Annotated in this window: 111 protein-coding genes and 1 other RNA gene (2 of these 112 cut by a window edge); 38 read left to right on the top strand and 74 right to left on the bottom strand. The window is 39.2% G+C overall.

What is annotated here, in order from left to right; genetic code table 11:
• The 6 genes from AACZ88_RS11425 to AACZ88_RS11400 all read right to left on the bottom strand — a co-directional run.
• On the bottom strand, positions 1–1,259 hold the 5' portion of the coding sequence (locus AACZ88_RS11425; RefSeq protein ID WP_339710158.1) for an NADP-dependent isocitrate dehydrogenase. 961 nt of this gene lie to the left of the window's left edge; only the first 1,259 of its 2,220 coding nucleotides appear in the window; the start codon lies at positions 1,257–1,259; its stop codon lies off the left edge, out of view.
• 753 nt (positions 1,260–2,012) lie between these two features.
• Positions 2,013–2,363, bottom strand: a complete 351-nt coding sequence (rplS, locus tag AACZ88_RS11420; protein ID WP_339710155.1) for a 50S ribosomal protein L19 — start codon at positions 2,361–2,363, stop codon at positions 2,013–2,015.
• 147 nt (positions 2,364–2,510) lie between these two features.
• Positions 2,511–3,185 carry a tRNA (guanosine(37)-N1)-methyltransferase TrmD gene (gene trmD / locus AACZ88_RS11415; protein WP_339710152.1) on the bottom strand — a complete coding sequence of 225 codons (675 nt, stop codon included), beginning with the start codon at positions 3,183–3,185 and terminating at the stop codon, positions 2,511–2,513.
• 496 nt (positions 3,186–3,681) lie between these two features.
• Positions 3,682–4,308 carry a tRNA (guanine-N1)-methyltransferase gene (locus AACZ88_RS11410; protein WP_339710149.1) on the bottom strand — a complete coding sequence of 209 codons (627 nt, stop codon included), beginning with the start codon at positions 4,306–4,308 and terminating at the stop codon, positions 3,682–3,684.
• 149 nt (positions 4,309–4,457) lie between these two features.
• Entirely contained in the window at positions 4,458–5,909 is a 1,452-nt protein-coding gene (locus AACZ88_RS11405; protein WP_339710146.1) for a glyceraldehyde-3-phosphate dehydrogenase, read from the bottom strand.
• Between the two features lie 115 nt (positions 5,910–6,024).
• A complete protein-coding gene (locus tag AACZ88_RS11400; protein ID WP_339710143.1) occupies positions 6,025–7,416 on the bottom strand; it encodes a trypsin-like peptidase domain-containing protein in 1,392 nt (463 codons plus the stop codon).
• A gap of 131 nt (positions 7,417–7,547) precedes the next feature.
• On the opposite strand from AACZ88_RS11400, the gene dapF reads away from it, so the two are divergent.
• The 4 genes from dapF to AACZ88_RS11380 all read left to right on the top strand — a co-directional run bounded on the left by dapF (position 7,548) and on the right by AACZ88_RS11380 (position 10,665).
• Complete coding sequence (gene dapF / locus AACZ88_RS11395; RefSeq protein WP_339710140.1) at positions 7,548–8,324, top strand: diaminopimelate epimerase; 777 nt, start codon at positions 7,548–7,550, stop codon at positions 8,322–8,324.
• Positions 8,318–8,845: a GNAT family protein gene (locus AACZ88_RS11390; RefSeq protein WP_339710137.1), complete on the top strand. Its 528-nt coding sequence runs from the start codon at positions 8,318–8,320 to the stop codon at positions 8,843–8,845. The genes dapF and AACZ88_RS11390 overlap by 7 nt, the downstream gene beginning before the upstream one ends.
• Positions 8,845–9,888, top strand: a complete 1,044-nt coding sequence (mltG, locus tag AACZ88_RS11385) for an endolytic transglycosylase MltG (protein ID WP_339710135.1) — start codon at positions 8,845–8,847, stop codon at positions 9,886–9,888. Before AACZ88_RS11390 ends, mltG begins: the two co-directional genes overlap by 1 nt.
• A gap of 147 nt (positions 9,889–10,035) precedes the next feature.
• The gene (locus tag AACZ88_RS11380; protein WP_339710132.1) at positions 10,036–10,665 is read left to right on the top strand and encodes a hypothetical protein; all 630 of its coding nucleotides are present in this window, start codon (positions 10,036–10,038) and stop codon (positions 10,663–10,665) included.
• A 52-nt stretch (positions 10,666–10,717) separates the two neighbouring features.
• On the opposite strand, the gene AACZ88_RS11375 is transcribed toward AACZ88_RS11380, so the two are convergent.
• From AACZ88_RS11375 to dnaA, 3 genes are read right to left on the bottom strand one after another with little or no spacing between them, the layout of a single operon-like run.
• Positions 10,718–11,422 (bottom strand): SAM-dependent methyltransferase, encoded by a 705-nt coding sequence (locus tag AACZ88_RS11375; protein ID WP_339710129.1) that lies wholly within the window; start codon positions 11,420–11,422, stop codon positions 10,718–10,720.
• 33 nt (positions 11,423–11,455) lie between these two features.
• Positions 11,456–11,905: a low molecular weight protein-tyrosine-phosphatase gene (locus tag AACZ88_RS11370; RefSeq protein ID WP_339710126.1), complete on the bottom strand. Its 450-nt coding sequence runs from the start codon at positions 11,903–11,905 to the stop codon at positions 11,456–11,458.
• Positions 11,906–11,915: 10 nt separating this feature from the next.
• A complete protein-coding gene (gene dnaA / locus AACZ88_RS11365) occupies positions 11,916–13,340 on the bottom strand; it encodes a chromosomal replication initiator protein DnaA (RefSeq protein ID WP_339710124.1) in 1,425 nt (474 codons plus the stop codon).
• Between the two features lie 207 nt (positions 13,341–13,547).
• Between dnaA and AACZ88_RS11360 the strand changes: the two genes are divergently transcribed.
• Positions 13,548–13,955 (top strand): thioesterase family protein, encoded by a 408-nt coding sequence (locus AACZ88_RS11360; RefSeq protein ID WP_339710121.1) that lies wholly within the window; start codon positions 13,548–13,550, stop codon positions 13,953–13,955.
• Between the two features lie 20 nt (positions 13,956–13,975).
• Here AACZ88_RS11360 and AACZ88_RS11355 read toward each other — a convergent pair whose 3' ends face one another.
• Genes AACZ88_RS11355 through ribD form a run of 4 tightly spaced genes read right to left on the bottom strand, consistent with a single transcriptional unit; the run spans position 13,976 to position 17,105 of the window.
• Positions 13,976–14,593, bottom strand: a complete 618-nt coding sequence (locus AACZ88_RS11355; RefSeq protein ID WP_339710119.1) for a YigZ family protein — start codon at positions 14,591–14,593, stop codon at positions 13,976–13,978.
• Positions 14,593–15,456 carry a DMT family transporter gene (locus tag AACZ88_RS11350; RefSeq protein ID WP_339710117.1) on the bottom strand — a complete coding sequence of 288 codons (864 nt, stop codon included), beginning with the start codon at positions 15,454–15,456 and terminating at the stop codon, positions 14,593–14,595. The genes AACZ88_RS11355 and AACZ88_RS11350 overlap by 1 nt, the downstream gene beginning before the upstream one ends.
• Before the next feature lies 1 nt (position 15,457).
• Positions 15,458–16,060 carry an HAD family phosphatase gene (locus AACZ88_RS11345; RefSeq protein ID WP_339710115.1) on the bottom strand — a complete coding sequence of 201 codons (603 nt, stop codon included), beginning with the start codon at positions 16,058–16,060 and terminating at the stop codon, positions 15,458–15,460.
• Entirely contained in the window at positions 16,053–17,105 is a 1,053-nt protein-coding gene (ribD, locus tag AACZ88_RS11340; RefSeq protein ID WP_339710113.1) for a bifunctional diaminohydroxyphosphoribosylaminopyrimidine deaminase/5-amino-6-(5-phosphoribosylamino)uracil reductase RibD, read from the bottom strand. The genes AACZ88_RS11345 and ribD overlap by 8 nt, the downstream gene beginning before the upstream one ends.
• Between ribD and AACZ88_RS11335 the strand changes: the two genes are divergently transcribed.
• From AACZ88_RS11335 to ligA, 3 genes are all read left to right on the top strand, one after another.
• Complete coding sequence (locus AACZ88_RS11335; protein ID WP_339710111.1) at positions 17,094–17,621, top strand: GNAT family N-acetyltransferase; 528 nt, start codon at positions 17,094–17,096, stop codon at positions 17,619–17,621. The genes ribD and AACZ88_RS11335 overlap by 12 nt on opposite strands.
• A gap of 68 nt (positions 17,622–17,689) precedes the next feature.
• Positions 17,690–18,574 carry a peptide chain release factor N(5)-glutamine methyltransferase gene (prmC, locus tag AACZ88_RS11330; RefSeq protein ID WP_339710109.1) on the top strand — a complete coding sequence of 295 codons (885 nt, stop codon included), beginning with the start codon at positions 17,690–17,692 and terminating at the stop codon, positions 18,572–18,574.
• Positions 18,575–18,697: 123 nt separating this feature from the next.
• Positions 18,698–20,692: an NAD-dependent DNA ligase LigA gene (gene ligA / locus AACZ88_RS11325; protein ID WP_339710106.1), complete on the top strand. Its 1,995-nt coding sequence runs from the start codon at positions 18,698–18,700 to the stop codon at positions 20,690–20,692.
• A gap of 115 nt (positions 20,693–20,807) precedes the next feature.
• Here ligA and AACZ88_RS11320 read toward each other — a convergent pair whose 3' ends face one another.
• The 3 genes from AACZ88_RS11320 to AACZ88_RS11310 all read right to left on the bottom strand — a co-directional run bounded on the left by AACZ88_RS11320 (position 20,808) and on the right by AACZ88_RS11310 (position 25,010).
• Positions 20,808–23,057, bottom strand: a complete 2,250-nt coding sequence (locus tag AACZ88_RS11320; RefSeq protein ID WP_339710104.1) for a S41 family peptidase — start codon at positions 23,055–23,057, stop codon at positions 20,808–20,810.
• Positions 23,058–23,267: 210 nt separating this feature from the next.
• A complete protein-coding gene (locus AACZ88_RS11315) occupies positions 23,268–23,621 on the bottom strand; it encodes a tRNA-binding protein (RefSeq protein ID WP_339710102.1) in 354 nt (117 codons plus the stop codon).
• A gap of 132 nt (positions 23,622–23,753) precedes the next feature.
• Entirely contained in the window at positions 23,754–25,010 is a 1,257-nt protein-coding gene (locus AACZ88_RS11310) for a hypothetical protein (protein WP_339710099.1), read from the bottom strand.
• 89 nt (positions 25,011–25,099) lie between these two features.
• Between AACZ88_RS11310 and AACZ88_RS11305 the strand changes: the two genes are divergently transcribed.
• Positions 25,100–25,405, top strand: a complete 306-nt coding sequence (locus AACZ88_RS11305; RefSeq protein WP_339710096.1) for a hypothetical protein — start codon at positions 25,100–25,102, stop codon at positions 25,403–25,405.
• A 49-nt stretch (positions 25,406–25,454) separates the two neighbouring features.
• Here the strand turns inward: AACZ88_RS11305 and AACZ88_RS11300 are convergent, their stop codons facing one another.
• Genes AACZ88_RS11300 through AACZ88_RS11285 form a run of 4 tightly spaced genes read right to left on the bottom strand, consistent with a single transcriptional unit; the run spans position 25,455 to position 28,111 of the window.
• Positions 25,455–25,919: a GNAT family N-acetyltransferase gene (locus AACZ88_RS11300; protein WP_339710093.1), complete on the bottom strand. Its 465-nt coding sequence runs from the start codon at positions 25,917–25,919 to the stop codon at positions 25,455–25,457.
• A gap of 23 nt (positions 25,920–25,942) precedes the next feature.
• Complete coding sequence (locus tag AACZ88_RS11295) at positions 25,943–26,431, bottom strand: anthrone oxygenase family protein (protein WP_339710090.1); 489 nt, start codon at positions 26,429–26,431, stop codon at positions 25,943–25,945.
• 4 nt (positions 26,432–26,435) lie between these two features.
• Positions 26,436–27,347 carry a metallophosphatase gene (locus tag AACZ88_RS11290; RefSeq protein WP_339710087.1) on the bottom strand — a complete coding sequence of 304 codons (912 nt, stop codon included), beginning with the start codon at positions 27,345–27,347 and terminating at the stop codon, positions 26,436–26,438.
• Positions 27,344–28,111, bottom strand: a complete 768-nt coding sequence (locus AACZ88_RS11285) for a 5'-nucleotidase (RefSeq protein WP_339710085.1) — start codon at positions 28,109–28,111, stop codon at positions 27,344–27,346. Before AACZ88_RS11285 ends, AACZ88_RS11290 begins: the two co-directional genes overlap by 4 nt.
• A gap of 69 nt (positions 28,112–28,180) precedes the next feature.
• Here AACZ88_RS11285 and AACZ88_RS11280 point away from each other — a divergent pair, with 69 nt between their 5' ends.
• From AACZ88_RS11280 to AACZ88_RS11210, 15 genes are all read left to right on the top strand, one after another.
• Positions 28,181–28,711, top strand: a complete 531-nt coding sequence (locus AACZ88_RS11280; protein ID WP_339710082.1) for a hypothetical protein — start codon at positions 28,181–28,183, stop codon at positions 28,709–28,711.
• A gap of 2 nt (positions 28,712–28,713) precedes the next feature.
• Entirely contained in the window at positions 28,714–29,604 is an 891-nt protein-coding gene (gene dapA / locus AACZ88_RS11275) for a 4-hydroxy-tetrahydrodipicolinate synthase (RefSeq protein ID WP_339710080.1), read from the top strand.
• Positions 29,605–29,734: 130 nt separating this feature from the next.
• Positions 29,735–30,571, top strand: a complete 837-nt coding sequence (bamD, locus tag AACZ88_RS11270) for an outer membrane protein assembly factor BamD (protein ID WP_339710078.1) — start codon at positions 29,735–29,737, stop codon at positions 30,569–30,571.
• Between the two features lie 12 nt (positions 30,572–30,583).
• Positions 30,584–30,916, top strand: coding sequence for a DNA-directed RNA polymerase subunit omega (locus AACZ88_RS11265; protein ID WP_339710076.1), 333 nt, complete (start codon positions 30,584–30,586; stop codon positions 30,914–30,916).
• Between the two features lie 4 nt (positions 30,917–30,920).
• Positions 30,921–32,126: a bifunctional phosphopantothenoylcysteine decarboxylase/phosphopantothenate--cysteine ligase CoaBC gene (gene coaBC, locus AACZ88_RS11260; RefSeq protein WP_339710074.1), complete on the top strand. Its 1,206-nt coding sequence runs from the start codon at positions 30,921–30,923 to the stop codon at positions 32,124–32,126.
• Complete coding sequence (locus tag AACZ88_RS11255) at positions 32,119–33,012, top strand: DUF4835 family protein (protein ID WP_339710071.1); 894 nt, start codon at positions 32,119–32,121, stop codon at positions 33,010–33,012. Before coaBC ends, AACZ88_RS11255 begins: the two co-directional genes overlap by 8 nt.
• Positions 33,013–33,067: 55 nt before the next feature.
• Positions 33,068–34,720, top strand: coding sequence for a DNA repair protein RecN (gene recN, locus AACZ88_RS11250; protein ID WP_339710068.1), 1,653 nt, complete (start codon positions 33,068–33,070; stop codon positions 34,718–34,720).
• Between the two features lie 815 nt (positions 34,721–35,535).
• Positions 35,536–38,703: a TonB-dependent receptor gene (locus AACZ88_RS11245; protein WP_339710066.1), complete on the top strand. Its 3,168-nt coding sequence runs from the start codon at positions 35,536–35,538 to the stop codon at positions 38,701–38,703.
• Positions 38,704–38,723: 20 nt separating this feature from the next.
• Complete coding sequence (locus AACZ88_RS11240) at positions 38,724–40,535, top strand: RagB/SusD family nutrient uptake outer membrane protein (RefSeq protein ID WP_339710064.1); 1,812 nt, start codon at positions 38,724–38,726, stop codon at positions 40,533–40,535.
• A 212-nt stretch (positions 40,536–40,747) separates the two neighbouring features.
• Positions 40,748–41,560: an SDR family oxidoreductase gene (locus AACZ88_RS11235; protein ID WP_339710062.1), complete on the top strand. Its 813-nt coding sequence runs from the start codon at positions 40,748–40,750 to the stop codon at positions 41,558–41,560.
• 63 nt (positions 41,561–41,623) lie between these two features.
• On the top strand, positions 41,624–42,640 hold the full coding sequence (locus AACZ88_RS11230) for a glycosyltransferase (RefSeq protein ID WP_339710060.1): 1,017 nt from the start codon (positions 41,624–41,626) through the stop codon (positions 42,638–42,640).
• A gap of 71 nt (positions 42,641–42,711) precedes the next feature.
• The gene (locus AACZ88_RS11225) at positions 42,712–43,596 is read left to right on the top strand and encodes a YbbR-like domain-containing protein (protein WP_339710058.1); all 885 of its coding nucleotides are present in this window, start codon (positions 42,712–42,714) and stop codon (positions 43,594–43,596) included.
• On the top strand, positions 43,593–44,183 hold the full coding sequence (coaE, locus tag AACZ88_RS11220) for a dephospho-CoA kinase (protein WP_339710056.1): 591 nt from the start codon (positions 43,593–43,595) through the stop codon (positions 44,181–44,183). Before AACZ88_RS11225 ends, coaE begins: the two co-directional genes overlap by 4 nt.
• Before the next feature lie 73 nt (positions 44,184–44,256).
• Positions 44,257–45,837, top strand: a complete 1,581-nt coding sequence (locus AACZ88_RS11215) for a HAMP domain-containing sensor histidine kinase (protein ID WP_339710054.1) — start codon at positions 44,257–44,259, stop codon at positions 45,835–45,837.
• 6 nt (positions 45,838–45,843) lie between these two features.
• On the top strand, positions 45,844–46,551 hold the full coding sequence (locus AACZ88_RS11210; protein WP_339710053.1) for a response regulator transcription factor: 708 nt from the start codon (positions 45,844–45,846) through the stop codon (positions 46,549–46,551).
• 65 nt (positions 46,552–46,616) lie between these two features.
• Here AACZ88_RS11210 and AACZ88_RS11205 read toward each other — a convergent pair whose 3' ends face one another.
• From AACZ88_RS11205 to AACZ88_RS11175, 7 genes are all read right to left on the bottom strand, one after another.
• Positions 46,617–47,117, bottom strand: coding sequence for a gluconokinase (locus AACZ88_RS11205; protein WP_339710051.1), 501 nt, complete (start codon positions 47,115–47,117; stop codon positions 46,617–46,619).
• Positions 47,110–48,033 (bottom strand): tRNA (adenosine(37)-N6)-dimethylallyltransferase MiaA, encoded by a 924-nt coding sequence (gene miaA, locus AACZ88_RS11200; protein WP_339710049.1) that lies wholly within the window; start codon positions 48,031–48,033, stop codon positions 47,110–47,112. Before miaA ends, AACZ88_RS11205 begins: the two co-directional genes overlap by 8 nt.
• Positions 48,033–48,869, bottom strand: coding sequence for an ion transporter (locus AACZ88_RS11195; protein WP_339710047.1), 837 nt, complete (start codon positions 48,867–48,869; stop codon positions 48,033–48,035). Before AACZ88_RS11195 ends, miaA begins: the two co-directional genes overlap by 1 nt.
• A gap of 3 nt (positions 48,870–48,872) precedes the next feature.
• Positions 48,873–50,216, bottom strand: a complete 1,344-nt coding sequence (locus AACZ88_RS11190) for an exonuclease domain-containing protein (RefSeq protein WP_339710045.1) — start codon at positions 50,214–50,216, stop codon at positions 48,873–48,875.
• A gap of 41 nt (positions 50,217–50,257) precedes the next feature.
• Positions 50,258–50,917, bottom strand: coding sequence for a YggS family pyridoxal phosphate-dependent enzyme (locus AACZ88_RS11185; RefSeq protein ID WP_339710042.1), 660 nt, complete (start codon positions 50,915–50,917; stop codon positions 50,258–50,260).
• A gap of 54 nt (positions 50,918–50,971) precedes the next feature.
• A complete protein-coding gene (locus AACZ88_RS11180; RefSeq protein WP_339710039.1) occupies positions 50,972–51,862 on the bottom strand; it encodes a 3-hydroxybutyryl-CoA dehydrogenase in 891 nt (296 codons plus the stop codon).
• 147 nt (positions 51,863–52,009) lie between these two features.
• Positions 52,010–52,969, bottom strand: coding sequence for a Gfo/Idh/MocA family oxidoreductase (locus AACZ88_RS11175; RefSeq protein WP_339709985.1), 960 nt, complete (start codon positions 52,967–52,969; stop codon positions 52,010–52,012).
• Between the two features lie 141 nt (positions 52,970–53,110).
• On the opposite strand from AACZ88_RS11175, the gene AACZ88_RS11170 reads away from it, so the two are divergent.
• Complete coding sequence (locus AACZ88_RS11170; RefSeq protein WP_339709983.1) at positions 53,111–53,752, top strand: protein-L-isoaspartate(D-aspartate) O-methyltransferase; 642 nt, start codon at positions 53,111–53,113, stop codon at positions 53,750–53,752.
• Positions 53,753–53,871: 119 nt separating this feature from the next.
• Here the strand turns inward: AACZ88_RS11170 and AACZ88_RS11165 are convergent, their stop codons facing one another.
• From AACZ88_RS11165 to smpB, 3 genes are all read right to left on the bottom strand, one after another.
• The gene (locus AACZ88_RS11165) at positions 53,872–54,336 is read right to left on the bottom strand and encodes an RES family NAD+ phosphorylase (protein ID WP_339709981.1); all 465 of its coding nucleotides are present in this window, start codon (positions 54,334–54,336) and stop codon (positions 53,872–53,874) included.
• Entirely contained in the window at positions 54,333–54,773 is a 441-nt protein-coding gene (locus tag AACZ88_RS11160; protein ID WP_339709978.1) for an antitoxin Xre-like helix-turn-helix domain-containing protein, read from the bottom strand. The genes AACZ88_RS11165 and AACZ88_RS11160 overlap by 4 nt, the downstream gene beginning before the upstream one ends.
• Before the next feature lie 263 nt (positions 54,774–55,036).
• Positions 55,037–55,501 (bottom strand): SsrA-binding protein SmpB, encoded by a 465-nt coding sequence (gene smpB / locus AACZ88_RS11155; protein WP_339709975.1) that lies wholly within the window; start codon positions 55,499–55,501, stop codon positions 55,037–55,039.
• Between the two features lie 103 nt (positions 55,502–55,604).
• Here smpB and AACZ88_RS11150 point away from each other — a divergent pair, with 103 nt between their 5' ends.
• On the top strand, positions 55,605–56,366 hold the full coding sequence (locus tag AACZ88_RS11150; protein ID WP_339709973.1) for a DUF6503 family protein: 762 nt from the start codon (positions 55,605–55,607) through the stop codon (positions 56,364–56,366).
• Here the strand turns inward: AACZ88_RS11150 and AACZ88_RS11145 are convergent.
• The gene (locus AACZ88_RS11145) at positions 56,344–56,889 is read right to left on the bottom strand and encodes a histidine phosphatase family protein (RefSeq protein ID WP_339709970.1); all 546 of its coding nucleotides are present in this window, start codon (positions 56,887–56,889) and stop codon (positions 56,344–56,346) included. The two genes, AACZ88_RS11150 and AACZ88_RS11145, sit on opposite strands and share 23 nt — an antisense overlap.
• A 246-nt stretch (positions 56,890–57,135) precedes the next feature.
• On the opposite strand from AACZ88_RS11145, the gene AACZ88_RS11140 reads away from it, so the two are divergent.
• Positions 57,136–58,929 carry a PorP/SprF family type IX secretion system membrane protein gene (locus AACZ88_RS11140; protein ID WP_339709967.1) on the top strand — a complete coding sequence of 598 codons (1,794 nt, stop codon included), beginning with the start codon at positions 57,136–57,138 and terminating at the stop codon, positions 58,927–58,929.
• A 74-nt stretch (positions 58,930–59,003) separates the two neighbouring features.
• Here the strand turns inward: AACZ88_RS11140 and AACZ88_RS11135 are convergent, their stop codons facing one another.
• Positions 59,004–59,600, bottom strand: a complete 597-nt coding sequence (locus AACZ88_RS11135) for a TetR/AcrR family transcriptional regulator (protein WP_339709964.1) — start codon at positions 59,598–59,600, stop codon at positions 59,004–59,006.
• 133 nt (positions 59,601–59,733) lie between these two features.
• Positions 59,734–62,334, bottom strand: coding sequence for an ATP-dependent chaperone ClpB (clpB, locus tag AACZ88_RS11130; protein WP_339709962.1), 2,601 nt, complete (start codon positions 62,332–62,334; stop codon positions 59,734–59,736).
• Between the two features lie 168 nt (positions 62,335–62,502).
• Between clpB and ytxJ the strand changes: the two genes are divergently transcribed.
• Entirely contained in the window at positions 62,503–62,898 is a 396-nt protein-coding gene (gene ytxJ, locus AACZ88_RS11125) for a bacillithiol system redox-active protein YtxJ (protein ID WP_339709960.1), read from the top strand.
• Between the two features lie 4 nt (positions 62,899–62,902).
• Here the strand turns inward: ytxJ and AACZ88_RS11120 are convergent, their stop codons facing one another.
• Together AACZ88_RS11120 and fahA are read right to left on the bottom strand one after the other, a co-directional pair.
• Entirely contained in the window at positions 62,903–64,090 is a 1,188-nt protein-coding gene (locus AACZ88_RS11120) for a hypothetical protein (RefSeq protein WP_339709958.1), read from the bottom strand.
• Positions 64,091–64,328: 238 nt separating this feature from the next.
• Complete coding sequence (gene fahA, locus AACZ88_RS11115; protein WP_339709956.1) at positions 64,329–65,624, bottom strand: fumarylacetoacetase; 1,296 nt, start codon at positions 65,622–65,624, stop codon at positions 64,329–64,331.
• A gap of 112 nt (positions 65,625–65,736) precedes the next feature.
• Between fahA and glyA the strand changes: the two genes are divergently transcribed.
• A complete protein-coding gene (gene glyA / locus AACZ88_RS11110; RefSeq protein ID WP_339709954.1) occupies positions 65,737–67,011 on the top strand; it encodes a serine hydroxymethyltransferase in 1,275 nt (424 codons plus the stop codon).
• Between the two features lie 55 nt (positions 67,012–67,066).
• Here glyA and AACZ88_RS11105 read toward each other — a convergent pair whose 3' ends face one another.
• From AACZ88_RS11105 to AACZ88_RS11070, 8 genes are all read right to left on the bottom strand, one after another.
• Positions 67,067–67,717 carry a hypothetical protein gene (locus tag AACZ88_RS11105; RefSeq protein ID WP_339709952.1) on the bottom strand — a complete coding sequence of 217 codons (651 nt, stop codon included), beginning with the start codon at positions 67,715–67,717 and terminating at the stop codon, positions 67,067–67,069.
• Between the two features lie 155 nt (positions 67,718–67,872).
• A complete protein-coding gene (locus AACZ88_RS11100) occupies positions 67,873–68,541 on the bottom strand; it encodes a histidine kinase (protein ID WP_339709951.1) in 669 nt (222 codons plus the stop codon).
• Between the two features lie 52 nt (positions 68,542–68,593).
• Positions 68,594–70,657: a tetratricopeptide repeat protein gene (locus AACZ88_RS11095; RefSeq protein ID WP_339709949.1), complete on the bottom strand. Its 2,064-nt coding sequence runs from the start codon at positions 70,655–70,657 to the stop codon at positions 68,594–68,596.
• A gap of 77 nt (positions 70,658–70,734) precedes the next feature.
• Complete coding sequence (locus AACZ88_RS11090) at positions 70,735–70,896, bottom strand: hypothetical protein (RefSeq protein WP_339709947.1); 162 nt, start codon at positions 70,894–70,896, stop codon at positions 70,735–70,737.
• Positions 70,897–71,041: 145 nt separating this feature from the next.
• The gene (locus AACZ88_RS11085; RefSeq protein WP_339709945.1) at positions 71,042–71,797 is read right to left on the bottom strand and encodes a LytTR family DNA-binding domain-containing protein; all 756 of its coding nucleotides are present in this window, start codon (positions 71,795–71,797) and stop codon (positions 71,042–71,044) included.
• A gap of 128 nt (positions 71,798–71,925) precedes the next feature.
• A complete protein-coding gene (locus tag AACZ88_RS11080; RefSeq protein WP_339709943.1) occupies positions 71,926–73,449 on the bottom strand; it encodes a hypothetical protein in 1,524 nt (507 codons plus the stop codon).
• 54 nt (positions 73,450–73,503) lie between these two features.
• Positions 73,504–73,917 (bottom strand): thioesterase family protein, encoded by a 414-nt coding sequence (locus tag AACZ88_RS11075; protein WP_339709940.1) that lies wholly within the window; start codon positions 73,915–73,917, stop codon positions 73,504–73,506.
• A 1-nt stretch (position 73,918) separates the two neighbouring features.
• A complete protein-coding gene (locus tag AACZ88_RS11070) occupies positions 73,919–74,959 on the bottom strand; it encodes a glutaminyl-peptide cyclotransferase (RefSeq protein WP_339709938.1) in 1,041 nt (346 codons plus the stop codon).
• 157 nt (positions 74,960–75,116) lie between these two features.
• Here AACZ88_RS11070 and ffs point away from each other — a divergent pair.
• From ffs to fsa, 3 genes are all read left to right on the top strand, one after another.
• Positions 75,117–75,215, top strand: an RNA gene (ffs, locus tag AACZ88_RS11065) — signal recognition particle sRNA small type.
• A 146-nt stretch (positions 75,216–75,361) separates the two neighbouring features.
• Complete coding sequence (locus AACZ88_RS11060) at positions 75,362–76,171, top strand: SDR family oxidoreductase (protein ID WP_339709935.1); 810 nt, start codon at positions 75,362–75,364, stop codon at positions 76,169–76,171.
• Positions 76,172–76,242: 71 nt separating this feature from the next.
• Entirely contained in the window at positions 76,243–76,896 is a 654-nt protein-coding gene (fsa, locus tag AACZ88_RS11055; RefSeq protein WP_339709933.1) for a fructose-6-phosphate aldolase, read from the top strand.
• A gap of 93 nt (positions 76,897–76,989) precedes the next feature.
• Here fsa and AACZ88_RS11050 read toward each other — a convergent pair whose 3' ends face one another.
• Positions 76,990–78,378, bottom strand: a complete 1,389-nt coding sequence (locus tag AACZ88_RS11050) for a transaldolase (protein ID WP_339709930.1) — start codon at positions 78,376–78,378, stop codon at positions 76,990–76,992.
• 178 nt (positions 78,379–78,556) lie between these two features.
• Here AACZ88_RS11050 and AACZ88_RS11045 point away from each other — a divergent pair, with 178 nt between their 5' ends.
• Together AACZ88_RS11045 and AACZ88_RS11040 are read left to right on the top strand one after the other, a co-directional pair.
• A complete protein-coding gene (locus AACZ88_RS11045) occupies positions 78,557–80,185 on the top strand; it encodes an ATP-binding cassette domain-containing protein (RefSeq protein WP_339709927.1) in 1,629 nt (542 codons plus the stop codon).
• A gap of 35 nt (positions 80,186–80,220) precedes the next feature.
• The gene (locus tag AACZ88_RS11040; protein WP_339709925.1) at positions 80,221–81,351 is read left to right on the top strand and encodes a hypothetical protein; all 1,131 of its coding nucleotides are present in this window, start codon (positions 80,221–80,223) and stop codon (positions 81,349–81,351) included.
• Between the two features lie 16 nt (positions 81,352–81,367).
• Here AACZ88_RS11040 and AACZ88_RS11035 read toward each other — a convergent pair whose 3' ends face one another.
• The gene (locus AACZ88_RS11035) at positions 81,368–82,087 is read right to left on the bottom strand and encodes a hypothetical protein (RefSeq protein WP_339709922.1); all 720 of its coding nucleotides are present in this window, start codon (positions 82,085–82,087) and stop codon (positions 81,368–81,370) included.
• Between the two features lie 216 nt (positions 82,088–82,303).
• Here AACZ88_RS11035 and AACZ88_RS11030 point away from each other — a divergent pair, with 216 nt between their 5' ends.
• On the top strand, positions 82,304–82,831 hold the full coding sequence (locus AACZ88_RS11030; protein ID WP_339709920.1) for a fasciclin domain-containing protein: 528 nt from the start codon (positions 82,304–82,306) through the stop codon (positions 82,829–82,831).
• A 2-nt stretch (positions 82,832–82,833) separates the two neighbouring features.
• Here AACZ88_RS11030 and pheT read toward each other — a convergent pair whose 3' ends face one another.
• The 3 genes from pheT to AACZ88_RS11015 all read right to left on the bottom strand — a co-directional run bounded on the left by pheT (position 82,834) and on the right by AACZ88_RS11015 (position 87,821).
• Positions 82,834–85,263, bottom strand: a complete 2,430-nt coding sequence (pheT, locus tag AACZ88_RS11025; RefSeq protein WP_339709918.1) for a phenylalanine--tRNA ligase subunit beta — start codon at positions 85,261–85,263, stop codon at positions 82,834–82,836.
• 266 nt (positions 85,264–85,529) lie between these two features.
• Positions 85,530–86,648: a 3-isopropylmalate dehydrogenase gene (leuB, locus tag AACZ88_RS11020; protein ID WP_339709916.1), complete on the bottom strand. Its 1,119-nt coding sequence runs from the start codon at positions 86,646–86,648 to the stop codon at positions 85,530–85,532.
• Positions 86,649–87,821, bottom strand: coding sequence for a 2-isopropylmalate synthase (locus AACZ88_RS11015; protein ID WP_339709914.1), 1,173 nt, complete (start codon positions 87,819–87,821; stop codon positions 86,649–86,651).
• A 147-nt stretch (positions 87,822–87,968) separates the two neighbouring features.
• On the opposite strand from AACZ88_RS11015, the gene AACZ88_RS11010 reads away from it, so the two are divergent.
• Positions 87,969–89,513, top strand: coding sequence for a hypothetical protein (locus AACZ88_RS11010; RefSeq protein WP_339709912.1), 1,545 nt, complete (start codon positions 87,969–87,971; stop codon positions 89,511–89,513).
• Between the two features lie 9 nt (positions 89,514–89,522).
• Positions 89,523–90,383 (top strand): DMT family transporter, encoded by an 861-nt coding sequence (locus AACZ88_RS11005; RefSeq protein ID WP_339709909.1) that lies wholly within the window; start codon positions 89,523–89,525, stop codon positions 90,381–90,383.
• 8 nt (positions 90,384–90,391) lie between these two features.
• Here the strand turns inward: AACZ88_RS11005 and AACZ88_RS11000 are convergent, their stop codons facing one another.
• The 11 genes from AACZ88_RS11000 to AACZ88_RS10950 all read right to left on the bottom strand — a co-directional run bounded on the left by AACZ88_RS11000 (position 90,392) and on the right by AACZ88_RS10950 (position 100,604).
• A complete protein-coding gene (locus AACZ88_RS11000) occupies positions 90,392–90,919 on the bottom strand; it encodes a DUF4252 domain-containing protein (RefSeq protein ID WP_339709907.1) in 528 nt (175 codons plus the stop codon).
• Positions 90,920–90,957: 38 nt separating this feature from the next.
• Positions 90,958–91,656, bottom strand: a complete 699-nt coding sequence (locus tag AACZ88_RS10995; protein WP_339709905.1) for an RNA pseudouridine synthase — start codon at positions 91,654–91,656, stop codon at positions 90,958–90,960.
• On the bottom strand, positions 91,656–92,114 hold the full coding sequence (lspA, locus tag AACZ88_RS10990) for a signal peptidase II (protein ID WP_339709903.1): 459 nt from the start codon (positions 92,112–92,114) through the stop codon (positions 91,656–91,658). The genes AACZ88_RS10995 and lspA overlap by 1 nt, the downstream gene beginning before the upstream one ends.
• A gap of 66 nt (positions 92,115–92,180) precedes the next feature.
• A complete protein-coding gene (gene panB / locus AACZ88_RS10985) occupies positions 92,181–92,999 on the bottom strand; it encodes a 3-methyl-2-oxobutanoate hydroxymethyltransferase (protein ID WP_339709900.1) in 819 nt (272 codons plus the stop codon).
• Between the two features lie 264 nt (positions 93,000–93,263).
• Entirely contained in the window at positions 93,264–94,607 is a 1,344-nt protein-coding gene (locus AACZ88_RS10980; RefSeq protein ID WP_339709898.1) for a Gfo/Idh/MocA family oxidoreductase, read from the bottom strand.
• A gap of 211 nt (positions 94,608–94,818) precedes the next feature.
• Positions 94,819–95,391 carry a DapH/DapD/GlmU-related protein gene (locus AACZ88_RS10975; protein WP_339709896.1) on the bottom strand — a complete coding sequence of 191 codons (573 nt, stop codon included), beginning with the start codon at positions 95,389–95,391 and terminating at the stop codon, positions 94,819–94,821.
• A 102-nt stretch (positions 95,392–95,493) separates the two neighbouring features.
• Positions 95,494–96,339 carry an alpha/beta hydrolase gene (locus AACZ88_RS10970; protein ID WP_339709893.1) on the bottom strand — a complete coding sequence of 282 codons (846 nt, stop codon included), beginning with the start codon at positions 96,337–96,339 and terminating at the stop codon, positions 95,494–95,496.
• 115 nt (positions 96,340–96,454) lie between these two features.
• Complete coding sequence (locus tag AACZ88_RS10965) at positions 96,455–97,087, bottom strand: DUF998 domain-containing protein (protein WP_339709891.1); 633 nt, start codon at positions 97,085–97,087, stop codon at positions 96,455–96,457.
• 53 nt (positions 97,088–97,140) lie between these two features.
• The gene (locus tag AACZ88_RS10960; RefSeq protein WP_339709888.1) at positions 97,141–98,184 is read right to left on the bottom strand and encodes an alpha/beta hydrolase; all 1,044 of its coding nucleotides are present in this window, start codon (positions 98,182–98,184) and stop codon (positions 97,141–97,143) included.
• A 177-nt stretch (positions 98,185–98,361) separates the two neighbouring features.
• Positions 98,362–99,531 (bottom strand): Gfo/Idh/MocA family oxidoreductase, encoded by a 1,170-nt coding sequence (locus tag AACZ88_RS10955; protein ID WP_339709885.1) that lies wholly within the window; start codon positions 99,529–99,531, stop codon positions 98,362–98,364.
• Positions 99,532–99,725: 194 nt separating this feature from the next.
• Positions 99,726–100,604 carry a bile acid:sodium symporter family protein gene (locus AACZ88_RS10950; RefSeq protein WP_339709882.1) on the bottom strand — a complete coding sequence of 293 codons (879 nt, stop codon included), beginning with the start codon at positions 100,602–100,604 and terminating at the stop codon, positions 99,726–99,728.
• A gap of 330 nt (positions 100,605–100,934) precedes the next feature.
• Between AACZ88_RS10950 and AACZ88_RS10945 the strand changes: the two genes are divergently transcribed.
• Entirely contained in the window at positions 100,935–101,540 is a 606-nt protein-coding gene (locus AACZ88_RS10945) for a DUF4337 family protein (RefSeq protein ID WP_339709879.1), read from the top strand.
• A 15-nt stretch (positions 101,541–101,555) separates the two neighbouring features.
• On the opposite strand, the gene AACZ88_RS10940 is transcribed toward AACZ88_RS10945, so the two are convergent.
• The 15 genes from AACZ88_RS10940 to AACZ88_RS10870 all read right to left on the bottom strand — a co-directional run.
• Positions 101,556–102,491 carry an SMP-30/gluconolactonase/LRE family protein gene (locus AACZ88_RS10940; RefSeq protein ID WP_339709876.1) on the bottom strand — a complete coding sequence of 312 codons (936 nt, stop codon included), beginning with the start codon at positions 102,489–102,491 and terminating at the stop codon, positions 101,556–101,558.
• A 97-nt stretch (positions 102,492–102,588) separates the two neighbouring features.
• Complete coding sequence (locus AACZ88_RS10935; RefSeq protein WP_339709874.1) at positions 102,589–104,076, bottom strand: aminotransferase class V-fold PLP-dependent enzyme; 1,488 nt, start codon at positions 104,074–104,076, stop codon at positions 102,589–102,591.
• A gap of 185 nt (positions 104,077–104,261) precedes the next feature.
• The gene (locus AACZ88_RS10930) at positions 104,262–104,948 is read right to left on the bottom strand and encodes a DNA alkylation repair protein (RefSeq protein WP_339709872.1); all 687 of its coding nucleotides are present in this window, start codon (positions 104,946–104,948) and stop codon (positions 104,262–104,264) included.
• 256 nt (positions 104,949–105,204) lie between these two features.
• Positions 105,205–105,960: an ester cyclase gene (locus AACZ88_RS10925; protein WP_339709869.1), complete on the bottom strand. Its 756-nt coding sequence runs from the start codon at positions 105,958–105,960 to the stop codon at positions 105,205–105,207.
• A 362-nt stretch (positions 105,961–106,322) separates the two neighbouring features.
• The gene (locus tag AACZ88_RS10920; RefSeq protein ID WP_339709866.1) at positions 106,323–107,615 is read right to left on the bottom strand and encodes a glycosyl hydrolase family 28 protein; all 1,293 of its coding nucleotides are present in this window, start codon (positions 107,613–107,615) and stop codon (positions 106,323–106,325) included.
• Between the two features lie 74 nt (positions 107,616–107,689).
• Positions 107,690–108,109, bottom strand: a complete 420-nt coding sequence (locus AACZ88_RS10915) for a PIN domain-containing protein (RefSeq protein WP_339709863.1) — start codon at positions 108,107–108,109, stop codon at positions 107,690–107,692.
• Positions 108,109–108,360 (bottom strand): DUF6364 family protein, encoded by a 252-nt coding sequence (locus tag AACZ88_RS10910; RefSeq protein ID WP_339709860.1) that lies wholly within the window; start codon positions 108,358–108,360, stop codon positions 108,109–108,111. Before AACZ88_RS10910 ends, AACZ88_RS10915 begins: the two co-directional genes overlap by 1 nt.
• Positions 108,361–108,993: 633 nt before the next feature.
• A complete protein-coding gene (locus tag AACZ88_RS10905) occupies positions 108,994–110,151 on the bottom strand; it encodes a DUF3800 domain-containing protein (protein WP_339709857.1) in 1,158 nt (385 codons plus the stop codon).
• A 342-nt stretch (positions 110,152–110,493) separates the two neighbouring features.
• The gene (locus AACZ88_RS10900; RefSeq protein WP_339709854.1) at positions 110,494–111,735 is read right to left on the bottom strand and encodes an alginate lyase family protein; all 1,242 of its coding nucleotides are present in this window, start codon (positions 111,733–111,735) and stop codon (positions 110,494–110,496) included.
• A gap of 132 nt (positions 111,736–111,867) precedes the next feature.
• A complete protein-coding gene (locus tag AACZ88_RS10895) occupies positions 111,868–112,302 on the bottom strand; it encodes a DUF1801 domain-containing protein (RefSeq protein ID WP_339709851.1) in 435 nt (144 codons plus the stop codon).
• Between the two features lie 155 nt (positions 112,303–112,457).
• Entirely contained in the window at positions 112,458–112,985 is a 528-nt protein-coding gene (locus AACZ88_RS10890; protein ID WP_339709848.1) for a GNAT family N-acetyltransferase, read from the bottom strand.
• A 364-nt stretch (positions 112,986–113,349) separates the two neighbouring features.
• Complete coding sequence (locus AACZ88_RS10885) at positions 113,350–113,775, bottom strand: nuclear transport factor 2 family protein (RefSeq protein ID WP_339709845.1); 426 nt, start codon at positions 113,773–113,775, stop codon at positions 113,350–113,352.
• A gap of 87 nt (positions 113,776–113,862) precedes the next feature.
• On the bottom strand, positions 113,863–114,363 hold the full coding sequence (locus tag AACZ88_RS10880) for a DOMON domain-containing protein (protein WP_339709842.1): 501 nt from the start codon (positions 114,361–114,363) through the stop codon (positions 113,863–113,865).
• Positions 114,364–114,417: 54 nt separating this feature from the next.
• Positions 114,418–114,840: a MarR family transcriptional regulator gene (locus AACZ88_RS10875; RefSeq protein WP_339709839.1), complete on the bottom strand. Its 423-nt coding sequence runs from the start codon at positions 114,838–114,840 to the stop codon at positions 114,418–114,420.
• Between the two features lie 289 nt (positions 114,841–115,129).
• A protein-coding gene (locus AACZ88_RS10870; protein ID WP_339709837.1) for an adenylosuccinate synthase crosses the window boundary here: on the bottom strand, positions 115,130–115,343 show its 3' portion. The gene runs 1,058 nt beyond the window's last position; the window shows 214 of its 1,272 coding nt (coding positions 1,059–1,272); its start codon lies beyond the right edge, outside the window; its stop codon occupies positions 115,130–115,132.

Genomic DNA, 115,343 nt, shown 5'->3' with positions numbered 1-115,343 from the left:
GATCCATATTCTTCAGCTTTTTGGGCCATAAGACCAACGTTAGGTACCGTACCCATTGTGGTGGGGTCGAAAGCTCCGTGCTTTTTACAAAAGTCGATGGTAGCACTATAAATACCGGCATAACTGCTATCAGGTATTACGGCTTTAGTATCTTGTAGCTCTCCTTTTGCATTCCACATTTTTCCTGAGTTACGAATCATTGCCGGCATTGAGGCATCAATGATAATGTCACTGGGAACATGTAGGTTGGTAATACCTTTGTCTGAATTGACCATGGCCAGCGCAGGGCCATTGGCAATTGCATTTTCTATATCGGCTTCAACTTCACTTCGTTTATCTTCAGGAAGCTCTTTCAGTTTGTTCAGCAAATTTTCCAATCCATCATTGGCATTTGCGCCTATAGAAGCTAGTAGTGCCTCGTGTTTTTCAAAAACATCGGCAAAAAATGTTTTAACCGCATGCCCAAAAATAATGGGGTCGGAAACTTTCATCATGGTCGCTTTCATGTGCAATGAGAAGAGAACCCCGTTCTCCTTGGCATCTTTCAACTGCTCTTTAAGAAAGCTTAACAGCGCTTTTCTGCTCATTACCGTAGCATCTACTATCTCACCCTCTAAAAGTGCCAATTTCTCTTTTAGAACAACGGATGTGCCATCAGTTTGCTGTAGCTCTATTTTTACGTTGGTAGCATGTGCTAAGGTTATCGATTTTTCATTGGCTTTAAAATCGCCATGCTCCATCGTAGCAACGTGGGTTTTTGAGTCGGGACTCCAAGCGCCCATGGTGTGGGGATTCTTTTTGGCGTAGTTCTTTACTGCCCTAGGTGCTCTTCTGTCAGAGTTTCCTTCCCTTAAAACCGGGTTTACCGCACTACCTTTTATTTTGTCGTATCTCGATTTAATCTCTTTTTCGACATCGCTTTTAGGTTCATCAGGGTAATTGGGCAAGGCATACCCTTTGCTTTGAAGTTCGGTAATCGCTTCGTTTAATTGAGGAATTGAAGCACTTATATTGGGTAGTTTTATGATATTGGCTTCAGGGTTCTTTGCAGTACTTCCCAATTCTTCTAAATCGTTCGAAACTTTTTGGTCTTCGGTTAAGAAATCAGGAAAAATAGCCAGAATTCGCGAGGCTAGGGAAATATCCTTAGTTTCAATCTGAATTCCTGTGGTTTTGGTGAAAGCTTTTACTATGGGAAGAAAAGACTGGGTGGCCAAAGCTGGGGCCTCATCGGTTTTGGTGTATAAAATTTTTGGCATTCTCTGTGTTTTGATTAAAGCGGAGCAAATATACAATTTTAAATAGGGTGGAAGTAGGGGAGGACAGGGATTTTCTTGTTAGATTTTCGGCAAGCTACGACCTTCGTCAAAAAATGGTGTATGTAGCCTATGGGGAATATTTGATTTACATGGAAAAACAAGGTTGTTTTCTTGATGTTTTTAAATAACAAAAGCCATATCATTGTACGAATACATGTGATATGGCTTTTTAGAAATAGCTTTACAAACTTTGTGTTCTGTATTTACAACAAAACCGCAACCATTGATTGCATCCGTTCCACTATTTCAACGTTTGAAACACCTTTCGTTCTTAATTATGAAACCAAGCAACTACTTCGTGTTTCTTTTTCATTGTTTTAATCAACTTATCTTAAATGTATAACCTAAGTTTTACACTTAACGTAAAGAAAATCCACATAATATAACCCAAAAGCGACAGCCTTTAGACCTCATGCTCGTCATCTCAACAAACCTCGGTTCGATAGAATCGCACCTACTATTCATTTGAATAGACTAAACAATAATACAAAGAACGCAAACTTCGTAGTGATTTACTTTTAGTGCCAATCCGGCATTTCTTTTAAATCACACCTAAAGATACTATTAATTATTTCAAAAGACAAAAAGTTTAACAAATTTAAAATCAACACTTTGTGAACCGAAGTTGTTAACAATTGTTCATAAGAAAGCCCACACATTGGCGGGCTTTCTTTAAATTGTATCGAAGGTCGTTTATGAACGGACTTCCTTGATTCTTGCTTTTTTACCGGTAAGGCCTCTAAAGTAGAAAATGCGGGATCTTCGCACTTTACCTTTTTTATTGACTTCTATCTTTTGCAATGCTGGCATGTTAACTGGGAAAATACGCTCAACACCAACTGTTCCTGACATTTTACGAATTGTAAAAGTTTCGGTAGCCCCAGAACCTCTTCTTTGAATAACCACACCTCTAAAAAACTGGGTACGTGTTTTTTCACCTTCCCGAATTTCATAATAGACCGTTATAGTATCGCCTGCAGAAAATTTTGGAAATTCTTTTTTGGTAACAAATTCGTTTTCAACAAACTTAAGTAATGATTCCATCGTTTTAATTTATATTATAATCGTACCAACATTCACGATTTTCGTCAGAGGTTGATTTAACAGGTTGCAAAAATAGTTTATATATTACAAACTGCAAGAATGTTTCGTAGAAATTTTTGCGATTGGCATGTCATTGGGCTTAAAGCACTATTCTAACAAATCTGGCCTAAGTTTTTCAGTTCGCTCTATTGCCTGATCTTCACGCCATTTTTCAATTTTCGGAAAATTTCCGCTTAAAAGAACTTCAGGTACTTTCATTCCCTTATATTCCGAAGGTCTAGTATAAACCGGTGGTGCCAAGAGGTTGTCTTGAAAAGTGTCGGTCAAGGCTGAAGTTTCGTTGTTAAGAACGCCGGGTATCAATCGTATTACAGCATCACACAAAATAGCGGCGCCAAGCTCTCCGCCTGAGAGCACATAATCACCAATCGATATTTCACGGGTAATGAATGTATCTCTAACCCGTTGGTCGACGCCTTTATAATGGCCGCATAGAATGATAATATTCTCTAGTAATGAAATGCCATTGGCGATCTTCTGATTCAGGGTTTCACCATCTGGAGTCATATAGATGATCTCATCGTATACCCGCGATGCTTTTAAGGCAGTTATGCACTTATCAATGGGCTCAATCATCAAAACCATGCCCGCACCGCCTCCGAATTGATAATCATCAACCTGATTGTAACTTTTGTCCGTATAATCTCGAAGATTGTGAAAATGAACCTCTACCAAGTCTTTTTCAATAGCTCTTTTTAGAATTGATGCCTCAAACGGACTTTTTAAAAGTTCGGGTAAGACCGTAATAATGTCAATACGCATATTGAAATAGGCTTTAGATGATTGTTTTGCGCTCCAAAAGTAATGAAAACAGTGTGAATCTTTTTTCTAACCCAACTTTTTGAATAATTTTTTGTGATTGATTGTCAACGGCAGTTTCTAAGAGAAGGCCTCTACACCCTTGTGAGGTACATAAAGCTTTTGCCCGGGCAATAGCGCTTCCTTTATTGCCTTGTTATGATGGTCTCGACTTACAAATAAATCATTACGAACACCATGGGGTAATATGGAAACGCACGAGAAGGGGGGATAGAACTGTGTACAGCCTACTTTTTCTATATTGCTAAAAGTCATTAGAATAGCAGACTCATTTTTGGAAATACGGGATTAAAAAAATTAGCGCTTTTTAAATCGGAAGATTGTCCGTAGAAAATTCGATATTGATTAAATCAAGGGGGTAATGGCACCAAATACTGGGTTGTCGCTCTTGCCGCTGTAATCATACAACCAAAATAAAAGCCCCGTTCCGGGGCTTTGTTTATTTTGATTTTTTGTATCTATTTATTTCGTCTTGAAGCTGCCTGCTTATTTTTTGCTCCCTTTCAAGTGCCCTTCGTCTATGATCTTCATATTCAGTTTCAAGTTCCGATAAATTCGATTTTGCCTCTTGGGTAAGCACATTGCTTCTTCTGAACTTATACATAAAAAATAGCATAAGCGCCAATAAACCTGCTATTATTGACCATAAAATGGTGTTGTATGTAACTTTTTCTACAAGAATTCCCAAAAATGACATGCTGTCTTTTTCTTCGGTAACCGAAGCAAGGTTGTTGGTGGTATCTTCCAATTTCTTGTTCAATGAGCCGATAGTTGTTTCATGTCCGGAAATAGTTCCGTTCAACTCATCAACCTTTTTGTTGAAGGTGCTTAGTGAATCCAGCACATTTTGACGTAATTTGTCAATGTAAATTCTCCTGATTACTTCATATCGCTTTCCCTCGGCACTCCAGTTGCCAGATTTTTTCAGTAAAAACTCAAATTGGCTATCTATAGGTCCTTTATCGAGTGATAGTTCTTGTTCATCCTCAGCTGCTGCTTCTTGGGCAAATTGTAGGTTAAATGCCAATAAGGAGATTACAATAAATAATATTTTTATAATCTTCATTTTAAAAGTAATTCTTAAAAATTAATAATGATTTAGAGTGCGGCTAAAGTAATTCAATATTATCAATTACGAAAAAAAAACGATAACATCGTATATTTAAGATTAAGAACGTGTTGTTATTTGCACCCATTTTCGTGATGTAAAATCTTCTAGTTATAGGTGAATCTTCTTACTTTGGCCATGTGCTTTGCCAATCGAATAACTTGATGCGAATACCCGTATTCGTTGTCATACCAAATATATAGCACCACGTTTTTTTCGTTAGGGGATATTATTGTTGCTTTGCTATCGTAAATTGCGGGGGCCGAGGTGCCGTTAATATCCGAGGAAACCATCTCTTTTTTGAGAGAATATTTTATTTGTTCTACCAAATCACCTTCGAGGGCGTATTTTTTTAAAATGGTATTAATGCCATCTAAAGAAGTTTTGTTACGTACTTCTAGGTTTAAAATGGCTAAAGATCCATTGGAAATCGGAACCCGAATGGCGTTTGATGTTAATTTACCTTTTAGTGAGGGTATTATTTTTGACACGGCATCGCCAGCATCGGTTGCCGAGATAGCCATGTTCAAGGTGGCGGTCCTTTCCCTTCGGTATTTTTCGTGTGCATTGTCTATTAGGTTTTGATCGTTAGTGTAGGCGTGTATGGTTTCTAGGTGCCCCTTGATTATCCCTAGGGAATCTTCTATGACCTTAAGAATTGGGGCGATGGCATTCGTCGTGCAAGACGCTGCCGCGAAAATTTTATTAGTTTCTGGGTCATGGTCTAAATGATTGACACCATGTACAATATTGGGTATCTCCTTTCCAGGTGCGGTAAGCATAACTTTTGAAACACCTTTCGATTTTAAATGCATTTCTAAATCGGCTTTATTGCGAAAGACACCTGAATTGTCAATAACAAGAGCGTCTGAAATACCATATTTGGTATAGTCAAGTGCAGCGGGGTTCTCTGCACTTAGAAAATAAACTGTCGTACCATTTATAATAAGTGAATTTCGATTTACATCGATATCAATGGTTCCCATGAGTTTACCATGAACCGAATCAGTTCGCAATAAACTCGCACTTTTTTCAAGAACGCCCTCGTCTACCATGTCATTGGTTACTATGGCTCGAAGGCGCAGTTGATTGCCTTTGCCGGTTTTGACCAATAGTTCTCGGGCCAAGACACGACCGATTCTACCAAACCCATAGAGAATAACATCTTTGGGGTGGACTACTTCCGTGTCATTTGCATTTTTAAGCTTGTCTATAACGAAGGTTTTGACATCGGCGAAGTTTTGGTCATTGTCGGAATGGTACTCATAAGTCAATTTTCCGATATCGAGTTTGGAGGGAGGCAAATCTAAATCATTTATTGCCCGAAGTATTTCTACCGAATCAAAAATGGAGATGGGTTTCTGTACAAATTCGCCGGCATATTCGTGTAATTGAATAATATCACTAACATTTCTATCGATAATCTGATTTTTGAACAATACAATTTCGATTGATTTGTCGTACCATAGGTCACTGGTTATTTTGATGAATTCGGTAGTGGCCTTTCTTCTATCGGCCTGAAAGGCCAATTCCCTTTCATAAGATATATTGTTGCCCATGGTCGTTAAATATTGATTCCCGTTTAGCAAAAATATATATTATAAATGGCTATTACCCAAATATTTAAAACAAAAACGCTCCACAAGGGAGCGTTTAACACATAAGTAAACCTTTTTATTGAAAGATAAGTCGTTCTTTTTCACCGTTTTCATTCATTAAAGTAATAACGGTTTTACCAAATCTAGAAATGTTCGCAAAAAGTGTGCGTGCTTCCTGAATATCGTTAATTTCTTCACCATCGACTGAAATTAAAATTTTTCCGTCAAGACCGTACCCGCGATACTTTTCGGGGACACCTATGATACGGACACCACTTTTTACCTTATATTTTTTCTTATCTTTTTCGGTAAGATTCTTTACTTCAAGTCCCATTTCGGGCAAATGCAAGGTTTGTCTTTCCTTTAAGATTACTGGTATTTCTAAAGTATCTCCATCACGGTCAATGGTTACCTGAACGGTATCGGCAGGGCGTTTGGTGGAGATGTAGCCGGTAAGATCTGCGAATTTATGCACGTTAATGTTGTCAACTTTTTTTATAACATCGCCGTGTTTAAGATCTGCATCCATAGCTCCTGAATCTTCGACTACGCTTTCAACAAACACTCCATCAATTTCATTGAGCCCGTTTTGAATGGCGTAAGGGGTGTTTCCGTTTATTGAATTAATTCCTAACATTCCCTTTTGAACATTGCCATACTCCAAAATATCATCAACTACTTTTTTGGCAATATTGCTGGGTACAGCAAAAGAATAACCTACATATGAACCGGTTTGTGATGTGATTGCCGTATTGATACCAACAAGGTCTCCATTCGTATTTACCAATGCACCACCACTATTTCCAGGGTTCACTGCAGCATCCGTTTGAATGAAAGACTGATTTTTTCCCAAATCTCTGGCTTTTGCACTGACGATTCCCGCTGTAACTGTAGAAGTAAGGTTGAAAGGGTTGCCCACGGCCAAAACCCATTCCCCGATCTTTGTGTTGTCAGAGTCGCCAAACGCTAAATAGGGGAGTTTGTCGGTAACATCAATCTTTAACAAAGCGATATCAGTATTTGGGTCGGTACCGATCAAATTTGCATCATACGTTTTGTTGTTGTTCAAGGTTACTTGTAGTTTACTTGCCTTTGCCACTACGTGGTTGTTGGTAACGATATACCCGTCTGCCGAAATAATAACTCCAGAACCCGTACCTACTTGAGGTACTTGGCTTCCTCCTTGACCATAAAAGAAATCCATAAAACTATTTCCCCCTCTGCTCATAGTAACATTTTTAACGTGAACTACGGCATTTACGGTGTTTTCGGCGGCTACCGTAAAGTCAATTTCATTTATGCCCGAACCCTTTGCTGAAGTAGGGGTATAACTGGTATTAAATACCGAGTTATTATCATTTTCCGTTACAACGGTATAGTTTGTATTTTCAAAAAACAGTTTGTACGCTCCTAAGGTTATGGCCCCTGCAAAAACGGATACCAATAACAGGCTTCCTAATTTTTTCATAAAAATTTATCTTTTTAACATTGTTAGAACAAAATTACTTAAATCGTAAATTGGTAATTACCGGTTTAACTACATTTTAACTGCTAAAATTACCTTAAATAAAGTCATATCTTTGTATCTTAATTTTTGACATGAACATTATATTTTATAAATATCAAGGTACTGGAAACGATTTTATAGTAATCGATAATCGCCAGTTATTATTTCCCAAAAATAATGCCAATCTCATTGAGGGTCTGTGCGATAGAAGATTTGGTATCGGGGCAGATGGGCTTATATTACTTGAAAATGACGAAATGTCAGGTTATCGTATGGTCTATTTTAACTCAGACGGAAAAGAAGGTAGCATGTGTGGAAATGGAGGGCGATGTTTTGTTGCTTTTGCCGATTTTTTGAAAATTATACAGGGGGAAATTTCTTTTGATGCGGCGGATGGATTACACGAAGCAACAATCAATAATGGTGTCGTTAGCTTAAAGATGCAGAATGTCAGCAAAATAAAATTAAAGCCGAACGCTATTTTTATGGATACGGGATCTCCGCACCATGTTCAAATGGTTGAAAATTTAGAAGCTTTGGATGTTTTTAAAGAAGGTGCGAAGCTAAGATATGGCGTTTATGGAGCCAAAGGAAGTAATATAAACTTTGTTTCGCCTAGGACTGACGGTTCTTTTGACGTGCGTACTTATGAGCGGGGAGTAGAAGATGAAACGTTATCGTGTGGTACTGGTGTTACTGCCGTAGCCTTGGCCATGCATTATTTGGGAAAGTCTAGTGAAAATAAAGTTCAGATACACACAAAAGGTGGGGATTTACAGGTTGAATTCGATGAAAAAGATGGAAACTATACCGATATCTTTCTGATCGGTTCTGCCAAACAGGTATTTAAAGGTGAAATCGAATGCTGAATTTAACCGGGAAAACAATTTATCTCAGGGCCCTTGAGCCTAATGACCTAGAGTTTCTGTATTTTTTGGAAAACACTACTGATTTATGGGAGATAAGCGGAACAACCACCCCTTATTCCAAATATATATTGGAGCAATATTTAGAAAATGCACACCGGGATATTTATGACGTAAAGCAACTGCGCTTATGTATTTGTGCCGTTGAAGATGATAAGCCCATCGGTTTCATTGACTTATTTGATTTTGACCCTAAGAATCATAGGGCAGGGGTAGGCTTGGTTATTTTGAAAAATGAAGAGCGAAATAAAGGTATAGGCACTGAGTCGGTTTCACTGGTGTGTGATTATGTGTTTAACGTATTAGGACTGCGACAGTTGTTCGCCAATGTGTTGGAAGATAATTTGGCAAGTGTGAGTCTGTTTGAAAAACTCGGCTTTGAAAAAGTAGGGCTTAAAAGGGACTGGGTTTTTTCCAAGGGATCCTATAAAAATGAAATTTTGTATCAAAAACTAAATCGCTAATGTATATAAGGAGAATTTTACTGATTATCGTTTTCATAGGGCTTATCGTAGGAGGTTTTTTTGCCTATAAAATTTATGCAGCCATTTTTTCCCCAAACACGGCCTTTAATAATGATGAAGCTTATGTGTATGTTGCGACCGATGCGACCTATGAAGATTTGAAGGCTACATTGGATCCTCTTTTAGACGATGTAGACTCCTTTAAACAAGTGGCTGAAAGAAAGGGTTATTTAGCGAATATAAAAGGCGGAAAGTATGCAATCAAAAAGGGGATGAACAATAACGAAATCATCAACTCATTGCGCAGTAACAACATACCCGTAAAAGTAGCCTTTAACAATCAGGAGACATTGGCTGATCTTGCTGGGAGAATTTCCGGGCAACTTGAGCCTGACAGCTTGAGCTTACTTACTTCCTTTAATGATTCCGACTTTTTGAAAACGAACGGATTTGATGAGCATACAAGGTTATCGATGTATATTCCCAATAGTTATGAGTTTTTCTGGAATACTTCCGCATTGGAGTTTAGGGAAAGGATGTTAACAGAGTACAAGCGGTTCTGGAATACCGATAGAATGGAAAAGGCGAAGGCATTAGGTTTAAAGCCCTCGGAAGTTATGAGTCTGGCTTCGATAGTGCACAAAGAAACGGCTAAAGTCGATGAACGCCCCCGTGTAGCCGGTGTTTATTTGAACCGCTTGCGCAAGAACATGCTGTTGCAGGCAGATCCAACGGTCATATATGCGTTAAAACTGCACACCAATGATTTCGATACAATTATAAAAAGGGTGTTGTACAAAGACTTGGAAATTGATTCGCCATATAACACCTACAAATATGCGGGAGTACCGCCTGGGCCGATTACAATGCCTGATATTTCTGCTATTGATGCTGTTTTGAATCCTGAAAAACACGACTACTACTACTTTGTTGCCAATGTCGAAAATTTCGGTTACCACAAGTTTGCTAAGAGCTTAGCGCAGCACAACCGAAATAAAGCGCAATATATCCGATGGATAAATGAGAAAAATATAAATAGATAGGGTGTTAATCGCAAATTCCATACTTCTTAACTAAAATTGGGTATTTTTAACAAAGCCTTTTATTAGTTACTTAAAATGCGGTTTATCTTTGTAGCTTGAAATTTAAGCAGATCGTTTTTTGATTGTAAGTCTTAAGAAAACAGAGATATGAGAAGATGTACTATCTTTTTTTGTTCTCTTATCATGCTTGTTGTCTTGATGAGTTTTAGTTTTAAGCCTTCATATGCGGAGGTTCCTGAGACACTCAAGGTAAATGGACCTACTGAAGTTTTGTTCCCCAAAAACAAAACTGAATTAAATGCTATTATGATTATGCCTCCCTTTTTGGGAAGCTCTTATGTTGGTTTTAAAGAGGCTTTGGCCTTTAAAGAGTCGCAAGGCAATTATTTTACGACCAACACATTGGGTTATTTAGGAAAATACCAATTTGGTATTGGTACTTTACAGTTAATAGGTGTTTATAATGCTGTAAGTTTTCTTAAAGACCCTGTATTGCAAGAACGGGCCTTTCATACCAATATTGCCCGAAATAAGTGGATTCTTAGAAGAGACATTAAACGATTTGAAGGTATGCAGATCGGTGGTGTCAAGGTTACTGAATCAGGTATGTTGGCCGCTGCACATTTAGCGGGTGCGGGTAATGTGAAAAATTATTTGCGTTCCCTTGGTCAGATCGATGTGTCCGATGAATACGGTACGAGCATTGCGAAGTACATAAAGAAGTTCTCGGGTTATGATGTGTCACATGTATCCCCGAAAAGGAATCCGAAAATTTAAGATTATTATTGTGTACATATGAAAATGGCCCCGACGGAAACGTTGGGGTTTTTTAACCTTGTACAATAAAAATACTTGGTCTTTTGTGGAGATTTAAGTTTGTTTTTTTCCACGCTGCTATAGTTTTTGTAGCAATATATTCGGTGGCGAGTGTAATGTCGCAAGCGATGCATAAGTGGGTTCGGTCGTTCAATGTTTTTAATAGTTCGGCCAAAAGTTTATCGTTTCGGTACGGGGTTTCAATGAACAACTGTGATTGATTTAATGTAGACGATATTTTTTCAAGATGCTTTATTGTCTTTTTTCTTTCGGAAGAGTCGATGGGTAAATATCCATTGAAAGCAAAATTTTGACCGTTCATTCCGCTGGCCATTAAAGCTAAAACTAGTGATGACGGTCCGACCAGAGGAACTACTTGTATATTCTTTTGGTGTGCTATCTTTACGACATCGGCACCCGGGTCTGCAATTCCGGGGCAACCTGCTTCCGAAATCACTCCAACATTATGTCCTTCCAAGCAGGGTTCCAAAAATGCTGGAATGGTTTCCATTTCAGTATATTTATTCAATACCTCGATATGTAGTGAAGGTTGGGGTTTTCTTGGACTTATCTTTTTTATGAATCTTCTTGCCGATTTTTCATTTTCTACAATGTAGTAATCAATGTCTTCAATTGCCCGTTTGATAGAAATAGGCAGCACTTCTAACGGGGCGCCGTCACCCAAAGTCGTTGGAATCAAAAAAACTTTTCCGTTCATAGTGTATCTTATGCTATTTTCTAGTGGTTCGTGCTAAAGTTTTTTAGCAATTTCAATGCATGCCATTTTAATCATGTTAAAGACATTTTCAAATCCGTCGGCTCCTCCGTAATAGGGGTCTGGAACCTGATTTTCTCTTCCATCTATTTCGGTCAACAATAGCCGTACCTTTTTAACATCGTTTGCATTTTCGGCCTTGGCGATGATATTGGCATAATTGCTTTTATCCATGGCATAAATGACATCAAATTCACGAAAATCAGCTACGTGGAATTTTCTACAACGCTGTTTTGAGATGTCGATTCCATGTTCTTTGGCTATGGCAATACTTCGGTAATCTGGTTTTTCACCAATATGGTAGCCTCCCGTTCCTGCAGAATCGACAATAATTTTTGTAGGATCTACCAAGCTTTGGAGAATACCTTCCGCCAAAGGAGAGCGGCAAATATTTCCGAGGCATACCATTAGAATTTTAGTAGCCATGATGTTGGGGTTAGGAGAGCTTCTTTGTGAGATCTTCTATATACTTTCGAAACTGTTTGTCGGTTTCGGCAAGATTGTCTACTGTTTTACAGGCATGGAGCACGGTGGCGTGATCTCTTTTCCCTATTTGGGAACCGATGCTTGCCAATGATGCTTTGGTGAACTTTTTGGCAAAGAACATGGCAAGTTGGCGTGCCTGTACGATATGTCTTTTTCTGGTCTTCGATTGTAAGGTGGCTACATCCATTTCGAAATAGTCGGAAACTACCTTTTGAATGTAGTCGATAGAAACTTCGCGTTTTGTGTTTTTTACGAACTTTTCAACAATCTGCTGCGCAAGGTCTAAGGTTACTTCCTTCTTGTTAAAAGAAGACTGGGCTATAAGTGATATGATAGCGCCTTCAAGTTCTCTGATATTGCTTTTTATATGTTTGGCAACATGCTCGATAATCTCATCGGGCATTTCGACGCCATCGCGATAAAGCTTATTCTTAAGTATTGAAATTCTTGTTTCGTAATCAGGGTTCTGGAGCTCGGCCGAAAGTCCCCATTTGAATCGAGACAATAAACGTTGCTCGATATCTTGCATGTCTACGGGAGCTTTGTCAGATGTTAGTATGACCTGTTTTCCGTTTTGATGCAAGTGATTGAAGATATGAAAGAAGACATCTTGTGTTCCCGATTTTCCTGATAGAAACTGTACGTCGTCAATAATAAGTACATCGATCAATTGGTAAAAATGGATAAAATCATTTCTAGTGTTCTTTTTTACCGATTCAATGTATTGTTGGGTGAATTTTTCCGCTGAAATATAAAGAACCGTACGTTCTGGGTACTTGTCTTTGATTTCGACACCTATGGCATGTGCCAAGTGTGTTTTTCCTAAACCTACACCTCCGAAAACCAATAGTGGATTGAATGAGGTTCCGCCTGGCTTGTTGGCTACGGCCATTCCGGCAGAACGGGCCAATCGATTCGAATCTCCTTCTAAAAAATTATCAAAATTGTAATTAGGGTTGAGTTGTGATTCGATCTTGATATTTCGAATGCCTGGAATCACAAACGGATTTCTTAATTGCGGGTTTTTTGACTTTACAGGAACATCCATTTCCTGGGGGCCCATATTGCCTCTGTTCGAACTCGGAATTTTTTCTGTAAATGGTTCTCTATTGCCGTAAGTATTTTCCATCCTGATGATGTAGACCAATTTTGCAGTTTCGCCCAGTTCTTTTGTGAGGGCAACTTTCAGTAATTTTACGTAATGTTCTTCAAGCCATTCGTAGAAAAACTTACTGGGTACTTGAATACTAAGGGCGTTGTCTGCTAATTTGACCGGTTTGATAGGCTCAAACCACGTCTTGAATGCCTGCGGTTGGATATTATCGTTGATAAAGGCCAAACAGTTGTTCCATACGGAATTAGCAGTAACATTCATTCTTAAAATTCTCTTATTTCGTTGGTTAATATTTTCGATAATCGGCAGAAAAGCGGCTCGAGAAAACCATACTTTCTTGGTGGGGCAAATATGTGAACAAAAAAGCTAAAAAAAAAACGAGAACCCATTGAATTTCCCCTTTTTTTTTTGCATGTTCATAAGCCGAAAACGAAACGACTTAAATATAAAGTTTTTACTTGAAATAAAATGGATTTTAACGAAATTTCTTTTAGAGTGCGATATGGTGAAACAGATCAAATGGGTGTGGTCTATCACGGAAACTACCCGCAATATTTGGAGTTAGGAAGAGTAGAGTGGTTACGGTCGCTAGGAATTTCTTACAAAGAAATGGAAAAAAGTGGAGTTATGTTGCCTGTAATTTCTTTATGCGTAAACTACAAAAAATCTGCACTTTACGACGACTTAATTACAGTAAAAACCCAACTAAAAAAGCCCCCTTTGGTGAAGATAGAATTCGACTATGAAATCAGTAATGAGACTGGTGAAATTTTGGCTACAGCGAATACTATTTTGGCCTTTATTGATATGAAGACGAACCGGCCTATAAAATGTCCGGAATATCTTTTGGAGAAAATCAAGACCATTTCGAAATGATGAATTTTGTATAAATATTTCTAAGGTGTGATTACTTTGGTCGTTACACCTTGAATTTTATCAAACATGTTTTTTATACGAATTGATTCCTTTTTCCGGACAGAAATGATTAAAGTGCAGTCCATTTCCATTTTCTGAAAGATTGTTTCCAATTGTTGTTGCTTAATAATGCGCATTACCTTATCCATTTCTTTATAGTCAAAAGAAAGTTCAAGCGTTTTTCGCAAGGTTTTAGAAATAATATTTGCTTCATCAAGGGCTAGCTGTGCGGCCGTACGATATGCGCCAATTAGCCCACCGACACCTAATTTGGTCCCTCCAAAGATTCGGGCAACGGCAACGAGTACATTAGTGACTCCGAAAGATTGAATTTGTCCGTAAATAGGCATTCCGGCAGAGTTGTTGGGTTCGCCATCATCGTTAGCACGGTATCTGATTTTCTCAACCCCTAATTGCCAGGCATAACAAACATGATTCGCCGTATAATGTTGCTTTTTTAATGTTTCGAGAATGGGCTTTACATCACCTTCATCTTTTATTGGGAAGACATATCCGTAAAATTTGCTCTTTTTCTCTTTGAAAATAATTTCCTTTGAAGGTTTGAGAATTGTTTTGTAAAGGTCAGTTTTTTGTTCCATTAGAATAGCGCTACAAGTGTGATACTGATGACAGCGAGAGCTATTCCGCCCCAATTCTTTGCAGTAAGGCGTTCTTTGAAAAGAACAATACCGAGCAAAGTGGAAAATAGTACGATTGCTACATTGTTTATGGTAAAGACCGAGGCGCTATTTAGACTTGGATGTTGTAGGGCTTTCAATATAAAATAAATCGAGAAATAATTGAGGATGCCCAAAACAATTCCTCCCAACACATTTTTAAAATTGGCTCGCATCGGTGTTCGCATCGATTTTATGCCGATAAATAGTGTGCCTGTGAGGGCCGCCGAGGCAAAAACGGTGGCCGAAAAAATTGGGAACTCACTTTCTTTGATATGTATCGCCTGTACATATTTAATACTGGCGTCGATAATACCAGAGCCCAAAAAAACCAAAATGGGCAATAGCAACGATGATTTCAATAGGGCTATTGAGGTTTCTTTTGCTGATGCAAAATAAACAGCGGCCAAAGCCAAAATAATGCCCAATATTTGAAGTGCACTTAATGTTTCGTTGTATAAAAGCACGCCGGCAAGAACTGGTATGACCAATGACATTTTAGTGGCGACCGATGCGGCCGAAACACCAATTTTCTGTGATGTTGCAGCCATTAAATTAAAAACGACAATAAATAAAATCCCAAGAACGATGGTACCCCAAAACCAGGGTTTATCGGGTATCGTTTCAATTTGAATTGTTCCTTTATAAAAAAAGAATCCGACAGAGCTTGCCACTACATAGTTGGTAATAATGGCATAAAGAGTTTCAATTTTAAAAACGGCGTATAACTTGAAAACCACAAAGATGGAGGTGGAAAAAAGAATGCTAAGTGCTAGGTCGAACATATTATAATTTCGACTTTAGATCAGTTACGTCTTCTTGACCGACAAGAAGGTTCCAGGTTTTAATGCCTAAGGCCTTTGCTGCGTCGGTATTTTCTTTTGAGTCGTCGATAAATAGAGTTTCCGTTGCGACCAGGCCATTTTGCTCTAGAACAAAATTGAATATCTCGGGGGTTGGCTTTCTGAGTCTGATTTCATGGGAAAGGTAGAATTGCTCAAAACAATTTTTAAATCTTTCGTATTTTTCTTGCCCCACTTTTTCTATAAAGTGAAGAATATGTAAATCATTTGTATTGCTAAGCAAAAAGAGTCGGTAATTCCCTTTACTGCTTAAGTTTTCAACAAAATTTAACCGATAATCGGGGAAATCAAGCAACATCGAATTCCAGATTGCGACAATTTCCTCTGGGGTTGCCTTGGGAAAATTGGTCTGTAGTCGTGAAATAAATTCTTTCGAGCTTATATCACCGACTTCGTAAAGGTCATTTGTTTCTTGTAATTCATGGGATACATTTGTACCTCCAAACTTTTCAATGCCTCGTAAGACAACGCCTTTGTCGAGGTTTATAAAGATATCTCCAAAATCGAAAATTAGGTTTTTAATCATTTATAAAGGTGTTTAAGGTATCTGTATAGCTGTATTCTTGTGTTACTAATTTACCAGATAGTTTGGGGGCTGTTATCCCTTTCTTGAAAACAGTATTACCGGTAAAGATGCGCGCTTCATCCCATAAGTTGGCTTCTACAAAAGTTTCTATGGTTCGTTTTCCGCCTTCAACGAGAATGCTAAGTACGTTTCGTTTGTGAAGCTGACTATTGATCTGCTGGGGTATGTTGGCAGAGAAATCGATGATACTATATTCGATTCCTTCTATATATTTTGAATCGTCGGTTTGAGTTGTAAATATAATTGTGGGAATGGTTCCATCGAGCACGTGGTAGTTTCCTTTAATCTTTAAATCTTTGTCAAGAACAACTCGTATCGGGTTTTTTCCAGACCAATGTCGTACATCCAACTTTGGGTTGTCTTCTAAAACGGTAGTCGTTCCCACAAGAATGGCTTGTTCTTCACTACGCCATTGATGCACTCGTTGTCGTGATGGTTGGGAAGTGATCCAAAAAGGTTCGGGTTCTTTATTCCGTTTTTCTTTGGCCGGGGCTATAAAACCGTCAAGGCTTTGGGCCCATTTTAAAAGAATATAGGGACGTTTTTTTTCATGAAACGTCAAAAAACGATTGTGATGTTCCCTACATTCCTTGGCCAAGACTCCTTCTATCACCTCACAACCTGCATCCCTTAATCTTTTTAAGCCCCGACCCGCTACTTTTTTATGCGGGTCCAGAATTCCAATAACCACGTTCGGAATGTTGTTTTTTACGATTAAATCGGCGCAAGGTGGTGTTTTTCCAAAATGGGAACAGGGTTCTAGGGTTGAATACAGCGTGGAATCTTTTAAGAGGGCCTTGTTTTTGACCGAAGCTATCGCATTAACTTCGGCATGTGCACCACCGTAGGCGCTGGTATAGCCTTCACCTATAATCATATCTCCATAAACCAGTACGCAGCCAACCGAAGGGTTCGGGTAGGCAGCAGGTTGCCCATTTTTGCCTAAAGAAATGCACCTCGAAATATATTTTTCATGTATATTCACCTCACAAAAATAGGATATTATTCGATGGAAACTAGTGGCGCAGTTATTCGAGAAATTCAACCCGAAGATAATACCGCAGTAGCAACTATTGTGCGGAAGGTTTTGGTTGATTTAGGTGCACCCAAGGTGGGCACGGCCTATGCTGATACCACTTTAGAGCATATGTACGAGAATTACGATGTGCCGCGTTCGGTCTATTTTGTGGTTGTGGAGGGAAACAATGTTATAGGGTGCGGCGGAATCGCACCCTTGGATAATCATGAGGGAAATGTTTGTGAACTACAAAAAATGTACTTTTTGGAAGAGGCTAGGGGAATAGGATTTGGGAAAGAAATGATAAAATTGTGTCTAAAAAATGCCAAGGAATTTGGTTTTGAGGGCTGCTACTTGGAAACCATGCCCTATATGAAAGCGGCCCAGGAACTCTATAAAAAAATGGGATTTCAATATATCGATGCCCCTATGGGTGATACCGGACATTATTCCTGTCCCGTTTGGATGCTTAAAAAGCTTTAATGGGCAATGGTGAAACAGTTTCTGGATCTTGCATATCTTGCTCCCCAAAATAAAAAACCCTGTATGTTGTGTTATTAAGGGAAATTAAAAATATCTTTCATAAAGAACTTGATGCCATTTATTCGAAGGAGGAAGTGGACAGTTTTTTCTATTTGTTGCTCGAGCACTATTTAGAACTGCAACGCTTTGTTTTGGCCGTTCAGCCTGATTTAGTCGTTTCAAAGGAGGAAGAGCAGCCGCTATTCGAAGCTTTAAGCCAATTGCGATTGGAACGCCCCATTCAATACATCATCGGAAAAACGCATTTTATGGAAATGGAGTTCACGGTCACTGAAAATGTGCTTATACCCCGACCGGAAACCGAGGAACTAGTGCAATGGGTTATTGATGAATATCATGTAACTGTAAATCAGGGTACTACTACGTTAAAGCAAGATAGGAATCTACGGATTTTGGATATCGGTACGGGAAGTGGGTGCATCGCCATTGCTTTGGCCAAAAATCTCCCAAATACAAAAGTAACGGCCCTGGATATTTCTTTGGAAGCTTTGGATATTGCCAAGCAAAATGCCGTTGACAACCATGTGACAGTTGAGTTTGTTCAGGCTGATATACTTCAGCCCAAAAGCCTGAAAGGGAAATTTGATAGCATTGTTTCCAATCCTCCTTATGTCAGAATGTTGGAGAAAAAAGAAATGCAACGAAATGTCACCGAATATGAACCTGATTTGGCGTTGTTTGTTTCCGATGATGACCCCTTAATATTTTATAGGGCGATATGCCGTTTTGCTGAGAAAAACCTAAAAAATTCAGGAAACCTATTTTTAGAAATAAACCAATATTTGGCAAAAGAAACCGAACAACTTCTCAAAGATCATAATTTTTCAGAAATTGAACTGCGAAAAGATATCTTTGGCAATGACCGTATGTTAAGGGGAAGATTGTCGTATTGAACATTACTGAAACAAGACGGTAACCTGTCTTTGAAAAGACAAAAAAAAACGGTCATAAGGGAATAAAGTAATGAATGACGTGGTATCTTAAAAAATTCAATTTGTAAAGAGAGTAGAAAGACTATGAATGCCGAACAACAAATAATAACGTTGCGAGACGAACTTCGCGAGCATAACTATAATTACTACGTACTTGATAATCCCTCGATTTCAGATTATGATTTTGATATGAAGTTAAAGGAGTTGCAGGCACTTGAGGCGCAACATCCAGAATTTCACGACACTTCTTCCCCGAGTTTACGGGTTGGTGGTATGGTCACCAAGAATTTCAATACCGTGGTACATGACTATCGCATGTATTCATTAGACAATTCATATTCTAAAGAAGATCTAGAAGATTGGGAAAAACGTATCCAACGAATTTTGGGCGATGTAGCAGTGGAGTTTACTTGTGAACTGAAATATGACGGCGCTTCCATTAGTCTTACCTATGAAAACGGTAGGTTGGTGCGGGGGGTTACCCGGGGAGATGGATTTCAAGGGGATGATGTCACCACAAATATAAAAACCATTCGGTCGGTGCCTTTGAAGTTAAAGGGAGACTATCCTCCAAAATTTGATATTCGCGGTGAGATTGTATTGCCTTTCGAAGGGTTCGCCAAAATGAATGCCGAACGTGTCGAAAATGGAGAAGAACCTTATATGAATCCTAGAAATACGGCTTCGGGTAGTTTAAAATTACAAGATAGTGCGGCAGTAGCACAACGTCCTTTGGATTGTTTGTTGTACGGTATCGTTGGTGAAAAGACAGGAATTGGTTCGCAATGGGAAATGCTTGATAAGGCCAGGGCCTGGGGGTTTAAGGTCCCGTCGGTTGCCAAATTGTGCAAGACGACCGATGATGTCTTACAATTTGTAGAATACTGGGATGTGCATCGGCATGAACTGCCCTACGAGACCGATGGGGTGGTCATCAAAGTTAATAATCTTCGCTATCAAGAAGAATTGGGGTATACGGCGAAGTCGCCGCGTTGGGCCATGGCCTATAAATTTAAAGCCGAACAAGTTGCTACGGTATTGAATGAGATTACCTATCAGGTGGGCCGAACGGGTGCAATTACCCCGGTGGCCAATCTGACCCCTGTTTTGCTGGCAGGAACGACGGTCAAAAGGGCTTCTTTGCATAACGCCGACCAAATCGAAAAGTTCGATATTCGAGAAGGGGATACCGTTTTTGTGGAAAAAGGAGGGGAGATAATCCCTAAGATCATGGGTGTCGATTTTACCAAACGTCCACATGACTCTGTACCTACAGTATACATCGACCACTGTCCCGAATGTCATACCAAATTGGAGCGTACCGAGGGTGATGCTAAACATTATTGTACGAATTACTACGGTTGTCCGCCACAGATTACAGGACGCATACAGCATTACATTTCTCGTAAAGCCATGGATATCGAGGGAATGGGCAGTGAAACCGTAGAACTATTATTTAAGGAAGGCTTGATAAAGAACTATGCAGATCTTTATACCTTGACGAAAGAACAGGTACTTCCATTGGAGCGCATGGCCGAAAAATCGGCCGATAATTTGATTCAGGGGGTTGCGGAATCTGTAAAAATACCTTTTGAGCGGGTGCTTTTTGCCCTGGGAATACGTTTTGTGGGGGAGACTGTCGCAAAGAAATTGGCGAAGGCTTATAAGAACATTGATGCTTTAATGGTCGCTACACTAGAAGAGTTGACAGCGGTTGATGAAATCGGGGATCGTATTGCCCAGAGTGTGGTCGAGTTTTTTCAAAACGAGAACAATCGGGAAAATGTTGAACGGCTAAAAAGCTACGGCATTCAGTTCAAACTCTCCGCGGACCAATTGGAAAACCAGACAGAAAAATTAAAAGGGCAAACCTTTGTTGTCTCTGGCGTATTTGAAAAAGTAAGTCGTAATGAACTTAAGAAGTTGATCGAAGACAATGGGGGCAAGGTAGGGTCGAGTATATCATCAAAAACCACCTATCTGATCGCCGGTGATAAAATGGGCCCTAGCAAACGAACCAAGGCGGAAACACTTGGAGTGCCGATTATTTCGGAGGATGATTTTTTGAAAATGGTTTAGGTGTACATTAAAATGTTTAAATCAAGGGTGTTTTTGGCGCCACTCTTCCTGACAAGTTGAAAATCTGAAATCAATTTTGGTCCAAAAAGACCGGTAGTGGTTTGGTTGCTGCTCTTTATTCGGTCAGTTCAATAGCTTTTTCCAAAAACTCGTCCTTTCCTGATTTTATCCCTTCGATTGTTTTTTTTACATAAATGTCTGGTAGAAAACCAATGCCGTGCAGTTGCGAACCATCATGTTTTTCTACTTTCATGCCTGTCCATCTTATACTAAAACCTTCGGATAATTGAAGTAGGTTTATATTACCGTTCGTGCCGGCCGTAGGTTGCCCTATAATTGTTCCCAGGTTGTAACCTCGAATATACCCCATATAGCTTTCGGCATAGCTCATTGCCGATCCCTTCGTAATGAATATGATTTGTTTGTCTCCCAAATAGGGCTTTTTACTCGGTAACATCCAATTTCCATTTTGATATGATATTTTTTCTCTATCGGGATAAATGCTTTGAGGGATTTTCATCCACGATGAGACGGTGTCATTTTCCTTAAGCAAATAAGAAATGAATCCATGATTTCCTTTTGGGTAAACTCTTAAATCGCAAATGATAGATTTAGCCTTTGTCAGCTCCGGAATTAGTTTTTCGATATCTTCCATTGCTATACTGTTTAGATTAAGATAGTAGACGCTATCATTTATTTTCTCATAGTCGGCCATTCTTGTCGGCGAACTGTAGGGGTAACTATTTCGTATCAATTTTATGTCTTGATCGTTTACTGTGATAGTTAATTCAGCGTCTTTTTCTCCTAGTAAACTGAGTTGTTCTGCCTTGTGGTTCAACCAACCTTTTGTGCCGGCAGAAATTCTTGAATTTATTTCCTCAAAATACGTAACTGCATTTATACCGTCGATACTGGTAACTATATCGCCGACCTTTAATGGTATCTTGCTGTCAAGAACGTTTGTGATCACAAGCTTGTCTTCGATCCATTCCCAAGTAATTGGCGGTGTAGACCAGTCGGAACTTTTATAATAGGAAACATTTATATGCCCATCCTTTAATGGGGCGGTGAATTTTTCCAAAGTAACTAAATGGTCTTTCGCAGTGGCATCCGAAAAACTACGAGATAAAGCTTTTTGAAGTTCTTGGGACCAATCAACATCAACGACATCAAAATAGGGGTAGAAGTGTTGAAAGACGTTATATGTGTTAATGATATTGCCTAATCTTATGGGCAAATCGATAGCCTTTTGTTCTACGGCTTGCAAACTATTTTTTAACTCTGAAAGACTATCTGAATCTGATTTCGGGTACGTGCCGTTCCCGTCGGAGTACAATACCAACGGAGCTTGAAAGAAAATTCCATTGGCCAACTCTTTTTCAATAAGCTCCCCGAATTGAGGTTGGTGAGAAAAAAGTTGTTGACCTTTTTCTTTTTCAATGACCCCTGAATATTCTAAAATGACCGATTGAATTCCATTGTGGGGATCTGTGGTTGTTAACGAGCAAGAATAGCCAACCCCTTCGAAATACCATTGATTTGGTTTAGGGTCTTTAAAAGATGTTTCCGTTTCAAAATCCTGATTAGAAAGCGGAACTTCAACCCAATTGCCGTTATTCTCATAAAATAGTTGGGGTAGATCATAGCGTACTGCACCTTTTCCACTAAGTGCGATGCCCAACTGAATTGATGTTGTAGCCGAATCAATGTCTGTAATAATTTCATACTGCTTCCATTGGTTCTGTGAAATAGATGCTCTTTTTAGTTCCGATGAACCATCTGAATTTTTTAATACAAATCTTAGATACCCTTTTTCTGTATGAACATCATCTTTTTTTGCCCATGCTACATACTTCATCTTTTTACCTATGTACTTAGTCGCGTCAAGACTCATGGTCAGCTTGCTGACAACGAAAGAATAATCTTTGTTAATGGTACCGTTGACCCTTGAACTCTGATATGGTGTCTCAAGTTGAGGGTCCATTCCTATAGCGACGCCACTATGCTGCCAAAATGTAGGTTTGAAACCTTCTAGATTTTTTGGGGTTATGGTTGTTAAATTATATTTGTCTGACTTGGTTGTCGAAAAGTTTATTGACGGAGCAATGGGCTTAAAAAGCGTGTTGAATGTATTTGTCAATTCCTTCTTTGATTCACATTTTTCGACTAGATTCGCTCCATAAATCGCAAAAGCAGTCCAATCGATTTCAGACACGCCGTCACTCGGATGAAAATATTTCACGTATCCGTATACACTAGCAAAAGCTTTTAAATTCTCGATTTTCTGTTGCCTATCGTAAGAGTTGTTTTTTTCGGAGCAGCTGATAAAAAGTAGGAGAAGAATATAACCAATCTTAAACCTCATAACATCTTATATTCAAATATAAATCGAATATAACTAAATATTTAGTTAAAACTATGTATTTAGTTTATAATAATCAGCGCTATCATAGTTGGTATATTAGCACTTCGGGATTTGTTTGAAACAATATTGATTAACAAGTCATTATATGAAAGATTCAAGAGAGTTCTTCACATGTATAATAAATCACTGGTATAAAAGACTATTTAACTCTTACCCAATTCGCATTCCGTTTTTAACCTTCCTTTCGGGCTGTATCAAAGTCACTTCTTTATTGTCACCCACACCGCCAAGTACCAAACATTCGCTCATGATCGTGGCGATTTGTTTGGGTGGAAAGTTTACTACGGCAACAACTTGACGACCTATGATTTCATGGGGCTGGTATAATTTTGTGATTTGTGCCGACGTTTTTCTCTGGCCATAATCACCAAAGTCGATAATCATTTTATAGGCAGGATTTCTTGCTTCTTCAAAGACCTCCGCAGAAATAATGGTGCCCACCCGCATTTCAACTTTCATAAAATCGTCCCATGCCAATGGGTTGCTTTCTTCTCTTCTATTCATGATGGTAAAAATAGTACTTCGGTCAAATTTATAGATTAACTTTTGAATTCGTTTTGGTCGGCCAAAATTTTTTGGAACACCGTTGGTAACGGTTCAAATCGAACGGAAACAAACTGAAAATCCTGGTCTGATCTATATATTTTTAAGGGGAGCAGCTTGCTTTTTTTGATACTGGAATAATAAAACATGGGTAGTGATAATGTATATTGAAAGAAAGAGGTATTCTGCAAAATAGGTATTCTCTCCAAGTCCTAAATTTTTATAGTATTGAAAGCAGAACCAATAATTTAGGATGTTTAGAACCAAAAAGGATAGGAGGTACTGCCATTTCCTTAGCATTTGAGAATATGCCTTAAAAGAAAATAATAGTTTGATTTTTTTGCCGAAAAGTTGTGATGCCATCGGCCAGAGAAAAAAGAGGGGTAATGCAAAAAGGCGTGACTCGCGCGCAAAGGAGCTCAAAAAGACAATGGGTGTGTTGATGAGGGCTGTCAATAAAAAGGCAAAAATAAATTGCTGTTGAAAGTTATTTGGGGTCCTCTGACTGAGAAATAGAAGCGAAAAGTATAGTGGTACCCCTAAACTTACAAAAAAGGAAACCAGTGATTCTATCGTATTTTTGGTATTCTCAAAGTTTTCCAAAAAACAGGAGTACCTACTTATCATTTCTGTTTTTGTTGCATCCACTAGTTGGTGTTTCCAAAGATAGATGGCTATAAAAATTCCGTAGAACACTACAGGAAGTGCTATCAAAACATATAACCGCAAGCGGTCTATTGTGAACCCTTTTTTGGAGTCTAAGGTTAACCCCGGTAAAAAAACGACCAATGCAGGAAGGAGAAGTACCGTTGTTTCCCTGGTAATCAGGGCCAAGGAGAAAAAAATGACGTAAAACAGCCATTTTTTTTGAACGAAAGCCATTAAACCTAATAGAATAAAACAATATTGTAAGGGTTCATCATAGCTGAACACTGGAGGAAAGAAGGCAAAGAGTATAGAGAAGGTCAAGAAATAGCAGACCACATTGAATAACCCCTGTTGTCTTTTATCCTTTAGGCGAATGGAAAGCAAGTAAATCAAGATTCCGCTCAAAAAAAGCAAAATGAAGTTGACCGGTACAAAGGCCACCCCTAATTTTAGACCAAAGGTTTCCGATGTGGTTTCGATAAGCCAGGTGGTAAAAGGTCTTCGGGCAAACGGTCCGAATTCTTTGTGGTATTTTATTTGGGAGGTAAGAAAGCCGTTTGAGATACGGTTGTTGTTCTCGTTGAGCATACTGTCCATTTTTTCGGACATATGCAGGCTAAAAATAAGCAGGGTGCATACCAAACTCAACCCATAGGGCAGGTATTTCGCATAACCATTTTCTGATAAAAATTTCTTATTCACCTAGCATAAATTGATTTTCATAATTACCGCACTAGTGAAATTAAGTATTTTTGCAATTGAAAATAAAAGCAAGCAAGAAAATCGTATAAATGGGCATTCCTGAAAATTATTTTGAATTTACCGAGACATTGACAGAAAGTACACCTCCAAAATCGTGGCCATTAGCTTTGATGGCCCTCTGGTACGATGCTCATGGCAATTGGGAAGCTTCCCATGATATTGCTCAAGATATGCATAATACATTGGGTAGTTGGATCCACGCCTACCTTCATCGAAAAGAGGGGGATAAGTTTAATGCCGGGTATTGGTATCGAAAAGCAAACCGACCCTTTTCCAACAAAAGTCTACCTGAAGAACTGCAAGAATTGGTCGAGTTTGTTTTAGAGGAACGCTAATTTGTACCTCCTTTTGACTGACGGAGGTTTTGATTTTGGTTCCCCTAGGCTAATTTCTTTGTTCAAAAACCTGCTTTTGAAAACAAACGCTGTTCTCCATTCGTTGATATTGTCCGTAATTCGGTATTACAGTGTATCCGGCTTTGGTATATAACGCAATGGCCTCAGGCTGTCTTTTTCCTGTTTCCAGAATACATTTTTTATAGTTTAGTTCGCCGGCCCACTGTTCTAAAGCGGTTAAAATTTGTGTCGCAAGCCCTTTACCCCGAGCTTCAGGCAGTACGAACATTCGTTTGATTTCCGCGGTATCGGAATCGTATGGTTTTATTGCCCCGCACCCTACGGCTAAGTTTTCCGAGTAAATAACAACCACTTCTTGAAGGTTTTCAATAGTGTTATATTGATTATAAAAAGCATGCTCATCACCATCGGTTATTCGCAAATAGGCATCGAGCAACACCACAAGTTTTTTAAAATCTTGATTTTTAGAATTTGTTCGTTCTATTGAAACCATGGTAAATAACGATTTTTAGATGGTCAGATGGATGGATATACACAGCAGATAACCAGTAAGACAAACGCCAATAAGGAAGAAATGGTTCTAATAGTATTAAAAAGGTTCCATTTTCTTTCAAAAATTCTTCTTTGGAAAATAATATCCTCCGAGGAGGCGGTATCTGCATCGAAGGCGTCCAACGATTCGTTTAGTGGGAGGTTAGCAAAGAAAGTCACGCCCACACTTCCTACCAAATATACAATTGTTGCGGCTAACAAACATAGAAATGTAAAGGAAGAAGTCGCGTCGCTATTGAGGTAGAGCGCCCAAGGGGTTAAGAAGGCCGCCCCTATGAATATAATCGAAAAAAAAGGATTCTGGATGGACTTGTTCATTGATTGAAACGTTTTAATAAAAAGTATGTCCCCTACATTGGCAAGTCCATTGTTGACCGAAAACGACCAGGCAAAAAATAAACCTGCCATAAGGCCTGTACTGATGGTTGCCAATGCCATAACAATATTGGTCATGATTTTATACTTTTATAGAAACGCCATGGCCCCCTATATGCTTATTACTATCTAGATAAAAATCGATTCTTCCTAAGTAAAGGCCGAAGCAGCCCACTTGGTTGACAATGATTTCTCTGCCTTTGCTGTTTTCAACCAGCGTGGGTTTGTCTAAGAAGGTATGGGTGTGACCGCCAATAATAAGATCGGTATATTGAGTCTTGGTCGCCATTACCAAATCATTCGGTCTTTCTTCCGAAGCGTAGTCATAGCCGATATGGGACAAACAGATTACCAGATGGCATTCTTCATCTTCCTTCAGTCGTCGTTCCGTGTCTTGTGCGATTTCATAAGGATCTAAATACTTGGTTTCTTTATAGAGGTTTTTCCCTACCAGCCCAGAAAGTTTGATGCCTATTCCATATACACCTATTTTAATTCCGTCGACTATAAATGTTTTATAGGGCTTGACATGGTCGTCCATGATTGTATTGCTAAAATCATAATTGGCCGATAAAAGCTCGAACTCGGCATGGGGCAGTTGTGCAAACAAACCTTCAATACCATTGTCAAAATCGTGATTTCCAATGGTGGCCGCGTCATATTTGAGCATGCTCATTAATTTGAATTCAATTTCCCCGCCATAAAAATTGAAGTAGGGGGTGCCCTGAAAAATGTCACCTGCATCGAACAACAACGTGTTTGGGTTTTCCTTTCGAATGCTTTCTATTAAAGTAGCACGGCGGGCCATACCTCCCAAGTTGGCATATTCAGAATGGTCTGCGGAAAAAGGGTCGATGTGACTGTGCATATCGTTGGTGTGCAAAATCGTGATTTTCTTTGCATATTCTGAAATGCAGGAACCCAGTGATACACCTCCTAGTCCAACAAATGCAGAACAGGCCGAGGTACGTGCTATAAATTTTCTTCGGTTCATGGGGCCAGTTTATAAAATCGTTTATCAACTTTGGCGGCAACGGTATCGACTTTTTTAAAATGGTCGATCATTGCGTTTCTGATTAGATAATCAATTCTGGTTACATTCAGGGCATCTTTAAAAAATACCATGCTGTCACCGCCAGCTGCAAGGTAGTCTGAGGTTGCTACAAAATAATTGCGATTTTCATCAAATGGTTTCCCTTGAATTTTGACTGAAGCCAGAGTGTTGTCGGTGTTCAAAACAATTTGGATGCCAGAGATAGGGTGCGCCATTCCACTGTCCAATAAATATGCGAGCATTTTTTTTATCGATTTTCCTGAAAGCTCGGCTACGACCATAGTATTTTCAAAAGGCATTACTTCAAAGGCTGTACGCGCGGAAACTTTTCCTTGTGAAATAATGGAACGGATGCCACCATGGTTAAAGAAAACAAAATCAAGATTGTTGTTGGTGCGCGATTTAAAAATGGGGGCGGCCGCTGAAAAAATGATATCCGCAAGCAAATTTCCGGCAGTTGTATTGTATATTCCGTCTACTTTTGTGATTTTTTTTGGGGCATAGGCCAATGTGCTATCCAAAATCTGATTGACCCGGTCACGAAAAGGTTTTATATAGGCATTGGTGCTATCGTTTTGAGGTATTGTGGTATCGATACGAATTTCTTTCCCTTCAATTTTTGAAACATTCAGAACTTGCTGTTTACAGGAAATAGCCAAACCAATTGTTATAAATACAACAAAATGTTTAATTTTTAAATCCATTATAGTTTTTATCTTCGTCAAAAGAAATATGAGCGGATATTCTTTACATTTGCTGAAATGTAAAAGTACATGTTTAAAGGAATACAAGACAAGTTTAAGCATAAATCGGCAGTTAAATTTCTTAAGGAAGAATTGAAAAAGCCTGCACCTGTTGTTGATAGGGAAAAGGGAATTACCTCAGTGGGTTGTATTGTTGATTTAGATGCTTTTGACAATGCTAATTTGTTCTATGAGTTTGTTGAAGAGTTTTCGATAAGACCCAATGCCGTTAAGATTATTGGTTATAAGGGGTACTACGATAAAAACTCACCTTACGCCACTCCGGTCTTCTCTGATAAAGATTTGGGTTGGAATGGAAAAATCGAGAACAGTTATGCACTCGAATTTTTGAGTAGGGAATATGATTTATTGATCAATTATTACAAAGAGGAAAATTTGCTGGTCCAGTTGATGAGTATCAAGACAAAGGCAAGAGTAAGGGTCGGCTTTAAGGAGGTAGATAAAAGTTATAACGATTTGATATTGGATACCCCTATAGAAAACTTCAATACATTTAAGTTGGAATTGAAGAAATATTTAAGGGTACTAAACGAAATTTGAAGATGGAACAGTTACGCGGAACGGGTGTTGCCTTGATTACACCATTTAAAGAAGACCTTTCGGTCGATGTCGATGCTTTGCGGCGTGTAACCGAGCATTGTATAGAGGGCGAGGTAGATTATTTGGTAATTTTAGGCACGACTGCCGAGTCTGTAACCTTGACGGCTGAAGAGAAATCGTTGGTTATCGATGTTATTCGGAAAACCAATGCGGGCCGATTGCCCCTAGTTTTGGGTGTTGGCGGCAACAATACTGCGGCAGTGGTCAATGAACTGCAGTCGCGTGATCTGAGTGCTTTTCAAGCGCTTTTATCGGTATCACCTTACTATAATAGACCGACCCAAGAAGGTATTTATCAGCATTTCAAGGCCATCGCTTTAGCATCTTCCAAACCCATTATACTCTATAATGTTCCAGGGAGAACAGGTAGTAATGTGTTGCCCGAAACAGTACTTCGCTTGGCGAAAGAATTCGACAATATTATAGCAGTGAAAGAGGCTTCGGGAAGTATGGCCCAAATAATGAAAATTATTAAGCACAAGCCGAATAATTTTATGGTGCTTTCAGGTGATGATCTAACAGCTCTACCAACGGTTCTTGCCGGTGGTTCTGGGGTGATTTCGGTTTTAGGGCAGGGACTTCCTTCTGAATTTTCAAAAATGATTCGATTAGGGTTGGAACGTCAGGTCGACGAGGCATACGAACTGCATTATAGACTTCAAGACGGTATGGAGCTTATTTTTGAAGAAGGAAACCCTGCGGGAATAAAGGCGATATTTGAGATATTAACACTTTCTACGGCAAGAGTGCGTTTACCACTGGTCGAGGCTACACCCGGTTTAAAACAGAGGATTACCGCCTTTGTAAAACCATTTTTGAAGGTTTATGCCTAATCAGAGATACCAAAAAGAAGGTCTTCAGCGTTAAATCTTCGCTAAAGGTGAGGGCTGGTATTGTATAGACACCTAATTTAGCGGTTTAAAAATGTTTTTTAAATCCGTTGATAATCCGTAATTTTGCAGAATGTTTTTTAAAATAAGACGCTTTATTCCTGTTGCTTTTGTGGCCATGGCCTTTTATAGCTGTAGTGAATATCAAAAAGTATTGAAAAATGAGGATGTAAAGGCCAAGTATGACATGGCCCAGAAATTCTATGAAGAACAAGATTTTAAACGTTCCAATCGCCTTTTTGAGCAGATTGCGCCAAAATATGTTGGGAAACCTCAGGGGGAACGCGTAATGTTCTTTTTGGCGGATTCTTATTTCCAAAGAAAGGACTATAACATGGCTGGTTATCAATTTGAGCGATTTATAAAATCATACCCGAAAAGTGAAAAGGCTGCCCAAGCCAGTTTTTTGGTGGCAAAAAGTTATTTCAAGTTATCGCCGACCTATTCTTTGGATCAAACAGATACCGATAAGGCTTTGACCAAACTTCAGAACTTTATTAATGCCTACCCTAATTCAGAATACTTCGCCGAAGCGAATATGATGGCCAAGGAACTAACTACTAAAAAAGAACGTAAGGCTTATGAAATTGCCAAACAATTCAATAAAATCGGGGAGTTTGACTATACGTTTTTGACTCCGGCCATAGCTGCTTTTGATAACTTTATTTCCGACAATCCAGGATCAATTTATCGTGAAGACGCTTTGTTTTATAAATTTGATTCGGCGACAAGATTGGCATTGAATAGTTTTGATGTTTTAAAGCCGGCACGGCTAAAAGAAGCTAAGGAGGCTTATGCGATGTTAAAAAAGCAATACCCGGAAACCGAATATGAGAAACAGGCCAAAGACCTGTTGGAAAAAATTGAGAAAGAACTTTTAAGATTCTCTCCAAATACAGAAGCAAAATAAATTAACGGTATCATGAATATGAATGATTTAAAGAATTCAAAGGCCCCTGCATCGACGGTTACTATTAACCGAAATGAATTCGACGAGCAGACTGATAACATTTACGAGGCTATTTCAATAGCTGCCAAAAGAGCGATTCAAATTAACTCTGAAATCAAAAAAGAACTTTTGGAGAAATTAGAAGAGTTTGCTACATACAGTGATAGTTTAGAGGAGGTTTTTGAGAACAAAGAACAAATCGAAGTTTCTAAATTCTACGAAAAGTTACCAAAGCCCCATGCATTGGCAGTTGAAGAGTGGCTACAAGATAAAATTTACTACAGGAACACAGAGAAAGACGCCTAGAGCTATGTTAGGCGGTAAAAATATCCTTTTAGGTATTACCGGGGGGATTGCTGCTTACAAAACAACTTTCCTTGTTCGTTTATTGATAAAAGCTGGCGCTAATGTCAAAGTGATTTTGACAGATAGTGCCGGCTCTTTTGTTTCACCCTTGACTTTGGCTACCTTGTCAAAGAATCCGGTTTTATCTTCTTTTGTCAAGGAAGAGAATGATAGTGTAGATTGGAATAATCATGTGCAACTAGGACTTTGGGCCGATTATATGCTGATAGCTCCGGCCACTGCCAATACGTTGTCAAAAATGGCAAACGGTGCTTGTGATAGTTTGTTGCTTGCCACCTATCTTTCTGCAAAATGTCCGGTTTTCTTTGCTCCTGCGATGGATTTGGATATGTATAGACATCCCTCAACCAAAACATCGCTTGAAAAATTACAATCTTTCGGTAATGTTATGATTCCGGTAACCTCCGGTGAATTGGCCAGTGGACTTTACGGAGCAGGAAGAATGGCCGAACCCGAAGATATTATAGAGTTTGTAAAGACATATCTGTTGGAAGGTCTTCCCTTAAGGCATAAAAATATTCTAATAACTGCAGGCCCTACCCACGAGCCGATCGACCCAGTGCGTTTTATCGGTAACCATGCTTCCGGTTTAATGGGTTTTGAATTGGCTAAAGCTGCCGCCAAGCTGGGCGGAAAGGTTATTTTGATTTCGGGGCCAACACATTTGTCGGTGGATGATAATGAGATACAGCTGGTGCGCGTAGTTACCGCTGACCAAATGTTCGATGCAGCCCTTGATCATTATAGCAATGTCGATGTTGCCATCTGTGCGGCTGCAGTGGCAGATTATAAGCCGAAGATTGTTGCAGACCAGAAAATAAAAAAGAACGCTCAAGACTTTACAATTGAATTGGTGAAGAATAGAGATATTTTAATGACTCTTGGTGAGCAAAAGAAAGACCAGTACCTCGTGGGGTTTGCTTTGGAAACGGAAAATGAGTTGAAGAATGCCCAAGCAAAACTCAGAAAAAAGCACCTCGATGCCATTGTCTTAAATTCTTTGAACGATGCCGGAGCAGGTTTCGGGCACCCCACTAATAAAATAACGTTCATAGATAAGAATTCGGCTATAAAAGCGTTTGAATTAAAAAGCAAGGCCGAAGTGGCTTTGGATATTTGGAACGAAATCATAGCTCGAACACATGCGTAATTTACTCTTATCCTTTTTATGCTCAACTGTTTTCCAGTTTGTTGGGGCACAGGAGTTCAACTGTAAAGTTACTGTAAATTCGGATCAAGTATCTCAGACTAATCAGCAGATATTCAAAACCTTAGAGCGATCTTTGAACGATTTTGTGAATAAAACAAAATGGACCAATAGGGTTTTTAAAGAGAATGAAAGGATCAACGCTCAGATGTTCGTTACAGTGACCAATTATGAGTCGAATCGGTTCGAGGCGAATATTCAGATACAATCTTCTAGACCTGTTTTTAACACTTCGTATGAAAGTCCGGTCTTTAACTTTAAGGATGACGCTTTTAATTTTGATTATATTGAATTTCAACCGCTAGTATTTAATCCAAATGTATTCGAATCGAATTTGGTCAGTGTATTTTCTTACTATGCCTATATTCTTTTGGGGCTCGATGCCGATACTTTTGCTTTGGAAGGGGGCACCGATTATTATAGAACGGCACAAAAAATTGTAACTCAAGCACAGGGCAATAGTGCTATAGGGTGGACGCATACGGCCGATAATGACCGTGGAAGGTTTGATCTGGTCGATAACCTGTTGTCTAATACTTACAGGGAATATCGTGTGGCCATGTATAATTACCATAGAAAAGGACTTGATATTTTAGGGGATAATAATAGCACGGGAAAGCAGGTGGTTGCTGGATCCATGAAGCTTTTTGAAACAATGATCAAGCGTAGGCCAAATGCCTTTTTGATACAGACTTTTTTTGACGCTAAATCTGAAGAAATTCAGAATATATTCTCTGATGGGCCTAAGGTCGATATTGTAAGTTTAAAAGAGACGCTCAATAGAATTGCACCTTTATATTCTAGTACTTGGAACGATATTAAGTTCTGATCTCCATTTTTTTACTGTATTATCGATTATCTTTACGGCATTATTTTTCAATCGAATGCTGACAAGACTTTCCATAAAAAATTACGCTTTAATCGACGATTTGAATGTTTCCTTTTCGCAAGGATTCACTTGTATTACGGGTGAAACAGGTGCAGGAAAATCAATTCTGTTGGGGGGGCTTTCCTTGGTTCTGGGAAAGCGGGCCGACTTATCTTCTTTACGGAATAAAGAACAAAAATGTGTCGTCGAGGCTGAATTTGCAGTTGACAAATATGATTTGAATCCATTTTTTGAAGAATATGATTTAGATTATGAGCAGAAGACTATAATTCGGCGTGAAATACGGCCCAATGGAAAATCTAGAGCTTTTATCAACGATACCCCCGTAACTTTAGATATTGTAACATTATTGGGAAACAGGTTGATCGACGTACATTCACAGCATCAGACGATGCAATTGACTGATAATGATTTTCAACTTAGGGTAATCGATGCCTTGGCGGGGAACGGTGGTGACCTCGTCGAATATTCTAAAGCGTTATCGGTGTATAAGCGAGTGTTAAATGAGTTGGACGAGCTGATCGAGTTTCAACAAAAGGCTACGAAAGAGCATGAGTACAATAGTTTTTTGTTGAAAGAGCTACAAGGTGCTTCTTTGAAAAAAGGGGTTCAGGAGGAACTCGAGGAGCAATACGAGCAGTTGAACAATGTTGAAATATTACTTGAATTGCTGTCTAAGGGAGATCAATTGCTGAATGACGAACAGGCCGGGGTATTACAGTTGATGTTACAATTGAAACAAGTTTCTTCGAAGCTAAGCGTTTTTGGAAACCAATTCTCTGAACTTAATGAGCGCATACAATCTGTTTTGATAGAGATGGATGATATTTCCGGGGAAGTGAATCGGCTGCAAGAAGGTGCTGAGGCCAATCCGCAATTGCTTGAAGAGATAAATACAAAACTTCAGCTGCTTTATGATCTTCAGAAGAAGCATAATGCGGCAGATGTTTCAGAGTTAATAGCCATAAGGGATAATCTGGCAGAGAAAGTTGCCCTTACTGAAAATATTGGGGCTTCCATTACGGAAAAGGAAAGGGAACTTGGGGTACTTCATGCTACATTACATGAAAAAGCACTTCATCTTACCAAACGGCGGAACAAAGTACTTTCAGGTCTCAAGAAGCAGCTGCAGGATAGTTTGGCACCGCTCGGCCTCCCCAATGCGACTTTTAAAATCGAGATAACGCCAGCTGCAGAATTTAAAGGAAATGGTAAGGATGATTTGATATTTTTGTTTTCTGCGAATAAGGGGAGTGATTATGGGGCCTTGAAGAAGGTCGCATCTGGAGGCGAACTTTCGCGAATCATGTTGACGATAAAGGCTATTTTAGCTAAATACGAAAATCTTCCAACGATTATGTTCGATGAAATTGATACCGGGGTATCTGGTGAGGTTTCGAATCGTATGGGAGATATTATGAAAGATATGGGTAGAAGAATGCAGGTGTTTTCCATTACCCATCTTCCACAAGTCGCTTCAAAGGGCGATCATCATTTCAAGGTCTACAAGCAAGAGGAAAATGGCGTCACCGGCACGAAAATGAAAAAGCTTGAAGGGGACGAAAGGGTGAAAGAATTAGCCGAAATGCTTGGGGGTAAAGATTTGTCGGATTCAGCGATGGCCCATGCCCGTCAGTTGTTGAGTTGATTTAAAGGGAACTGCCCTTGAAACAGTTTCGATATGGCCACTTGTGGCGCACAATACGTATAGCCTGACTACCTTCCCGGTCATTACCCAATATTCGTAATAAAAAATCATTGAATTTTTAGAGAACTTCTATTTCCAGTATTTGTCACATAGGAATTTAACTACAATTGTTGATTAATACCTCTATTTTATTGAAGGGGTGAACGCCTTGCTTTCTTATGTGTTACCTGCCTTTTGGAATATGATAACCAGTTTTTGTGCAAAAATTTGCTCAATTAATTTTAGTAATTACACATCAAAATCCAATATTATCTATATATTAGTCAAATTATTAATTAATATTGATAAAATATACAAATTTGTGCAAAGTTTGCAATTTTTGAACCAAGGATTTAAATCTTACAAAATTACAATATCAAATGGGAGAGCATGGTAGTGTGAATTTCATTGGTTAATGTCTCTATCCCCTATGTATTGGCGTAAAATCTTGATTTCTCTAAAGACTGGAAAAGTATCCCTCCCCCTCGTCACCAAATTCTAATCAGAAGAAAATTCAAGACAAAGATGAGTAATGAATTAATGGGTGGTTTAATAAAGAGCGCAATTAGATCCTAAAAAGAGCGGTCATTTAATCGCTTTCTACGCTTGGTGTAAAACTTCCGCTTCTTTCAATAATTGTAACCGATCGGCAATACGAACATGAAAATCATTCTTGAAAAAAAAGAGTACAACTCAGTAAACCCTTCAACAATAAATTCCAATGATCTAACAATAAATCAAACACTTTCTAACGCTAAATTTAAAAACCTTCAAGTATGAAATTTGAAAAATCAAACCAACAATGGTATCACCTGCAAAAATGCGTATTGGTGATTCTCTTTATGATGATAGCCGCCCTTGGGTATTCACAAAATAACATTACGATTTCAGGGGTAGTGAAAGATGATATGGGTCAACCCTTGCCCGGGGCAAATGTATTGGTCAAGGGAACCACCAATGGTACACAGACCGATTTCGACGGTAAGTTCCAAATAGAGTTGTCTAGCGGAAGCGAAGCACTAATAGTATCGTATGTGGGGTTTAAAACACAAGAGATTAATGTGCTAGGAAAATCGACTGTTCAGGTCAATATGGTCACTGACGCCGCTGCTTTGGAAGAAATCGTGGTGGTAGGCTATAGCAGCCAGAAAAAAACTACGGTTACAGGAGCCATAAGCACAATGAAAGGAGAGGATATCGCTGAAATCCCCGTAGCAAACGTAACGCAGTCCCTTGCCGGTAGGGTGTCGGGTGTGAGCATGCGCCCTAATGGAGGCGGACCTGGTGGAGATAATCCTGACATCCATATTCGTGGTATTGTAAGTACCGGTAACAACAGCCCATTAGTCGTTGTTGACGGAATACGAAGGGATAATATCAGTCAAATAGACCCTAATAGTATTGAAACCATAACCGTGCTGAAAGATGCGGCGGCCGTTGCACCTTTTGGTATTGGTGGTGCCAACGGGGTAATATTGATTACGACCAAAAAAGGAGCTACTGGAAAACCTGTGGTGAGCATAAGTTCTTCCTACGGCTTCCAGAGTCCGACCTATTTGCCTGAAATGCTGAATGCCCAAGATTATATGGCCCTACAGAATGAAGGCTATTTTAATTTGAACCCGAATGGTACCACTCCACCTAACGATCCAGGTTTGGTGGCCGATTACAATAATCTGCATATACAAGACCCTTACAGGTATCCAGATTCCAATTTTGTAGATGAATTTCAAAAAGATGCGCCCGTAAGTATCAATAATGTTCAGGTAAGTGGTGGCACCGATGTCGTGAAGTACCATGCAGGAGTTGGACACTACAGTCAAAAAGGAATATTTAAACCTATTGGTTACCAAAGGTATAACTATAGCCTCAGTCTAGATGTTCAGATGGCCCCGAAGACCAAAGTAGGCATGTCGTTATACGGGTCTATCGAAGATACCGATGGCATCGATGCCGACGAGAATCTGACCCACCTAATGCGGAGTTTTTATAAATTCATACCTACGCAAACCTTATTGTATCCTGAGGGGGACAAATGGGGGGAATCTTCTGGTGGAACTCCCATGGGGGTCCTGAATTCCAACGGTTATAGAAGAGATGAAGACAACACCTTGTTAAGTTCTGTCTATCTCGAACAGGAATTACCTATTGAAGGGTTAAGTGTTAAAGGGGTATTTAGCTATGATCCTTCTTCAAGTAATGATAAATTATGGCATGTTCCATTTATCTATCACAATATTGACTTGTCGCAAACCCCGTATACCTATACCGAGGCAATTTCACTACAAGAGGGTAGTGGGGCACCCTATACTTGGTTGCAGCTTGCGAACAACAGGTCTAAAAAGTTTACGTACCAGGGCTATATCAATTATGATAGAATATTCGGTGACCACAGTGTTACTGCCCTGTTCGTAGCCGAAGCAAGGGAAACCAAAAATGATTGGTTTAATACCCGAAGAAATAATTTTGCTATTGAAATCGATGAGATGAGTTTGGGTAGTTCAGATAAGTTAGATTATGACAATGCCGGGTCATCTAGTACGGCCAGTGAACTAGGGTATGTTTATCGCGTGGGGTATACTTATAAAAGCAAGTATATCTTAGAAGCTTCAGGTAGGTATGACGGTCATTATTCTTTTGCTCCGGGAAAACGATGGGGCTATTTTCCCGCATTTTCGGCAGCATGGCGAATTTCTGAGGAAAATTTCATGCAGGGCTCTGCCGTAAATAATTTAAAATTGAGAGGGTCTTGGGGAAGATCGGGAAACCTTCCTTATATCGACGGAAATTTGGCAGCTTTCCAATATTTGGCCGGATATGATCTTCGAGGTAATGCCTACGCCTATGGTAATGGTTCATTAGTTCAAGGCTCCCGTGTACAGAATGAAGCGAACCCCAATATCACTTGGGAAATATCTACGAAATTAGATGTTGGTTTTGATTTAAGCCTGTGGAATAGTCTGGTGAATATAGAGTTCGACTACTTTCATGAAGATAGAACCGGTATGTTGTTACAGCCTCAGGTGACGCTGCCCGTAGAATATGGGCTATCGCTTTCGCAGGAAAACAAGGGGATTATGGACAACAACGGATTTGAGTTCAGTATCGGTACTCAAAAGGAATGGGAAAATGGTCTAAGTTTGACGGCTTCGGCGAATATGAGTTATGCCGAGAACAATATGATCGAAGTGTTTCAATCGGATGCCGAACGCGATAATCCGAACAGAACAAAGGTGGGGCGCCCTTTTGGAACGCCTTATGGCTATAAATCTTTAGGGTTGTTTACAACTGCTGACGACACTAACGGAGATGGTATTATCAATGGTACTGATGGTTACAATGTGGAACAATTCGGAGATTTGCATCCTGGGGATGTGAAATATGCCGATTTGAGCGGACCAGACGGAGTTCCCGACGGAAAGATCGACTCGAACGACCAAACCGTTATCGGAAATCCGGTATACCCCTCGACGACCTATGGTTTGAATACGAACTTGGCATATAAAGGTTTTGACCTTTCATTATTCTTTCAAGGATCTGCTAATTCCGATATCAATATTCAGACGTTTTTGACCTCTCCATTTGCGAATAATGGTAGTAATACTTCCTATGAGTACTTTAATAATAGATGGACACCCGACAACCAGAATGCTAAATATCCTAGGGCCACTCCTTCCCCATATTCCAACAATACCCAAGGGTCTGATTTCTGGATGGTTGATACCGGATATTTACGATTAAAAACTGCTTCCCTTGCGTATGAGATTCCTCGAAGTGTAACGGAAAAGCTAAAATTGTCGTCGTTAAGGTTTCATCTGACCGGTCAGAACTTGCTTACCTTTAGTAAGCTTGATTTTATAGATCCTGAATTGGGGTACAACGATCGCGAAAATGCCTATCCGGTATCTAAGTCATTATCTTTTGGAATAGATGTTTCCTTTTAATCATTAAATTACAGAATGTCATGAAACAAGTACTATATAGAATTAAAACCATCGGCATATGTGCATTTATTGCATTAGGTGCCCTGTCATGTGATAGCGAGGAATTTCTTGAAAATGAGAACAAGTCGATACTCACCGATCAAACACAATGGTCTTCCGAAGCCAATGCAGATATCTTTATAAATGACGTGTATAGTGAAATTCCACGAATTTCAACGCTGGCAGAACAATTGGATTACTACACAGACGATTATAACATCAGTCACTATTATACCGCATCGAACTGGAGACAAGGAATTTGTCAGGCTCCGGGATCTAGTAATGCGAGTCCATGGGGCGGTACCTACGGGCCGACCAATGGCTATACTTGGGAGACCTTTTTCGTGAAGCTTCGAAAGTGTAACACGGGTATTCAGAAACTGGAAGAAAACAAAGAGAACTTTTCATCGGAATACTATAATAAACGAATTGATGAATTAAAGTTTTTAAGGGCATTCTTTTACAGCGAGTATTTTGTACACGTCGGTGGACTTCCAATACTTACGGTGCCTTTAGATAGAAATACCATGACGGAGGAAGAACTGCTTACCCCAAGGGCAACGTTTGAGGAAACCTTTAATTTTATTACAGGAGAACTGGAAAGTATTGTAAATAATGGTGCTTTAGACATCAAATATGAAAATGGAAATGGGGATGCCGGTCGTGCTACCTTGGGTGCTGCGCTGGTTTTGAAAGGATGGATTGAGCTTTTTGCTGCAAGTCCGCTGTTCAATAGCGGAACAACCTATCTCGCCGATCCAGATAACTTTGTCCATTTTGCTTCTCCAGATCCGGGCCGATGGGTAACGGCGGCAGCTACGAATAAAAGATTTATAGATGAATTTGGGGGCACCTATGCATTGTTCGATGACCTTCCGAATCTCTGGAGGGCTTCCAACGAATACAATTCCGAAATCATCTGGGACCGCCAAATCGTTGCCAATGTGGGTGGAATGGGCACGAATTACGAAAGGCGTGGAGGGCCTACCTATGTTTTGGGACAGTATATGACCTGGGGTAATTACAACCCTACACAAGAATTGGTCGACGCATTTGCCATGGCTAATGGTAAACCTATTGCGGATCCAACTTCCGGATACGATCCTCAAAACCCCTATGAAAATAGGGAGCAACGTTTTTATGATTTTATTGTTTATGACGGGGCACCTTATAAATTAGATTGGATGCCAGAGGAAGACGTAATCTACACTCGTATTGATGAGACCTACGCAAATCCTGATAAAACCAATCAAATTGACCTTGCAGGGTCGACCGATGTAGGCGATTCGGGCTATTATCAAAAGAAACGCTTAAATCCCGATGCCGCTCCCGGAAATGATGCGAGCGGACAAAACGATGTTTTTTATAGGTATGCCGAAGTTTTGTTGAACTATGCCGAAGCTCAAAATGAGGCCGCTGGTCCAGATCAATCCGTATATGATGCTATCAATAGTATTCGTAATCGTTCCGATTTACCGGATCTTGAAACTGGTTTGACAAAAGACCAAATGCGCGAGACAATTCATAATGAACGACGGGTAGAGCTTTGTTTTGAGAATAAGCGGTATTTAGATAATAAACGTTGGCAACAACAAGAAGAGACGATGGGGGTACCAAGACATAATATGGTGATCCGAAACTCGGTACCTTCCGATAATTCAGGGGTTTGGGTGTATAGTGTTGAAGAAGAAGTGAAGTATACGGCCAAGTTCGAGCCAAGACAATACATGAGTCCACTCCCACAGAACGCTATTGATCAAAACCCGAACGTAAAACAAAACCCTGGGTACTAATTGATAGGAAAGTTCGGTTCGTTAGAACCGTGGATGAATATCATGGTATGAATTAAGATTGTTGGGGGCGTTTTTAATGTCCCCAACTTCATTTAGGTGTTGTGCGGGCCAGAAAATAAATTAAAAATTGAACATTGTTTTTTAAATGATGGTTTTGCTTTCATTTTAATATCTTTGATCTTATTTAATTTGTAATAAAGAAACCAATTAACATGGCCTATAACTTACTGAAAGGAAAAAGAGGAATAATTTTTGGGGCACTAGATGCCAATTCCATTGCTTGGAAAACCGCGGAACGTATTCATGAAGAAGGGGGAACCTTTGTTTTGACGAATGCCCCTATTGCTATGCGTATGGGGCAGATAAAAGTTCTGGCAGAAAAGACAGGTTCCGAGATTGTTCCCGCCGATGCGACCAATGAGGAAGATTTGGCCAATTTGGTAGCAAAAAGTACTGAAATACTTGGAGGAAAGTTAGATTTTGTACTTCATTCTATCGGTATGTCTGTAAATGTTCGAAAAGGAAGGTCTTATATGGATGAAAATTATGACTTTACTGCCAAAGGTTGGGACGTTTCCGCCTTATCTTTTCACAAGGTGATGCAAAGCCTTTACAAGGCAGACGCCATGGCTCAATGGGGTAGCATAGTAGCATTGACCTATATCGCTGCGCAGCGCAGTTTTCCCGATTACAACGATATGGCCGATAACAAAGCATATTTAGAGTCCGTCGCCCGTAGTTTCGGGTACTTTTTCGGAAAAAACAAAATGGTTCGGGTAAATACTATTTCACAATCGCCAACCGCCACTACGGCTGGTCAAGGAATAAAAGGTTTCGATGGCTTTATCAACTATGCAGATAAAATGTCGCCCTTAGGCAATGCTACCGCCGATGATTGTGCCGATTATACCGTAACGTTATTTTCTGACCTTACGAAAAAAGTCACTATGCAAAATCTTTTTCATGATGGCGGTTTTTCAAATACAGGGGTTAGTCAAGAGGTTATTGATGAGTTCGCCAAGTAAAAAGATTTCGATTTGAATTATAAGCCATCCCCTTGGGGTGGCTTTTATATTGTATATTAAGCAATGGTGTTGTCGTTTTCTTTTATTATTCCCGTTTTCAATAGACCTGATGAAATCAATGAGCTATTGGAGAGCCTTTCAAAACAGAGCTATCAAAAGAACTTTGAAATTGTCATAGTAGAAGATGGCTCAACCCAAAGCTCTGAACCGGTCGTTGAAGCATATAGCGATAAGTTGACAATTTCATACTTTAAAAAGCCAAACTCGGGCCCTGGTGATTCAAGAAACTATGGTATGAGAAAGGCGAAGGGCAATTATTTCATTGTTTTAGACTCCGATTGTGTATTGCCACCACAATATCTAGTGGAAGCCGAAAAATCACTCCAGGAAAACTTTGTACATTGTTACGGTGGGCCCGATGCTGCCCATGATTCGTTCAGCACGGTACAAAAGGCTATAAATTATGCTATGACATCGCTCTTGACTACAGGAGGGATTAGAGGTAATAAAACAGCGGTTGGAAAATTTCAGCCCCGTAGCTTTAATATGGGGATTTCAAGAGAGGCGTTTGAAAACGTTGGGGGGTACGGAAATATTCATCCTGGTGAAGATCCCGATTTGACCTTTCGCATTTGGGAAAAAGGGTACGAGACGAAATTAATATCAAAAGCTTTTGTGTTTCATAAACGTAGAATCGATTGGAGGAAATTTTATATACAAGTGAACAAATTTGGTATGGTAAGGCCTATATTAAATAAATGGCATCCTGCTACGGCAAAAATAACATACTGGTTTCCTACGTTCTTCTGCTTAGGTTTTTTGGTCGCATCATTACTTTTTATAGTTGGGATATCATTGCCTCTTTGGTTGTATGCAGTTTATTTTGTTTCACTTTTTGTAGACTCCCTAATTAAGAACAAAAACGTTTCAGTAGCGTATCTATCGCTAATCGCTGCTATGATTCAATTTGTAGGTTATGGCTATGGTTTTTTAAAATCAACAGTTTACATTAATTTTACCGGCAAGAAACCACAAGAACTGTTTCCGAAGCTGTTCTTTGAGCAAAAAGCAACAACGTGATTAAGAAAATCAAAAGAATCCTGAAAAAAAGAAAGGTCAAGATTTTTCTTATTTTTCTGCTTTGCTCAAGCATGATATGGTTCATCAATAATCTTTCTGAGTCATACGTCAATTACGCCACCTTCGACCTTGAATATATTAACGCTCCAGATAGTCTACGCTTGGCAGATATCTCAAAAGAGAATGTCAATGTGAAACTAGAGGCGGTGGGCTTTCAATTTTTGGGATTCAATCTTAAGAATAAGACGGTTGTTATCGATTTATCGGATGTGGAGAACGAAGATTCAAAGTTTTTTATACCCCACGCCGTTTTTAGAAAGCAGATCGAGAGTCAGTTGCCCAGTTCGATGTCTTTGCTTGAAATGGATAAAGACACCTTGTCTTTTGATTTTTATCGCACGGAAAATAAAAAAGTGAAAGTCAAACCTCGGTTAAGAATAAATCTTGCCCAGAATTATTTATTGGATGGTGAGTTGTTGATAGAACCAGATTCTATAATCATAACAGGGCCGAAAGATGAAATAGATTCAATAACTGAGGTGCGTACTATTAAACAGAACCTTTCGGATCTGACAGCTGATTTTTCAAAAACCTTAGAGGTCTATAGATCTCCTGAACTGAAAAAGACGGTTTTTTCGACCAAGACGGTGCAGGTGTCTGGCGCGGTAGCTCGATTTTCAGAAAAAATATTGGAAGTGCCAATTAAAGTTGTCAATGAACCCAAAGGAATGAAAGTAAAGATATTCCCTGATAAAGTATCGGTTGTTTGTAAAGCTAAAATTGATGAATTAAAGCAATTGGAAAGTTCAGATTTCCAGGTAACCGCTGATTATGGGGCTGTTAATAAGAGTGATTTGAATATGCTTGACCTGATATTGGCTAAAAAGCCCAAAAGTATACACAGTGCCCGCCTGAATGAGAATAAGGTAGAATTTATATTGACGCAAAAACAATGATTGTAGCATTGACCGGTGGTATTGGAAGTGGTAAGACCACAATTGCCAAAATGTTTGCGAATTTGGGGGTTCCTGTCTATAATTCGGATCAATGGGCGAAAAAATTGATGGGCTCTTCTAAGAAGTTAAAGACGGCAATTACGCAGTTGTTGGGAGAAAATGCATATAGTAATAAAGAACTGAATAAGAAGTATATCTCCCAAGCGGTTTTTAACAACAAGATACTGTTGCAAAAATTGAATGAAATTGTACACCCGCCAGTTCGTGAACATTTTTCAACTTGGGCAAGTGGGCAAAACGCCTCTTATGTAATACAGGAAGCCGCGATTATTTTTGAAAATAACGGGTATGAATTCTACGATAAGATTATTTTGGTGACTGCACCGATTAAGCTTAGAATCGAACGGGTGGTTGCACGCGATGGGGCTTCGGAAGAGGAGGTTTTGGCACGAATGAATAATCAATGGTCAGATAAAAAAAAGATGGCCCTATCGGACTTTGTTATCGAAAATATCGACCTTACGACTACACAAATAGAGGTTGAAAACCTTCATAACGTGCTACTTAACCTATCGGCCCAATCCTAAATTTTAACATTTTTGTTAAGGTTTGGTTAAACGTACAAAATGCTAAATGTTAAATCTTTAATTTTACAATAAGATGAATAAGAGGTTGTTTGTGCTTTTGGTAATCTTGATGAGCCTCTCACTTATAGGAATCATCTTTGTTCAGGTTTTTTGGATCAAGCAATCTGTAGATGATAAGGAAGATCAATTTTCCAATACGGTAACCGAAGTTTTGAACGAGGTAACCGAAAAAATAACCAGTAGGGAAATAAAAGATTATTCCGAACGATATTTTGAACTTAAAGATAGTGTAGGTACCCCCAGCGACGCTCATCTTAAGAACTTTTCTTTTATTGAGAGGGATATGAATTCCAATGAAATCCGGCTATACGAGCACGGTATTTTAGAGGAAGATTATAATATAGCATCTACGTTCTTTGACAATGGTAGCGGCGACGATACCACAATAATTAAAAATTTCAAGAGCAAACGAACCACGACCATTTATAAAGAAGATTTTGGTTTAGATGGTAAGGGATACCGGTTAGATGCGGTTCAGAAACTTGAAAAAATAGGCGGATTGACCTCTGTCGAAAAGGCTGTTTTCGAAGATGTGTTCGGTGAGTATGCAAAAAAAGAACCGATTCACAGAAGGGTTTCCAAACAAGAAATAGAGTTGCAACTTGATAGGGAACTTAAAAACAGGTCGTTGGATATTGATTTCGAATATGGAGTCTATAGTAATGGTCTTCCGACCAGGGTGAAATCTAGAAAGTTCAAACTTGGGGAAAGCACCATTTACCGGGCACCAATGTTCAAAGATAGTGAAGGAAACTCCAACTTTTCGTTATTAATCTCATTTCCTAGGAAGAAAGGTTTTTTGATCAGTTCAATCTTGAACATGGCCATTTTATCATTAATGTTCACATTGATTATTGTTGTTGCCTATGCAGGGGCTATTCACCAACTCATCAAGCAAAAGCAGATTTCTGAGATAAAATCCGACTTTATAAATAATATGACGCATGAGTTTAAAACACCTATTGCAACGATTAATTTAGCTGTTGAAGCCATTAAAAACCCTAAAATTATAGGAGACCAAGAAAAAATTAGACGGTATCTACAGATGATTAGGGATGAAAACAAGAGAATGCATGCCCAAGTAGAAAATGTATTACGCATATCGAAATTGGAAAAAAATCAATTGGATATAAGTAAGGATAGGGTAGATGTTCACGACATAATTCAGGATGCCATAGCCCATGTCGAATTAATTGTCGGAGATAAAGGAGGGTATATAAAAACTCATTTTAACGCAGAAAGAACTGATGTGTTGGCCAATGAAATGCACTTTACCAACGTGGTGGTCAACGTCTTGGATAATGCCATAAAGTATTCGCCAGAGGCTCCTAAGATTGATGTGTATACCGAGATGGCAAAGAATTTTATAATAATTAAAATAGTAGACCAAGGAGCCGGAATGAGTAAGGCGGTTTTGAAAAAAGTATTTGAAAAGTTCTATCGCGAGCATACGGGGGACGTACACAATGTAAAAGGACATGGTTTAGGTCTGGCTTATGTAAAACAAATTATAGAAGATCACCAAGGAGAGGTGTATGCAGAAAGTGAAAGAGGTAAAGGAAGTACTTTCTATATAAAACTACCTTTAATTTAATAACATATGGAAACAATAAATAAGAAAATACTTTTAGTGGAAGATGATCCAAACTTTGGAATTGTCTTGAAAGATTATTTGTCAATGAACGATTTTGACGTCACCTTGGCAAAGAATGGGATGGAGGGATTCGAGAAATTCAAGAAAGACAATTATGATGTCTGTATATTGGATGTAATGATGCCTTATAAAGATGGTTTCACTCTAGCTAAAGAGATACGGGAGAAAAATGAGAACGTACCCATAGTCTTTCTTACCGCTAAAACGATGAAAGAAGATGTTCTAAAAGGATATAAAGCCGGGGCCGATGACTATTTGAACAAACCATTTGATTCAGAAGTTTTATTGGTAAAGCTTAGGGCAATTCTTCAGAGAAAAGCATCGAACACATTGGCAGATAGTAAAAAGTTCGAATTCAAGATTGGAAATTTCCACCTCAATTCAAAATTGAGATTTTTGAAGTATAAGGAGGAGGAGGCTATAAAGTTATCTCCCAAGGAAAATGAGTTGTTAAGGCTTTTGGCCCTTCATGAGAATGACCTTATGCCTAGGGAACTGGCCCTTACTAAAATTTGGAGGGACGATAATTACTTTACCTCTCGAAGTATGGATGTCTATATTGCCAAATTAAGAAAATACCTAAAGCGTGATGATGTTGTCGAAATATTGAACATCCACGGGGAAGGTTTTAGATTAGTGGTGAAAGAAGAATAGGCGCCAATCTAAAAAATATTTATAAAGGCATCCATATAAATGGATGCTTTTTTTTTTTGGCGTTTTTACGGCAGTTTTTTTAATTTTCGCAATATTTCCGCCAATATTTCCTCAGGCGTTTGGTCGATGGAAACCGAAAGGGCATCCTTTGGTATTTCTAAGGTTTCGAATTGTGATTTGAGCAGGTCAGGCGGCATGAAATGTCCTTTTCTTTTTTGCATTCTATCTAGAATTGTTTTAAAAGATCCTGATAAGAAAAGGAATACGGTTTTGTCTTCTACGCCTTTTTTTAAAATCTTACGGTATGATTGCTTGAGTGCCGAGCAAACGATTACCACTCCGTTTTTACTATTTTCTCGAGATAGGGAATTCAATCTGAGCAACCAACTTTTGCGGTCTTCGTCGTTTAAAGGATGGCCCGCCGCCATTTTTTTTACGTTTTCCTTTGGATGAAAATCGTCACCATCATAGAAGGGAATCGCCAGTTCTTTCGCCAGTGATTCGCCAATAGTAGTTTTTCCTGAACCGGAAACTCCCATAACATAATAAATCTTTGCTTTAGCCACGAGGTTGTTCTTTTAATTTGGTATTGATTGCCATAACTACTTTTTCAGTGGCGGTTTGGTTATCGAGCCGTAACATTTGATCATCTTTTCTGAACCAAGTGAGTTGTCTTTTGGCGAAACGTCTTGTATTTTTTTTGATTTCCGATATGGCAAAATCCAAATTCCATGTTTCATCGAAATAATTGAAGAGTTCCCTGTAACCTATCGTTTGTAAAGCGTTCTGGTTTCTGTGCGGGTACACTTCCCGGGCTTCCTGTAAAAGTCCTTGTTCCATCATAATATCGACCCTTTTTTCAATACGGTCATAAATCACTGCTCTGTCTGCGAAAAGCCCTAAAGTTATGCTTTTAAAAGGTCTGGGGGGCTTTTGTTGATTTAAAAAGGAAGAATAGGGTTTGCCAGAACCCAAACAGACCTCCAAAGCCCTTATGACACGATGCGGATTCTCTAAATCTACTCGCGAACTATAAGAGGGATCTAGGTCTATCAACATTTTTTGTAGTTTTTCAATGCCTTCGTTTTCCAGCTGTTTGATGAGCTTATGGCGCACATTCGAAGGAATAGAAGGGAATTTATCCAAACCCTTTGTAACGGCATCCACATAAAGTCCACTGCCGCCAACCATAATAACCACTTTCTGTTTTTCAAAAAGTTCTTTTAGCAACCCTATGGCATCTCGCTCAAAATCACCCACCGAATAGGTGTCGAAGATACTTTTATGCTGAATAAAATGATGCTTGGCAGCTTGTAATTCCTTTTCGGAGGGGACTGCCGTTCCAATACTAATTTCTTTATAAAATTGACGCGAATCGGCCGATATGATTTCAGTGCCATAAAAGTTGGCTAAATTAATAGCCATATTCGTTTTTCCTATCGCTGTAGGACCTACAATGCAAATCAAGAGCTTTTCGGCCATCAATCATCACTTAATTTATGCCCACATTTTCGACAATATTGCGCATCTGAGCGTATAATATCAGCACCACAGTCTGAACATGAAAGGCCTTCACCCTGCGTTTTGTCTTTATCAAGCTTGGAAGCGTATTCAGCTGAAACAATGCCTGTGGGCACAGCTATAACACCGTAACCGATTATCATAATCAGTGTTGCTATAAATTGACCCAAAGCGGTTTCGGGCGAAATGTCGCCATAACCGACAGTGGTGAGCGTAACAATGGTCCAGTATACGCTATGTGGAATACTGGCAAAACCATGTCCCGGTCCCTCGACCAAATACATTATGGTGCCGAGCAAAACAGAAATGATGAGGACGAAAAAAACGAAAACGAAAATTTTTGTTCGGCTGGCCTTTAATGACCTTACCAAATTATTCGATTCGCCGACAAACCGGACCAGTTTCAGAATTCTAAATACCCGCAGTAATCGAAGTGCCCGAAATGCCGTGATATATTGGGATCCAACTACGAAAAAAGACAGGTATTTAGGTATGGTAGATAGAAGGTCAATTAATCCGAAGAAACTAAAAATGTATTTTTTGGGCTTATTTATACAAATAATTCGGAGTATATATTCAATCGAAAAAAGGATAGTGACGATCCATTCGGTTACATTGAAAAAGGTATGATATTTTGCGTCAAGACGGGGTATGCTCTCGAGCATGACAATTACCACACTAAAAACAATGAGAACCAGTAAAACAACATCAAACAGTTTGCCTGCCGGTGTATGGGTACCGTATATGATTTCATGTAGGGTATTTCGCCACCCTTTATTTGGTTTATGCGTTTTCAAATTTTAGATATCTAGTTCCAATATTTTTAAAACCCTACGTTTTCTCAGATACGATTCGATGATGTGTTTGGCATTCGCACTGGGCGTCATTGGTGTAATAATTGATTCTAAGATATGAATATTATTGATTTGATGATTCAAGTTGTAATACCCCAATCCCTGAAAGACACCGTTTTTAATAAGAATAGCGCTGTATTCGCCTACTTCGCGACCTTTATCGACAATAACGATATTTTTTTTATTCAGGGCGTATTTGTCGAATACTTGTTTTACCCGCTCATTATATTTTGCTGCTGTTTCTTTGCTAGCACCTTTTGGGCAGTCAGTTTCAAGATCCAAAATTCCATTTAGTTTTGGACAAAGTTGAAATTCTTCGGTCACTTTTTTTATAAAATTATTTGCACTCTCTAAACCGTTAAAAGTGGTAATTCTATATTGAGATTTACAATTGGACCTTTCAATAGTCAACGCTTGATAGCCCGATTCGTTGACATTGAAATAAACGGCATGCGAGAATAGTTTTTGAGATCTTGGTCGTCCATATTTTGGTCTGTTTCGGGAAAGCTCCTCATTTTCCTTTAATAGGGCGACCAATTCACTGCCCGTTTTTTCAAAGGTAATCTTCTTGGTTTCTTTCTGAAGCTTTCTGGCTTTTTGACCGTTTTTGGTGAAATGTTGGTTTACCCGCTTTTTAATATCACTACTTTTTGCCAAGTAAATAATATCACCGTCTTTGTTGTGCACATAAAAAACGCCTGTTTCCGAGGGCATTTGTTGAACAATATCGAGCTGCCGAGGTGAGAGCTCACCATGTGCCTCTATGCGAACAATATCTTTGATGATGGCCTTGTCGGTATCTTTGGCAAGCAATAGTTTAAAGAGTTTTAAAGTGGCAAGGGCATCGCCATTGGCTCGGTGTCTGTCGGTAACCGGTATGCCCAGAGATCGAACCAGTTTGCCCAAACTATGGGACTCGGCTTCAGGAATTAATTTCTTGGAGAGATCGACCGTGCATAGTGTTTTACGCTCAAAATTGTACCCCAATCTGCGAAATTCGGTACGCAAAATACGATAGTCGAATTGGGCGTTATGAGCCACTAGTATGGCATCTTGTGTAACTTCAACGATACGTTTTGCTATTTCATGAAACTTGGGCGCCGTACGCAACATTTTATTGTTGATGCCGGTAAGGTTGACAACGAAGGGCTGTATTTCTTTTTCAGGATTCACCAGGCTTATAAATTTATCTATTACCTCGTGACCATCGAATTTATGGATTGCAATTTCGGTGATGCCTTCCTCATTATATTTGCCTCCGGTTGTTTCTATATCTAAGATTGCGTACATGCAGTTCTAAATTCAAATTTAACACATGTTCCCTATCAGGTTTAATGTGAGTTTCGTTCCCCAAAGATACTACTTCCGATGCGTACCATCGTGCTACCTTCTTCAATAGCTATTTGAAAGTCACCACTCATGCCCATAGATAATATAGATATGTCGGGCAGTGAGCTCTTCGTTTTTTCGAACAAGGCTTTTAGGGTTTTAAACTCTCGCCTTACTTGGTGTTTGTCATTTGTAAAAGTAGCCATACCCATCAGGCCCTTAATTTTAATGTTTTTTAATTCATGTAATTCTGGGTTTAGTAACAGGTCGTTTAACTCTTTTTCATCAAACCCGAATTTGGTGTCTTCCTCCGCTATGTGTATTTGTAATAGGCAAGCTATGGCGCGCTCATGTTTTTTTGCTTGTTTGTCAATTTCTTTTAGCAATCGAAAGCTGTCGACACCATGAATCAAAGAAACAAACTCGGCCATGTACTTCACCTTGTTTCGCTGAAGATGACCAATCATATGCCATTGTATGTCTTTGGGTAATTTTTCCCACTTGGCAACCATTTCTTGAACCTTGTTTTCCCCAAAAATCCGTTGGCCATTGTCATAGGCTTCTTGAATCATATCGTTGGGCTTTGTTTTGGAAACGGCAACTAGGGTCACACGTTCATCGAGATTCTTATTAATCTGAATTAGATTTGTTTTAATTGACATCTAGTATTTAATTTTCGATTTATTGTTTCCTCTGATCTTTTCTTTCAATAATTACTAAACTGCAAACTGATCGGCTATTTTTTCGGCTTTTTGGGAAAGGGAATAGTCATAAAACCCTTCTCCTGATTTTACACCCAATTTTCCAGCGGTGACCATGTTAATAAGAAGAGGGCAGGGGGCATATTTCGAATGTTTAAACCCTTCATACAAAACATTGAGTATTGATAGACATGTGTCAAGACCAATGAAATCGGCTAGTTGCAAAGGACCCATGGGGTGCGCCATACCTAGTTTCATCACCGTGTCGATTTCTGTTACCCCGGCCACACCGTGGTGCAAAGTTTCAATGGCCTCGTTGATCATCGGCATTAAAATACGGTTGGCAACGAAACCCGGATAGTCATTGACAACAGTAGGTGCTTTATCTAATTTTTTCGCAACCTTTATTATTTGATCAGTGGTCTCTTCCGAAGTGCTGTACCCACGAATAATTTCAACCAAGGGCATAATTGGTACCGGGTTCATGAAATGCATGCCAATAACCTTTTCGGGTCGCCGAGTCGATGAGGCGATTCGGGTAATGGAAATTGATGATGTATTGGTAGCCAAGATTGCTTCATCATCGCAATGCATATCAAGTTCCTTGAAAATTTTTAGCTTTAAATCAATGTTCTCCGTTGCCGCTTCGATTATAAGATTTGCATTCTTGATACCTTCTGCCAATTCGGTATAGGTAGAAATACCGTTTAAAGTGTTGGTCTTGTCGCTTTCGGAAATTTTTTCTTTGGCTACCATGCGATCAAGATTGTTGGAGATTGTCACAATCCCTCGGTCTATGGCTTCTTGTGAGATATCAACTAAATTAACGTTGTAGCCCTTTTGTGCGAAAACATGGGCTATTCCATTACCCATAGTACCGGCACCTATAACTGCTATTCTATTCATAATTTAGGGTTGTTTCAATTACCTTTTAGGATAGTATTTTTGTTTTCTGTCAAATCATTAGCCGTTTTAAACGGCTCCGAGAATTGGAAATTCGACCATTGACCATTGGTTTCTTCAAAAAATACTGCTATTTAGCAATCCGTCATTTTAAAAAGAGGCTATAATTTGTAATGCAACCTTTAGCGCCCTGGTACCTTGCTTTAGGGTAACAACAGGCTGGGTATTTTTTGTAATGGCCTCGGCAAAAGTTTCTAATTCATCCAATATGGCATTGTTGGTGGCAATACGGGGATTTTCGAAGTAGATCTGCTTCTTTACCCCTTCGGCATTCTGTAAAATCATATCGAAATCGCCGGCCTTTTCGGGTGCGTCTTTCATTTTTACCACTTCGACCTTTTTCTCTAGAAAATCTACTGAAATATAAGCGTCTTTCTGAAAGAAACGGGATTTGCGCATGTTCTTTAACGAAATTCTACTTGCCGTTAGATTGGCCACACACCCATTTTTAAATTCGATACGCGCATTGGCAATGTCAGGAGAGTTGCTGATGACCGAAACACCACTTGCCTTGATGTGCGCCACCTCTGAATCTACGACACTAAGAATGGCATCAATATCATGGATCATTAGATCGAGTACAACGGGCACATCGGTGCCACGGGGATTGAATTCTGCCAATCGGTGTGTCTCAATGAACATGGGGTTTTGAATATTGTTCTTGACGGCCGAAAAGGCAGGATTGAATCGTTCAACATGTCCTACTTGCCCTTTTATATTATACTTTTCTTCGAGAATCAACAATGCCTCGGCTTCTTCCAATGTATTTGTAATTGGCTTTTCGATGAAGATGTGTTTCCCTTTTTCAATGGATTTTTTAGCGCATTCGAAATGGGAAAGGGTAGGGGTTACAATATCGACGACATCTACGGCATCTATCAAACTATTGATATTTTCAAAATAGCGATAACCAAATTCCTGGGAAACTTTTTTGCCATTAATGGCATCGGGGTCATAAAAACCGATTAAATCATATTTTTTAGATTCGTTTAGTAACCTCAGATGGATTTTTCCTAAATGTCCCGCTCCGAGAACACCGACTTTGAGCATAATTTTGATTTTTATCAAAAATAAGGAGATTAAATCGGAATTTATCAATTGTTGTTCAGTTAATAGTTCTTACTATTTTTTGAAAATAGCATTGACCATTACTTCTTTACTTTTATACCTTTGTAGACTAAAACCAAACCATTGAAAGATACTTTAAAGCATCGGGGAATGCGCAATAAATTGGCAGATGTGCTTGTTAAAAAGGGTATTACCAATAAAAAAGTACTCGATGCCATTCGTAGCATACCTCGACATTTGTTTATCGATAGTAGTTTTGAGGGGCACGCTTATCAAGATAAGGCATTTCCTATTGGTGCCGAGCAGACCATTTCACAACCGTATACCGTTGCTTTTCAAACGGAATTACTCGAAGTAAAGCCTGGCTATAAAATTTTAGAAATTGGTACGGGAAGTGGTTATCAAACAGCCGTATTGCTAAAATTAAATGTGAAGGTATATACTATCGAGCGGCAATTACAACTCTTTAAGAAGACCAAAATTTTCTTTGATAAAATGGGATACCGACCTAAGAAGGCCATATTCGGTGATGGTTATAAGGGGTTGCCCGAACAAGCTCCGTTTGATGGTATTATTGTTACTGCCGGTGCTCCTGAAGTGCCAAAGGCACTATTGTCTCAATTAAGTATAGGAGGGAGATTAGTGATACCTGTCGGTGTAGATGAGCAGATCATGACCTTGTTTATTCGAAATTCGGAAAAGGAATTTGAGAAAAAGGAGTTCGGTTCCTTTCGGTTTGTTCCTTTATTAGCAGACAAGAATTAGGGGTATTGGAGATACGGTTGCGTAATGGTTAAGCATTCCTATTTTTGGTGTCTTCAACTTTCCGGTATGATGGCTTGAGTGGTGTGAATGGGCTTGTAGGTCTAATAATTCAACTGAATTTAAATTGGTCCGAATAATCTTCTGTCAAAATTAAAGGGGTTGGTTTCTACTATTTTTACTTTTCCGAAATCGTGGTGTAAAGGATTTATAAGGTAGTTGTGGTCACCTTGTACAATTGCCGAAGGCACTTTTAAAATAAGGCCCTTTTGGTCATTTATGAAGTTATCACCTTCTGTTTGGGTAAAGTCTAAAGGAGGATTGCTTCTCCAATTTTGATTTTTTAGCCTTTTTTGATTGTATTCAATAATCAATTTTTCAGGTATTTCTATCGATGTCAGATAGTAGTTTTTTGGAAGCCCGTAGAGTGCTACATGAACGGCTACCTCCAAATTAGCCAAGGCTCGTGATTCTGCCGTGTATACAACTCGAGTGCCCTTGTTGTTCCATCTGCCTCCATATTTTTCGGCACCGATGCCCGAAAGGTCATTTTTATATTTTTCCTTGGAGAGTCTAAAGACAATCATGCTAATATTCCGTGCTCTAACCTGCCAAGTTCGTCCTTTACCATATTTACCCCGATACTGGTATCAAGTAGTTCTTTTGGCTTGACGCCCCCTAGGGCAATACTTTCTGATGCAAGCCAATCAAAGAAATTTTCATGGTCTCCAAAAACAGATACTCCATAGTTCAGTAATTGAAATATGGATAGGATTCGCTCGCTTTGCTCTTGACGAAACGTTTTGTTTTCTTCTTTGTGCCGTTCCATAGTTCTTGTGGAAACATTAAGAAACTTCGACCAATCTTTGGTTGTGAACGGAGAACGTGCAGATATATTGGAGAACTCTTTATAGGGTATTCCTTCCCGTACCAATTTAATTAGGGTGTAAGACCTTTGGTCGTCATTCCATTTGAAGGATAGGTCCGTTCCATCTTTTTGAAATATCTTTTTAGCCAATGACATCGCTACAGTGTTTGTTCAGAAATAAATATACGACATTTGTCTAAAAAACAACGACAAATAAAGGTTAAAGTTGTGTTGACATATTAGAGGTTGTTTTATAATATGAAATAGGCCCCTGAAGTGAAGGGCTGTAAATCGTTACTTTCAGCAATACGGGATGAAATTCTTTAGCGTAACCGTAGCTACGATTTCCCCAACGTTCGGGTTAAATCAAATGGTGCGTAAAATGAGTATGGAAGGTCGACACGTTTCAGTACAGTCGCTTAGTTGTTGAAGTTTTTCTTAATTCGGGCTAAATCTCGCTTATTGTCGCGATCTTTGATTGTTTCACGTTTGTCGTATAACTTTTTTCCTTTAGCCAAGGCAACATTTAGTTTGGCAAGGCCACGGTCGTTAAGAAAAAGATTCAGCGGAATAATGGTCAACCCCGAAGTGTTTACCTCTTTTTGTAATTTTTTTAACTCCCGTTTGTTCAATAGAAGTTTTCTTTCCGCCTTTGGTTTGTGATTATAATGCGATGCATGCGAATACTCATCAATTTGCATATTGATGATAAAAAGCTCTCCATTATCGTTGAATTCACAGAAGCTTTCAGAAATCGAAGCTTTACTCTGGCGAATGGATTTTATTTCAGTTCCTGATAATACAATACCGGCCGTGTATTTATCAAGTAGTTCGTACTCGAAGCGGGCTTTCTTGTTTTTAATATTGACTTTTTGCTGCTGCATATGGGAACAAAAATAGGAACAATAATTCTATATGCAATTCTCTAGAAAAATAATAATTCTGTTAAGATAGCCGTATTTTTACGTCTCATTTAAAAAACGTCATATGTATAGAGTGATTACTATTCTAATGTTCTTAAGTGTTATATCTTGTGAAGACGATAAAAAAAAGGAACCCGGTAAATTGTCGGCGCAACAAATAGTAGATAGCAGTATTACGGTTTGCGGGGGCGATTTGTACAAGACAAGTGAAATCGCATTCGGTTTTAGGAATAAAACCTATATTTTAGAAGGCAAACAAGGCGAAAGGATCCAAAAAAGATTGACCGTTAATGATTCCGCCATTGTTACCGATATTGTCCAAAATCAAAACTTCAAGCGCTTTATAAATGATAGTTTGGTTAGCGTTGTAGATTCGATGGCGACAAAATATTCCAATTCTATAAATTCGGTACATTACTTTGCGTATTTGCCTTTTGGTCTAAATGATCCCGCGGTAAATAAAGAATTATTGGAAGAAGTACGAATAAAGGAAAAGGATTATTATAAGGTCAAAGTGACGTTTGAGCAAGAGAATGGGGGTGTCGATTATGAAGATGTTTACCTCTATTGGTTTAATAAGCAAACCTTTAAGCCCGACTACCTTGCCTATGAGTTTCTTACAGATGGAGGAGGTATGCGTTTTAGGGAAGCGTATAACGAACGTTTGGTAAACGGAATTCGTTTTGTGGATTACAAAAATTACAAAACCGTAGATAGATCCATTGCAATCAACAAAATTGATAGCCTGTTTGTTGCCAATCGATTAGAATTGTTATCTAAGATTGAATTAAAAAATATTGAAATTATTCCGGGCAATTACAATTGAATTCCAATCGCATATCGGTTACGGTGCCGTTGATTATTTGAACAATATATAAACTGCCATTATCGTCATCATCCATTTGGGAATATTTATTGTTCTCGATCAGTATGTTCACAAACTCTGGTATTGTATTGCTATGTCCTACAACCAATACATTCTTATCCAAATTATCAATTTTGAATTGTTCAATATTCACATCTTCTAAATTGTAATATTGTAAAGAGAGGTCGTTTTTCACCGACAAAGGTGCCGCTGTCATTGTGGTCCTTTTGTAATCGGTGGTGTAAACGGCATTTATATTGACGTCTTTTAAGATTTCTGCCCAGTGCATAGCCCTTCCTAAACCTTTTTGATTTAACTCAGGGTCCTGATTTTCAGGATCGGTTTTGTCTTTTTCGGCATGCCGAATAAAATAAAAGGTAGAAATAGCAGGTTCTACATAGGCTTCCTCCAAAGGCTTGTCCTCCTTGCACCCTATAATGGCTAGGGCCAGAAATATAAATACTATATGTTTTATTGATTTCATTGGTATGGGTTAGATAGTTTCCCTAGGTCAAGCAACCACATTATTGGCGGTGTATGGATAAACCATTTTCAATTTGTCCATCAGGCCGGATTTTGTTCCATAAGGGCTAAAAAAACATTAATTCTCGTTTGAAATATTTTGGCTAATGTAGGAATGGTTTTATGGGTTGAAAAAATCATGTTAAATTATTAACTAAAATTACAGAAAAATAGTATGTAAGATTGTCGGTTTTTTGTTCTTTTGTATATGTCTAAATTCTGGATTTTTTTTTTCATTTTTTCGATGGCGGTTGTCATCCGGGGCCAAGAGGTCTCTTTGCCTGTTGATTTACGACAGCACAATCTAGTGGAGTACAACTCAAGTTTGTTCAACCCTACTTTCTCGTTAGACTACAATTATCCGCAATCAATTGCTTTGTGGATGCGTTGGCAATGGCAAAGTGTAGATGTTGATCCTACAACACTCTTTCTGAATTATTCTACAAAACTGAACGATGTTTCCTCGGTCGGAGCAGCTTTTTTTCAGCATAATACAGGGCTTTTCTTTAATACAGGGGGTGTTGTAAATTATGCGCGCACTTTCAATTTAAGCCCGACGCTAAAATTAGCGGTAGGTGCAAATGTTTTTGGTTTTAAACAAGAATTGGCCGATGAGCGTTTTCAGGCCGATCCTCAACTACCGTTTCCTGACCTTGCGCCTTCCAATGATTTTATTCTTCAATTGGCTCCCGGTGTTCGCTTATCCGGTGGGAATTTCTCCTTTAGTTTGGCTTCGGAAAACTTGTTCGATTATAATTTTAAGGATAAGGGGCAAAATACTTCCCTTTCCGACAAAATATTTTTAGGAATGGCTTCTTACGACTTTCCAATTGGTATGAAAAAAGATTCAACAGCTTTTCTCAGGCCTCGAATCTATTTGAGAACCATACCTGGTATGAGCAATCAAATTGGAATGGGTACGCTTTTCAGTACAAGTAAATATTGGACGCAGGTTGGATATAACAATTTTTATGGGGTTTCATTCGGTGCGGGAAGTACATTTTTCAAACGCGCTTCGCTGGGTGTTTTAGTGGAGTTTGGAACAAGCTCGACGATGCGTGACCAAGATCCTTCTTTTGAAATTGTAATGGGTTACTTTTTTGGGAAACCGGAAGAACGTAGGAAAAAATTCGGGGTGGAGGAGATTGAGGAGAATCCTTTAGAGGAAACGGATGAGAATGAAAAAATAAAGGAAGAGCTAAAAAAAGCGCAGAATTTAGCCAATGAAAAGAAAGATGTCGAGCGAGCTGAAGAGAAACTGCGGAAGAAGGAAGCTAAAGAGCTTGCAGCCTTGGAAAAGAAAATGCGAAAAGATTCTTTGGCCCTTGTCAAGAAAGATACTGAGGCTTTGGCCGTCGAGCAAAAAGAAGCAAAAAAACAGGCAAAAATAGCGGCCGAAAAAGCCGAAGAGGTAGCTCGGGAAACTGCAAAGAAAGAGGCTTTGGCCTTGGCTGAAAAAGAGGCTTCTGAGCGGGAAGCAGAGCAGAAAAGATTGGCTGCCGAGGCAGAAAAAGCTGAAGCCATCAAAGTAGCCCAACTTGAACAGCAACGACTAGATTCGATTGCTAGGGAACAAGAAAAGGAAGCCTTGGCCGAGGCACAAAGAGCTGCTCAGATAAAACAGGATTCTATTGATAGCGCAGCACGTGAGGCTATCGAGGAGGCTAGACGAAAACAAACAGAAGTTGCCAAAGCACAAAATGAAGTAGATAGGCCCAAGGCAGGGGAGAAGTATGAAGAAGTCAAGACCGAAGATGGACTCTTACCCGGGTATTACCTAATTACAAACGTTTTTGGAACGAAAAAATACTTTGAGGCCTTTATGGCCGATTTGGAAAGAAAAGGGTTGCAGCCAAAATCTTTCCTTCGAAGTAAAAACAAATTCCATTATGTCTACCTTGAACGTTACCAAACTATGAGTGAGGCCAGAAAAGCACGGGACAGCAAATTTAATGGACGATATCAAGAAAAAACTTGGATATTTAGAGTGAAAGAGGAGTAGTGGTTCAGCACTTATCTGCGTAGAGTCAAGTAAGACCTGTTTATTTTGAATGCAGTATCGAAAAATCGGAAATTCTATTTTTTAAGTTCACGTTTCATAAGTACTTCCAGATAGGCTACCGTGTTCACTAAATATTTTCGGTCTTTGGTTATGGTAGCTACCGCAATGGCACCTTGAAGCATGGTGTAAAATTGTTTGGCGAACTGTAATGGGGTTACCGGAAGATTGAGTTCATTGCTTTTGACTCCATTTTCAAGCACCAATGCTATTTTTCCTTCGATATTTTTTAAGGTTTCCTTAGCCGCAGCCGCCAACAACCTATTGTTGTTTTGGGCATCGACACCAACATTTAAAATAGGACAGCCGCCCATTTCCAACGTAAAAACATCATAGTTTCGATAAAATTTGGTGAGGGCAAGCAGCTTGTCCATAGAAGTTCCTGCTGTGTCAAGCTGGTCATCAATAACCTTGAGCAAACGTTTACTGTTGTATTCAAAGGCTGAAAGTGCCAAAGCCTCTTTGTTTTCGAAGTTGCCGTATAGTGCACCTTTCGTCAACCCTGTGGCCTCTGTAAGGTCACTCATGCTTGTGCCTATATAGCCAAGTTTGTTAAAAATGGGCGCAACAGTTTCAATAATATAAGCGGTGGTTCTTTCGGCTTTGGTGGTCATAAGAATCAATTTTATACGAATATAAAAAATCTATATACTGCATGGTATATATTCTTGATAAAAAATGGGCATCCAAATTATGGATGCCCAAAAAATCTAAAGGTTTATTTTCAATGAAAATGATGTAGGGCGTTTATTCGACCAGTTCATTTTCGTTTCTAAAGACTAACCTGTCATCGAACGAATCAATTAGCACAATACTGTCGGTCTTTAATTTACCACCTAAGAGTTCTTTCGATAAACTGTTCAAGACTTCTTTTTGAATCACTCTCTTAATGGGTCGGGCACCATACGTGGGGTCATAGCCTTTTTTGGCTAAATATGATATGGCTTCCTCGGTCGCATCAATTGTAATATGCTGTTTTGCCACAACTTTTTTCAAATGTTCCAATTGTAATTTTACAATTTGAGTTATATCCTCGATGTTTAATGGAGTAAACATTATAATATCATCGATGCGGTTCAAGAATTCGGGTCGAATGGTTTTTCTTAGTAGACCGAGAACTTCAACCCGAGCTGATTCTGTTGCGCTATAAATGTCATCGTTATCCTCAAATTTTTCTTGAATAATATGACTGCCCATATTACTGGTCATTATTATAATGGTATTCTTGAAATCGGCAACCCGACCTTTGTTATCTGTAAGTCGCCCTTCATCCAATACTTGAAGTAAAATATTGAAAGCATCTGGATGCGCTTTTTCAATCTCATCTAAAAGTACAACGGAATAAGGCCTTCGCCTAACCGCTTCGGTCAATTGTCCGCCTTCGTCGTAACCCACATATCCTGGAGGTGCACCGACCAATCTACTTACGGAATGCCTTTCTTGATATTCGCTCATATCTATTCTGGTCATCGCATTTTCATCATCAAAAAGATAGGCCGCAAGTGTTTTTGCCAGTTCGGTTTTACCGACCCCTGTTGTACCTAGAAATAAGAAGGAACCTATTGGGCGTTTAGTGTCTTGTAGTCCAGCCCGGCTTCTTCGAATCGCATCAGAGACGGCTTGAATAGCCTCTTCTTGACCTACGACTCTTTTGTGCAGTACTTTTTCAAGTTGCAGTAATTTTTCCTTTTCACTCTGTAGCATCTTGGTGACCGGTATCCCTGTCCATTTGGCTACGACTTCTGCGATGTCCTCATTTGTGACTTCTTCCTTGATAAGCGTTCCCGCATTTTGTTGCTCGTGCAATTCTATCTGAAGATCTTCCAGTTTTTCTTGAGCCTCTTTTATCTTTCCATAGCGGATTTCTGCTACTTGCCCGTAATCTCCATTGCGTTCGGCCCGTTCTGCATCCAATTTAAAGTTTTCAATATCCTGTTTTGTTTTCTGAATATTGTCGACCACGGTTTTTTCACTTTCCCATTTAGCAAAAAGTTCATTCCGTTCTTCTTTGAAATTGGCCAAATCGGCATTGAGGGATTTTAATTTCGCTTGATCGTCTTCTCTCTTGATTGCTTCAATTTCAATCTCCAATTGCATGATTTTGCGATCCAGTACGTCTAATTCTTCAGGTTTTGAATTGATTTCCATTCGGAGTTTAGCAGCTGCTTCGTCCATTAAATCGATGGCCTTGTCAGGTAAGAACCGGTTGGTGATGTAACGCTGTGAAAGCTCTACGGCCGCGATAACGGCCTCATCTTTGATGCGTACCTTGTGATGTGCCTCATATTTTTCCTTGATTCCTCTAAGAATCGAGATGGCACTTTCAGTATCGGGTTCGTTTACGACTACCTTTTGAAAACGACGCTCCAAAGCTTTATCTTTTTCAAAATATTTTTGATATTCATCTAAAGTCGTAGCGCCTATTGCCCGTAATTCACCTCGTGCCAGTGCAGGTTTTAAAATATTTGCGGCATCCATGGCTCCTTGACCACCGCCAGCACCTACCAGGGTGTGTATTTCGTCAATAAAAAGTACAATGTCGCCATCTGAAGCGGTAACCTCTTTAATTACGGCCTTTAATCTTTCTTCAAATTCCCCTTTGTATTTGGCTCCGGCAATCAGGGCACCCATATCTAAAGAGTAAATAACTTTATCCTTTAGGTTTTCAGGAATGTCACCTTGAATAATACGGTGCGCCAAGCCTTCTGCGATAGCTGTTTTACCCGTACCCGGTTCACCGACGAGCATCGGGTTGTTCTTGGTTCTTCTGGAGAGTATTTGAAGAATGCGCCGAATTTCCTCGTCTCTTCCGATTACGGGATCCAATTTTCCGCTATCGGCCAGTTTGTTGAGATTTCGGGCATATTTATCCAATGAGTTATAAGTTTCTTCGGCACTCTGGGAAGTCACCTTCCCTCCCTTTCTTAGTTCTTCGATAGCCGATTTCAAATGCTTCTCTGTTACTCCCTGATCTTTCAAAATCTGGGATATTTTGCTTTTAGACTTGAAAATAGCCAATAACAAATGCTCGATAGAAACATATTCATCTTCCATCTTTTTTGCGATGATGTTGGCTTCGTTCAAGGTCTTTCCAGCTTCTCGTGAAAGCATGATTTCGCCACCTGAAACTTTTGGGAAACTTTCAAGTTCTTTGGATAAAATTTGCTTGAGCAGGGGAAGGTTAACGTTTAATTTTTTCAGAATAAAAGGAGTTACATTTTCGTCAACTTCCCATATAGACTTGAAAGTGTGTTCGTTTTCGATCTGTTGATGGCCCATTTCCTGGGCAAGTTGCTGGGCTTGCTGCAGAGCTTCCTGGGCCTTTGTAGTAAAATTATTAAAGTTCATATATCTTGTTTTTAAGTGTTATTGTTTACTTTTGATAGCACAAGGACAACAACCTTACCAAGAGTAATTGTGTGTCAAAATGTCATTTTTTTTGAAATAAAAAATGACATTTTGACACTGTGTAAGCAGTGTGCGAAACCTTCGACTTATTAGTTTAAAGTTACAAAAATGGGAGTATTTGATAGTTTGTTTGGTAAGAAGAATTTGGAACCTAAAAAAGAGGGGGAAGCAATACCTTGGATACCTTTGGTCTCTCTGGAACAATTAAATGAAATCGAGAAAAAGTCGCATACAAAGCCACAGGCAATCTTTAAACATTCTACCACCTGTGGTATTAGTCGTATGGTTTTAAATATGTTCAAGCAGAATTACCATTTTTCCGCAAATGAAATGGATATGTATTTTTTAGACTTACATAGGAACCGAGAGGTGTCTAATGAGGTGGGGTATAAATTTCAGGTCATGCATCAATCTCCACAATTATTGGTTATTAAAGATGGGACAGTCGTAGCCCATGATTCGCATGGTGCCATAACGGATATAGATTTGGGGAAATATTTATAATTAGCTAGTTAAAGCGCTGTTGGGTCATTATCAATTTGAGATTGGATTTTAGATTTTCTCCAGCGTCATAAACCATTTGTTCATTTGTTGGAAAGGGGATAGCTGCTAACCCCAATTGAGATAGCAAGTTGTTCTCCAGGGCTCTTTTGTCGCCATCGTGCCGGGCATATATGTGCTCAAATTTAAATTCACTAGCTAATGGGTATGAATTCACGAGCTGCTGCTTGTTCAATTCAGTAAAATTGACGACCCCAGAGACTTGAGCGGTTTTATATTGGGTGAACTGATAGAAATTACATTTGACTGTCTTGAATTTATCTATTTTTATTTTATTCCCTAGGCTATCTTTGACTACTTTTCCATCATTGTCAAGAGCATATTCATAGCCATCTTTAACCTGTTTCTCTTTAATTATCTGTTTCTCCCTGATCTGCTCAGGTGATATTTCAATCGCTTTTAGCGAAACCTCCATGGCATAATCGTAGTTTACGTCAGGTAACGGATTATTGTGGTATTCCGTCCATAAGTCATTGAGGCCATAGGTGTTGAAGTTCAGTAGTTCTTCTTCCAGTTTGACAGGTATTACCTTATCCGTATGATTGGCCATAACAACTTTTACATAATCCAGTCCCCTGCTATAGGCTTCTTGCATTTTTTCTTTGCTGTTGGAATATCCAGGGTTGATTTTTTCTAAATATTTGAAGTCTTCATAAGCTTTTCTGTAATCTTGCTTATGTGTGGCGTTGGTAAGCAACATTGTGGCATTGGTATATAAGTAATCTGAAAGTTCTTGTTTTACCGAAATAATATTATCATCGTAATTTTTGAAATTGAATTGTGCATATCTATTCTCTTCATTTAGATATAGTGGCAAGAGGGGGCGAATTTGTTGTTGAATTTGTTTTAAAGCATTATATGAGCTGAAAATAGCTTCATAATTTGCCGGATTGCCATCCTGCCTTAGAAATGCGATATGTTGTAATTCCCTTTCCTGATTTTTTTTAAAAGCCTCTTCTAATAATACAATATAGGGTTGATTCGCTTTTTTAGTCTTATTCTCTCTTAGGTTTTGCAGTGAGCTACCGATGGCATTGTTATAATCTCCTGTATTGATGGCCTCCTGTGTTTTTTTTACGCCATTGCAGCCAATCATTAATAGTATGACCGTACATATTAATATGAAATTCTTCATAACGATAGGTTTTTTTTTGTTACCTGAGTAAGTTTGGGAACCAATTTCAAGCGTTGTGCCAAAATGGTTCTATTGATAACGAAAAAGGATGAACTATCGTATAGTATCGGTCAGATACCTCTTTTTATAGCTTTTAAGAGGCATTGATTTTACAGGGATAGAATAGCTAAAGATTATCTAATCAATTTAATCTAGTGCGCATATAACTAGTATGGGATAAAGGGGTGTTTATAAAATGCTATTTTTTTGTTTTGTGCTGAAAAACGGGTAGTAGTTTAGATGTAACTTCTCCGAATCCGATTCTCAGGCCATTCTTTTCGCAATACCCTCTGAGTGTTACGGTATCATTATCTTCTATAAATTTGCGCTGCTCGCCGTTCTTTAGTTCAACTGGTTTCTTCCCCTGCCAAGAGAGCTCCAGCATTGAGCCATAAGAATCAGGTGTCGGCCCTGATATGGTGCCGCTTCCCATTAAATCTCCACTGTTCACTTTACAGCCATTTATTGTATGGTGTGCCAGCTGTTGCGCCATAGTCCAATACATATACTTGAAATTAGATTTGCTGACCGTGGTCGGTTCGCTGAGTTCCGGGGTAATATCAACTTCTAGGTGAATATCAAAACTATGGTTGTTGTTCTGTTGTTGCAGATAAGGCAGGGGGGCGGGGTCTTGTTTCGGACTTTCTATACGAAAGGGCTCTAGGGCGGCCATAGTAATTATCCAAGGTGACATGGAGGATGCGAAATTCTTTGATAAAAATGGTCCGAGTGGCACATATTCCCACTTTTGAATATCTCGGGCACTCCAATCGTTGAAGAGTACCATGCCAAAAATGTAATCTTCTGCTTCATCTACAAGAATAGGTTCGCCCAGCGCATTGGCATCAGTTGTGATGAACGCCATTTCCAATTCAAAATCGACCAAATTTGAAGGGCCGAATACTGGCTTTTCTGCCCCTTTCGGTAGGGTTTGCCCCATAGGCCTACGAATGGGCGTGCCACTAGTGACTATCGATGAGCTTCTACCGTGATAGCCGACAGGTAGATGCAGCCAATTCGGCAAAAGTGCATTTTCGGGGTCGCGAAATATGGAGCCTACGTTGGTAGCATGTTCACGGCTTGAATAGAAATCTGTGTAATCTCCGATTTGGACTGGCAGCTGCATCTCTATCTCTTCCATCGCAAATAACACGATTTTTTTATGGTCCTCGTTGTTTTGCAGTTCAAAATTGTTAATATCAAAAATGGCGCTAATGCGGTTTCGTACCAAAAGCCACGTTTTTTTTCCATCCGATATAAAATCGTTCAAAGTATCTTGCAGAAAGATATCATCGGTCAATGGAATGTCTTTAAAGTACCCCAGTTGATGTAATGCTCCAAGATCGATGGCGTAATCCCCAATTCGGGTACCTATGGTAATGATGTCATCTCGTGTCAAAAAGACCCCGTATGGGATGTTCTGAATTGGAAAATCAGATTTTTCAGGTATAGAAAGCCATGTTTTTTTAGAAGGGTCATTAGGGTGTAGGGCCATATCAAAATTGTTAACTTATGTTTGATAAATTCTTAATCAAATATATTCTTTTCTTCCAATTTACGATGGGCAATTTGTACTTTTACGTCTTCATTTAACAGAATACAAAAATATGCAGCGCGACAACGAAATTTTTGAACTTATAGAGGCTGAAAAAGAACGCCAAATCAATGGAATAGAGCTTATTGCATCTGAGAATTTTACTAGCCCCCAGGTAATGGAGGCTGCAGGTTCGGTTCTGACCAACAAATATGCAGAGGGGTATCCCGGGAAACGTTACTACGGAGGATGTGAAGTAGTCGATAAGGTAGAACAGTTAGCCATTGATAGGGCCAAAGAGCTTTTTGGTGCTGCCTATGCCAATGTTCAGCCACATTCGGGCTCCCAAGCCAACGCTTCGGTGTATCACGCTTGTCTTCGGCCAGGTGATACTATTTTGGGCTTTGATTTGTCACACGGGGGGCATTTGACACACGGGTCGCCGGTCAATTTTTCAGGACGACTGTATAACCCTGTTTTTTATGGGGTGGATAAAGAAACAGGTGTTCTTGATTATGATAAAATACAGGAAATTGCAGAAAAGGAAAAGCCCAAGATGATTATCGCAGGCGCTTCGGCATATTCCAGGGATATAGATTTTAAACGATTTAGGGAAATTGCGGATAGTGTGGACGCGCTTCTTTTGGCCGATATTTCGCATCCGGCAGGACTGATAGCCAAAGGTATCTTGAGCGATCCCATTCCGCACTGTCATGTTGTTACTACAACGACCCACAAAACATTACGTGGCCCAAGGGGAGGTCTCATATTGATGGGGGAAGATTTTGAGAATCCTTTCGGTATTCGCCTGAAAAATGGAAAATTGAGAAAGATGTCGGCATTATTGGATTTGGCGGTATTTCCTGGTAATCAGGGCGGACCACTCGAGCATATTATAGCTGCAAAAGCAATCGCTTTTAAAGAGGCCTTGTCAGATGATTACCTTGCCTATATGTTGCGGGTAAAGAAAAATGCGTCGGCAATGGCCGCTGCCTTTGTGGCTAAGGGGTACAATATAATTTCTGGGGGAACCGATAATCACATGATGTTGATTGACCTGCGGAATAAAGATATTTCTGGAAAAGATGCCGAAAAGGCATTGGTGGGGGCTGATATTACGGCCAACAAGAATATGGTTCCCTTTGATGACAAATCACCTTTCGTTACTTCAGGTATTCGGTTTGGAACCGCTGCCATAACAACAAGAGGATTGGAAGAGGGTGATATGTCTACTGTCGTGGAATTTATCGATGAAGTACTCAGACATCCAGAAAATAGTGATAGAATAGCTGCCGTTCGAAAGAAAGTAAATGCATTGATGCATGGAAGAGCGCTATTCAACGCCTAAAATCGTTGAACTTTTGTGAGGAAATTTGCCTATTGAATTTTTTACGTATGCACGTTTAGAGGTTCAATAGGTGAAGTTCACCACTTATGATACAGAGATTTTCTAAGTCATAAATTACCGCATCTTCTTCAGAGTCATAGTACATACCCCAAAATTTCAAAAAACCATTCTCATACTTGGCCTCATCACACTGAGATTCTAAAGAGCTATATTTTCCGGTGGTTTCTTCGAAAACTGATATATAAATTTCATAAGGTATTTCGGTCAGTCCTCTGGTGAAATGTACATAATGACTACCGATTCCGGCAAAAATACTTTCAAATTGTTCAGGTATGCTTTGGTTGTAGTTCTTTTTGATTATGATGGAAGTGTCTTTCAGGTTAATGGAAAACTCTTCAATGTCTACGGTGAAGTCATTTAGTTCACAAAGGATTTTGACCTCATTGACCAAAGTGGACTTGCTAGACTTAAAATTACCCCAATTTCCTTTGTTGAAATGATATAGTAATTCTACTAGACTAAGATTGCAGTCCATCTCGATAACTAAATTCACCGATTCGCTATGGGATGAATATTGACGAAAGGTAATTTTGGAGAAATAGTTTTTCTCTAGATTTTTTCTGAAATTGTCCAATCCATTAATTTGAAAATTCTCGTTGAATTCAAATAAAAGATTGTTTTTTAGGTTATTTAAGTATATTGGCATGCCGAAAATGATTGTGCTTAGTTGTAAAATTAAGTTTTAGGCACAAATTATAGGCATAGGAAAACCTTATAAAAACCGAGGTTTGTCTTCAATTATTTCCAAAAATTTCGTATAAATTGATATTAGTAAGAGAAGTATTTATCAGATTGTAAGATTTATATGAACCCTCTTTTTCTCGCTTCTTCGATTAAAGCAATATCGTTACCGTGTTCTATACCAAAAAGTGATTTCAATTGACGTTTACGGGCTTCTACGGTTGTGTTTGCAACAGAAAGTATGGGCGCAATATCTTTAGTTCTTGTGCCTATCGATAAGTGGTACAGTATTTTTTTGTCTTGTTCGTCTACAATCGCATCGTTGGCCAACCTTCTTCTTACTGCTTCAAGAGCACTTGCCGTATAATAGGGAGGTCTTGTGGTTACCGTTCTGACCATAGCTTTCAAAGACATTTCATCTATTTCCGACTTTACCATATAGCCATCGGGGTTTACCGATTTGAAGACACTGTTGATGCGATAGCTATCGCTATAGGAAGACATAAAAACAATTTTTGATTCAGGCACCACTTTTCTTGCAAAAATGCCCAAATCTTCCCCGCTTCTTGTTTCTTTGGAGTGGTCGGGAAACAATTGCATATCGAGCAGAATGATATCATATTTTAATGAGCGCGCCGACATTTCGATCTTGTTCCAGCCGGCTTCAAAACTATTGGCCATATCGACTCTGATTTCTTTTCCATCAAAATCAAAATCGGTCAATATATATTTGTAACCTAAAGCGGTCATGGCATGATCGTCCACTGTCAAAATTCTAATTATCTCCATCAGTTACTTTTGCGGTTTGTTATTAACCTAAGTAAATCTTTTCGTTCCGAATTCATTCTGTCATTGAATGAAATGCAGTTGGTATTTTCAAAGTAATGGTTGTTCCTTTGTTCAATTCACTTGAAATATTCCAAGTACCATTTACTTTATCGATGCGCGAAGCAATATTTCGCATTCCGATACCTTTTTTTCCTTTGCTTGCTTGAAACCCTTGACCATCATCAATAATTGTGATGTCGAGATTACTTTCGTCGACTACAAAATTAAGAAAAACGTTTTTGCAATTAGCGTGTTTAACGGAGTTTTGAAGAATTTCTTGCACCATTCTGTAAGAATTTATTTTTATTTCGCCGCTTAATGCATCCCAATCGGTGTTGTCGTTGTATTTGAAGTCCATTTTAATTCCTGATGCATCTCCCACATTTTTCAACAATTCTTTTATGGAACTAATAAAATTAGGAATTTTTTGATAGGCCGAATGGCTTAATTCATGTGATATGGCGCGTACTTCGCCCTCGACCTCTTTCAACGCTAATATGGCTAGCGCCCTTTCGCTAATGGCTTGGGCATCCACTTTCTTGTTTAAACCGGTCAATACCATTCGGGCTCCCAACATTTTACCTAAAACACCGTCATGCAGTTCTTCCGAAATACGCTTCTGTTCCGTTTGTTTGCCTTCCTCCACTTTTTGATTTTGGGAAAGCATGAGACTGAAAATTTCCTGGTTGCTTGCCTGTTGTTGCTGTTGAAACCTTAGCTTCTGATTTTTAGCCCGTTGGTCGACAATAATATAAATTGCCCCTCCTAAAAGCAATAATCCTACGGCAATACCTGTCCAGATTTGATTTTCTTTGGTAAGCATTTCATTTTCTGCAATAAATTCGTCTGTTTCAAAACGTATACGGGCAAACTTATTGCGAGCTTGGCGCTCTTCTCGCAAGATACGGTCATTTAAATCGATGTATTGTTTGGTGTACATCATAGAACTTTTGGGGTCTAATCGTGATAAAAGTTCTAAAGTTTCCAAAAGCCGGTCATTGTTGCTGCTCTGCTCTGCAAAATACTTGGCTTTTACTGCGCTTGCCAAGGCCCGCGTAGTATCTTGCCTACTTAAATAAAGTTCGGCCAAGCTATAATGGCTTCCGCCAATACCTGTAATATCACCAATACTGTCACGAACATGAAAAGCCTTTATTAATTCTTGCTCAACGCCGAGGGTGTCGCCCGACATTAATCGGTTATAGGCTAAATTATTAAGAGATCTGGCATAAAGCTGAGGGTTTGCTTCGTGAAGATCATCGGTTGCCAACACTTCTTGAAAATAAGGAATGGCCTTTTCGTATTCTCCTTTGTCTTTGTATACTACACCAATATTATTGAGTGTTATATACTGCAGTATGCTTTTATTATCAAATTTATTCAGATAGTCAAGTGCCGTTTGGTGGTATTCGATGGCCCGATCGTATTCAGACAAATTGTTTGAAACGACAGCAAGATTGTTGTAACAGCTATAGAGTTCTTTGTATTTTTTAAGCGGTTTTAGAATTTCAATTGCATTTATCGTTGTGCTTTCACTGCCTGTATAATCCTTAATGTCTTTTTGAACAACGGCCATATTGTAGAGCATTCTTCCCTCATGGTACTTATCGTTTAGGGCCCTATACAGCTGGTATGATTCTTCAAAATGAAAATAGGCACTGTCAAGTACAGCGTTCTTTTGATAAAACTCGGCAAGATCCCAATGCGCTTCTGCCGACACTACCGAATCTTTTGTTTTTAGTGCCAGGTTGATAGTTTCGCTGTTCGCCTTTCTAAAAAGCAGGGAATCTTCCAAGCGTAGATAAGCTATTGAAAGTCTGGAAAAATATTTGACCTTGAGCGAATCGTTTTCTGATTGATTTGCTTGAATATAGGCCTTTTCAAGATATTCGTGCCTAAGCTCCGGCGTCAAGGATAAATCTCGACCTTTTTTGATTTGGGAAAAAATACTGTCGCTATATGTGGCACCATTTTCTGTATTTGATTGTGGGGTGCCTCCAGTGCAACCTATAAAAACAATAAGCGGAAAAAGTTTAAGAAGCTGATATTTATGCACTTTGGCTATTTTTATTCCCATAAATCAGTAGTTACAAGGTATAAAAAAAGCCTTAAAAATTTACTTTAAGGCTTTACTGATTTTATAAAAGTAATGTTTTAGTCCCTTCCGTCTATTGGGGTGTGCTCTTCATCTCCTCCAGCTTTAACATCTAATGTCTCATATAATGCCTGTGTGTCTTCTGCATTGGAATCTTCTTCACAAGAAAATAATCCGAAACTCATTACCAATACTGCGAAAATGCTTACTACTTTTTTCATAATTTTTGTTTTTATTATGTTAGTGGTTAATTTTTTATTACACTGCTAAACTAATACAACATCGCGTTGTTGGCGAAGCATTTTGGCAAACAGTAGTAAATGTAAGGAGTCTGATAGTGAAAGGTAGGTTTCTGTGAGTATTGGTTTAATTTAGTGCGGAAATAGAGTTTTTTGATAGTATTCGTTTAAGTGTATCTATATTTTCTCGATATGATTTAGAGAAGGGCAACTTGACTTTTCTGAATTTCAAAGTACATACCGACCGACCATAATTAATTCTTGATACGTAATCGGTATTAAGAATGTAACTCTGGTGAATACGAACGAAGTTTTTTGGAAGTTGTTGTTCGAAGGTTTTTAGTGTTTTGAAAGCATTTATGATTGAGCCATCTTTCATAAAGAATTCAGTCGCATTGTTATCTGCCTGTAAATAGAGAATATCTTCGGTGCTCAAATATTGAAAGTCACTATACGATTTTAAACAGAGTGTCTGAGGTTTTGACTCTTTCGGCATATTTTTTTTAAGTCGTAAAAGTGATTTTCTGATATCGAACTCACTAAACGGCAATAGCCAATAGTCAAAAAAGCTATTTTTAATTGCTTCATATGCATATCGTTTTGTTTTAGAAACTCCAATTATAAGCGGAAGATTCGTTATATATGCATTAAGCTCCATAGCCATTTGAAAGTATTCACTTGCTTTATCGTTAAGATTGACAAAAACGATATCGGGCGAGAATTTGAGAATAGAATTTAAACCTTCATCACTGTTCCTTGCAATCGAAGCGCAGGTAAAATCGCCATATTCTTCCAAATAATGCTGTAATTGCAGATTGGAAGTTGCGTCAGAATCAATAATGGTATAGGTGTATTCCATTTTGTGCATTGATATTAAACGCAAATTAGGGATAGTTTATGATAGTAGATATTAGGAAAACCTTATAAAAAACGAGGTTTTTGTTGTCAATTGACTGGAAATCAGCAGTTTTTGAAAGAAAATACTTTCACAAATAAGAATTTTACTACAATTTAATTCGAAGTAAGTGATTGGTAAGCACCAATATCGGGTGTGTTTGTTCTGTCCTTTCCGCGAATATCCACGGGTACATCTAGCGCACCATCATCATTTGCTACTCCCTTTGCCTGAGAATTTAATCCAATATTAAAGTTGTTGTCTGTGGCATCTGAAAAGTCGGCATCAAGGTTCAAAAAGACATCCTTATATATAAGGGTATTGTTAAAGTCATAAATGGGGTCTGAAGCGGGCGTATTATTGTTGAAAGAAATCAAGCAATTGGTAAAGGAGATATTGAATGCCTTACTGTTCTCTTTATTTAATAGAATCTCATTGGTGTTATTGCCGTCGATAATACAATTAGTGAAATCGGCATTGATTAGGTCGTCGCTGGCGTTCCCCACATAATTATCAATTTCAAGTGCAGGGCTACTTCTAAAACCATTTTTCCAATAGTTTGCAATAGTACAGTGGGTAAAGGTATATACCCCTCCTAAATTACAATACAAAGAAGTACTGCCCGATCCGCCTAAAACCACATTTTCTGCGATTATAGCTGCAGATTTGGTCCAAAGATTGATGCTTGAGCTATTGTAAATCTGGGTGTTCTTTAATGTTAACGTAGGTGTTTGCAATAGATTATCTCCTTCTGCAAAAAGACCGATGACCGAATTTTTAATTGTAAGATAATTTATAGTATTGGCTGTACTTCCGCTTAAAAGGTATACTCCTCCCCATTGTCCGGGAACATTATTCAGTTCAAGTTCTAGTCGGTCACCTTCGAAAATAACATCGTTTTCGAGAATTTTGTCATCTAAACTTAATTTCCCATTGATATGTATGGAAGCGTTTTTCTGAACCAAAATACCGGAGTCTTTATGAAAATATATGCGGGTGCCTGGATCAATAAGCACTTCTTTTTGAGGTGGCACTGTTGCATATCCGTATATCACATAGGGCTTTTCATTGGTAAAATGCAATTGATCGTCTGATAGCAAAAAACCTTCAAGATGAATCTCGTTAATATCGGTGTCCGAATCAAAGGTTATGGTTTCTTTAATTTTATTGCTCGAAGTGGTCGTATATAGAAATGTGGCATCTTTGACCAAGGTAATCAAAGGTACTTGCTGGGTAGTGTTCTTAGAGCTGAATTGTATGACATCGGTATGTAGAAATTCTTTTTCGGCGATATTCGAAAGGTCAAAAGTAGTTTCAATGAAAATGAATATGCTGTCGTTGGCCAGTATGGGTATGTTCTCGAAGTTTTTGCCGGCAATACCATCGACATTTAAACGGTAGGCACTATTTTGGTTTTTCCCTAGGCCGATCGACGGGATTAAAATATCCTTCTTTGTTTTATTATATACTTTTAGGGAATAGGTACTGCTTCCGATATTGGTGAATATGGTATCTAGAAACACGGTATCTTTCGAAAACTCCAAATTTCCAGTGCTTATGGTATATTCAAAGTCTTTTCTACAGGAACTCCAAAGGCCTATAAGGAGTATGGTAATAATAAAAGAACTGCAGAAGCGCATGTGCTTTAAGAATGGTGTTTGAATTAGTTCATAGATATAACGAAAGATTAATGGCTATTGGTCTTTAATTTTCTCTTTCTTTATGAATACTTGTTTTATGGTTTCTGAAATCCGCGCAGGCTTGAACGTTTTGTTGTTCAACAGGCACCATGTTGTAACTGAATGGAGCAATAGCTGATTTGTTTTGTCATTATACATTTCTACAACCCGTGTAGAGGTTGCCCCTTTACTTTTTGCAATATGGGTCTTAATGGTGATTACATCATTAAGTTTCGCTGAATTTTTATAAGTAATATTGTGGTTCATAACTACCCAGATGACACCATTTTGCATTTCCGCGGGGGCGGCCGATTGCCAATGTTCTTTAGAGATATCTTGTATCCACTGCACATAGCGCACGTTATTGACATGATCTAATTCGTCTAGATCATCGGTCATGACAGTTATCTTTTTGTCGTAGGTTTCCATTTTATTTTTTTAAGATTTTAATCTCAAAAAGTTTATCCCAATTTTTTCCTGTAACAAAAAATGTCTTTCGCTCTTTGTGATAGGCAACACCATTCAGTACATCGAGGGCTTCGTGTTGGGTCACCTTATTTTTTAATCCGCCGAAGTTTACCACACCTTCAATTGCCCCGCTTTGGGCATCAATGATCATCATGCTTTCTTTTTGATAAACATTGGCGTACAATTTGCCATCTACATATTCCAATTCGTTGGCTCTGTTGAAAATAGACTTATTGGTTACTGTTTCGATATGGCCTTCCTCTTTTAAAGTCTCGGGATTTAAAAACCATATTTTTTCAGTTCCATCACTTTTGAATAATTTTGTTCCATCATTGGCAAGTCCCCACCCTTCCTTACTTTCGCCGTATTGAAAGTTGTCTAACTTTTCAAGATTTTTCAAGTCATAGATGAAACCGATTTTGCTACGCCAAGTAAGCATGTAGATTTTATTATTGAGAATGGTTATGCCTTCCCCGAAAAAAGTATTGTCTAAATCGATTTGTTGAAGAACCTTACCAGTATTGTAATCAACTTTTCGAAGTGATGATTTTCCTTTTTTGCCTGTACTCTCATAAAGCGTGTCGTTATGAAACTCAAGGCCCTGAGTGTATGCATTTATGTCGTGTGGGTATACTTTGATAATCTCATAGGTATATATTTCAGGAGCCGTAGCGGCGAGAATTTGAATTTTCTCCGATACCTCAACGGAAGTTTCTTCATAATCTACTTTGGCTGTTAGAATTTTGTTGCCCAACTGAGGCATGTTCAGCTGAACCTTATCATTGGTTACAGGAAGCTTTTTACCATCAATAGCGTATTCAACCTTATTTATGACCTTATTCTTTTTGTTGCCAAGGCCAATGGTTATGGTTTCGTTTTGTTGAAATTGTGTTTTGTTCCCTTCCAGTTGAATAGTGAAAAAAGATGCGGCATCTTTATTGCCGCCACATGCCATAAAGAGTATTAAAAGACTACCGAAAATAAGATGTTTAAATGTATTCATGGCTATGCGTTTTATGTTCTGAACCGCAATCAGGACTTTGTTTAGTTGAAAAATGATTAATTATCTTTTAAGTAACGCTTAAACCAGGGCAAGTTAATTCATAAAATTATGAATGTAAAACAATTGCCAGAGATTTAAAAGATTGTATATTTGTGGTCGGCAAGTCCTACACGACCAGCTCCTGTAGAATCCCCCAGGGTGGGAACACAGCAAGGGTATATGGTTGTAGCGGTGCGATGTAGGTAGCTTGCCTTTTTTTGTGCCTTAAATTCTGCAATCAAGTGAACAATAGGTTTAAGTTTTTTTACGAACGACCTATTTTTCAACTCTTCTAATATTATGCTGAAGTCCCTTATGTTAATCTGCTGATTACTTGATTTTATTTTTTAATTTGTAGTTATTATGAAACGAAAAGTGGTTCTTATATCGGGTGGGTCATCTGGAATAGGAAAATCGATAGGACAATTTCTAAAATCCAAAGGTTTTGTGGTTTACGGTACCACTAGAAGCCCAGAGAAATATTCAGATTTTGAATATTTTAAGCTTTTAAAAATGGATGTCCGAGATTTCGATAGTATTCGAAAGGCCGTAGAACATATTGTAGAGACCGAGGGCAGATTGGATGTATTGGTGAATAATGCAGGTATCGGTATTACGGGGCCAATAGAAGAAACTCCCCATGAAGAGATTGTAGGTGTCTTTAATACAAATTTTCACGGTTATCTGAATACGGCAAAGGCTGTTTTGCCCGTGATGCGAGAGCAGAAATCAGGACTTATTATAAATATTACTTCCATTGCCGGTTACATGGGCTTGCCTTACAGAGGTATATACTCGGCTACAAAAGGAGCTGTGGAGCTGGTTACCGAGGCCTTGCGAATGGAAACTAAAGATTTTGGGGTGCATATCACCAATTTGGCCCCTGGAGATTTTGTTACCGACATTGCGTCGGGCAGATATCATGCCCCTGTTCTAGAAGGGTCACCTTACAAAACCGCATATGAGCAGACATTGAAACAGATTGATGAAGGTGTGCAAGAAGGCCAAGACCCTATAAAAGTGGCGCACAAAGTGTTTTCAATTATCAATACCAATAGGCCCAAAGTACATTATAAAGTCGGATCTTTTATGCAACGTTTCTCTTTAATGCTGAAAAAAATATTGCCCGATAAAGTATACGAGAAACTATTATTAAGTCATTATAAGTTGTAATTTTGATGTCTGTCATGTTCTTAACACGATATTGTTTTTAAATTATTTAATCATATTTAACCCAACACGAAATGAAATTTTTTATAGATACTGCCAATTTAGATCAAATTAAAGAAGCACAGGAATTAGGTGTGCTTGACGGGGTAACTACGAATCCATCTTTAATGGCAAAGGAAGGCATTACCGGAAGAAACAACATTTTAAAGCATTACGTAGATATCTGTAATATTGTCGAAGGTGATGTGTCTGCTGAAGTTATTGCCACTACTTTTGATGAAATAGTTAAGGAAGGGGAGGAGCTAGCAGAACTTCATGATCAAATTGTGGTAAAAGTGCCTATGATCAAAGATGGCGTAAAAGCTTTGAAATATTTTTCAGATAAAGGTATTCGAACGAATTGTACTTTGGTGTTTTCTCCAGGACAAGCTTTATTGGCGGCAAAGGCAGGAGCAACTTATGTTTCTCCGTTTATCGGAAGATTAGATGATATCTCTACTGACGGATTGAATTTAATTGCGGAAATTCGATTGATTTACGATAACTACGGTTTTGAAACCCAAATTTTAGCCGCTTCCGTGCGCCACACGATGCATGTTATAGATTGTGCAAAATTAGGTGCCGATGTTATGACCGGACCTTTGTCTTCAATTGAAGGCCTTCTTAAGCATCCATTAACGGATTCAGGTTTGGAAAAATTCTTGGCCGACTACAAAAAAGGTAATTAAGAAACTTGATTCTCTGAAAAAGGGAAATCATGTCAAAACCCTAGGATGTTTTTATCTTGGGGTTTTTTTATTGATCGAAACTGGAGGCTGAAGCTAAAAGGAGGCGTACATATTAGAAAATGCATCGACAATTATCGCATCATTGGTGATGATGCATTTGTTCAAAGGATAAATAATAAGGGATTTGGTCACTTCTTCAAAATTTCCGGTTCTATATTGATTGGCTTTGTTAAGTCCTGAAGTTTCGACTAATCCCTTCCATTTTGTTTCATCGGTTTTTATATTGATACCCACAAAAGTATATTCTGGCTTATGCTCTGAAAGCTGATCTACCCGCTTTACCATGTTCTCAAAATGTCTCCTGTCATTTCCTGTCCAAAAGTAAAAAACCGCTTTCTTATTTTTTGAAATGTCTTGTAGGGAAACAATTTTACCCTGCGTATCGGAAACCATTACATCAGGAATTTTTTTGTTGGGCTGAATACTCAATATACTTTGGTACAGGGCATCTATTTCACCGATGTGCTTATTGTTATCCGATAGGCTGTGAATTTTTTCAATAAAAACCCTGTTGTTCTCCTCACTGTCGTGTGCTTTTAGAAGATATTCAAAAGCGACCGTTCTGAATAAATTGTCTTTGAGTTCTTTGTTGCTTTCAACGAGGCTATCTATCAGACCCAGTTTGTGCTGGTTATAATGCAACTTGTTTTTTATGACGTTGTTTTTAATGACACATTTGTGGGAGCAGTTCATATAGGTCAGATTCCCAAAATGATTGATCATAAAGTTGTAGTAGGGTTTGAGATAGGTTAGGTTTTCGTTGTTGAAATCCAAATCTTTTCTGTAGGCATAGAATGTATCGGGAAGTTCTTCTATCTCTTTTTTTTGTGTATACTTTCTGTGTCTAAAGGGATATTTTTCTTTGTAGGCATAGTAGGTGTAATCTACCGTTGCCCTGGCTATTTCATTGGCCTTATCCGATAACTTGGATTCAGATACCAAAACGTCCAAGTGATCAAGTTTCTCGTTTCTTAGAGAATCTATTCGTTTACTAAACTCGTTTTGTTCTAAAGCGAAATAAGAAGAATAGATAGCCTTTTCCTCGGTCTCATAAGATAAGTACAAATCCAAAAGAAAATTATTGATTTCTTCTCCAATTCCCGAGAACACTAAAGACTCATCAAAATCGACTGTATTCAAACGAACCATCAAACTGTCCCCCTTTTCGAGATATACATATTGATATTCAGGTGCATGACTGAAATGGTAGAGTCCTTCTGTGATGGAGTCAAAAGAGAAAGAAAATCGGTTGCGATTGTCGATTCTTGCCGAATCTATAATGGCGTCATTCTTGAACAACACAACATATTCGCTACTTGGGTTTATAATCTCACCGGCAAAATAGACCTTGGATGAACTTTTTTTACCATTATTACATCCGACCAACCCAACAATGAACAGATAAAGTAAAATTCTATGCATACACGAACGTCTCTCTATTGTAACAAACAAAATTAATAAACGCCCTTTCGCAACGCTGTTAATAGCGAGTTAAATGTTAGGGAGTTACGTTAAACCTATAAAAATAAAACGGTTCCTATATAATTGGTTTCGGCCATTATATTTCTTTATTTTTGCACGAAATTTAAAAGAGAAATTTATGCTGTCCGTTTCAAATTTATCAGTGCAATTTGGAAAAAGAGTCTTGTTTGATGAAGTCAATACTGTGTTTACACAAGGCAATTGTTATGGGGTCATTGGTGCGAACGGTGCCGGTAAGTCGACATTTTTGAAAATATTATCGGGTCAAATAGACCCTACATCGGGGCACGTGCATTTAGAGTCGGGCAAACGTATGTCGATTTTAGAACAGAACCACAATGCTTATGACGAGTTTACCGTACTGGAGACGGTTGTAATGGGCAATAAGCCTTTGTTCTCTATAAAAAAAGAGATTGACGAACTCTATGCCGATTACACAGATGAGAATGCTGATAAAATCGGGGAGCTTCAAGTTCAGTTCGAAGAGATGAATGGTTGGAACGCGGAGAGTGATGCCGCCGCACTTTTGTCCAATCTTGGAATTTCAGAAGACTTCCATTATACCCTAATGGCAGATATGGATTCTAAACTAAAAGTACGTGTCTTATTGGCGCAAGCTTTATTCGGAAGTCCTGATGTGCTGATTATGGATGAACCTACCAACGACTTGGATTACGAGACTATAAACTGGTTGGAGAATTTTTTGGCCGATTATGAAAATACCGTAATCGTAGTCTCGCATGACCGTCACTTTCTAGATGCCGTATGTACACACATATCGGATATCGATTTTGGAAAAATAAACCAGTATTCCGGGAACTATACGTTCTGGTACGAGAGTAGTCAATTGGCCGCCCGACAAAGAGCGCAACAAAATAAAAAATCGGAAGAGAAGGCAAAAGAGCTACAAGAGTTTATCATGCGCTTTAGTGCAAACGTAGCGAAAAGTAAACAAGCGACCTCTCGAAAAAAGATGCTATCAAAGTTAAAGGTTGAAGATATCAAACCTTCAAGCCGGCGGTATCCCGCCATAATTTTTGAAAGGGAAAGGGAAGCAGGTGATCAAATTTTAAACGTTGAAGGTTTAGGAACCTCATCTGAAGATGGCGACTTGCTTTTTCAGGATGTTAATATCAACCTCGCAAAAGGTGATAAAGTGGCCGTAATTTCAAAAGATTCAAGAGCGACCACGGCCTTTTATGAGATTGTTAATGGAAATAAAAAGGCGGACAAGGGATCGTACCAATGGGGAATCACTACAAATCAGTCATACCTCCCAGCCGATAATTCGAATTTTTTCACTGATGATATCAATCTCGTAGATTGGTTGCGTCAATGGGCAAAAACCGAGGAGGAGCGGGAAGAGGTATATGTGCGCGGTTTTCTGGGAAAAATGCTATTTAGTGGAGAAGAAGCATTGAAAAATTGTAAAGTGTTGTCCGGAGGCGAAAAAGTTCGTTGTATGTTGAGTAGAATGATGATGTTAAGAGCCAATGTACTCATGTTGGATGAGCCGACGAACCATTTAGATTTAGAAAGTATTACCGCCTTTAATAATTCACTTAAGAATTTTAAAGGAACTGTACTGTTTACAACCCATGATCACGAGTTTGCACAGACAGTTGCCGATCGAATTATCGAGTTGACACCAAAAGGCAACATTGATAGATATTTGACGTTTGATGAATATATGTCTGATAAGACAATTAAAGAACAACGCGGAAAAATGTACACCGTAAACGCGTAAATTTTAGATTAAAGAATAACCCAAATTCTTACATAATGAAAACCTACAGCATGATTTGCGCCGTATTGGCGTTGGTGGTCGTTGGTTGTAATACATCTGACGATGCCTCTGGAGTCGAAGAAGAAAAAACTGTTCAATCAGATTATAATTTGATATTGAACCTCAATGGCATATGGTCTTCCCATCACCTCAGTGCCGGTGCCGATATACTAGCAATTAATTCAGCAGAAACCGATGCATTTGTTGATGTTGCCGTGCCTGAACTGACCTATCGAAATGACGATGTCTTAGGGTTTTATCACGAACAAACAGACTGCAGTGGAAAAGTGACGCTTCATGACTTTAACGAAGACCTGGCGAATGAGATTACTGTTTTTACTGATATTGCAGATTGTAATACATTGACGGTAACCAGTCTTGCATATGCCTCGAATATGGTTTATTTATCCTATGTAGTTGAAGTCAACTCCAAGGATAAAACCTATTTTGTTAGAGCTATCGATCTGACTTTAGAAGAAGAAAATTTTGTTGATATTGAATTGCACAAGAAACCACTTCAGATGGTGTTTGCAAATAACCGGGTGTTCGTACTTACTTTTGATGAAAAGGAGACGAATGAGAATGGCCTTGTGACTATTGATGCTACATCGAATACTGTAATCAATGAGAAGAATTTAGGTTATGATGCCCGACAATTATTCGTAAATGTCGATGATGATATAATTATCGCTTACGATAGTCTTCATACACTATTGAACAGCAAAACGTTAGCTTTGAATTATGTGAACTACGAAGAGGGGAAAGAGCCGAACTTTGCAACATCTAACGCTACTTTTTTTAACTCAAAAGGAATCTTGTATTATGGACGTCCTACTACTGACGGCATATTTCCGAGTATACCTGCAATTTATGATTTTGGAAAAAGGACGGTTTATTTGTACTACTATGAGAATTTCTTGACCGAGGCACAACTGCAGTTTGAATATGAAATTGCAAACACTACCATGGTGAGCTATGATGATAACAACAATCTATTATTGGTGGGGTACAGTAAGGCTACTGGTGCTGGCAAGGGCGGACTTTTGCGAATAAAGGTAGCTCCCGAGCCAGAATTTATAGATAATATAGATCTTGATGGGGTTCCTTATGCCATTTATTTTAAGTAGAGGCCTTTTAAAACTATTAGCATTTTAAGTATTTATTGCTCCATATAGCCGGGTTAAAATTTTTCCCATGTGCAACTCCGTAGAAAATAACCACTGCAGCAATCGATTTAAAAACAAAGAAATAGATAATCAAGAACTGCGCACTGTTGTTCGTTCTTGAAAATAACCCTTGAGGAATCAAGAGGCTCAAGAAATAGCTCGCTAAGAGCACTACGAGTGTCAAGTTAATGATACTTTTGAACGGCCACATGAACAATTTACGGAGCGGGTGTAAGTCGTTTCCCCACTTGTGCAACAAGTAATAATAACCATTGCCTATTGGGGCAAATAACAAAGGGTCGTCTTTGTCTTTTAGTTTAAAAAGCTTGGAAGGTGCAATTATTTTAAGACCTTGAAGTTCGGTATTGTGCGTTTTTTCCAGATGCTTAATTTTAGAAATTGCCTCCATGGGTATATCTCCCTTGAAATGTCGGGTATCAAGAAACCGTAAGCGGTAATTGATACAGATTTCCTTAATCTGACTGATATGATAAATCTTACCCGTTTCTAGTAAATTGACATTGAATCGGTTCGACATTACTTTTTTGGAAGCTTTCAGATTTTTCCTAATCTGGGACTCTTTTTCTTCATCTTCCTGTAAAATACGATAGACCTCTTGCAGAATTTCATTAGGATTGCCCGATCGGGTTTTGGCTTGCGAAAGCTTTTCTTCAATATTCGTTCTTTTTAACCGCATATCGCTGTTTCCTTTTGCTTGTTATTTCAAATTTAAACAATTTCATGGGCAAACGATTTCTGAAAAAACCCAACAAAATGTTAATTAAGTGTTAATTGGTGGTGGTGTTTTTCTGGGGAAGTGACCCGAAATTGATTATTGTTGTATCTTGTCGATAGTTTACTGTCTTTCGTCGATCAGCAGCGGGCAGTAATGACTTTAACAACAAAACATCAAATGCGCGCTATATTTTTTATATTCCTTTTAATCACGACCATTTCGGTCGCGCAAGAAAGTTCAATGGATCCTAATCATTCGATTTTGGAAAATACGGAAAGCTCCGATAACTATAAAACATTATCGGCCGTCATGAAAGCTTCCGATTTAGATGTAATTCTCAATGAAAACGGTCCTTTTACAGTTTTTGCCCCATCTGACCTAGCATTTGAAAAAAAGATTACAAGTTCAAAGATGACAGAACTTTTAAAATCTGAAAACAAAAAGGATCTTCAAGATTTGATGGCTTATCATATAGTGGCCGGAAATCTCACCGCTTCCAAAATACTACAGGCATTATGCAGTGGTAAGGGAAAGGCAAGTTTTACTACGGTGCAGGGTGATGAAATTATGGCAACTATGAACGGTTTAGACATCGTATTAACCGATGGCAGCGGAAACACTGCAAAAATAGTTAGCGCCGATGCAAATCAATCGAATGGAGTTATTCATGAAATTGATGGTGTTATCTTACCTAAAAAAATCTAATTTTAGCGCAACTCGGCCCCTAGTTCCATTTCGTATTTCTTACGCAATTTATTCATGATTTTATCAATTTGCGTATCGGTCAGGGTTCTTTTGTCGTCAAGAATTGTAAAGCTTACGGCATACGATTTTTTACCGCTAGGAAGCTTATCACCAGTGTAAACGTCAAAAAGTTGTATCGCCTTTAGCAGCTTTTTTTCTGTATTATAACCTAGCTCCTGTACTTGCTTAAAAGTCGCCTCATTGTCTAATAATAGGGCGAAGTCTCTTTTGACCTCTTGGTATTTGGGAATTTCTTTAAAGATAATTTCGGTTTTATTTAGCAATGAAACCACATTGTCCCAATTGAAATCGGCATAGAGTACTTCTTGTTTTATGTCGAATTTCTTTAAAATAGCGGTCTTGACAATGCCGAATGTTACCAATTCTTTTTCATGGTGTGCCAATGATAGGCCTTCAGAAAATACAGCATTGTCTATGGCTTGTTGGTCAAAATCCCTGAGTCCCAATCGGGCCAGAACATTTTCGACGATAGACTTCAGAAAATAAAAATCTGTTTTCTGTATAGGGGTAGACCAATTTCCGCCACCATTTTTGTTGCCGGTTACATAGAGGGCCAGGTGTTTAAGTTCTAAACGGGCCTTTTCGTTTTGGTGGTAAGTTTTTCCAAATTCAAAAAACTGTAAATTGGTTTTTCTCCTATTAACATTGTGAGATATGGTTTCCAACCCTGAAAAAAGCAACGATTGACGTAGCACAGAAAGTTCAGCGCTTAACGGATTCAACATCGTAATAGTTTGATTCTTGTCTATATCGGAAACGTAGTTGGGGTATTCAGATGATGTAAGACTATTTGTCATTATTTCGAAAAACCCCTGGGCCGCCAACATGCTACCAATTTGGTTTTGCAACTTATGGTCCTCGAATTTAGATGTCTTGGCTATTGAGGCATTCAATTTCGTCTTAAAAGCAATATTATTATAACCGTATACCCGTAAAATTTCTTCTATAACATCAACTTCTCTTTGTACATCGACGCGATAAGAGGGAATACTAAGACCAAGTCCGGTCTCGGTAACATTTTTCACCTTAATGTCTAAAGATGCCAAAATTGATTTTATGGTATCTTGCGGAATTTTTTGCCCAATCAACTTGTCAATTTTATCAAAAGTTAAAAAGACACCGAGGTCTTCTGTTCTTTTGGGATATAAATCAATGATATCAGAAGTGATACTACCTCCTGCAATTTCCTTGATAAGCAACGCCGCCCTTTTTAGGCTATATTCAACATTTTCGATGTCAATGCCCCTCTCGAACCTAAAAGATGCATCGGTATTCAATCCATGACGCTTGGCAGTTTTCCGAATTGCTACAGGATTAAAATAGGCGCTTTCTAAAAATATAGAGGTTGTATTCTGGGTGACGCCGGTATTGATTCCCCCGAAAACCCCTGCAATACACATCGGTTTTTCGCCATCGCATATCATCAAGTCTTCTTCGTGCAGCTCACGTTCTTCACCATCAAGGGTCATAAACTTAGTGCCTTTGGCAACAGTTTTGATGACCACCTTTTTACCGTATATTCTGTCGGCATCAAAGGCATGTAGGGGTTGCCCCATTTCATGTAGCACATAATTGGTGGCATCTACGATATTATTGATGGGGGTGAGGCCAATGGCTTTTAGGCGATTTTGCAACCATGTGGGAGATGGTTGTACCACAAGTTCACTCAATGTGATACCACAATATCGAGGTGCCAGTTCACTGTTCTCGACCTCCACGTTTATTTTCAGCGATCGGTTATCTACGTTAAAGTGACTTGTTGACGGTGTAATAAGTTCTTTCTCAATTTCTCGTTGCTTCAATCCTGCTTTCAAGTCTCTCGCAACTCCGAAATGACTCATGGCATCGGCACGGTTGGGAGTAAGTCCTATTTCAAAAACTTCATCGATTTCAGTTTCGAAGACTTCAGATAAAGGTGTTCCTGACTCTAAGGTGTCATCAAGAACCATAATGCCGTCATGGCTTTCACCCAACCCCAATTCATCTTCGGCACATATCATACCTTGACTTTCTTCTCCTCGAATCTTCCCCTTTTTCAGTGTCCAAGGCTCTCCGTCTTTGGTGTAAAGTGTTGTTCCGATACCGGCTACGGGCACTTTCTGGCCTATGGCGACGTTTGGTGCACCACACACGATTTGAAGAGGATAGTCAGTTCCAATATCGACCTTGGTAAGTTTGAGACGATCAGCATTCGGGTGCTTTTCACATTCAATAACATGCCCAATAACTACGCCTTGGAGCCCTCCTTTTATAGATTCGTAGGTGTTAATACCTTCTACTTCGAGTCCGAGGTCGGTCAATAGTTCGGCGGTTTTTTGAGATTTCCAATCTATCTTTAAGAACTGTTTTAGCCAGTTGTATGAAATGTTCATTGATCGATTTTATAGCCCGTAAAGATAAAACAATGCCATAAGACATTCAATATAGATCGCTTGTTTTATTATATAACACAACTTTTTTAGGTCGTGTTCAGGCTTTCGTTTTAACCACTATTTATGTTTTGGAGAACTTCAAAGATGTAGGGGCAACCTATTTTGCTCGAAGCAGACTTTAATAGGTGATGCTATAAATGAACTTTCATACGACGCTCGTGCGCTGAAAATTCGCCTTTATCATAGAAGAAATTAGAAGTAGGGTGTTAAATAATTGTAGATTTTCCCAACCAAATATTTTCATCGTTCATGGTAAGGTTGTCGTCAGAATCTACAATGTTCTCGGCAATAAAATCACCGACATAATTGGTGCCATATTTGCTGCTACCCATAACATCGGAAGTCACAATATTTTTCAGGAAGGACTTCAGGATTGCCGCTACCACTGCATTTGCTTCTTCGTACAGGCCAAAATGCTGTAAGAGCATTGCCACACTTAAAATAGATGCTACTGGATTAGCAATATTCTTGCCCTTTGCCTGAGGGTAAGACCCATGAACAGGTTCGAACATGGCATTTTTTGTTCCTACCGACGCCGAAGGTAGAAGTCCGATTGATCCTAAAACCACACTACCTTGATCGTTTAAAACATCTCCGAACATATTTTCGGTCAAGATTACGTCGAATTGACGGGGGTCTAAAATAATCTGAATGGCGGCATTATCGATGAATAGGCAATTCAATGCTACTTCAGGGTAGCTCTCTCCAATGTTGGTCACTACTCTTCGCCACAAACGAGAGGTTTCCAAAACATTTGCTTTGTCGACCAAAGTGAGTTTTTTTCTTCGTCTTTTCGCGGCCTTAAATGCCAAATGGGCGATACGGCTTATTTCACCCTCTGTGTATTCGCAGAGGTCAGAGGCTTTTGTACCGTCTTCACTCAATTTTTTTTCGTTAAAATAGATACCGCCAAGAAGCTCGCGATAGATGACAAAATCGGTGCCTTTGATAATGTCTTCCTTTAATGGTGATTTTGGAGCTAAAATCGGAAACACCTTTACCGGCCTAATGTTGGCGAACAAATCTAACTCCTTTCGAAGTTTTAACAAACCCTGTTCTGGTCGTACCCTTGCATTTGGGTCGTTGTCATATTCCAGAGCACCTATCGCACCGAATAATATAGCATCTGATTTTTTACATAGTTCAAGAGTTGCATCAGGCAAGGGGTTGCCGGTTTCTTTCATGGCCGCCGCACCGACCAAACCTTCGGTATATGTGAAATCATGACCAAACGTTTCCGCTACCGCTTGTAGGCATTTAACCGACTGTTTTAAAACTTCGGGGCCGATTCCATCCCCGCCTAAGACGGCAATCTTTAAATGCATCTAGGTAAGGCTTTCTATGTTCAAATTGCTTGCGTCGACAATTTCTTGAATGTCTTCGTCTAAAACTTCTTTCTTGCGATCGGCAAATTTTAAAAACTCTTTATAAACCACATCCAATTGTACTTTGGTAAGTTCGTAACCTACTTTTTTCGCACGGTAGGCCAATGCGGCTCTTCCACTTCGTGCTGTAAGTACAATGGAAGATTCATTGACACCGACATCTTCAGGATCTATTATTTCATAGGTCTCTCTATTTTTGATAACCCCATCTTGGTGGATGCCAGAACTATGGGCAAAGGCGTTGGCACCGACAATCGCTTTATTGGGTTGCACCATCATACCCATTTTTTGTGAGACCATTTGGCTTGTGCTATAGAGTAATTTGCTGTTGATATTCGTATCAAGGTTCAAATTTGGGTGCTGCCTTAAGATCATCACGACTTCTTCCAAAGAAGTGTTTCCGGCACGCTCTCCAATGCCGTTTATGGTGCACTCTATCTGTCGCGCACCGTTGATTACGCCCGCAATTGAATTTGCCGTGGCCAATCCAAGATCATTATGACAATGGCACGAAAGAATAGCTTTATGTATTCCCTTGACATTCTCTTTTAGATATTTTATTTTGGCGCCGTACTCTTCGGGTAGGCAATACCCAGTTGTATCAGGAATGTTCAATACCGTGGCACCCGCTTTAACAACGGCTTCACACACCCTTGCCAAAAACTCATTATCTGTTCTTCCGGCATCCTCGGCATAGAATTCTACATCTTCTACAAAAGTCTTTGCGTAACTTACAGCATCAATGGCCCTTTCGATTATCGCATTTCTATCAGACTTGAATTTATGTAGGATGTGGGAATCGGAAGTGCCGATTCCTGTATGTATTCTCGGTGTTTTTGCATGTTTCAGGGCCGCGGCGGCCACTTCAATGTCTTTTTTTACGGCTCGTGTCAATCCACAGACTGTTGCGTTTTTGACAATCTTCGAAATCTCCTCCACAGAATTAAAATCCCCCGGACTAGATATCGGGAAGCCCGCTTCTATTACATCAACTCCTAAATTGTCGAGGCGTTCGGCAATGACCAATTTCTGTTTGGTATCCAACTTACAGCCTGGAACCTGTTCGCCATCTCTCAATGTAGTGTCAAAAATTTGTACCTTATCTTTACTCATTATATTTACGTAGTTTTAGCTAGCCTATACGAATATATGGCCAATACCGCTAACGAACTAAGTTATGCAGTTGTATTTACAACGTTGACATACTTTTTTGGTAATGTAAATAATTGATATACAAATATTTAAACTATATTTTTTACGATGACAAATGGTCATAGAGACGCATTGTTTGTACTGGTAAAATCGCTTTCTAAATCAGAGAAACGACAGTTCAAGCTCTATGTGGGAAGATTGGGAGTGAATGCAGATGCCAAATTTCTGGGATTGTTTAACCTATTGGATAAAATTAGGACCTACGACGAAAAGGTTATTTTGGCAAGTGGTATCGTAAAAAAAGCCCAGTTGTCTAATTTAAAGGCACACTTGTATAAACAAATTCTGGTCAGTCTACGATTGAATCCTGTAAATCAAAACATACGGGTTCAAATTCGGGAACAACTCGATTTCGCCACCATTTTATATCAAAAAGGTCTTTATAGGCAGAGTTTAAAAATTTTAGACAAGGTGAAATCGACGGCCATAGAGAACGAAGAGAAAAACATTGCCTATGAGATTGTCGAACTTGAAAAAATTATTGAAACCCAATACATAACTAGAAGTATTCCTGATAGGGCCGACGAATTGGCAATTCAGGCAAAAGAACTTTCGGCACAAAATGTAATGACCAGCAAGTTGTCGAATATTTCATTGCAACTGTATGGTATGATGTTAAAAGTGGGCTATGTACGCAGTGACGAAGATTACAAGAAGGTAAAACTTTATTTTGAGAAACATCTTCCCAAATATAACATTGACGATTTAGGGTTTCGGGAAAAATTGTGGCTGTATAAGGCCCATTTGTGGTATAGTTTTTTAGTACAGGATTTTCTGTCGAGCTATAAGTATGCCAGTAAATGGGTCGATTTGTTCTACAGCCATAAAGAGATGATTTATTTGAATCCTGTATTCTTTTTAAAGGGGAATCATTATTTGTTGGAATCTTTGCTTTATGTTAGATATAGCTCACAGTTCAAGCAAACATTAGATGCCTTCGAGCAAATTGTAGAGAGTAAAGATTTTCCAAAGAACGACAATATCGCTTCGCTTTCTTTTCTATATATGAATGCCAATAAATTGAACCTTCACTTTCTTGAGGGAACTTTCGACAAGGGTATATATTTGGTCAAAATTATCGAATATGGCATCAATAAACATAAAGATAGGATCGATGCGCATCATGTAATGCTTTTGTATTATAAAATTGCTTGTCTTTATTTTGGTATCGGAGATAACAAAACATGCATCCAATATTTAAAGCGAATCATTAATAACAGAAACCTCAAAATGCGGGAAGACCTGATGTGCTTTGCCCGTGTTTTAAGCCTGGTGGCTCATTATGAGGCCGGTATGGATTACCATTTGGAAGTACAGCTAAAAAGCACCTACAAGTTTTTATTGAAAATGAACGATTTACATGCTGTTCAGAAAGAGATGATTAAATTTTTAAGAAACTTGGCCAATATCTATCCTCACGAATTGAGAGGAGAGTTTCAGAAGCTTTATACCGAACTCAAGAAATATGAGCATCACCCGTATGAAAAGCGGGCATTTCTGTATTTGGATATCATTTCATGGCTTGAAAGTCATTTGCAGGATAAACCTGTTGCGCAGATTATACGCGAAAAGGCTATGGCCGTTATACGATAAACGAATTTTTTGAAAAACTCCAACGGTCACTTATCCTATTTACTGGAACTGAACATTGCCATGGTTTTCATAAGTACCTCTGGTGCTTTGGGGCGATATGTTGATTTACCGGTACCGGTCATCATTGCGATTCGAGCTATTTTGGCCTTTTTTTTCTTGTTTTTATATTGCAAATGGAAGGGTATATCTTTAAAAGTATCAAGTAAAGATAGACTCCCTGTGATATTGAGCGGACTTTTAATTGCGTTGCACTGGTTGTTCTATTTTTATGCCCTTAAATGGTCAAACGTGGCTATTGGAATGCTTGCCTTATTTACTTACCCGGTTATTACGTCCTTTTTGGAGCCGCTGATGCTAAAAACCAAATTGCAAATGATTCATTGGTTTTTAGGATTCTTGGTGCTCTTCGGGATTTATTTTTTGGCTCCTGATTTCAATATGGATAGTTCATATACCCTTGCGGTCTTGATGGGACTTCTGTCGGCCCTTGCCTATGCACTGCGCAATATTATATTGAAGACCAAGGTGAGTACTTACAATGGGTCAATGTTAATGTGCTATCAATCGGCGATTGCGGGTTGTCTATTGTTTCCAGCACTCTATTTTACCGATTTTGAGGTTATCATTACACAATGGCAAGGCCTGGTAGCGCTCGGTCTGATAACTACGGCCATAGGTCACACCCTGTTTTTAAATTGCTTTAAACATTTTTCGGTCACTACCGTGAGCATTCTTAGTAGTGTTCAACCAGTATATGGTATTTTGATCGGTGCTTTTTTCCTGTCTGAAATTCCATCTTGGAGTACAGTTTTTGGAGGTGTTCTAATTTTAACTTCCGTAGTTATCGAAAGTTTCAGATCGTACAAGTAAATTTCTTATTACTCGTTTCTTTCGTTTGACGAACCCATATTATACTGATTGATAAGTCCGGTGCCTAATTTTTGAAATTCATCGCTTCGGGCCATTTCCCTAACCTTTATAGGATCGAAATTTCCATTGAAGTAAAGAAAAGAACCATTGATATTGTTGTTATTGTAGATCAGTATCTCTTTAACTGCATTTCGCTTTTCGCGAATGGAAACTACGTTTCGTTTCAAATCGTCATTTTTACGGTATACTTCGATAAACGAGTTTCCCGTAATACCGTTCATCTGCTTGTTCAAAAAATCAGTTCGGGCCGCAGTGGTACTTGGGAATTGCATAAAGCGCAAATCTTTGGTGTTTCCGATAAGGGATTGCATTTCTGGGGAAATACCACTAAGCAACGTTAACATGAATCGCGGTACCCGAACAGCCGTTACTTGATTGTCGTTTTTGTGGGCATTATAAAAGTTGTCTATCGAATTGTAGCTCCCGCAGGAGGTAAGAAGAAAACAGCCAAACAGAAATAATGCTTTTTTGATCATGGTCGTGTATCTTTTAAGTTACTAAATGTAACGAAAAACTAGCAACAAGCGTTCCAGATCTTCTCATCTGGTGTTGGGGCTAGTAGTTGAAGCAGCTCTTTTTTTACCGGATGAATAAATGATAGACTTCTGGCATGTAAATGAATGCTACCGTCTTTGTTGCTTCGATCGAAGCCGTATTTGAGGTCTCCTTTAATGGGGCAACCAATGGCGTTCAATTGTGCTCTTATTTGATGGTGGCGACCCGTTTGTAAATTGATTTCCAACAAAAAATAATTATTCAACTTCTTTGTAATCTTATAATCTAAAACAGCGCGTTTGCTCTCGGAAACCTGTTTGTGGTGAGCATAAGATTTATTTTGCTTTGTATTACGCTTTAACCAATGTGTCAATTCTGCACTTTCCTTTTTTGGTTTTATCTTGACAACGGCCCAATATGTTTTTTTAGCTTCTTTATCTGCAAATAATTTGTTGAGACGGGGAAGAGCCTTAGAGGTCTTGGCAAACACAACGAGACCTGAGGTGGGCCTGTCCAAACGATGGGCGACCCCCAGGTATACATTCCCAGGTTTGCGGTACTTTTTCTTGATATAGGCCTTGACCACTTCACTTAGGGGGGTATCTCCTGTTTTATCACCTTGAACAATGTCACCTGGTCGCTTATTGATTGCGATGAGATGGTTGTCTTCATAAACAATCTGAAGATTCTGCGGGGTTGAAATGATCTTAGAAGCCATTAAAGTGCCGGTTTTTGCTGTCTAAAGCTCATAAAAATTATAATAAGTATCCCTAAACTTACCGAAACATCGGCCATATTAAAGATGCCCGTTTTGAAAAACCCCCATTTGATTTGGAAAAAATCAGTGACCGACCCATGGGCTACACGATCTATTAAGTTGCCGATTCCACCCCCGATTACAAAGGCAAATGCCAAGGTAAGCCAACGGTCTATATTTGGTTTTTTTAAGATCCTGAACAAAAGTATGAGCAGTACAATAATGGGAAGCCCTTGTAGTAGTATCCTTTTTAAAATAGGAGAGAGGTTTTCCCCAAAGCCGAGCATAGCTCCTGTGTTTTCTACATTTGTAAGAATAAAACGATCATTCAAGAAGGCGATGTATTCCATGGGCGCTATAGTATTTCGAACCACTTCTTTGGTCACTTGATCACAACCGATGTTCAATAGCACCAACATAACAATGCCGAGTTTTGTGAATGTATATTTATGTGGACTGTTTTTTACAGACAAACCCCTTTTACTTTAATATTGTTCTTCGTCACTGGGGAAGTCCCGACTTTTAACATCGGTAACGTAATGCGATATAGCTTGCCCCATCTCTTCGTATAGACTCATATACCGCCGCAAAAATCTAGGATTGAATTCGTGTGTCATGCCTAAGAGATCATGAATGACCAGTACTTGACCGTCGGCGTGTTTACCGGCTCCGATACCTATGGTCGGTATCGAAATGCCATCGGATACTTTTTTGGTCAAAGCCGCAGGAATTTTTTCGAGTACGATTCCGAAACAACCTAACTTTTCCAATAATTTGGCATCCTCAAGTAATTTTTCCGCTTCTTGGTCTTCTTTGGCGCGAACGGTGTACGTACCAAATTTATAAATCGACTGCGGGGTAAGGCCTAAATGCCCCATTACGGGTATGCCTGCATTTAATATACGCTTCACGGATTCTTTGATTTCAATGCCACCTTCCAATTTGACGGCATGGGCACCACTTTCTTTCATGATACGAATTGCTGAGCGTAGGGCTTCTTTAGGATCACTTTGATAGCTGCCAAAGGGAATATCGACAACGACCAAGGCCCTTTCAATGGCACGTATTACGGAAGAGGCGTGATAAATCATTTGATCTAAGGTAATGGGCAAGGTCGTCTCATGTCCGGCCATAACGTTACTTGCAGAATCGCCCACAAGAATTACATCAACGTTGGCGGCATCTACAATTTTTGCCATGGAATAATCGTAAGCGGTGAGCATAGAGATTTTCTCCCCGTTCTTTTTCATATCCACAAGTGATTTGACCGTGACTCTTTTATATTCTTTTTTAGCAGTTGACATTTATATGGTTTTGGAGGGATAAATGTAATGATTTTGTTTTAGGGATTACAGTTTGAGTACGAAGCACTTTAAAACGATGGATTTTAGAATTGGGCAGCCTAAGTTTTTCCTTTTGAAAACAGGAATGGAGATAAAAAACTACGCCCCAACCTTTTTTGGTTAGGGCGAAATTTTTATGTAAAATCAGGAAAAAATCCTAATAGTCAAAACTTTTGGTAAAACATCGGTGTCGTGGCTAAAAGAGCGAACCTTTTGCCCCGATATTTAAAACTTACGATAGGTCGAATCTAAAAGGGCGTTTGCTTCATCTTCGGCAAACTGAGCCGTGTTAGCGTCCCAATTCAAAGTCTTGTTCGGAAAACGTCCCGCTATAACACCCAATAAAATGGTTTCTGTTAATTTGGCGGCATAGGAAAATGGTGCGCTGCATTCGTCTTTGCCCAAACACGCATCTACAAATTGATGGTAGTGCTTCTTTCCTTCGGAATCATAATCCCTTACCGGGGCCCCCAAGTTAAACGATTCGATATCCATTTCCTTGTACTCCCCATCGACGATCAATCTAGGTAGTTCTTGAAAATGTGGTAAAAGCAATCTGCCTTTTTCTCCAATAAACATGGCTCCCTGCAAGGGTAATTTTTCTTTATTAGGTAATTTAAGGTCTTTATGCATTTTGGGGGCTCCTTTGCCATCGTACCATACCCATTTCAGGGTTTCGGTGGTGTAGGGGGTTTGAGGGAATTCATAAGTGACCGTATTATGCTCTGGAAAACCAAACCCGTTCGGTTTTCTACATTTGTTCTTAATGGTTCTTGGAACGTCTAATTGCAAGGCGTTATACGGCGTGTCGAAAATATGTACGCCCATATCGCCAAGCGTGCCACAACCATAATCAACAAGTTTTCTCCAATTTCCAGGATGGTAGAATCCTTCTTTATAAGGTCTTTCAGCAGCCGTTCCTTGCCAAAGGTTCCAATCAAGTGTTTCCGGTACAGCATCGCTACCTTCAGGAATCGGACCATCATATCCCCAGTTTTTTGGAGACCAGGCACGCACACAATTGACCTTCCCGATTATTCCGGATTGAATCAATAAAGTAGCAAGCTTGTAATCATAAAAAGAATGCACTTGTATGCCCATTTGGGTCACCAAGTTTTTTTGTTCCGCCAACTTCCGCATTGCCCGAGCTTCCGACACGTGATGCGTTAGCGGTTTTTGACAGTATACCGGTTTATTCATATTCATGGCCATCATCGAAGCCGGTGCGTGGGTATGGTCGGGGGTCGATACGATTACTGCATCGATATCATCTCCTATTTCTTCAAAAAGCTTTCTGTAATCGACAAACCCTTTTGCGTTGGGATGTAGCTTTTTTGCAGCTGCCAAATTGTTCGAATCGACATCGCAAAGCGCAACTACATCGACCAGTTCATGTGAAGAAATCGCCTTAAGGTCGGCCATTCCCATACCAGCTACACCGATATGTGCGGTTCTTAAGCGGCCGTTAGTACCAATTTTACCAATTAAGGAGGGTGCTAAAGCAACTCCTAATAATCCTAAACTACTCTTCTTAACAAAATCCCTTCGATTGGCATTATGGTTCTCCATAGGTGTTTAATTTTTTTATTTAATAGTTATCTTAGAAAAAGTGAACGCTCTAATTATTAGTAAGTTCACCTACTTAACGAATCGGACCATGCTCTATAACCAAGAGGTTCTTGGTGCAATTCAGGTGTCTAATGTACTATTTTTATAGGCTTTGGTAAAATGAATAAGGAAAATGTAATCAACAGACCACGAAGTTTTTTGTAAACTACGACTACTCTTTGGCTTGTTCTACCAATTCAAGTCTTTTTACGATAGTATTTTTTTCGAGCAATGTTCCTGGAGATAAAACGGCATTTGCGCCTATTTTAGAACCATCGCCTACCAAAGCACCAAATTTTGATACGCCGGTATTGATGATTTTTCCCTTGAATTTTACCCGTATTTCTTTTGATTTACGTTCATTATAGTGGTTCGCTGCTATTGCTCCCGCTTCAAAATTCACGTGCTGCCCGATAATGCTGTTTCCAACGTAGTTAAAGTGTGCTATTGCGGTATGGGAGCAGATAATGGTGCCTTTTATTTCGCATCCCGGGCCTATTTTTACATTTTTGTCTAAAAATACGCCCTCCCTAAAATAAGCATGGGCACCAATAAAACAATTTTCGTTAATAATTGCCGGTGCTTTTAGCGTTACACCAGCCTCTATAATCGCCGTTTTATGAATGGCGATACCGCCATCAATAGTATAATTATCGTCTAATTCGGTCATTGCCTTCTCAATAAGGCTTTTAACATCGCAGATGATTTCCCAAGGGTTTCTCTGTTCCAGTGTTTCTATGTTCATCGGAAAGCTTGAAAAAAACTTTGTAATGGCTATCATCTTGACAAACTAATTTTTAATACCGCTGTTCTTGACACTTACACAGATAGAATTGAATAAAATCGGTTAATTGATATTTACTTTGGGTGTTTCGGTCAAATAACCGAGCTCTTGTAGAAACGCATCAGCTGCAAGAACGGTTTTATTAAAATATGCGCGATTCCTATAATTGAAAAACCCATGACTCTGGCCTTCGTATAGCTCCAATTTACAGGTGCTGCCTACTTTTTCCATCACGGTTTGGTAATATTGGGCGGTTACCACGGGAATCAAGGCATCTTCGGTTCCTAAAAATACAATGGTCGGTGGCGCCCCTTTTTCGATATTGTGGAGGGGGGAAAAGCTTTTATATGCATTTCCGATTCTCTCGTAACCATAACCGCCAGGGCCATTGTCGATAACCGGATTAAAAAGTACCAAAGCATTTGGAATACAATCGATGGATAAATCATCTGTAGGGGCATTATATTCTTTTGTTAGTGCCGTGGCAGCTGCAAGATGGCCGCCGGCGGAACCCCCGGAAGCTATAATTTTATCAGGGTCTACACCAAACTTCTTAGCGCTTTTTCGAACGAATCTCATAGCGGAATTCGCATCTTCAAGAGCCGCGAACGGAGTGGTTTTGTTTTTGCTTGCAGTTCTATAATCAGCAAGAAAGCAGACAAGGCCCCTTTTGGAAAAATATTTGGCATGTTCTAAAAATTGAGACCTGCTTCCTCCGTTCCAACCTCCACCGAAGAAAAATATCAATGCCGGATATTTTTTTGAGGTGTCAAAATGAGGGGGTTTGTAAACTTCCAAAAAGAGGTAGGTTGTGTCGATTTTTTTGTAGAGAACTTGTTCTTGGGCCGAACAAATGGATGAACTAAAGATCAATGAAAATAGTAGAGCGGTGAGATGGTTTTTTATCATTATTTTTTTTTAGCTGTCATTCCTATACTTCAAATGTATAAATTTAGAAAAAGGTATACCTAATTTGGACTATAATTTCCGGTGGTGGATATGAAAAAGGTTTGCTGTCGTTTGGTCAGCTAATTTGCTCCGTATTTTTAAAGATATGGATTCCGATTCTTGAAGTCCATAAAAACAGGAAAAGGAGGAGCAACCGTTGCCATAACCCTGTTAAGTTTCTAGATTCAAAAGAATTGATCATAATGGCCAAAAGCACAATGGAAACCAAACCGGTAAAAAGGGAGAAGCCCCAAAACTTTCTAAAAAAGGAAAGTTTGTTGAACGAAAATCCAGATAATAGAATTCCTGCTATGGCCGATATAAAGGTAACGGCAGATACGCGATCATGTATAAGTGATTCGAGCGAACCGTTCGGTATACACCCCTGATCACATGAAAACAGACCGGCTATGGCCATTCCGGCGCCAAACAGCATCATGAAAACCGAACCGATAACAGCCATTGGCTTCTTTTTCGAAAAGGTAAGCAGTGCGATCGCAAAAAGCACGATCAAAATACCGGAAGGAACAAAACCAACAAAATTCATCCATTCTTCGGTAGGTGTTCCAGTAGCCCCAAGCTCACTTATAAAATGCGTTATATGGCTGTAGTCGGTTCTAACACCGGCCGTTATTACAACTGAGGCGCTAAAAAGAACGGGACCCACAATTCCGCCTAAGCCTAAATACCGGATTTTGTTTTTTTCCATCATTTGTCGTTTTGAACTACCGTACGACAAGGCCGCTATCGTACATTTATGGTTTATTTCTTGGAATGGATACTTTTCAAAATTTCGTGTTCTTTGGCAACAACGGCTTGATTTTGGCCATGACCTGCATTCGGTAATAAAAAATACTCCTTTTTTGTTGCCTTGATTTTATCAAAATATGGTTTGGTGACTTCCTTTGACGTCAATATGTCTTCTTCCCCTTGAACAAAATAAACGGGAATCTTGAATTCGAGGTTATTCTTGGTTAAATCAATTTCAGCTAACATTGGCTTTATCCCAAGCGCTTTATGGCCCACAGCGTTTATAAACGAGTAATCGTCACCATCATATCTATTTTTTGAGTCGATTTCATTGTCGTATGGCGGCGCCGGTTTCGACCATGTATCGGGTGGAGCAATCGAGTTTTTACGTTCATATTTTTTTACAATGCGGAGCAACTGTCCCGAATGTCTGGCATTACCATAAGGGGGGCGGCCCAATGTTCTTAATGTTTTCATGGTCAAGGTATCTTTACCGCTCTTGGCCATTTGGTAGGCACTCCGATAGGCGTTTGTGAGATTGCCAGGGAAGCTTACGAATTGGGAATTTCCAATATAGGCATCATAAAGATCAGGGCGTTGCGATGCCATGGTAACGCCAAGAATTGAACCCCATGATGTTCCGATAATGGTGATCTTTTGTTTCTCAAGGTGCTTCGTAAGGTATTCGGTAAGTGCGATTGCATCGGCTGTCATTTCCGCTACCGTAATAGGGTTTTCAATGTAAAAGTCTTCGGTCACTTCAGCAGGAGCATTGCGGCCATAGGTTCTTGCAGCGCCCCTTTGGTCCCAATTCACTAGAATAAAATCTTTTTTCCAAGAACTGTAAACCGTATCGGCATAAGCGCTAATAGCATTTCCGGGTCCGCCATGAAGCAGTAGAACCGCAGGTTTGCTAATATCATCCCCTTTAATTGTGACCCACTGCTCTATTCCGCCGATTTCAACAAATTTTTCTTCATTGATCGATCGGGGTTGTGCCAGCATGGAAACAACACCAACAAAAACAAACAGAAAGGTGGCCGAGTGTCTTATCATTAGGCGAGATTGAAGTCCGATCAATAGTAGCTGAGAAAATAATCTTATTTTAAAGTGATTATATCAAATATAATTAAAAGTTCAATGGCCTAAATGCTAAAAGTTATGGTGCACCCTAGAGAAGGGGAGCCATTGTACTATTTCTCCTTGTTTGGTATATTTTCCTTTTCATGGGTGTCAAACGTTCAATTGAAATGCATTTTCTTGAGCAGCCAAAGCCAATTCCGTAGCAAGAAAACAGTGTGCCTGTGACATTGCGGTTTCCGTTCGATTGACTACATCACTGACCAATTGTTGGCCATACGGCATGTGTATGTTCGAACAGTTGTAATATTTGGTTTCCTTTTGGGTGACAAGAAACAAATGATTGCCGCCTTCACGACCTTCAATGTCTATGTATTTTCGCATTTCAATATAGCCCTCTGTTCCTAAAATGAAGGTTCTACCGTCGCCCCAAGTGTCTAAACCCTCAGGTGTAAACCAATCGATACGCACATAGCCCGTTGCGTGGGCGCTTCGTAGACTCATATCGCCAAAATCGCGATAATCGGGATATTCCGTAGTGCTGAAATTTCCTGTTTGGGAAAAATTGACACTGGCTTCTTTAGAGTTGGTATAATACAGAAATTGATCACTTTGGTGCGAGCCGATATCGCAAAGTATGCCTCCTGCTTTTTTTGGGTCGAAAAACCAATCTGCACGTGTTTCAGGTCGCATTCGGTGCGGCCCCAGACCAATGGTCTGAACGATCTTTCCGATGGCACCCGCTTGTACCAGCTCTCCTGCTTTTACCGACGCCGGATTCCCCAAACGCTCACTATACATAATCGAATAAATGCGTTTCGTTTCCTTCTGCACTTTTTTTACTTTCTCAAATTGTTCAAAGGTGAGAATACCAGGTTTGTCGCTCATAAAGTCTTTGCCCGACTGCATGACGCGAATACCCAAGGGTGCCCGCTCGATCGGAATTGACGCACTGGCTACCATTTGAATGGAGTTATCCTCAATAATTTCGGTTTCGCTTTTCGCCACCTTTACATTAGGAAAGCGCTTTGTGAAGTTCGCTAACAAATCGGGTTCTTTGGCATATACAGCCACCAGTTTCCCACCACCTGCGATCAATGTCTGGGTCATACCGTAGATATGGCCATGATTTAAACCAATTACTGAAAACCGGATCGATTCTTTGGGTTTCGGTATTCTTCCTGGGTTTAAGATGATCTCTTCGGGCCGTGAAGTATGGTGAAGGTCATGGCCGAATAAACTCGCGGGGAGCATAGTGGCCGCTGTCATACCCGCTGCTGTGGAGAAAGATTTCTTTATAAAATTACGTCTATTGGCCTTCATGTATTGCTTTTTGTTTTTAATGTGACTATTTATTTTTTGGCAGTTTCGGGTTGAATATACCAAACCTATCAGACATAGCACTGAAAACTCGATGCCATTCCGTGCTATAGAGATACAGCTGTTGGCGTTATCGATGTGTTAGCGCGCTTCTTGCCTATGAATCATTTGCTTAAAGTTTGCGTTTCGCAATCGAGCTATTCCGCTAACTGAATATTTTTTCTTTTACTCAGTTTCCACATTAAGATACCCCCCGTTAAAAACATCCATATGGCATAGGCGACAGTAGGAATTCCCATTTCTACATTATTCAATATGGTGGTCGCGATAACGAAGGCCAAGGTTCCATTTTGAATGCCGCTTTCGACACTTATTGATATCGCATTTTTTAGTTTTAGCTTAAAGAGCCTTGCGGTTAAATAGCCTAGGCCCATGGTACCTATATTTAAAAGCAATGTGACTAGGCCGACGCTTTTCATAGCATTGCCCAACAACTCTAAATTAGCCGCCAATACCGCGATAAAAACCAAAATAAATATTACCGTGGAGGCAGTGCGCATCGGTTTTTCCATTCGTTTGGCAAAATTTGGTTTGTATTTGCGAATGAGCATTCCGATGGAAATGGGAATTACCGTAATCACCACTATTTGAAGTATGGTATCTAAAACGGGTAGTTCAATTACAATGTCGGAACCCGACCCAAAATAGTCAAGAGCCATTGCCAGCACAAAAGGTATCGTAATAATGCTGGCGAAACTGGCAATAGCGGTCAGGGTTACCGAAAGGGCAATGTTTCCATTACAGATTTGAGTAATAAGGTTGCTGGTGGGGCCTCCGGGGCAACAGCTCAGAATCATGATGCCGACGGCCATTGTTGGGTCTAAATCAAAAGCAATGGCCAACGAAAATCCGATAAGGGGGAGTAATATAAGTTGATTGGTCAAACCGATCAGAACAGCTTTCGGATAGGTTACGATTCTCGTAAAATCTGCAGGAATTAAAGTCATACCCATGCCCAGCATGATTATGGCAAGCGATAGTGGCAAAAATACCTTGGTTAAAAGTGTCGCAATCATAAGGTTGGTTTGTTTGTTAAAGTTGGTCGATTCACTTAAGTTTAATCCTTGAAAATAGTGATTTTATATTTTATACGGAAAGGAACTTGACTTGTGATTTGTTTTATATCAAAGCAAGAAGCATTGGCGGGTAGCGTTATTCAAATGGATCTTTTTTTTATTAAGAAAGTTCTTTCAACGGACTTCATGACAGCATCTTTGAGGTTTTTTTCATTTCTTAAATTCCGACAAATCACTACTTTTACAAAGAATGATCTGCTATTGTTTTCTGAATAGAATGGGTTAGTGGACTGTAGGACAAAGATCAATCTATTTTATCTATTAAGAATTATGAGCAAAAGTGGCAAAATCGAAAATCGAGGAGGGGTAATCATTATCATTATTGTTGGAATGTTGGCCACCATGGAGGTTATCAAGAATAATTGGGAAGAGGAAATAGCAAAAGCCAGTTACAAGCATGTGAGTTATTCAAATTGGTACAATGCCAAGAGTATCAAGTTGATTATGAAAGAAAATCAGCGGGACTACTTGGAATCGCTTCTCGCTTCAGGCGTGGTTCAAGAAGGAAACTCCGAAGATTTGATACAAAGGCTCGAAAAGACCAATATGGCCATTTTAAAGTATGAAGAGGAAAAAGTGGAACTTTTAGAAGGGTCGGCAAATATTCCAAAGTCTTCATGGTCTCAAGATTTGGATGGGGAAATGGGAAAAATTGTCGGATTAAAGAAATGGGAACAAATTTCTACTAGTTACGCCAGTCAAGTAGCAAAAATCAACATTGGTCTACTTTTTTTACAAATAAGCATCGTTTTTGGGGTAGTGGGTCTCATTATAGGTGATAATCTCAAATTGCAACAGCTTTTTACTAATTTGATGATAGGCACCGGATTCATTGGTATTGCCATCGGACTCTATGCGTATTCGATGTTTCTTTGATTTTTTTGGTAACTCTTACTTGTTGATGTCAACGGCATATATCACACCTGCCATCATATCGGGAAGCAACAGACGCCCTTTATCTTCTTCTAAATAGAAGTCGGCGGCAGATTGAAGTCTGTCGATCAGTACCGTAGCTTCTTCTGTTTTCCCATTAATTTTCCAGACCGTCCCCGCAGCCCAACTGCTAATATAATAATTGCCCTTGCTATCTTGTTCGACAGCATCTGCGCCACGAAATTCCCCTTTAAGTGGGGTTAATGCGCCCTTGCGTGTCACCAAGAAATTGCCCAGAAAAAAGGAGCCAACCATGATATTTCCGTCATTATCGACCCCCACCCCGTTCGGGTTTAGCATTAAAGGTGAAGTATCATGTTTTATAGCTACTTTTCCTTTTAGGTCTGCATGATAAATTCTGCCCGATTGCGGTACCAATTTTGCCTGTGCGCTGTTAAGGGGCCAAAGGTCGTTATTTTCGTCACGCATATACTTTGTATCGCCCATATCGGCGATATAAATGCCATTGCCTTTGGCATCGACGGCAACATCATTGAGGTATAAAACTTCTTCCGGGAAATCTTCTTTTTTCAAAAATACGCTTGCTCGACCTTTTTCATCGACTTTCCAGACACGGGTAACATCGGAGAAATATAAATGATTACCGACAAAGGCGATGCCTTTCGGTTCGTCAAAACCCGTTGCAAATACTTTTACCCCGTTTTCCGATATTTCGACCAATTCACCATCACCACTTTCTTTTCCGTTCATAAGGGTGACATAGTAGTTGCCATTAAAACCTTTGGTAATGCTCTCGGGTTTCATGCCTACTTTTATAGGAAAATCGATTTGGGCTTGTACGGCGTAACCGAAGATTAAAAACGATGTAATCAATAAGGTGCCGCGCATTTGCAGCATGACACCGATATCCCGTATAGTTGATGATTTTTTCATTTTACCGTAAGTTTCTAAGTGTTGCTATTGTTGCTGTTCTAAAAATAAGGAATTTTTCTTCTAAATGGTAAGGGGCGCCTTATCAATTTTATAGTAGCTATCGCGATAGCTTTTCATGTATTTTTCTTCCCGTTCTAACAACGATTTCAATGATTTCTTCAACATCCTTTTGCGAGGTCCTGAAATTCACAAAGCAAGCCCTTAAGCTATACTTTTCAGCGACAATGGCATTGGATAGGAAAACTTCCCCACCCGTTTGCAATTCGTTTAATAGCGCTTCATTCAATGTATTCAAATAGTCATCTTTTTGCTCCGAAAGGCGTTTATAATTCTTTGGAACGTACTGAAACGTAGTAATGCTCAAGTTCTGCGCAATAGCCTCTAATTCTTCATGGTTTTCAGCCTGTTGCAGTAAGAATTTAGACAGTTCAATATCTTCTTTGATTAGTTTTATATAGCCATTTCTTCCTACTTGCTGTAAAGTAAGCCAAACTTTTAAAGCTCTAAAACCGTGGGAATTTTGCAATCCGAATTCATAAAAATTCTGGGCTTTTTCCCCTTCTGGGCTGCTGAAATTATAATATTCAGGATGCGAACTAAACGTATCGATCAAATGTTGTGGGTCTTTCACCAGAGTACAGCCTGCTTCTAACGGACTGTATAACCATTTATGTGGATCGAGTGCAATAGAATCAGCTTCCGAAATGCCTTCGAACATACTTTTAAATTCAGGTACTACCGCTGCGGGAATACCATAGGCTCCATCAATATGAAACCACAGATCATAGGTCTTGCAAAGGGTCGAAATAGTAGCTAGGTTGTCTACCGTTCCTGTACTTACGTCACCTGCCGTTCCGACGACCATAATGGGTTTGCAGCCGTTTTTTATATCTTCTTTGATTGTTTTTTCTAGAATGGCATCGTCCATTTTGTTTGCAGCGGTGGTGGGTACCCATCGCACTGATTTGGTGCCCAAGCCGAATAAATTAGCCGCTTTTTCAATCCAAGTATGGGTTGTTTTCGAGCAATAGACCGTTAATTTTTCAGAAGTGTTTAAAAAACCGTGTTCTTTAATGGATTGAGGACCTTTGGCTGTTCTGGCCGCTAAAAAAGCCGTGAAATTTGCCATATTGCCACCACTGACCAAAATACCGCCATAATTAGACGATACACCAATAAATTCAGCCAACCACTTTACCGTCTGCTTTTCAATTTCAGTCGCGATCGGACTTAAAATTTGCGCACCCACGTTAGGGTTGACCGAAGATGCCAGTAAATCGGCCAAGGCTCCTAACGGAGCTGCCGAAGCGGTTATGTAACCTAAAAATTTTGGATGTCCGTTAAATAACGAATTATGGAAAAGGAGCTCGGTCGTTTTCGTGAGCAGTTCGGCTGCAGGGGTGCCATTTGCGGGGAGGGGTACATCGCCTAGTGTTCTTTGTAGTTCGCTCGGGGTTTTGGTTGTGGTGACCGGTCTTTCTTCAAGGGTGTCAATGAAATCGGCAATGCGGTCAATTAATTGATAGCCTAGTTTTTGAAATTCTTCTTTTTCAATGGCAATGGCATTCTCTCGCTTTTCAGTCATACGGTTCGGTTTTTCTCGGTAGTATAGTGTATCGGTTCTTCTGGCTATGAGAAAATTTCTATGGAGTTTTAATGCAGAACTAAGCTACGGCTAAAGTTAAGAATTTCGGTTTAGCAATGTCGAAGAGTTACGACTAATGGACGGTTTAAGCATAATTACAATAGTATTCGGTTTAATGGTCTGGACTAAGGCTTTTTATGGGATAACTTGCTATCTGCTAATTTTACGGTCTCTAAATTCAAATAACGGGCCCTAGTTTCTTTGTCGAATTTCTCAATGGCGTACCGGAGCATCACTCGTGGCATGGTAGCAGCGTATTGGTTTAGGAAACTTTTTAGTTTTTCTTCATTTCTTTTCCCTGCCTCCCTGATCCAACTTCCAACAGCTTTTTGTACATATTCGTCCGCGTCATTTACAAGAATTTCGGAAATGCGAAAAGTATCTTCTATTTTATTTTTTCGGATGAAATAATACGTACTCACAATTGCCGTCCTCCGTTCCATCGGATTCTCTGATTTGGCCAAAGTATACAACACTTTTTTGTCCTTCCCATGTAAATACCCTCCAACGACATAGGGGGCGGCCCTGTCTACCAAGCCCCAATCGTCAATCCATTTATGATTATCAATATAGGCATGGTAGCAATCTTGCTTTTCTTTTGTGGAAGTTTTCTTGTCCCGTGCCTTAAAATCTAAAATGGCTACTGCGCCAAGCCGGTGATCGTATTCTTTATCTTTTAGCAATTTGACAACCTCGGACACTGGAATATGTTGAAATTCCTTTGCTAAGGAAAATAGTTCCCTTTTTGGAACAGCATCCGAATATTCTAAACTGATGATTTTTAAAGTGGCAATAAATTCATTGGCATTCATTAACTTATTTTTTTGTTGAACGCGTCAAAACGTATTTAATGGTTATTTCTTTACCTTCAAACAGGCCGCCATTTGATCTCGTAATTTTTTTCATTTAATAGAAATGCCACATTGAGCGTAGTCGAAATGTCATGGTCTTCAATATTATAACGTTTTCTACTACGCACAAAATGACAACTTGGTGTAAATACCTATTTTCCTGATTTTAAATGGCTATAATAAAACCTTTTTCAATGATGGTACTGGTCGCCCAAAGTTATATCATTCCATTATTATGGACCATTACTTCAGGAATTTGCTGTGAAACGGACCAATGTTCCCTAATAAATCCGTTTTTCAATCTGTAAATCGCGTAATAGACAACGTTTTTGTTGTTTAAAACCCCTTTTGATTGGGTTACGACAAAATTTCCTTGACCAATTACTTTATACAACTTTCGAATATCAACTTTCTGGTAGTACGTTGAAAAACCATCCCGTCCGGTGGCTATTTCTGGGTTGTGCTGAATGACGGTAGGGGAAACAAACTTTTTCAATAGGTCAAATGCTTTGGCTATGAGCACTAGCTCGGTGAATTCTTCGATTATCTTTTTGTTTTGAATTGTCTCAGCTTCGTCTTCGATCAAAACGGGCCCCGCTATTTCCGAGTTTCCGTTTAGGCTTACTTCAGACTGATTTTGAATGGCGTCCCAGTGTTCGGCGATTAATCCGTTTTCCAACCTAAAGACTTCGAGTACGATTTTTTTCTGTCCGCCAAATTCAACGTTTAAATGCACGGCCACATGGTCATTTTCGGTAATAATACGCATCAACGGTTTGGATGGTTTTTTCGGTTTTGGCAGCTGTTTTAAAAAGGTGATGGCCTCTAAAAAACCTGCTTTCCCTGTTCTTACCAGCGGGTTGTGCTGAATATAGTTATCGGTAACACTCTTTTCGGCATAATCGAGGTCTTGTTCTCCGATTACTTTTTTGTAAAAGTCGATTACTATTTGCTTATTTCTATGCTGTTCCATTTTTATAATGATTTTATTTTCCGTTCACACGACGCAGTACAGCGTATGTGAATAGATAGGCTAATGCCGTAATATTCAATTGGTTTATTGGTAAATTAAAAGGTGTTTTTTATTGGTGGGGAAACATAGCTAGCCCTGCGCTAGCATGACGAATCATCTAATGCAACGCTACCCCTAGAAATTAGGGTGTCTTCTGGTAAGACTTTGCTAATATGTTAAAACAAGTAAACAGATGGCTAATGTAGCAAAACAATTCAAGAATTTATTGAATCGTGATGACTTTTAATAGGACAGTAAAAGCCACAGTTAAAAAATGGCTCTTTAAAGTGTCCGGTATACCGGGAGGAGGTCGGTTTTACCTGCTACTTCTTAAGTTTGATCACATTATTTAAAATGATATTGGAGGTTTCGGCCGCATCAATCTTGTTATACTTAACGAGTTGGTCACCACTTCCCTTATAAACGCCATTGCTAAAACTACTGTCGGCAATGGCTTCTTCGATTTGCAGCAAAGATTCGCCATCGCCGATAATATTCATGGCATGAATGTTATTTATTTTCCCGGGTTTAGAATCATGACCATAGCCTTTACCGCCTATGAGCATGGCATTGTATCCACCGTTGAACATCACGCCGTCGATAAATACATTATTAATACTGGCCACATCGTTTGCGCGAATGGCAACCGCCCGTGTCGAACTTTTACAAACGATGTTGGTGATAAAAATTTGCTCGGTATCATCTTCCGGGCCGTGCCAAGTGCGGGAGGTGACCATGGTGGAATTGATATTGCCACCTTCGGGGTTTTCGGAATAGATGCCCAAGGTCGAAAGTGCAATAAAATCGTCTCCCGTAACGCCGGAAATATTGTCAATGCGAAAGTTTTTACAGCCGTGGCGTAGATCGATGCCATCTCTATTGGCAACGAATACTTCTTTTCCGTTCACGATTTGTTTTTCGGGACAGTCAAATCGGATATTGGAAATTTCGGCATTGCTGGTACGTTCAAAACTTACGGCCCAGGCATGCGGCTTTTCAATGGTTACATTTTTTAATTTAAACCCATCTACATAACCCATAAGGATCATGATATTGCGCCAGTCGCCTTTTTGCTTGATACCCTCTTTGCCCGTATCACTGCCATAACTCACGCGCCAGTTGCCCGCTTTTTTTTCGGTTTCAGGATCTAAGGTCAGTTGACGGTGCCCATCTCCTGTTGCCCTAGGGTTGGTCGCCCCTTTTAAATAAGCGTCACCAATGCCGATGATATGTATGTTGCGGTTCCACATGGGGTCGGTTATACCAAAACCTACATTCGAACTGCGGAACATATTGTCGCGGCAGTTATTTGATAATTGAAGGGTACAGTTATCAAGTAGAATGGTCATATTACTGGGCACTAAAATGGCACTATCCAATAGCCACAGATTCGTGCCATTGGCATTTCTTGCGGGAATTACGATTGAATTGGTGGTACCGTTGGCCGCATCGATGGCCGCTTGAATACGTTGTACATCGGTGCCCTCAAATTGATTGGGATTGATCTGTAAGGCATTATTGGTATGAACCTGCGCAGCACAACGGGGCATAAGTACAATTGACAATATAAGAAGGGCAGCGGTAAAAAAGGGTGTTGGGGTTGTTTTTTTAGGCATAGTAATATCAGATGGTTTAAAAAAATGTAGCTGTCATCATGGTTTTGAGTTCAGACTTTCTATGGTTTATGTTGTTAGTCAGCTATACCTTTGAGATAGGTTTCAGGGGTCATTATCGCTAAATCACTTTTTTTAAAATCTTTAATGTTCCTTGTCAGAATGATTTTAATTTTTCCATTTTCTACCGCGGCAAAGTTCTGCAATGCATCCTCAAAGTCTTTGAATTTTGAATTCAAGGCATTTAAAACAACGCTTTTATCCACTGCTGTGATGTCAATTATGGTCAAAAGCTGTTTTATTTTCTCAATGACCATATCGTGTTTGCCTATTTTACTTAAAAGATAATAAACGTTTGAGATGATTACAGGTGTTGTAAACCCGTGGATCTGCCCCGTTTCACACCGGTTGAGTACTTGGCTGGCATGGTCGGAAAAGGGCTCGCGGTCAAAGAAAAAATCCAATAGTACATCGGTATCGATTAATACATTGTCCATCACAAATATTTTTTATCCAGTCGTTTTCTAAGTTCTGCTTTATAATCCATTTTTCCGGATGTTTTAAAGGAGCCTTTTAGCGATTTTACGATGGGATTTAGATTTTTCGCTTTTTTCTTTTGTTCTTCAAGGGTTAATACTTTTAAATAGTTTTCGATAAGATCAGATAGGCTGCGATTTTTCTCTTTCGCATATTTTTTTGCTCTTTCGATAATCTCTTTTTCGATGGTCAATGTCAGCTTTGTATTCATAACCCGCAGTTTTTATAAAGATACTAAAAAAATACCAACACGTGTAATTTTATTTAATTTTATACGTATACTGATATTGGTTTAGTAGTGCCATTCGAACAGTAAAAAAACTAGTGTAAAAAGCAAGCCAAATGAATTTGGACTTGGTTTTTTGGGCATATTGGATTGAGTTGGATTACGTGATAATAAAATAGGAGTTGCTTTTGAGAACTGGCCTATTTAGTCATAGGATACAATGTTAAGGTGCGTTTTTTATTATTTCACTCCCATTGTCAATTAAACTACCCCAAAACTCAGAAATTCCGTTACAGTACCTTTGTATTTCTAATTTAATTCTCTCTAAATATTTACCTAATAAATTGCAAAAGAAAGCAAATTCGGTTAATCTGGCTGTTACTTTGGGATCCATCTTCTACACTATCAGTAAATGAGTCTATTTCAATTTCCTATAATTCACGATTTAATTTATTTATGTCGCGGTAAACTATTAGATGAATTCTGCAAAAATCAACTAATCGCCGGCTCAATTCGATATGGATAAAGCCTAGTTTTTCTGTAATATACCAACCATAACCTTTTGGTTGATTTTCTAACTCTTCTGGTGGAAATGCTAACCTGGTATAAATCGGCTGGTTATCGATTGTCTATATTTTTCTGTAAAATATTTAGGTACTTAAATTCTTCGTGGTCGAAAATATCAAGTTCATTTTTGGTTGATAGCCTTATTTGGTTTCTACATTTTAGAAGTCGGTCTATCATTGGTTGTATGTATGAATTACTGTGATTGACAAAATCATATAAATCCATACTTGAACTAGGAAGTTTATATCCTTTATTTGAACTTGCAAGGATAACACCATTATCTCTAAGTTTTGCAATAATCTTACTTCTGAAATAATGCATCGATATTTTATTCGGTTTTAATTGTTCAATTTGATTAATAAGCTCAAATGTAGTTACATAGGTTTCTGGATTTATATTTCTAAAATGAAATAATAAATATCTCAAACAAGTGCATTGATCAATTATATAAGGAACGTCTGATTTGTCAAATTTATCCAAGAACTGACTTGCCAAATTAACACCTAAATTTGATATAGTTGGGTCATAATTTGCGAAATCCTTACCAGGGTCATAAGCCATCGGCCTATAATCAGGTGGCCAAATTCTTATTTCAATTATTTTTTGTTTTAATGCCTTAAGCAATTCGTTTCTTCTTGGACTTAACTTTTTTGGCTCATAACATCTTGCAATTGTCCCCGTAACAAAATCTGACATTTGAACTATTAATTCGGATTTGCTATTAGAAAGACGAAATTCAGATTGCTGAAATAGACTTGGTATATGCCTTTTCCTCATGTACATGATAAAACTTTCTTTAAACTCTTTTCCACCGTGTTCATCCGCAACGACAAGTAAGTCAGGAAAAGTTTTAAAAAGCTCTCTATCCACAAGAGAATGAAGAAATTTATAGAATGAACCTTTATACTGAAACCCCTCACTTGTCAATTTCGTTTTATCAACTACAATTGAAAAAATATGGTAATCCAATGAGCTAAGTTCGGCAACAATTTTTAATCGCCTTGTATCGTTTGTCCCAACTTTAGATGATTTTATTTCACCCGTTTGAAAGTTGGTTTTTCGGATTTTTTCCAATTGCGTTTCTAAATTTTCAAGCTTTTCTTCTGAGACTATAATTGCTGATACGATAAAAGTTTCGCTTACACCTTCTTTTTCGAAATCAAGACCGTTGTTTCCAAATTCATCTATGTAAGCAATTTGATTCTTCATTCCGTTTTAATGTGCCATAACTTGGTTATTTGAATGTAAATGCCCCTATATGAATTATATACGGGCGAATAAAAGTGGGGAAGTCTACTATAATACTGTTTAAAAATACATTAAAAATTGTAATCTAAAAAGCCATTTTTTAGCGGCTGTATGTAAAGAACGAGAGGGGTATGCGCGACTACGCTGATAAGTCATAGTAATTTTTCCGCTACGTTTATTTGCCAATTTAGCTACGAGCGCGTCAACCTTAATTTTTCCATTCACTTTTTTATTGGCATAGTCTTTCATCATCCATGCTTTCCCGCAAATGGACATGGCCTAGATTTGTAAGACAAGCAAGGTTTACCAGCCTTCGGGGAGTGGGTCGAGTAACTGCACGATGGGTGATGGCAAGGGATCGCCCGGCAGTTTTCGTAGCGTATCGGCAAATTCACGTTCCTGAAATCCAAGCGCCGCATTCCAATATAACTGGGCAGCGCTTCCATTGCTGTGGGGCCGAATTTGCTTAAGAGGCCATTCTTTCTCGCCTAAGATATAGGGTGTCATATAGTCGACTGCGAGTTTTATACTGCGGCCTTCTAGACTGCGATAGGCAAAGAGGTCGTAGTCGAGATGGCGACCAAGCCGGGCAACAGTAACCAGGGCACGGGCATTGTAAATGCTGTAGTTCAGCGACCGAGTGCGGATGAGCTCCTGTGGTTGGCGGCCATCAATAAAGACTTGGGAAAATATGCGTGCAGGCATACCGTCAAGTTGTTTGCGCGCTAAATCGAAGTTTTCGCCATAAAGCGCATAAAGAATGAGTTGGGCATTATACCAAGAGCCATGGTTGTTCGGTTGCATCGACTCTTCGATACCTTCAGGGCTTTCCACCATCCAAGTGGCGAATTGGCTAAACCAACTTCGCAATGCGTTTGCTTCTTCTACTGTCCACCCTGGAAATGATTCCAGTAGAATCGCGCAATCGACAATCCATTCCATACGCCAGGCCTCTAAGACTCCCGATGGGCTATTATAATTGTGGCCACGACGTTTCTGGCCGAACTGCACATTGGGGTTCATCTTTGTCGCAGGATCCAGAAACCAAGCGCGAAGTTGCTGCACCGCACGTTCGGCGTAGCGCTCATCGCCGGTGAAATACCAAGCAGGAACAAGTGATGTGACCGCATCGCGCATTGCTTCAAGCCGCGAGACGTCGGAGGTATACCGATCGGGATTGGTCACCCCGTCACGCCAAATGTAAGGGCCATCTGCATTTTCGGGATCTGGCCACCAATAGGGGCTATAGCTATAGTAGTCGTGAGGGTCGCCGCTCGGCGGCAGGGCACCCTCGTCAACCACGTTGGCGATTGGTTGATCAAGTGCAGTATCGGCGTCTTCGACGATTTTTTTTAAGGCTGCAACTAAATCAGCATTGCCCGCCGCAAGTCCTGCCTTGACTCGGGGCAGTTGATTGCCTTGACCAAGTAACAAGGAGGGCGTGGCATTGGGTTCGCTGTCTTGGGCAAAAGCGAATGCCGTAACTAGCAGCAATGGAAATAACAGGAAAAGGTCGTGGAAACGTAGCTTAGGTAGTGCATTCATAAGGTAGAATTTTAATAACAAGTTTGAGTTAAAAATTTGGCGGTTTTTCCAAACACGAACAAACCTCTCGAAAAGCCTGTAATAGCTGTATTTTATTTGCGCTGTTGGTTGGTCGTTGCTGACTTGTTGGTGTTAATGTCTACAGGCACATTCGTGGTGTTCATTCAGATATTGAATCGATTCAGAGCATAGTTGTGCCAAGATTGGAATATCAATATCAGAAAGCTTTTTTACATAAATACATGCTTTTCCCATTTTGAATTTTCCAAAATCTTTCAATAAACGCTCGCTTTTAGCAGTTTGGGAGTAAACATACAATGAAAACTGTGCTTTACGTGGTGAAAACCCGAGCATAGGAGCATCTCCTTCATGTCCGCTAGCATATTTATAATGATAGCTGCCAAAACCTATAATAGTTGGTCCCCACATTTTCGGTTCAAACCCAGACCATTCACTTATCAATTCTATTAATTTATAGGTGTCAGCCTTTTTTTGGATATTGTCCACATATGATTCAACAAACTCAGTGACGTCGACTTCAGTTTCTGTTGTTTTATTCTTTGCCATTTCAGTATGGTGTTTTGTATTCATTTGAGGCTGCCATGGAATGTAATATAACTAAAAAATGGATCTTTATCTATCTTATTTAGAGGGACAAAACTGGGGAAGTCGATTTTATTCCGATTAAAAATACTTTAAATTCGTAAACTTAAAAGTTGCTGTTATTGTCCCGCTTTTTTAGGGTGCGAACCTTTGTTGTCTGCAGGCTTTTTCCTTTTTAATTCATAGATATAACAAGCTGCTGTGTCAAATATCCTTTCTTCCACAAATTCAAATCCTAGTCGCTTATAAAACCGATGGGCTTTACGATTTGATTTTAAAGGGTCGATAAGAATGCCATCGATAGCTTGATTTTGAAAGCATCTTTGAATGGCAAGGTTCATGATCGTTGTTCCGAAACCTTTATTGAGATTGTGTTCTTCTCCTATCCAAATGTCGATGGCTCGCTTGTTTTGCGCTACCGCTCCCCAATATTGGGTTTCTTCTAAAAATGGATCGATGATTTGAACAAATCCGATGGGCTTTCCGTCTAGTTCAGCTACTAATTGTTCGCGCCATTCAGGGTTTCGGCTGAGCTCTATTTCCCAATTCCATTCCGTATCGGGGTCGCAATCGATAACGTGCTGTTTTGTGTCCCAATATACTAGCAATTCAAGGTCGTTAAGAGTAGCGGGTCTTAAGTGTATCACAGCGCTATTTTTTTGTTTGTATTCCTTTGATTCTATGAATTTATTTTACAACTATATAACTCAAATACAGGGTCTAAAAGTGGGGAAGGCTACCTGTACGCCGATTAAAAATAAAGTAAAATTAATAATTTGAAAAGTTATTTTGTAAGATGGCTGAACCGCAAAACATATTTACGGAAGCGTAAAAGTGGTAGGTATGTGAAGCCTGTATTCTACGAGTGCGTTAGCAATTGAGCTGCCCACCCATTCCCCTTCGTTTTAAAAAACAAAACGGCTTTTAATGACCATTTTGTGTAAGTGTTAAAGAAAATAGGGCATATGCACCGATTGCCCGGGTGTTGCGGCATATCTTTTGTGTGAAGACCTAGCCTACCATAGGGGTTTCACTAACCAATTTCCAAATGCCCTCTTCATTTTTGATTAAGATGATCAATGAAGTAAACATTAGTTTGGTTCCTTTAAAAACAACTTTGGCACTTGCTGTATTTCCATTTAACGCGATTTCTTCAATGGTAACGGTTCTATTATCTCCGCCATACTCTTTGGACTTTATTTTTTCCAAATAGATATGCTTTGGCATAACGGAAACTTCGGTGCTTCCGAAAAGACGGTTTGATACGATGCGATAGTTGTCATCAAGATATTTTGCGAGTTCGGTGACATCATTGGTATCGCCCGCTTTGGCAAAAGCATGAATAGTCTTGGTTATTCCCAATTTATCGGGTGATTGTGCGTAACTTTTTAGCACTGAAAAAAGTACAATTGCGATTACTACGGTTAATTTTTTCATTTTTTGAATTTTAATGATTGTTAGAATTGATTTTAGATGTTACGGAATTTTGTTTAAGTGTAATTTTATATATGGTTACTTTTACTTTTAAAGTTTTATACGAACAGAAGTCCGCATCATGGAATGATGTTGATAGTCATCTTCAAGGCTATAGGCCAGCGTCATCCAATACGGTGTGCCGGCGGCAAGGTCTTTTTGATAAGTACAGGTTGAAGAAACGGCGACTGAAAATAAAATCGTGGTAACAGATTTAGCCTCAACACCCGAAACTTCTGAAACCAGTATTTTGTCGTCCAATGTTTTTATCGGCACATAATTTCCCGGCCCAATGGTAAAATGCTCAACCACTTCGGTTTCGTTTTGACGCACCCTGCCCATCAATAGATAGGCCCCGATGATTACATTAAATTCGTTAAACCCAATGGTCACCCAGCCGGTGGTGGGAGCGGTCATTTTAAACCGTATTTTGTCTTTTTCCCGATGCCATTGTACCTCCATTCCATTTTTTTTAATGGTGTGTAATTTTTCCTGTCCCATAAGCAGTATTGATACGTTTGCTAAAAGAAAAGTGAGTAGTAGCGTTCTCATAAAATTGTTTTTACTGCATCAATTATTGATATATCAATTTATGTGTCAAATTTTTTAACTCATGTTCTCTTGGATTCGTTTTAACAAGATGTTTAAAGTTTGTTGGTCTTTTTTTGAAAGGCCTTCGATACTCTTTTTTCTGTGTGCATGTACTATGGACATATTCGTCTGTACGAATGCTTCCCCCTTTTTAGATAGGTTGATATTGTATTGCCTTCTGTTTTCAGGAATAGGCAAACGATTTATCAAGTCTTTTTTTTGCAAGATGTCAAGCGTTCGGGTAATAGAGGCGGGGTCGCGCAAAGACTTTTCTGATAATTCTTTCTGTGAAATGCGATTACTTTCATGAATGATTTTTAGGAGGATCCATTGCTCAACGGTTACGTTTAAGCCCAGTCTATCGAACTCCCTTTGAGAATACTGTTTGGCAATCTTACTGGTTTTGTCGATTTGGAAAAGTAGGACTTCTTCAATCATTATTGATATATCAATAGTTGATATTGTAAATATAGTATTATTTTTTTAACTTCTGCATTATTCTAAAAAATTTAAATAAATGGTTGGGATAGGATTATAGGTAAGTATGGTGTGTTGGTGTAACAGAACTAAAGATTTGAGGTTCTAATAAACGTTTTCAAAATCGGCATTAATGAAGTTGTTCTCGAAAACCGAAACTAAAAATGCCCGCCAGAACAGGTCTGACGGGCATTGGTTTTATCGGCACAAAAAGTGCTTTTGAGGGTCTATTATTGACCCTATTACTATTTTAACGGTGAATCGTCTGGGTACGGTCTGGGCCTACCGATACAATCTTGATCGGCACTTCCAATTCTTTTTCGAGAAAATCAATATACGCATTTAATGAAGCCGGCAATTCGTCGGCGCTGCTCATTTGGGTAAGATCTTGTGCCCAACCGTCCATTTCGGTATACATTGGGCTTACGTTTTCCGCTTCGATATTGTAAGGCCAGTGTTTGATT

Source organism: uncultured Kriegella sp. (genome assembly GCF_963975415.1).
In the GTDB taxonomy this organism is placed as follows: Bacteria; Bacteroidota; Bacteroidia; order Flavobacteriales; family Flavobacteriaceae; genus Kriegella.
This window is presented reverse-complemented; position numbering and strand designations above follow the sequence as displayed.

What these genes read in the sequence shown, in the direction of transcription:
- AACZ88_RS11150 (WP_339709973.1), top strand. Translation starts at nt 55,605, where the DNA reads ATGTATAGAGTGATTACTATTCTAATGTTCTTAAGTGTTATATCTTGT.
- AACZ88_RS11300 (WP_339710093.1), bottom strand. Translation starts at nt 25,919, where the DNA reads ATGGTTTCAATAGAACGAACAAATTCTAAAAATCAAGATTTTAAAAAA.
- AACZ88_RS10895 (WP_339709851.1), bottom strand. Translation starts at nt 112,302, where the DNA reads ATGGCAAAGAATAAAACAACAGAAACTGAAGTCGACGTCACTGAGTTT.
- AACZ88_RS10975 (WP_339709896.1), bottom strand. Translation starts at nt 95,391, where the DNA reads ATGAACATAGAAACACTGGAACAGAGAAACCCTTGGGAAATCATCTGC.
- glyA (WP_339709954.1), top strand. Translation starts at nt 65,737, where the DNA reads ATGCAGCGCGACAACGAAATTTTTGAACTTATAGAGGCTGAAAAAGAA.
- AACZ88_RS11030 (WP_339709920.1), top strand. Translation starts at nt 82,304, where the DNA reads ATGCGCGCTATATTTTTTATATTCCTTTTAATCACGACCATTTCGGTC.
- AACZ88_RS11060 (WP_339709935.1), top strand. Translation starts at nt 75,362, where the DNA reads ATGAAACGAAAAGTGGTTCTTATATCGGGTGGGTCATCTGGAATAGGA.
- AACZ88_RS10920 (WP_339709866.1), bottom strand. Translation starts at nt 107,615, where the DNA reads ATGCCTAAAAAAACAACCCCAACACCCTTTTTTACCGCTGCCCTTCTT.
- AACZ88_RS10940 (WP_339709876.1), bottom strand. Translation starts at nt 102,491, where the DNA reads ATGAAAAAATCATCAACTATACGGGATATCGGTGTCATGCTGCAAATG.
- AACZ88_RS11010 (WP_339709912.1), top strand. Translation starts at nt 87,969, where the DNA reads ATGACAAATGGTCATAGAGACGCATTGTTTGTACTGGTAAAATCGCTT.
- AACZ88_RS10945 (WP_339709879.1), top strand. Translation starts at nt 100,935, where the DNA reads ATGAGCAAAAGTGGCAAAATCGAAAATCGAGGAGGGGTAATCATTATC.
- ytxJ (WP_339709960.1), top strand. Translation starts at nt 62,503, where the DNA reads ATGGGAGTATTTGATAGTTTGTTTGGTAAGAAGAATTTGGAACCTAAA.
- AACZ88_RS11285 (WP_339710085.1), bottom strand. Translation starts at nt 28,111, where the DNA reads ATGGATTTAAAAATTAAACATTTTGTTGTATTTATAACAATTGGTTTG.
- AACZ88_RS11290 (WP_339710087.1), bottom strand. Translation starts at nt 27,347, where the DNA reads ATGAACCGAAGAAAATTTATAGCACGTACCTCGGCCTGTTCTGCATTT.
- AACZ88_RS11000 (WP_339709907.1), bottom strand. Translation starts at nt 90,919, where the DNA reads ATGATCAAAAAAGCATTATTTCTGTTTGGCTGTTTTCTTCTTACCTCC.
- AACZ88_RS11080 (WP_339709943.1), bottom strand. Translation starts at nt 73,449, where the DNA reads ATGCGCTTCTGCAGTTCTTTTATTATTACCATACTCCTTATAGGCCTT.
- recN (WP_339710068.1), top strand. Translation starts at nt 33,068, where the DNA reads ATGCTGACAAGACTTTCCATAAAAAATTACGCTTTAATCGACGATTTG.
- AACZ88_RS11050 (WP_339709930.1), bottom strand. Translation starts at nt 78,378, where the DNA reads ATGCATAGAATTTTACTTTATCTGTTCATTGTTGGGTTGGTCGGATGT.
- AACZ88_RS11215 (WP_339710054.1), top strand. Translation starts at nt 44,257, where the DNA reads ATGAATAAGAGGTTGTTTGTGCTTTTGGTAATCTTGATGAGCCTCTCA.
- AACZ88_RS10970 (WP_339709893.1), bottom strand. Translation starts at nt 96,339, where the DNA reads ATGATAAAAAACCATCTCACCGCTCTACTATTTTCATTGATCTTTAGT.
- AACZ88_RS11035 (WP_339709922.1), bottom strand. Translation starts at nt 82,087, where the DNA reads ATGCGGTTAAAAAGAACGAATATTGAAGAAAAGCTTTCGCAAGCCAAA.
- AACZ88_RS11160 (WP_339709978.1), bottom strand. Translation starts at nt 54,773, where the DNA reads ATGTCATTGGCTAAAAAGATATTTCAAAAAGATGGAACGGACCTATCC.
- mltG (WP_339710135.1), top strand. Translation starts at nt 8,845, where the DNA reads ATGTATATAAGGAGAATTTTACTGATTATCGTTTTCATAGGGCTTATC.
- AACZ88_RS11255 (WP_339710071.1), top strand. Translation starts at nt 32,119, where the DNA reads ATGCGTAATTTACTCTTATCCTTTTTATGCTCAACTGTTTTCCAGTTT.
- dapF (WP_339710140.1), top strand. Translation starts at nt 7,548, where the DNA reads ATGAACATTATATTTTATAAATATCAAGGTACTGGAAACGATTTTATA.
- AACZ88_RS11045 (WP_339709927.1), top strand. Translation starts at nt 78,557, where the DNA reads ATGCTGTCCGTTTCAAATTTATCAGTGCAATTTGGAAAAAGAGTCTTG.
- AACZ88_RS11175 (WP_339709985.1), bottom strand. Translation starts at nt 52,969, where the DNA reads ATGCTCAAAGTCGGTGTTCTCGGAGCGGGACATTTAGGAAAAATCCAT.
- AACZ88_RS11355 (WP_339710119.1), bottom strand. Translation starts at nt 14,593, where the DNA reads ATGGAACAAAAAACTGACCTTTACAAAACAATTCTCAAACCTTCAAAG.
- leuB (WP_339709916.1), bottom strand. Translation starts at nt 86,648, where the DNA reads ATGCATTTAAAGATTGCCGTCTTAGGCGGGGATGGAATCGGCCCCGAA.
- AACZ88_RS11320 (WP_339710104.1), bottom strand. Translation starts at nt 23,057, where the DNA reads ATGAGGTTTAAGATTGGTTATATTCTTCTCCTACTTTTTATCAGCTGC.
- AACZ88_RS11350 (WP_339710117.1), bottom strand. Translation starts at nt 15,456, where the DNA reads ATGTTCGACCTAGCACTTAGCATTCTTTTTTCCACCTCCATCTTTGTG.
- AACZ88_RS11180 (WP_339710039.1), bottom strand. Translation starts at nt 51,862, where the DNA reads ATGAATAGAATAGCAGTTATAGGTGCCGGTACTATGGGTAATGGAATA.
- AACZ88_RS11280 (WP_339710082.1), top strand. Translation starts at nt 28,181, where the DNA reads ATGTTTAAAGGAATACAAGACAAGTTTAAGCATAAATCGGCAGTTAAA.
- AACZ88_RS11135 (WP_339709964.1), bottom strand. Translation starts at nt 59,600, where the DNA reads ATGACCACCAAAGCCGAAAGAACCACCGCTTATATTATTGAAACTGTT.
- AACZ88_RS11235 (WP_339710062.1), top strand. Translation starts at nt 40,748, where the DNA reads ATGGCCTATAACTTACTGAAAGGAAAAAGAGGAATAATTTTTGGGGCA.
- AACZ88_RS11120 (WP_339709958.1), bottom strand. Translation starts at nt 64,090, where the DNA reads ATGAAGAATTTCATATTAATATGTACGGTCATACTATTAATGATTGGC.
- AACZ88_RS10965 (WP_339709891.1), bottom strand. Translation starts at nt 97,087, where the DNA reads ATGGAAAAAAACAAAATCCGGTATTTAGGCTTAGGCGGAATTGTGGGT.
- AACZ88_RS11105 (WP_339709952.1), bottom strand. Translation starts at nt 67,717, where the DNA reads ATGCCAATATACTTAAATAACCTAAAAAACAATCTTTTATTTGAATTC.
- AACZ88_RS11095 (WP_339709949.1), bottom strand. Translation starts at nt 70,657, where the DNA reads ATGGGAATAAAAATAGCCAAAGTGCATAAATATCAGCTTCTTAAACTT.
- AACZ88_RS11305 (WP_339710096.1), top strand. Translation starts at nt 25,100, where the DNA reads ATGGGCATTCCTGAAAATTATTTTGAATTTACCGAGACATTGACAGAA.
- AACZ88_RS10980 (WP_339709898.1), bottom strand. Translation starts at nt 94,607, where the DNA reads ATGGAGAACCATAATGCCAATCGAAGGGATTTTGTTAAGAAGAGTAGT.
- AACZ88_RS11015 (WP_339709914.1), bottom strand. Translation starts at nt 87,821, where the DNA reads ATGAGTAAAGATAAGGTACAAATTTTTGACACTACATTGAGAGATGGC.
- AACZ88_RS11185 (WP_339710042.1), bottom strand. Translation starts at nt 50,917, where the DNA reads ATGTCAATTAAAACAAATCTAATTCAGATTAATAAGAATCTCGATGAA.
- AACZ88_RS11335 (WP_339710111.1), top strand. Translation starts at nt 17,094, where the DNA reads ATGTATATTCACCTCACAAAAATAGGATATTATTCGATGGAAACTAGT.
- AACZ88_RS11375 (WP_339710129.1), bottom strand. Translation starts at nt 11,422, where the DNA reads ATGAACGGAAAAGTTTTTTTGATTCCAACGACTTTGGGTGACGGCGCC.
- AACZ88_RS11070 (WP_339709938.1), bottom strand. Translation starts at nt 74,959, where the DNA reads ATGAATACATTTAAACATCTTATTTTCGGTAGTCTTTTAATACTCTTT.
- AACZ88_RS11265 (WP_339710076.1), top strand. Translation starts at nt 30,584, where the DNA reads ATGAATATGAATGATTTAAAGAATTCAAAGGCCCCTGCATCGACGGTT.
- lspA (WP_339709903.1), bottom strand. Translation starts at nt 92,114, where the DNA reads ATGTTGGTGCTATTGAACATCGGTTGTGATCAAGTGACCAAAGAAGTG.
- bamD (WP_339710078.1), top strand. Translation starts at nt 29,735, where the DNA reads ATGTTTTTTAAAATAAGACGCTTTATTCCTGTTGCTTTTGTGGCCATG.
- AACZ88_RS11090 (WP_339709947.1), bottom strand. Translation starts at nt 70,896, where the DNA reads ATGAAAAAAGTAGTAAGCATTTTCGCAGTATTGGTAATGAGTTTCGGA.
- AACZ88_RS11390 (WP_339710137.1), top strand. Translation starts at nt 8,318, where the DNA reads ATGCTGAATTTAACCGGGAAAACAATTTATCTCAGGGCCCTTGAGCCT.
- panB (WP_339709900.1), bottom strand. Translation starts at nt 92,999, where the DNA reads ATGTCAACTGCTAAAAAAGAATATAAAAGAGTCACGGTCAAATCACTT.
- AACZ88_RS10900 (WP_339709854.1), bottom strand. Translation starts at nt 111,735, where the DNA reads ATGAATGCACTACCTAAGCTACGTTTCCACGACCTTTTCCTGTTATTT.
- AACZ88_RS11145 (WP_339709970.1), bottom strand. Translation starts at nt 56,889, where the DNA reads ATGAAATCAATAAAACATATAGTATTTATATTTCTGGCCCTAGCCATT.
- AACZ88_RS10955 (WP_339709885.1), bottom strand. Translation starts at nt 99,531, where the DNA reads ATGAAGGCCAATAGACGTAATTTTATAAAGAAATCTTTCTCCACAGCA.
- AACZ88_RS11410 (WP_339710149.1), bottom strand. Translation starts at nt 4,308, where the DNA reads ATGAAGATTATAAAAATATTATTTATTGTAATCTCCTTATTGGCATTT.
- dapA (WP_339710080.1), top strand. Translation starts at nt 28,714, where the DNA reads ATGGAACAGTTACGCGGAACGGGTGTTGCCTTGATTACACCATTTAAA.
- AACZ88_RS11345 (WP_339710115.1), bottom strand. Translation starts at nt 16,060, where the DNA reads ATGATTAAAAACCTAATTTTCGATTTTGGAGATATCTTTATAAACCTC.
- fahA (WP_339709956.1), bottom strand. Translation starts at nt 65,624, where the DNA reads ATGGCCCTACACCCTAATGACCCTTCTAAAAAAACATGGCTTTCTATA.
- AACZ88_RS10930 (WP_339709872.1), bottom strand. Translation starts at nt 104,948, where the DNA reads ATGAATGCCAATGAATTTATTGCCACTTTAAAAATCATCAGTTTAGAA.
- rplS (WP_339710155.1), bottom strand. Translation starts at nt 2,363, where the DNA reads ATGGAATCATTACTTAAGTTTGTTGAAAACGAATTTGTTACCAAAAAA.
- AACZ88_RS10885 (WP_339709845.1), bottom strand. Translation starts at nt 113,775, where the DNA reads ATGAAAAAATTAACCGTAGTAATCGCAATTGTACTTTTTTCAGTGCTA.
- AACZ88_RS10925 (WP_339709869.1), bottom strand. Translation starts at nt 105,960, where the DNA reads ATGGAACAGCATAGAAATAAGCAAATAGTAATCGACTTTTACAAAAAA.
- AACZ88_RS11315 (WP_339710102.1), bottom strand. Translation starts at nt 23,621, where the DNA reads ATGAATAGAAGAGAAGAAAGCAACCCATTGGCATGGGACGATTTTATG.
- miaA (WP_339710049.1), bottom strand. Translation starts at nt 48,033, where the DNA reads ATGGCCGAAAAGCTCTTGATTTGCATTGTAGGTCCTACAGCGATAGGA.
- AACZ88_RS11240 (WP_339710064.1), top strand. Translation starts at nt 38,724, where the DNA reads ATGAAACAAGTACTATATAGAATTAAAACCATCGGCATATGTGCATTT.
- AACZ88_RS11370 (WP_339710126.1), bottom strand. Translation starts at nt 11,905, where the DNA reads ATGGCTACTAAAATTCTAATGGTATGCCTCGGAAATATTTGCCGCTCT.
- AACZ88_RS11405 (WP_339710146.1), bottom strand. Translation starts at nt 5,909, where the DNA reads ATGGGCAACAATATATCTTATGAAAGGGAATTGGCCTTTCAGGCCGAT.
- AACZ88_RS10995 (WP_339709905.1), bottom strand. Translation starts at nt 91,656, where the DNA reads ATGGCTTCTAAGATCATTTCAACCCCGCAGAATCTTCAGATTGTTTAT.
- pheT (WP_339709918.1), bottom strand. Translation starts at nt 85,263, where the DNA reads ATGAACATTTCATACAACTGGCTAAAACAGTTCTTAAAGATAGATTGG.
- fsa (WP_339709933.1), top strand. Translation starts at nt 76,243, where the DNA reads ATGAAATTTTTTATAGATACTGCCAATTTAGATCAAATTAAAGAAGCA.
- AACZ88_RS10910 (WP_339709860.1), bottom strand. Translation starts at nt 108,360, where the DNA reads ATGAATACAAAGCTGACATTGACCATCGAAAAAGAGATTATCGAAAGA.
- AACZ88_RS11230 (WP_339710060.1), top strand. Translation starts at nt 41,624, where the DNA reads ATGGTGTTGTCGTTTTCTTTTATTATTCCCGTTTTCAATAGACCTGAT.
- trmD (WP_339710152.1), bottom strand. Translation starts at nt 3,185, where the DNA reads ATGCGTATTGACATTATTACGGTCTTACCCGAACTTTTAAAAAGTCCG.
- AACZ88_RS10875 (WP_339709839.1), bottom strand. Translation starts at nt 114,840, where the DNA reads ATGATTGAAGAAGTCCTACTTTTCCAAATCGACAAAACCAGTAAGATT.
- AACZ88_RS11295 (WP_339710090.1), bottom strand. Translation starts at nt 26,431, where the DNA reads ATGACCAATATTGTTATGGCATTGGCAACCATCAGTACAGGCCTTATG.
- AACZ88_RS11380 (WP_339710132.1), top strand. Translation starts at nt 10,036, where the DNA reads ATGAGAAGATGTACTATCTTTTTTTGTTCTCTTATCATGCTTGTTGTC.
- AACZ88_RS10935 (WP_339709874.1), bottom strand. Translation starts at nt 104,076, where the DNA reads ATGACTGAAAAGCGAGAGAATGCCATTGCCATTGAAAAAGAAGAATTT.
- AACZ88_RS11040 (WP_339709925.1), top strand. Translation starts at nt 80,221, where the DNA reads ATGAAAACCTACAGCATGATTTGCGCCGTATTGGCGTTGGTGGTCGTT.
- AACZ88_RS10950 (WP_339709882.1), bottom strand. Translation starts at nt 100,604, where the DNA reads ATGATTGCGACACTTTTAACCAAGGTATTTTTGCCACTATCGCTTGCC.
- AACZ88_RS11245 (WP_339710066.1), top strand. Translation starts at nt 35,536, where the DNA reads ATGAAATTTGAAAAATCAAACCAACAATGGTATCACCTGCAAAAATGC.
- ligA (WP_339710106.1), top strand. Translation starts at nt 18,698, where the DNA reads ATGAATGCCGAACAACAAATAATAACGTTGCGAGACGAACTTCGCGAG.
- AACZ88_RS11210 (WP_339710053.1), top strand. Translation starts at nt 45,844, where the DNA reads ATGGAAACAATAAATAAGAAAATACTTTTAGTGGAAGATGATCCAAAC.
- AACZ88_RS10905 (WP_339709857.1), bottom strand. Translation starts at nt 110,151, where the DNA reads ATGAAGAATCAAATTGCTTACATAGATGAATTTGGAAACAACGGTCTT.
- AACZ88_RS11225 (WP_339710058.1), top strand. Translation starts at nt 42,712, where the DNA reads ATGATATGGTTCATCAATAATCTTTCTGAGTCATACGTCAATTACGCC.
- AACZ88_RS10960 (WP_339709888.1), bottom strand. Translation starts at nt 98,184, where the DNA reads ATGATAAGACACTCGGCCACCTTTCTGTTTGTTTTTGTTGGTGTTGTT.
- AACZ88_RS11400 (WP_339710143.1), bottom strand. Translation starts at nt 7,416, where the DNA reads ATGAAAAAATTAGGAAGCCTGTTATTGGTATCCGTTTTTGCAGGGGCC.
- AACZ88_RS11360 (WP_339710121.1), top strand. Translation starts at nt 13,548, where the DNA reads ATGGATTTTAACGAAATTTCTTTTAGAGTGCGATATGGTGAAACAGAT.
- AACZ88_RS11075 (WP_339709940.1), bottom strand. Translation starts at nt 73,917, where the DNA reads ATGGAAACCTACGACAAAAAGATAACTGTCATGACCGATGATCTAGAC.
- AACZ88_RS11140 (WP_339709967.1), top strand. Translation starts at nt 57,136, where the DNA reads ATGTCTAAATTCTGGATTTTTTTTTTCATTTTTTCGATGGCGGTTGTC.
- dnaA (WP_339710124.1), bottom strand. Translation starts at nt 13,340, where the DNA reads ATGAATGTTACTGCTAATTCCGTATGGAACAACTGTTTGGCCTTTATC.
- AACZ88_RS10915 (WP_339709863.1), bottom strand. Translation starts at nt 108,109, where the DNA reads ATGGACAATGTATTAATCGATACCGATGTACTATTGGATTTTTTCTTT.
- coaBC (WP_339710074.1), top strand. Translation starts at nt 30,921, where the DNA reads ATGTTAGGCGGTAAAAATATCCTTTTAGGTATTACCGGGGGGATTGCT.
- AACZ88_RS11165 (WP_339709981.1), bottom strand. Translation starts at nt 54,336, where the DNA reads ATGATTGTCTTTAGACTCTCCAAGGAAAAATATAAAAATGACCTTTCG.
- smpB (WP_339709975.1), bottom strand. Translation starts at nt 55,501, where the DNA reads ATGCAGCAGCAAAAAGTCAATATTAAAAACAAGAAAGCCCGCTTCGAG.
- AACZ88_RS11190 (WP_339710045.1), bottom strand. Translation starts at nt 50,216, where the DNA reads ATGTACGCAATCTTAGATATAGAAACAACCGGAGGCAAATATAATGAG.
- coaE (WP_339710056.1), top strand. Translation starts at nt 43,593, where the DNA reads ATGATTGTAGCATTGACCGGTGGTATTGGAAGTGGTAAGACCACAATT.
- AACZ88_RS11100 (WP_339709951.1), bottom strand. Translation starts at nt 68,541, where the DNA reads ATGGAGATAATTAGAATTTTGACAGTGGACGATCATGCCATGACCGCT.
- clpB (WP_339709962.1), bottom strand. Translation starts at nt 62,334, where the DNA reads ATGAACTTTAATAATTTTACTACAAAGGCCCAGGAAGCTCTGCAGCAA.
- AACZ88_RS10880 (WP_339709842.1), bottom strand. Translation starts at nt 114,363, where the DNA reads ATGAGAACGCTACTACTCACTTTTCTTTTAGCAAACGTATCAATACTG.